The sequence below is a fragment of the Reyranella sp. genome, from assembly GCF_965229815.1.
Classification (GTDB): domain Bacteria; phylum Pseudomonadota; class Alphaproteobacteria; order Reyranellales; family Reyranellaceae; genus Reyranella.
In genome coordinates this window covers 1-112,238 of sequence record NZ_CBDDJN010000008.1, presented here as the reverse complement: position 1 = coordinate 112,238, position 112,238 = coordinate 1, and the positions used below count along the sequence as shown (strand labels likewise).

Annotated in this window: 108 protein-coding genes, 2 tRNA genes and 2 pseudogenes (1 of these 112 running past the window's edge); 42 read left to right on the top strand and 70 right to left on the bottom strand. The window is 69.1% G+C overall.

Annotated features, from left to right (window positions below):
• From ACO073_RS28135 to ACO073_RS28125, 3 genes are all read right to left on the bottom strand, one after another.
• Positions 1-69, bottom strand: partial view of a cysteine hydrolase family protein gene (locus ACO073_RS28135; RefSeq protein WP_422002445.1) — the 5' end (the start) only. It extends 615 nt beyond the left edge of the window; 69 of the gene's 684 nt are visible here — the first part of the coding sequence; its start codon is at positions 67-69; the stop codon falls past the left edge of the window.
• 121 nt (positions 70-190) lie between these two features.
• The gene (locus ACO073_RS28130; protein WP_422002443.1) at positions 191-1,555 is read right to left on the bottom strand and encodes a carbohydrate porin; all 1,365 of its coding nucleotides are present in this window, start codon (positions 1,553-1,555) and stop codon (positions 191-193) included.
• A gap of 38 nt (positions 1,556-1,593) precedes the next feature.
• Entirely contained in the window at positions 1,594-1,917 is a 324-nt protein-coding gene (locus tag ACO073_RS28125; protein ID WP_422002441.1) for a multicopper oxidase domain-containing protein, read from the bottom strand.
• 560 nt (positions 1,918-2,477) lie between these two features.
• On the opposite strand from ACO073_RS28125, the gene ACO073_RS28120 reads away from it, so the two are divergent.
• From ACO073_RS28120 to ACO073_RS28110, 3 genes are read left to right on the top strand one after another with little or no spacing between them, the layout of a single operon-like run.
• Positions 2,478-5,135 (top strand): calcium-binding protein, encoded by a 2,658-nt coding sequence (locus tag ACO073_RS28120; protein ID WP_422002439.1) that lies wholly within the window; start codon positions 2,478-2,480, stop codon positions 5,133-5,135.
• A gap of 13 nt (positions 5,136-5,148) precedes the next feature.
• Positions 5,149-6,906, top strand: coding sequence for a type I secretion system permease/ATPase (locus ACO073_RS28115; protein ID WP_422002438.1), 1,758 nt, complete (start codon positions 5,149-5,151; stop codon positions 6,904-6,906).
• The gene (locus tag ACO073_RS28110; protein WP_422002436.1) at positions 6,906-8,210 is read left to right on the top strand and encodes an HlyD family type I secretion periplasmic adaptor subunit; all 1,305 of its coding nucleotides are present in this window, start codon (positions 6,906-6,908) and stop codon (positions 8,208-8,210) included. The genes ACO073_RS28115 and ACO073_RS28110 overlap by 1 nt, the downstream gene beginning before the upstream one ends.
• 377 nt (positions 8,211-8,587) lie before the next feature.
• Here ACO073_RS28110 and ACO073_RS28105 read toward each other — a convergent pair whose 3' ends face one another.
• Complete coding sequence (locus tag ACO073_RS28105) at positions 8,588-8,857, bottom strand: hypothetical protein (protein WP_422002434.1); 270 nt, start codon at positions 8,855-8,857, stop codon at positions 8,588-8,590.
• Between the two features lie 389 nt (positions 8,858-9,246).
• On the opposite strand from ACO073_RS28105, the pseudogene ACO073_RS28100 reads away from it, so the two are divergent.
• A pseudogene (locus ACO073_RS28100) lies at positions 9,247-9,556 on the top strand (DUF5131 family protein); the annotation flags it as partial.
• 206 nt (positions 9,557-9,762) lie between these two features.
• Here ACO073_RS28100 and ACO073_RS28095 read toward each other — a convergent pair.
• From ACO073_RS28095 to infA, 5 genes are all read right to left on the bottom strand, one after another.
• A tRNA-Phe gene (locus ACO073_RS28095) sits at positions 9,763-9,838 on the bottom strand.
• A 35-nt stretch (positions 9,839-9,873) separates the two neighbouring features.
• Positions 9,874-10,098 carry a DNA gyrase inhibitor YacG gene (locus tag ACO073_RS28090; RefSeq protein ID WP_422002433.1) on the bottom strand — a complete coding sequence of 75 codons (225 nt, stop codon included), beginning with the start codon at positions 10,096-10,098 and terminating at the stop codon, positions 9,874-9,876.
• Positions 10,091-11,275, bottom strand: coding sequence for a ribonuclease E/G (locus tag ACO073_RS28085; protein WP_422002431.1), 1,185 nt, complete (start codon positions 11,273-11,275; stop codon positions 10,091-10,093). Before ACO073_RS28085 ends, ACO073_RS28090 begins: the two co-directional genes overlap by 8 nt.
• Positions 11,272-11,862, bottom strand: a complete 591-nt coding sequence (locus ACO073_RS28080) for a Maf family protein (RefSeq protein WP_422002429.1) — start codon at positions 11,860-11,862, stop codon at positions 11,272-11,274. The genes ACO073_RS28085 and ACO073_RS28080 overlap by 4 nt, the downstream gene beginning before the upstream one ends.
• A 3-nt stretch (positions 11,863-11,865) precedes the next feature.
• A complete protein-coding gene (gene infA / locus ACO073_RS28075) occupies positions 11,866-12,084 on the bottom strand; it encodes a translation initiation factor IF-1 (protein WP_199600557.1) in 219 nt (72 codons plus the stop codon).
• Positions 12,085-12,278: 194 nt separating this feature from the next.
• On the opposite strand from infA, the gene ACO073_RS28070 reads away from it, so the two are divergent.
• The 3 genes from ACO073_RS28070 (at position 12,279) to ACO073_RS28060 (ending at position 14,329) form a co-directional block, all read left to right on the top strand.
• A complete protein-coding gene (locus ACO073_RS28070) occupies positions 12,279-13,052 on the top strand; it encodes a hypothetical protein (protein WP_422002427.1) in 774 nt (257 codons plus the stop codon).
• A gap of 8 nt (positions 13,053-13,060) precedes the next feature.
• A complete protein-coding gene (locus ACO073_RS28065; RefSeq protein ID WP_422002426.1) occupies positions 13,061-13,630 on the top strand; it encodes a hypothetical protein in 570 nt (189 codons plus the stop codon).
• Positions 13,631-13,966: 336 nt separating this feature from the next.
• Positions 13,967-14,329 (top strand): alpha/beta fold hydrolase, encoded by a 363-nt coding sequence (locus ACO073_RS28060; RefSeq protein ID WP_422002424.1) that lies wholly within the window; start codon positions 13,967-13,969, stop codon positions 14,327-14,329.
• A 202-nt stretch (positions 14,330-14,531) separates the two neighbouring features.
• Here ACO073_RS28060 and ACO073_RS28055 read toward each other — a convergent pair whose 3' ends face one another.
• From ACO073_RS28055 to ACO073_RS28020, 8 genes are read right to left on the bottom strand one after another with little or no spacing between them, the layout of a single operon-like run.
• Complete coding sequence (locus ACO073_RS28055; protein WP_422002423.1) at positions 14,532-14,975, bottom strand: low molecular weight phosphatase family protein; 444 nt, start codon at positions 14,973-14,975, stop codon at positions 14,532-14,534.
• A gap of 13 nt (positions 14,976-14,988) precedes the next feature.
• Positions 14,989-15,462: a UPF0262 family protein gene (locus ACO073_RS28050; protein WP_422002422.1), complete on the bottom strand. Its 474-nt coding sequence runs from the start codon at positions 15,460-15,462 to the stop codon at positions 14,989-14,991.
• Between the two features lie 8 nt (positions 15,463-15,470).
• Positions 15,471-16,778: a histidinol dehydrogenase gene (hisD, locus tag ACO073_RS28045; protein WP_422002420.1), complete on the bottom strand. Its 1,308-nt coding sequence runs from the start codon at positions 16,776-16,778 to the stop codon at positions 15,471-15,473.
• Positions 16,768-17,439: an ATP phosphoribosyltransferase gene (hisG, locus tag ACO073_RS28040; RefSeq protein WP_422002418.1), complete on the bottom strand. Its 672-nt coding sequence runs from the start codon at positions 17,437-17,439 to the stop codon at positions 16,768-16,770. Before hisG ends, hisD begins: the two co-directional genes overlap by 11 nt.
• 55 nt (positions 17,440-17,494) lie before the next feature.
• Positions 17,495-17,917 carry a DUF2948 family protein gene (locus ACO073_RS28035; protein WP_422002417.1) on the bottom strand — a complete coding sequence of 141 codons (423 nt, stop codon included), beginning with the start codon at positions 17,915-17,917 and terminating at the stop codon, positions 17,495-17,497.
• A complete protein-coding gene (murA, locus tag ACO073_RS28030; protein WP_422002415.1) occupies positions 17,914-19,197 on the bottom strand; it encodes a UDP-N-acetylglucosamine 1-carboxyvinyltransferase in 1,284 nt (427 codons plus the stop codon). Before murA ends, ACO073_RS28035 begins: the two co-directional genes overlap by 4 nt.
• 13 nt (positions 19,198-19,210) lie before the next feature.
• Entirely contained in the window at positions 19,211-19,765 is a 555-nt protein-coding gene (gene dcd, locus ACO073_RS28025) for a dCTP deaminase (protein ID WP_422002414.1), read from the bottom strand.
• Positions 19,766-19,813: 48 nt separating this feature from the next.
• On the bottom strand, positions 19,814-19,966 hold the full coding sequence (locus ACO073_RS28020; RefSeq protein WP_422002412.1) for a hypothetical protein: 153 nt from the start codon (positions 19,964-19,966) through the stop codon (positions 19,814-19,816).
• Between the two features lie 18 nt (positions 19,967-19,984).
• On the opposite strand from ACO073_RS28020, the gene ACO073_RS28015 reads away from it, so the two are divergent.
• Positions 19,985-20,866: a haloalkane dehalogenase gene (locus tag ACO073_RS28015; protein WP_422002410.1), complete on the top strand. Its 882-nt coding sequence runs from the start codon at positions 19,985-19,987 to the stop codon at positions 20,864-20,866.
• Positions 20,867-21,015: 149 nt separating this feature from the next.
• Complete coding sequence (locus tag ACO073_RS28010; protein WP_422002408.1) at positions 21,016-22,995, top strand: hypothetical protein; 1,980 nt, start codon at positions 21,016-21,018, stop codon at positions 22,993-22,995.
• 9 nt (positions 22,996-23,004) lie between these two features.
• Here the strand turns inward: ACO073_RS28010 and ACO073_RS28005 are convergent, their stop codons facing one another.
• Positions 23,005-24,822 carry an acyclic terpene utilization AtuA family protein gene (locus tag ACO073_RS28005; RefSeq protein WP_422002407.1) on the bottom strand — a complete coding sequence of 606 codons (1,818 nt, stop codon included), beginning with the start codon at positions 24,820-24,822 and terminating at the stop codon, positions 23,005-23,007.
• 2 nt (positions 24,823-24,824) lie between these two features.
• Entirely contained in the window at positions 24,825-25,607 is a 783-nt protein-coding gene (locus tag ACO073_RS28000; RefSeq protein ID WP_422002405.1) for an enoyl-CoA hydratase, read from the bottom strand.
• Between the two features lie 96 nt (positions 25,608-25,703).
• Here ACO073_RS28000 and ACO073_RS27995 point away from each other — a divergent pair, with 96 nt between their 5' ends.
• The 4 genes from ACO073_RS27995 (at position 25,704) to ACO073_RS27980 (ending at position 29,042) form a co-directional block, all read left to right on the top strand.
• Positions 25,704-26,597, top strand: a complete 894-nt coding sequence (locus ACO073_RS27995) for a PaaI family thioesterase (RefSeq protein ID WP_422002403.1) — start codon at positions 25,704-25,706, stop codon at positions 26,595-26,597.
• 310 nt (positions 26,598-26,907) lie between these two features.
• Complete coding sequence (locus ACO073_RS27990; protein WP_422003174.1) at positions 26,908-27,816, top strand: IS1595 family transposase; 909 nt, start codon at positions 26,908-26,910, stop codon at positions 27,814-27,816.
• Positions 27,817-28,038: 222 nt separating this feature from the next.
• Entirely contained in the window at positions 28,039-28,653 is a 615-nt protein-coding gene (locus ACO073_RS27985; RefSeq protein ID WP_422002402.1) for a hypothetical protein, read from the top strand.
• A 218-nt stretch (positions 28,654-28,871) separates the two neighbouring features.
• Complete coding sequence (locus ACO073_RS27980) at positions 28,872-29,042, top strand: hypothetical protein (RefSeq protein ID WP_422002400.1); 171 nt, start codon at positions 28,872-28,874, stop codon at positions 29,040-29,042.
• Between the two features lie 448 nt (positions 29,043-29,490).
• Here ACO073_RS27980 and ACO073_RS27975 read toward each other — a convergent pair whose 3' ends face one another.
• From ACO073_RS27975 to ACO073_RS27965, 3 genes are read right to left on the bottom strand one after another with little or no spacing between them, the layout of a single operon-like run.
• Positions 29,491-30,123 carry a glutathione S-transferase family protein gene (locus ACO073_RS27975; RefSeq protein WP_422002398.1) on the bottom strand — a complete coding sequence of 211 codons (633 nt, stop codon included), beginning with the start codon at positions 30,121-30,123 and terminating at the stop codon, positions 29,491-29,493.
• Positions 30,124-30,162: 39 nt separating this feature from the next.
• A complete protein-coding gene (locus tag ACO073_RS27970; RefSeq protein WP_422002397.1) occupies positions 30,163-30,522 on the bottom strand; it encodes an Hpt domain-containing protein in 360 nt (119 codons plus the stop codon).
• Complete coding sequence (locus ACO073_RS27965; protein ID WP_422002396.1) at positions 30,519-32,636, bottom strand: ATP-binding protein; 2,118 nt, start codon at positions 32,634-32,636, stop codon at positions 30,519-30,521. The genes ACO073_RS27970 and ACO073_RS27965 overlap by 4 nt, the downstream gene beginning before the upstream one ends.
• 168 nt (positions 32,637-32,804) lie before the next feature.
• On the opposite strand from ACO073_RS27965, the gene ACO073_RS27960 reads away from it, so the two are divergent.
• Positions 32,805-33,512 (top strand): response regulator, encoded by a 708-nt coding sequence (locus ACO073_RS27960; RefSeq protein ID WP_422002395.1) that lies wholly within the window; start codon positions 32,805-32,807, stop codon positions 33,510-33,512.
• A 6-nt stretch (positions 33,513-33,518) separates the two neighbouring features.
• On the opposite strand, the gene ACO073_RS27955 is transcribed toward ACO073_RS27960, so the two are convergent.
• The 6 genes from ACO073_RS27955 to ACO073_RS27930 are packed head-to-tail and all read right to left on the bottom strand — an operon-like array spanning position 33,519 to position 38,326.
• Positions 33,519-34,223, bottom strand: coding sequence for an amino acid ABC transporter permease (locus tag ACO073_RS27955; RefSeq protein ID WP_422002393.1), 705 nt, complete (start codon positions 34,221-34,223; stop codon positions 33,519-33,521).
• The gene (locus ACO073_RS27950) at positions 34,220-34,921 is read right to left on the bottom strand and encodes an amino acid ABC transporter permease (protein ID WP_422002391.1); all 702 of its coding nucleotides are present in this window, start codon (positions 34,919-34,921) and stop codon (positions 34,220-34,222) included. The genes ACO073_RS27955 and ACO073_RS27950 overlap by 4 nt, the downstream gene beginning before the upstream one ends.
• Before the next feature lie 6 nt (positions 34,922-34,927).
• Positions 34,928-35,755 (bottom strand): ABC transporter substrate-binding protein, encoded by an 828-nt coding sequence (locus ACO073_RS27945; RefSeq protein WP_422002390.1) that lies wholly within the window; start codon positions 35,753-35,755, stop codon positions 34,928-34,930.
• Complete coding sequence (locus ACO073_RS27940) at positions 35,752-36,516, bottom strand: amino acid ABC transporter ATP-binding protein (protein ID WP_422002388.1); 765 nt, start codon at positions 36,514-36,516, stop codon at positions 35,752-35,754. Before ACO073_RS27940 ends, ACO073_RS27945 begins: the two co-directional genes overlap by 4 nt.
• On the bottom strand, positions 36,513-37,655 hold the full coding sequence (locus ACO073_RS27935) for a pyridoxal phosphate-dependent aminotransferase (RefSeq protein WP_422002386.1): 1,143 nt from the start codon (positions 37,653-37,655) through the stop codon (positions 36,513-36,515). The genes ACO073_RS27940 and ACO073_RS27935 overlap by 4 nt, the downstream gene beginning before the upstream one ends.
• 2 nt (positions 37,656-37,657) lie before the next feature.
• A complete protein-coding gene (locus tag ACO073_RS27930) occupies positions 37,658-38,326 on the bottom strand; it encodes a GntR family transcriptional regulator (RefSeq protein ID WP_422002385.1) in 669 nt (222 codons plus the stop codon).
• Positions 38,327-38,475: 149 nt separating this feature from the next.
• On the opposite strand from ACO073_RS27930, the gene ACO073_RS27925 reads away from it, so the two are divergent.
• Entirely contained in the window at positions 38,476-39,810 is a 1,335-nt protein-coding gene (locus tag ACO073_RS27925; RefSeq protein ID WP_422002383.1) for an aspartate aminotransferase family protein, read from the top strand.
• 180 nt (positions 39,811-39,990) lie between these two features.
• Positions 39,991-40,066 (top strand) — tRNA-Met (locus ACO073_RS27920).
• Positions 40,067-40,085: 19 nt separating this feature from the next.
• Here the strand turns inward: ACO073_RS27920 and ACO073_RS27915 are convergent.
• The 7 genes from ACO073_RS27915 to ACO073_RS27885 form a co-directional block, all read right to left on the bottom strand.
• A complete protein-coding gene (locus ACO073_RS27915; protein ID WP_422002381.1) occupies positions 40,086-40,853 on the bottom strand; it encodes an enoyl-CoA hydratase-related protein in 768 nt (255 codons plus the stop codon).
• The gene (locus tag ACO073_RS27910) at positions 40,850-42,121 is read right to left on the bottom strand and encodes an acetyl-CoA hydrolase/transferase family protein (protein WP_422002379.1); all 1,272 of its coding nucleotides are present in this window, start codon (positions 42,119-42,121) and stop codon (positions 40,850-40,852) included. The genes ACO073_RS27915 and ACO073_RS27910 overlap by 4 nt, the downstream gene beginning before the upstream one ends.
• On the bottom strand, positions 42,118-42,975 hold the full coding sequence (locus ACO073_RS27905; protein WP_422002377.1) for an HpcH/HpaI aldolase/citrate lyase family protein: 858 nt from the start codon (positions 42,973-42,975) through the stop codon (positions 42,118-42,120). The genes ACO073_RS27910 and ACO073_RS27905 overlap by 4 nt, the downstream gene beginning before the upstream one ends.
• A 28-nt stretch (positions 42,976-43,003) precedes the next feature.
• The gene (locus ACO073_RS27900; protein WP_422002376.1) at positions 43,004-44,170 is read right to left on the bottom strand and encodes an acyl-CoA dehydrogenase family protein; all 1,167 of its coding nucleotides are present in this window, start codon (positions 44,168-44,170) and stop codon (positions 43,004-43,006) included.
• A gap of 75 nt (positions 44,171-44,245) precedes the next feature.
• Complete coding sequence (locus ACO073_RS27895; RefSeq protein WP_422002375.1) at positions 44,246-45,439, bottom strand: CaiB/BaiF CoA transferase family protein; 1,194 nt, start codon at positions 45,437-45,439, stop codon at positions 44,246-44,248.
• Positions 45,440-45,452: 13 nt separating this feature from the next.
• A complete protein-coding gene (locus ACO073_RS27890; protein ID WP_422002374.1) occupies positions 45,453-46,421 on the bottom strand; it encodes a tripartite tricarboxylate transporter substrate binding protein in 969 nt (322 codons plus the stop codon).
• A 46-nt stretch (positions 46,422-46,467) separates the two neighbouring features.
• Positions 46,468-47,373 carry a TauD/TfdA dioxygenase family protein gene (locus ACO073_RS27885; protein WP_422002372.1) on the bottom strand — a complete coding sequence of 302 codons (906 nt, stop codon included), beginning with the start codon at positions 47,371-47,373 and terminating at the stop codon, positions 46,468-46,470.
• Positions 47,374-47,513: 140 nt separating this feature from the next.
• Here ACO073_RS27885 and ACO073_RS27880 point away from each other — a divergent pair, with 140 nt between their 5' ends.
• Positions 47,514-48,272 carry a TetR/AcrR family transcriptional regulator gene (locus ACO073_RS27880; RefSeq protein ID WP_422002371.1) on the top strand — a complete coding sequence of 253 codons (759 nt, stop codon included), beginning with the start codon at positions 47,514-47,516 and terminating at the stop codon, positions 48,270-48,272.
• Positions 48,273-48,409: 137 nt separating this feature from the next.
• On the opposite strand, the gene ACO073_RS27875 is transcribed toward ACO073_RS27880, so the two are convergent.
• The 13 genes from ACO073_RS27875 to atpD all read right to left on the bottom strand — a co-directional run bounded on the left by ACO073_RS27875 (position 48,410) and on the right by atpD (position 60,483).
• The gene (locus ACO073_RS27875; RefSeq protein WP_422002370.1) at positions 48,410-49,510 is read right to left on the bottom strand and encodes a hypothetical protein; all 1,101 of its coding nucleotides are present in this window, start codon (positions 49,508-49,510) and stop codon (positions 48,410-48,412) included.
• Positions 49,511-49,784: 274 nt separating this feature from the next.
• Positions 49,785-52,193, bottom strand: a complete 2,409-nt coding sequence (locus ACO073_RS27870; protein WP_422002368.1) for a TonB-dependent siderophore receptor — start codon at positions 52,191-52,193, stop codon at positions 49,785-49,787.
• 119 nt (positions 52,194-52,312) lie between these two features.
• On the bottom strand, positions 52,313-53,257 hold the full coding sequence (locus ACO073_RS27865; protein WP_422002366.1) for a FecR family protein: 945 nt from the start codon (positions 53,255-53,257) through the stop codon (positions 52,313-52,315).
• 118 nt (positions 53,258-53,375) lie between these two features.
• On the bottom strand, positions 53,376-53,882 hold the full coding sequence (locus ACO073_RS27860; RefSeq protein WP_422002364.1) for a sigma-70 family RNA polymerase sigma factor: 507 nt from the start codon (positions 53,880-53,882) through the stop codon (positions 53,376-53,378).
• 89 nt (positions 53,883-53,971) lie between these two features.
• Positions 53,972-54,829, bottom strand: a complete 858-nt coding sequence (locus tag ACO073_RS27855) for a F0F1 ATP synthase subunit gamma (protein WP_422002362.1) — start codon at positions 54,827-54,829, stop codon at positions 53,972-53,974.
• Positions 54,829-56,364 carry a F0F1 ATP synthase subunit alpha gene (locus ACO073_RS27850; protein ID WP_422002360.1) on the bottom strand — a complete coding sequence of 512 codons (1,536 nt, stop codon included), beginning with the start codon at positions 56,362-56,364 and terminating at the stop codon, positions 54,829-54,831. The genes ACO073_RS27855 and ACO073_RS27850 overlap by 1 nt, the downstream gene beginning before the upstream one ends.
• A complete protein-coding gene (locus ACO073_RS27845) occupies positions 56,339-57,097 on the bottom strand; it encodes a F0F1 ATP synthase subunit delta (protein ID WP_422002358.1) in 759 nt (252 codons plus the stop codon). Before ACO073_RS27845 ends, ACO073_RS27850 begins: the two co-directional genes overlap by 26 nt.
• Positions 57,098-57,101: 4 nt before the next feature.
• The gene (locus ACO073_RS27840) at positions 57,102-57,347 is read right to left on the bottom strand and encodes a F0F1 ATP synthase subunit C (protein ID WP_422002356.1); all 246 of its coding nucleotides are present in this window, start codon (positions 57,345-57,347) and stop codon (positions 57,102-57,104) included.
• On the bottom strand, positions 57,344-58,036 hold the full coding sequence (locus tag ACO073_RS27835; protein ID WP_422002354.1) for a F0F1 ATP synthase subunit A: 693 nt from the start codon (positions 58,034-58,036) through the stop codon (positions 57,344-57,346). The genes ACO073_RS27840 and ACO073_RS27835 overlap by 4 nt, the downstream gene beginning before the upstream one ends.
• A complete protein-coding gene (locus ACO073_RS27830) occupies positions 58,036-58,311 on the bottom strand; it encodes an ATP synthase subunit I (protein ID WP_422002352.1) in 276 nt (91 codons plus the stop codon). Before ACO073_RS27830 ends, ACO073_RS27835 begins: the two co-directional genes overlap by 1 nt.
• On the bottom strand, positions 58,308-58,628 hold the full coding sequence (locus tag ACO073_RS27825) for an AtpZ/AtpI family protein (RefSeq protein WP_422002350.1): 321 nt from the start codon (positions 58,626-58,628) through the stop codon (positions 58,308-58,310). Before ACO073_RS27825 ends, ACO073_RS27830 begins: the two co-directional genes overlap by 4 nt.
• Entirely contained in the window at positions 58,625-59,047 is a 423-nt protein-coding gene (locus tag ACO073_RS27820; RefSeq protein WP_422002348.1) for a F0F1 ATP synthase subunit epsilon, read from the bottom strand. The genes ACO073_RS27825 and ACO073_RS27820 overlap by 4 nt, the downstream gene beginning before the upstream one ends.
• Entirely contained in the window at positions 59,044-60,483 is a 1,440-nt protein-coding gene (gene atpD / locus ACO073_RS27815) for a F0F1 ATP synthase subunit beta (RefSeq protein WP_422002346.1), read from the bottom strand. The genes ACO073_RS27820 and atpD overlap by 4 nt, the downstream gene beginning before the upstream one ends.
• Positions 60,484-60,640: 157 nt before the next feature.
• Between atpD and ACO073_RS27810 the strand changes: the two genes are divergently transcribed.
• A complete protein-coding gene (locus ACO073_RS27810; RefSeq protein WP_422002344.1) occupies positions 60,641-61,531 on the top strand; it encodes an NAD(P)-dependent oxidoreductase in 891 nt (296 codons plus the stop codon).
• On the opposite strand, the gene ACO073_RS27805 is transcribed toward ACO073_RS27810, so the two are convergent.
• The gene (locus ACO073_RS27805; RefSeq protein ID WP_422002342.1) at positions 61,477-62,442 is read right to left on the bottom strand and encodes a hypothetical protein; all 966 of its coding nucleotides are present in this window, start codon (positions 62,440-62,442) and stop codon (positions 61,477-61,479) included. The two genes, ACO073_RS27810 and ACO073_RS27805, sit on opposite strands and share 55 nt — an antisense overlap.
• Positions 62,443-62,528: 86 nt before the next feature.
• Between ACO073_RS27805 and ACO073_RS27800 the strand changes: the two genes are divergently transcribed.
• Positions 62,529-63,278 carry a TetR family transcriptional regulator gene (locus tag ACO073_RS27800; RefSeq protein WP_422002340.1) on the top strand — a complete coding sequence of 250 codons (750 nt, stop codon included), beginning with the start codon at positions 62,529-62,531 and terminating at the stop codon, positions 63,276-63,278.
• Here the strand turns inward: ACO073_RS27800 and ACO073_RS27795 are convergent.
• From ACO073_RS27795 to ACO073_RS27760, 8 genes are all read right to left on the bottom strand, one after another.
• Positions 63,161-64,474, bottom strand: coding sequence for an MFS transporter (locus ACO073_RS27795; RefSeq protein WP_422002338.1), 1,314 nt, complete (start codon positions 64,472-64,474; stop codon positions 63,161-63,163). The genes ACO073_RS27800 and ACO073_RS27795 overlap by 118 nt on opposite strands.
• 19 nt (positions 64,475-64,493) lie before the next feature.
• Positions 64,494-65,474 (bottom strand): 2-hydroxyacid dehydrogenase, encoded by a 981-nt coding sequence (locus ACO073_RS27790; RefSeq protein ID WP_422002336.1) that lies wholly within the window; start codon positions 65,472-65,474, stop codon positions 64,494-64,496.
• A gap of 70 nt (positions 65,475-65,544) precedes the next feature.
• Positions 65,545-66,078 (bottom strand): inorganic diphosphatase, encoded by a 534-nt coding sequence (ppa, locus tag ACO073_RS27785; protein WP_422002334.1) that lies wholly within the window; start codon positions 66,076-66,078, stop codon positions 65,545-65,547.
• An 8-nt stretch (positions 66,079-66,086) separates the two neighbouring features.
• Positions 66,087-66,461, bottom strand: coding sequence for a hypothetical protein (locus ACO073_RS27780; protein WP_422002332.1), 375 nt, complete (start codon positions 66,459-66,461; stop codon positions 66,087-66,089).
• A 229-nt stretch (positions 66,462-66,690) separates the two neighbouring features.
• A complete protein-coding gene (locus ACO073_RS27775) occupies positions 66,691-66,999 on the bottom strand; it encodes a hypothetical protein (protein WP_422002330.1) in 309 nt (102 codons plus the stop codon).
• A 2-nt stretch (positions 67,000-67,001) separates the two neighbouring features.
• Positions 67,002-67,319, bottom strand: a complete 318-nt coding sequence (locus ACO073_RS27770; RefSeq protein ID WP_422002328.1) for a hypothetical protein — start codon at positions 67,317-67,319, stop codon at positions 67,002-67,004.
• A 95-nt stretch (positions 67,320-67,414) separates the two neighbouring features.
• Positions 67,415-69,223 (bottom strand): sodium:solute symporter family protein, encoded by a 1,809-nt coding sequence (locus tag ACO073_RS27765; protein WP_422002326.1) that lies wholly within the window; start codon positions 69,221-69,223, stop codon positions 67,415-67,417.
• Between the two features lie 16 nt (positions 69,224-69,239).
• On the bottom strand, positions 69,240-69,506 hold the full coding sequence (locus tag ACO073_RS27760) for a DUF4212 domain-containing protein (protein WP_422002324.1): 267 nt from the start codon (positions 69,504-69,506) through the stop codon (positions 69,240-69,242).
• Between the two features lie 226 nt (positions 69,507-69,732).
• Between ACO073_RS27760 and ACO073_RS27755 the strand changes: the two genes are divergently transcribed.
• Genes ACO073_RS27755 through ACO073_RS27740 form a run of 4 tightly spaced genes read left to right on the top strand, consistent with a single transcriptional unit; the run spans position 69,733 to position 73,121 of the window.
• Complete coding sequence (locus ACO073_RS27755; RefSeq protein ID WP_422002322.1) at positions 69,733-70,338, top strand: hypothetical protein; 606 nt, start codon at positions 69,733-69,735, stop codon at positions 70,336-70,338.
• A complete protein-coding gene (locus ACO073_RS27750) occupies positions 70,335-70,997 on the top strand; it encodes an exonuclease domain-containing protein (RefSeq protein WP_422002320.1) in 663 nt (220 codons plus the stop codon). Before ACO073_RS27755 ends, ACO073_RS27750 begins: the two co-directional genes overlap by 4 nt.
• Positions 70,957-72,462, top strand: a complete 1,506-nt coding sequence (locus tag ACO073_RS27745) for a DUF294 nucleotidyltransferase-like domain-containing protein (protein ID WP_422002318.1) — start codon at positions 70,957-70,959, stop codon at positions 72,460-72,462. Before ACO073_RS27750 ends, ACO073_RS27745 begins: the two co-directional genes overlap by 41 nt.
• A 32-nt stretch (positions 72,463-72,494) precedes the next feature.
• Positions 72,495-73,121, top strand: coding sequence for a response regulator transcription factor (locus ACO073_RS27740; RefSeq protein ID WP_422002316.1), 627 nt, complete (start codon positions 72,495-72,497; stop codon positions 73,119-73,121).
• Here the strand turns inward: ACO073_RS27740 and ACO073_RS27735 are convergent.
• Positions 73,084-76,548, bottom strand: coding sequence for a NahK/ErcS family hybrid sensor histidine kinase/response regulator (locus ACO073_RS27735; RefSeq protein WP_422002314.1), 3,465 nt, complete (start codon positions 76,546-76,548; stop codon positions 73,084-73,086). The genes ACO073_RS27740 and ACO073_RS27735 overlap by 38 nt on opposite strands.
• Positions 76,549-76,641: 93 nt before the next feature.
• Here ACO073_RS27735 and ettA point away from each other — a divergent pair, with 93 nt between their 5' ends.
• The 3 genes from ettA to ACO073_RS27720 all read left to right on the top strand — a co-directional run bounded on the left by ettA (position 76,642) and on the right by ACO073_RS27720 (position 79,651).
• A complete protein-coding gene (gene ettA, locus ACO073_RS27730; RefSeq protein ID WP_422002313.1) occupies positions 76,642-78,315 on the top strand; it encodes an energy-dependent translational throttle protein EttA in 1,674 nt (557 codons plus the stop codon).
• An 18-nt stretch (positions 78,316-78,333) separates the two neighbouring features.
• Positions 78,334-78,867 carry an FUSC family protein gene (locus ACO073_RS27725; RefSeq protein WP_422002311.1) on the top strand — a complete coding sequence of 178 codons (534 nt, stop codon included), beginning with the start codon at positions 78,334-78,336 and terminating at the stop codon, positions 78,865-78,867.
• A 148-nt stretch (positions 78,868-79,015) separates the two neighbouring features.
• Entirely contained in the window at positions 79,016-79,651 is a 636-nt protein-coding gene (locus ACO073_RS27720; protein WP_422002309.1) for a hypothetical protein, read from the top strand.
• Between the two features lie 27 nt (positions 79,652-79,678).
• Here the strand turns inward: ACO073_RS27720 and cysE are convergent, their stop codons facing one another.
• The 3 genes from cysE to ACO073_RS27705 form a co-directional block, all read right to left on the bottom strand.
• The gene (gene cysE / locus ACO073_RS27715) at positions 79,679-80,488 is read right to left on the bottom strand and encodes a serine O-acetyltransferase (protein ID WP_422002307.1); all 810 of its coding nucleotides are present in this window, start codon (positions 80,486-80,488) and stop codon (positions 79,679-79,681) included.
• 96 nt (positions 80,489-80,584) lie between these two features.
• Positions 80,585-81,187, bottom strand: a complete 603-nt coding sequence (locus tag ACO073_RS27710) for an MlaC/ttg2D family ABC transporter substrate-binding protein (protein WP_422002305.1) — start codon at positions 81,185-81,187, stop codon at positions 80,585-80,587.
• A gap of 62 nt (positions 81,188-81,249) precedes the next feature.
• Positions 81,250-82,050, bottom strand: a complete 801-nt coding sequence (locus ACO073_RS27705; RefSeq protein WP_422002303.1) for an MlaA family lipoprotein — start codon at positions 82,048-82,050, stop codon at positions 81,250-81,252.
• A gap of 229 nt (positions 82,051-82,279) precedes the next feature.
• Here ACO073_RS27705 and ACO073_RS27700 point away from each other — a divergent pair, with 229 nt between their 5' ends.
• The 10 genes and pseudogenes from ACO073_RS27700 to ACO073_RS27655 all read left to right on the top strand — a co-directional run bounded on the left by ACO073_RS27700 (position 82,280) and on the right by ACO073_RS27655 (position 94,864).
• Positions 82,280-83,257, top strand: coding sequence for an ArsR/SmtB family transcription factor (locus ACO073_RS27700; RefSeq protein WP_422002301.1), 978 nt, complete (start codon positions 82,280-82,282; stop codon positions 83,255-83,257).
• Positions 83,254-84,174, top strand: coding sequence for a methylenetetrahydrofolate reductase [NAD(P)H] (gene metF / locus ACO073_RS27695; RefSeq protein WP_422002300.1), 921 nt, complete (start codon positions 83,254-83,256; stop codon positions 84,172-84,174). The genes ACO073_RS27700 and metF overlap by 4 nt, the downstream gene beginning before the upstream one ends.
• Positions 84,171-87,901: pseudogene (metH, locus tag ACO073_RS27690) on the top strand (methionine synthase). The gene metF and the pseudogene metH overlap by 4 nt, the downstream one beginning before the upstream one ends.
• 58 nt (positions 87,902-87,959) lie before the next feature.
• Positions 87,960-88,682, top strand: coding sequence for a sulfite exporter TauE/SafE family protein (locus ACO073_RS27685; protein ID WP_422002298.1), 723 nt, complete (start codon positions 87,960-87,962; stop codon positions 88,680-88,682).
• Between the two features lie 216 nt (positions 88,683-88,898).
• The gene (locus ACO073_RS27680) at positions 88,899-90,485 is read left to right on the top strand and encodes an ABC transporter substrate-binding protein (RefSeq protein ID WP_422002296.1); all 1,587 of its coding nucleotides are present in this window, start codon (positions 88,899-88,901) and stop codon (positions 90,483-90,485) included.
• A complete protein-coding gene (locus ACO073_RS27675) occupies positions 90,485-91,432 on the top strand; it encodes an ABC transporter permease (protein ID WP_422002294.1) in 948 nt (315 codons plus the stop codon). Before ACO073_RS27680 ends, ACO073_RS27675 begins: the two co-directional genes overlap by 1 nt.
• Position 91,433: 1 nt before the next feature.
• On the top strand, positions 91,434-92,333 hold the full coding sequence (locus tag ACO073_RS27670; RefSeq protein ID WP_422002292.1) for an ABC transporter permease: 900 nt from the start codon (positions 91,434-91,436) through the stop codon (positions 92,331-92,333).
• 13 nt (positions 92,334-92,346) lie between these two features.
• Positions 92,347-93,300, top strand: a complete 954-nt coding sequence (locus tag ACO073_RS27665) for an ABC transporter ATP-binding protein (protein ID WP_422002291.1) — start codon at positions 92,347-92,349, stop codon at positions 93,298-93,300.
• Complete coding sequence (locus ACO073_RS27660; RefSeq protein ID WP_422002289.1) at positions 93,297-94,280, top strand: ABC transporter ATP-binding protein; 984 nt, start codon at positions 93,297-93,299, stop codon at positions 94,278-94,280. Before ACO073_RS27665 ends, ACO073_RS27660 begins: the two co-directional genes overlap by 4 nt.
• Positions 94,281-94,354: 74 nt before the next feature.
• Positions 94,355-94,864: a DUF992 domain-containing protein gene (locus ACO073_RS27655; RefSeq protein WP_422002287.1), complete on the top strand. Its 510-nt coding sequence runs from the start codon at positions 94,355-94,357 to the stop codon at positions 94,862-94,864.
• On the opposite strand, the gene ACO073_RS27650 is transcribed toward ACO073_RS27655, so the two are convergent.
• From ACO073_RS27650 to ACO073_RS27610, 9 genes are all read right to left on the bottom strand, one after another.
• The gene (locus ACO073_RS27650; RefSeq protein ID WP_422002285.1) at positions 94,854-95,726 is read right to left on the bottom strand and encodes a TauD/TfdA dioxygenase family protein; all 873 of its coding nucleotides are present in this window, start codon (positions 95,724-95,726) and stop codon (positions 94,854-94,856) included. The two genes, ACO073_RS27655 and ACO073_RS27650, sit on opposite strands and share 11 nt — an antisense overlap.
• Before the next feature lie 23 nt (positions 95,727-95,749).
• Entirely contained in the window at positions 95,750-96,703 is a 954-nt protein-coding gene (locus ACO073_RS27645; RefSeq protein ID WP_422002284.1) for an AEC family transporter, read from the bottom strand.
• 79 nt (positions 96,704-96,782) lie between these two features.
• On the bottom strand, positions 96,783-97,925 hold the full coding sequence (locus ACO073_RS27640; protein WP_422002282.1) for an acyl-CoA dehydrogenase family protein: 1,143 nt from the start codon (positions 97,923-97,925) through the stop codon (positions 96,783-96,785).
• A gap of 26 nt (positions 97,926-97,951) precedes the next feature.
• Positions 97,952-99,151, bottom strand: coding sequence for an acyl-CoA dehydrogenase family protein (locus tag ACO073_RS27635; protein ID WP_422002280.1), 1,200 nt, complete (start codon positions 99,149-99,151; stop codon positions 97,952-97,954).
• A 117-nt stretch (positions 99,152-99,268) separates the two neighbouring features.
• Positions 99,269-100,465 (bottom strand): acyl-CoA dehydrogenase family protein, encoded by a 1,197-nt coding sequence (locus tag ACO073_RS27630; protein WP_422002278.1) that lies wholly within the window; start codon positions 100,463-100,465, stop codon positions 99,269-99,271.
• Between the two features lie 144 nt (positions 100,466-100,609).
• Positions 100,610-101,644 carry a CorA family divalent cation transporter gene (locus ACO073_RS27625; RefSeq protein WP_422002276.1) on the bottom strand — a complete coding sequence of 345 codons (1,035 nt, stop codon included), beginning with the start codon at positions 101,642-101,644 and terminating at the stop codon, positions 100,610-100,612.
• A 62-nt stretch (positions 101,645-101,706) separates the two neighbouring features.
• The gene (locus tag ACO073_RS27620; RefSeq protein WP_422002274.1) at positions 101,707-103,044 is read right to left on the bottom strand and encodes a phospholipase D-like domain-containing protein; all 1,338 of its coding nucleotides are present in this window, start codon (positions 103,042-103,044) and stop codon (positions 101,707-101,709) included.
• Positions 103,041-104,258, bottom strand: a complete 1,218-nt coding sequence (locus ACO073_RS27615; RefSeq protein WP_422002272.1) for a CaiB/BaiF CoA transferase family protein — start codon at positions 104,256-104,258, stop codon at positions 103,041-103,043. The genes ACO073_RS27620 and ACO073_RS27615 overlap by 4 nt, the downstream gene beginning before the upstream one ends.
• Before the next feature lie 53 nt (positions 104,259-104,311).
• Positions 104,312-105,316 carry an isopenicillin N synthase family dioxygenase gene (locus ACO073_RS27610; RefSeq protein ID WP_422002270.1) on the bottom strand — a complete coding sequence of 335 codons (1,005 nt, stop codon included), beginning with the start codon at positions 105,314-105,316 and terminating at the stop codon, positions 104,312-104,314.
• 322 nt (positions 105,317-105,638) lie between these two features.
• On the opposite strand from ACO073_RS27610, the gene ACO073_RS27605 reads away from it, so the two are divergent.
• The 6 genes from ACO073_RS27605 to ACO073_RS27580 form a co-directional block, all read left to right on the top strand.
• The gene (locus tag ACO073_RS27605; protein WP_422002268.1) at positions 105,639-107,225 is read left to right on the top strand and encodes an ABC transporter substrate-binding protein; all 1,587 of its coding nucleotides are present in this window, start codon (positions 105,639-105,641) and stop codon (positions 107,223-107,225) included.
• Between the two features lie 59 nt (positions 107,226-107,284).
• Positions 107,285-108,295 carry an ABC transporter permease gene (locus ACO073_RS27600; protein WP_422002267.1) on the top strand — a complete coding sequence of 337 codons (1,011 nt, stop codon included), beginning with the start codon at positions 107,285-107,287 and terminating at the stop codon, positions 108,293-108,295.
• Positions 108,296-108,300: 5 nt separating this feature from the next.
• On the top strand, positions 108,301-109,134 hold the full coding sequence (locus ACO073_RS27595; protein ID WP_422002266.1) for an ABC transporter permease: 834 nt from the start codon (positions 108,301-108,303) through the stop codon (positions 109,132-109,134).
• The gene (locus ACO073_RS27590; protein ID WP_422002264.1) at positions 109,131-110,117 is read left to right on the top strand and encodes an ABC transporter ATP-binding protein; all 987 of its coding nucleotides are present in this window, start codon (positions 109,131-109,133) and stop codon (positions 110,115-110,117) included. The genes ACO073_RS27595 and ACO073_RS27590 overlap by 4 nt, the downstream gene beginning before the upstream one ends.
• Complete coding sequence (locus tag ACO073_RS27585) at positions 110,114-111,136, top strand: oligopeptide/dipeptide ABC transporter ATP-binding protein (RefSeq protein ID WP_422002262.1); 1,023 nt, start codon at positions 110,114-110,116, stop codon at positions 111,134-111,136. Before ACO073_RS27590 ends, ACO073_RS27585 begins: the two co-directional genes overlap by 4 nt.
• Positions 111,133-112,238, top strand: a 1,106-nt coding sequence (locus ACO073_RS27580) for a hydantoinase B/oxoprolinase family protein (RefSeq protein ID WP_422002260.1), incomplete at its 3' end; no start/stop codon positions are given. The genes ACO073_RS27585 and ACO073_RS27580, both read left to right, overlap by 4 nt.

Below are 112,238 nucleotides of genomic sequence, written 5' to 3'. Positions count from 1 at the left end.
GATACAGATGAGCGCGACATGGTCGAAATCGAACTGAAACTTGTACGGCTTCGCGTCGATGAATGGCATGCCGCGATCTCCACAACCAGGAATGTGTGCAGTAGACCTTCACAACGTGTGCAACGTCAAGCCTCTTGGCCGATACCGACCGATAGACGGTTGTCCTGTCGGCAAACGGCTCGCAGTCCTGTCAGAACGTCACGCCGACGGCGAAGCCGATGACCAGTGCATCGGCGATGGTGAACTTGCCATCGGGATTGACGATGTACTGGATGTCGGGCTGGACGAAGACCGACGGAAGGATTTGCGCGCGATAGTTCAGCTCGATCACGACTTCGCTTCCCTGACTGGACAGATATTCGCTGAAGCGGCCAACCGCCCCGACAACCGAAAGCGTGTCGTTCGGCCGGCTGGGAAGGAGACCCACATAGCTCAATCCGCCGGCTGCCATGAACGTCACCTCGTTGACGTCGGGTGGCGCGTAGCTGAGCGACAGCCAGGTCCACAGTCCCTTGGAGTGGCTGTCGTTCGCGCTGTAGATCATCTGCTCACCGATGGCGTACATGCCCCAGGTGCTGCGTTGATTGGCGCCGGTCGAGAGGTTCGTCAGCGTCTCGGTGTCGTAGTAGAAGCCGGCCTTGTAGGTTCCCGGCAGGCCGGTCACGCCGGCTCGCGTGCCGACGTTGAAGCCCGCTTCGCCGATCGCCAGGACGCCCGATCCGTCGGGTGCGCCGAACTCCACGCCGTGGAGAGCGGGGTCGCCGAGAGTCGGATAGACGAGATAGGCGCCGGCATGGGCGTACCAGCGCTCGCCCGGCTTGACCTTGAATCGCCCGCCCCAGACCGCATTGGGATAGGTCGGGAAGCTGATGTCCCTGGCTCCGGCGATCGGGTTGGCGCAGATGGCTTGGTTGAGCGAGGTGCAGGCCCGCGAGATGAACGCGAAGTCCTCGCCGGTGATCATTCGACCGAACGCCAGCTCGGACGTGTTGTCGAACAGCTGTGTGCCGAACGCCGCGTGGACGAGACGCGGCTGGGATTGCGGATAGGTCGAGTTCGAGAGCTGGACGGGGAAGAAGTTGCCGACGTAACTCGGCGTGAGGCTCGGGCTTCCCGTCGTCACATCGAACGACGCCGTGAAATAGGTCCGATAGGCGCTGCCCAGCACGCGCCGGAAATCGACAAACATCCCGAAGGACCAGTCGTTGAGCCAACTCGCCTTGCCCGGGATTTGCCCGCCGGCCGGATTGGCGGCGAACTGCCCGACAAGGGCGCTCGAAAATGCCACGCCTTGCAGTTCCAGCCGATCGCGCAGCCCACCCCAGCTGCCGGTGACGTTGGGCGACTGCAGGTTGCCCGAGAACCACCCCCATTTCTGGCCAAACTTGAGGGCTCCCGGGTGCAACCAATGGGTGTCGGTTTGTGGGCCGGCGCTGTCCCACTTGGAGGGGTTGTAGAGTTCCGATTGGATCCAGGGATTGATCTCGGCGCTCGCCGGGGCCGCGGCAGCCAGGATGGCGGCAAGACCAAATGCGAACAATCCCTTCCGGTTCATATCGATCCCCTCTCCCAGCAATCGATCGCGGCGGCCGCTCAGCCTACCCGCTCGCCCCCCTTTGGCTTGATGAGAAAATTCTGGATCATCGCCGTCTCCCCGTGGGCGAGGACATGGCAGTGCAGAACCGTCTTGCCGATGCGCTTCGCGTACATTCGGCTCCAGACGCGCAGATGGCCATTCGGCGGGATGATCATCGTGTCGCGCGATTGGTCGGGATGATCGATGGTCCTCAACGCGTCGATGCGCGATTGCACGATCGGCGCGTCGGCGCCGACCAGCCTCGGATCGAGCACCTGGGCGGAAGAGGACTCCTTCACCTGGAACGCGTTGGCGTGCACGTGGACAATCTCATGACACATCCGTTCGTCGTTCTCGGAGCAGAGACTACGGCCAACGGCGCATCACACGTGCCATCGCTTGAGACGTTGGGTCTCGTGGCGAAGACAAACTTCCGCCGAGCATCGAGCGCCCGATCCATCGGGAACCGCTCCAGACCTCTTCACCATACGGCCGGCACGCACATTTGCAACCCGGCTCTTCGACTCGATCGCTGGCGCGCGTGATGGAGGCCCCCATGGGAGCTTGCGTCCCATCCGGATCGAGCAAGGTGCGGCGCGACCTGCAAGCCGTGCGAGGGCAAGGTGATGAAGGCGCAAGGTGCAGCTTCTGGAAATGATGGCCCGTCGACGAAGAGGTCGTCGAGCGGCATCTGGTTTGTCCTGCTTCCGCAAACGGTCTGGCCGATGGGAGATTCGAAAGGTCGCCACAGCTCGACGATCAAGACGAGAAGGCCGATGGTGTTGCTGTATCCCCGGCCGAGCCCCCGTGCCCTGAAAAATCTTTCCAACGCCCGGTTTTCGTCACAGTTCGACTCGTAAGGCGCGTTGGGGAGTGCTTCTTTATTTGGGATGGCTTTGCCATGAGTGTGACGTTCGCCGATTTCCTCGCCGACCTGCTTGCCTTCGAATCCGGATGGGACAGGGAACGCTATAACGAAGGAATCATCCAGGACTGGCAGCTCGATCAATGGGCCGGGGGGTCGGTCGAAACCTACTTTCCCCAGTATTCGAGCTGGTCGCAGCTCACGGACGCCGAGTGGACCGCCATGGCCTACCGGTCGACCAATTCCTACGGTTTCGTCGGCTATCAGTTCGGCGAAGCGTTGCTGATCGATCTCGGCTACTACGACGACGATCTCTACTACGGCAACGGGGCGGCGACGAATACCTGGGACGGGACCTGGACCGGCAAGAACGGCGTGGAGTCGCTCGAGGAGTTCATGACCCAGGACGCGCAGGACGTGGCGATCCGCGAAGAGTTCGGCCACAACCTCGGCATCATCGAGCAGGGACTGGCCGCGTCCGGCAAGAGCCTCGACGACTATCTCGGCACCACCCACACCTATGTCCTGAGCGGGCAGAGCGTCACGGCGACGCTGAGCCTGACCGGCCTGCTCGCCGCCGCCCATCTGCGCGGTGCGCCGGCCGTCGTCGACTTCCTGCTCCATGGCACGCTCAGCTCCGACGAGTACGGCACGTCGATCCTGCAGTACGTCGTGCAGTTCGGCGGCTATGATTCGCCCACTCCCTCCGAGCTGATCGCCTACTTTCAGGATCGCCTGACCGGCGACGAAGGCCTCGGAACACCGGGCGACGGCGGCTCCGGTTCCGGCGGCAGTTCCGGCAACGGCACGGCCGGCGTCACCGCCGCCACGGCAGACGTCGTCCTGACCTGGGCCTGGGGCCAGGACACGGTCATCAGCGACTTCGACCCGGGCAGCGACACGATCTTCGTCGACTGGTTCCGTGCCGGCGATGTCACGGTCAGCGATACCGCCGACGGCGTGGTGTTCGCCATCCCCGGCAACGACCAGACCGTCACGCTCGAAGGCGTGACCCTGGCCGAGCTGTCGGCCGCCAACTTCACCATCCAGGATTCGAGCCTCGCGAGCCAGATCCTCGGGCTGGTCGGGTCGGGTGCCTCCTCCGGCGACGGCTCGGGCGACGGGTCAGGGGACGGAAGCGGCGATACGGGTGGCGACACCGGCGGCGACACGGGTGGAGACACGGGTGGAGACACTGGCGGCGATTCCGGTGGCGATACCGGCAATGGCGGTGGCAGCACCTCCGGAAACGGCACGGCCGGCGTGACGGCGGCCACTGCCGACGTCGTCCTGACCTGGGCCTGGGGCCAGAACCCGGTCATCAGCGATTTCGACCCGGGCAGCGACACGATCTTCGTCGACTGGTTCCGTGCCGGCGACGTCACGGTCAGCGATACCGCCGGCGGCGTGGTGTTCGCGATCGTGGGCAACAACCAGACCGTCACGCTCGAAGGCGTGACCCTGGCCGAGCTGTCGGCCGCCAACTTCACGATCCAGGACCAGGCCCTGGCGAGCCAGATCCTCGGTCTGGTCGGATCGGGCGCCTCCTCCGGCGACGGCTCGGGCGACGGGTCTGGTGACGGCTCCGGGGACGGCTCGGGTGACGGAAGCGGCGATGCGGGCGGCGACACTGGTGGCGACACCGGCAGTGGCGGCGGCACCGCCGGCAACGGTACGGCCGGCGTGACGGCGGCCACCGCCGACGTCGTCATCACCTGGGACTGGGGTCACGACACGGTCGTCAGCGACTTCCATCCCGACAGCGACACGATCTTCATCGACTGGTTCCACGCCGGCGACGTGACCGTGTCCGAAAACGACGGCGGCGTGGTGTTCTCGATCCCGAGCAACGACCAGACCGTCACGCTCGCGGGCATCAGCCTCACCGATCTGTCGCCGGCCAACTTCACGGTCATGGACGGCATGCTGGGGGCGCAGATCCTGGACGCTGTCGGCTCCGGCGAGTCGTCCGGCGGTGACGGTGGCGCAGAAGATGGGGGCGCCGAAGATGGGGGCGCCGGAGACGGGAACACCGGAGACGGGAGCGACGGCGGCGTCGGCGAGCCGACGAACCCCAACGGCACGGCCGACGTCACCAAGGCGGACGCGACGGTCGTCGTCACCTGGAACTGGGGCCAGCACACCGTCGTCGACGGCTTCGACCCGGGCAGCGACACGATCTTCGTCGACTGGTTCCGCGCCGGCGAGGTCACCGTCGCGGAGACCGACGACGGCGTGGTGTTTGGCGTGCCGGGCAACGACCAGAGCGTCACGCTCGCGGGCGTCACCCTCGGCGATCTGTCGCCGGCCAATTTCACCATCAAGGACAGCGCCCTCGGGGCCGAGATCCTGGACCTGGTCGGCAATGATGTCAGCGGTCAGACGCTGTCCGGCGGCGCCGGCGACGACACGCTGGTGAGCGGTGCCGGCAACGACACGCTCGCGGGCGGCGCCGGTGCCGATACGTTCGTCTTCCAGGCCGTTTTCGGCCAGGACACGGTCGTCGATTTCACGCCGGGCGACGGCGACGTGATCGAGTTCCGGGACGGCGTGTTTGCCGATGCCGCCGACGTGCTGGCGCACGCGGCGGCCTCCGGCAACGGCACGGTGATCACGGTGGACGCCGACAACAGCATCACCCTGCAGGACGTCGCCCTGGCGAACCTGACGCAGGACGATTTCCGCTCCGTGTAGCCGGGGAACCGATGTGACCGTGATCGACACGGCCCAGCGCGGGCCGGCGGCGTCCTCGCCGCTGGCCCGCGCCCTGCGGGCCTCCCGGACGTCCCTCGCGGCGGTCGGCCTCTTCACCGGCGTCATCAACGTCCTGATGCTGACCGGATCGCTGTTCATGCTGCAGGTCTACGACCGGGTCCTGCCGAGCCGCAGCGTGCCGACGCTGATCGCGCTGATCGCCGTGGTGGCCGGCCTCTACGCCGTCCAGGGCGGCCTCGACATGATCCGCGGCCGCATGCTGGTGCGGCTGGGCCGCTCGCTCGACGAGCAGCTCAATCTGATCGCCTACGAAGGCGTCGTCCGCCAGCCCCTCAAGGGCCCACGGCGGGGCGACGGCCTGCAGGCGATCCGCGACCTCGACCAGATCCGCAGCTTCCTGTCGGGCACCGGCCCGGCGGCACTGTTCGACCTGCCCTGGATGCCGCTCTATCTCGGCATCTGCTTCGCCTTCCACGTCTACATCGGGCTGGCGGCGCTGGCCGGCGCCCTCCTCCTGGTCGCCCTCACCTTGGTGACCGAGCTGCTGACGCGCAACCCGGCGCGCGCGTCGTCCGGCTTCGGCGCCAGTCGCCTGTCGCTCGCCGAAGCCAGCCGCCGCAACGCCGAAGTCCTGAAGGCCATGGGCATGACCCGGCGCCTGGGCGCGCGCTGGCAGGCCAGCAACGACCGCTACATGGATGCCCAGCAACGGACGGCGGATATCGCGGGCGGACTCGGCGCCGCCACGCGCGTGCTGCGCATGCTGCTGCAGTCCTGCGTCCTCGGAGTCGGCGCCTACCTGGTCATCAACCAGGAGGCGACGGCCGGCATCATCATCGCGAGCTCGATCCTGACCTCGCGCGCGCTGGCGCCGGTCGAGCTCGCCATCGCCAACTGGAAGAGCTTCCAGTCGGCGCGGCAGAGCTGGCGCCGCCTGTCGGAGGTCACGGCCGGCGGCTCGGACGAGGCGCCGATGGCGCTGCCGGTGCCGGTCGACGGGCTCGCCGTCGAGGCCCTCACCGTGTGCCCGCCCGGCTCGCCGCGACCGGCCGTGCTGGATGTCAGCTTCCAGCTGAAGGCCGGGCAGGGACTCGGCATCATCGGCTCCAGCGCCGCCGGCAAGACGTCGCTGGCGCGCGCCCTGGTCGGTGTCTGGTCGCCGGTGCGCGGCAAGGTCCGGATCGACGGCGCGGCGATCGAGCAGTGGGCGCCGGACGCGCTGGGCGCGCACATCGGCTACCTGCCGCAGGACGTCGAACTGTTCGATGGAACCGTCGCCGAGAACATCGCCCGGTTCGAGCCCGGCTACGAGCCCGGCCGCGTCGTGGCCGCGGCCCGCAGCGCCGGCGTGCACGACCTCATCCTGCGCCTGCCGGAAGGCTACGAAACGAGGATCGGCGAACAGGGCGGCGCGCTGTCGGCCGGCCAGCGCCAGCGCATCGCGCTGGCGCGCGCGCTCTACGGCGAGCCCTTCCTCGTGGTGCTGGACGAGCCGAACTCGAATCTCGACCGCGAGGGCGAGCAGGCGCTGGCGCAGGCGATCCTAGAGGTGCGCAATCGCAAGGGCATCGTCGTCGTCATCGCCCACCGGCCGGCGGCGCTGCACAACCTCGACCTGGTCCTGGCGATGGCCGGCGGCCGCCTGCAGGCGTTCGGGCCGCGGGACGAGGTGCTGGGCGACGTGCTGCAGCCCCATCGCCTCGTGCCGCGCCGGATGAGGCAAGTGGCCGGCGCGAAGGGAGCGGCATGATGACCGGACAGACTGTTTCGAATCGTTCCCTGCGTCGCCATGCGGCGACCGGCCTCGCGGTCATCGTCCTGCTGGTGGGCGGCTTCGGCGGCTGGGCGGCATCCACCGAGATCGCCGGCGCGGTCGTGGCGCCGGGAACCCTGGTCGTCGATTCCAACGTCAAGAAGGTGCAGCATCCGACGGGCGGCGTGATCCGCACGCTCCTCGTGCGCGATGGCGTCCCCGTCAAGGCGGGCGATCTTCTGGTCCAGCTCGACGACACGGTGGCGCGGGCAAATCTCGCGATCATCCGCAAGAGCCTCGACGAGCTGTCGGCCCGCCGCGCGCGGCTCGAGACCGAACGCGACGACCTCGACAGCCTGGTCTTTCCCGACGGGCTTCTGGCGCGGGTCGACGATCCCGAAGTGTCCCGGACGCTCTCCAGCGAACGCAAGCTGTTCGCCTTCCGCACCGAGGCGCGGCGCGGCCAGAAGGCGCAGTTGCGCGAGCAGATCGGCCAGCTGGACGAGGAGGTCCGCGGCTTCGTCGGCCAGGAACAGGCCAAGCAGAAGGAGCTCGGGATCATCGACCGGGAGCTCGAGGGAGTTCGTCTCCTGTGGGAGAAGAAGCTGGTGCCGATCTCGCGCCTGACCGCCCTGGAACGCGACGCCACCCGCGTCGACGGCGAGCGCAACCAGCTGGTCGCCAACATGGCCCGGGCGCGCGGCAAGCGGGCCGAGATCGAGCTGCAGATCATCCAGATCGACCAGGACATGCGCAGCGAGGTCGCCAAGGAGCTGCGCGACATCGAGGCCAAGACGGCCGAGCAGGTGGAGCGCAAGGTGGCGGCCGAGGACCAGCTTCAGCGCATCGATATCCGCGCGCCCCAGGACGGCACCATCCTGCAGATGGCGGTGCACACGATCGGCGGCGTGGTCAATGCCGGCGAGACACTGATGCTGGTGGTGCCGGCCGCCGACCGGCTGACCGTCGAAGTGAAGATCGCGCCGCAGAGCATCGATCAGCTGCAGATCGGCCAGACGGCGGTGCTGCGCTTCTCCGCCTTCGACATGCGCACGACTCCGGAGATCCTCGGCCAAGTGACGGTGGTCTCCGCCGATATCGGACACGACGACAAGACCGGCGCGCCGTTCTACGTCGTGCGCATCGAGGTGCCGGCCGAGCAGATCGCCCGCCTGAAGGGCCTGAAGCTGGTGCCGGGCATGCCGGTCGAGGCCTTCATCCAGAGCAGCGAACGCACCGTGGTCTCCTACTTCGTGAAGCCGCTCAGGGACCAGATCGCGAGAGCCTTCCGCGAGCGGTAGGGCGCGCGTAGCGGCTGGCTTTGCATGGTCTGCGTGACACTCGGTGCCGAGACCCGGACTCGTGCAAGCCGCGTGGAAAAAGCGCCGCATGAGGAGACTGTCGCTTCGCTGCGCCGAAGGGGTGGGTCGTCAACTTCTGGTTCTAGATTGGCGACGCCACATGCGAGCGCTATCCGGCATCATGGTTGCGGTTGGCTTGGTCGCCTGCTCTAGTAGGCGGCGAACCGTTATGTGGTGGCGGCTTAGCGTTCCGATTCTCTTTGTCGCTTCTCCTGTTCGTCAGTCCCATCACTGAGCAGTGAGCTCCGGGGCGACGTCACCCTCGCGAGGTGGCGCAAGATCGACGCCGCGGGACGCTGGCTAAGGCAACAGAAAAGCTAGTCGCGCTCTTCATCGGTTAACCGCCCCTCCAACTCTTCGATCCGATCGCTAAGCTCCCACATCTCCTGAGCCAGCATCGAAAAGGCCGTCTGCCATATCTTATCGGCGACTAAAGCCGCCTCGGCTTGGACAGCAATTAGTTCTACAATTTTGGTTGCGTGCTCCGGTGATCCAGGGAGTAGCTGCTTTAGCTGTGCCGTGAGCTCGGAAATTTGGCTGGCCCCGAGAGTAAGCTTGCCCAGCAGATCCTCAGCGTTTCTTCCCATTCCCCAGCTCTCCCCGCTTCCCCACCGTATTCTGAGCCCGATGTTTGAGTTCGGGAAGGATATGTCGGTTGCAGAGCTGATACTTAATATCGACATGGTTGCCTGAGCCAATAGGCGTGGTAGCCTTTTTCACCATAAAGAGGGGCGGCACCCGAATTCTCACACGCCTCAAACACCTACAGGGCCGCCGACTCCCACGCGGCGGCTCGAAGGCTTCGACTCCAAACCTACCGTTCTCAACGTCAAGGTGGGCAAGAGTATCGAGCAGCATTTTCTCAACACTTCGGTGATACCGTCGTTCACCTTCATTGATCCCTTCAGGTCCACCCAAGAGCTCATCAAAGAGTTCGGCTACGATTGTCTGTTTTTCTTCAACTACAAACGCATCAATAGTGCGCTCGCCACGCCGATCTTCCGTCAACGCAGGGGTGAACTCTTGCTGTTCCGTGCTCTCGCCGGGCTGTACGAACTGCTATGCGATGCGTCTTGCGGCGCGGCTCGAAGCCATGGGTCAGCCGAAGGTATACGGCCCTGACCAGGAAGTCGGGCGGCCGCTACAAGTGGAATGGCCGCGTGAATCTCGACCGCGCATCCCTCGACATACCAAAGACGTGGTCGACCGGCCGGATCATCTTCGTCAATTCGATGTCAGACCTGTTTCACGCGAAGGTACCCCTCGACTTCACCCAGGCGGTATTCGCCGAGGGGCGGCGTGAACAAGAAGCGGACCGGCCGCACGCTCGACGGGCAGACGTGGGATCAGCTGCCACAGATTCTCGATGAAAAGCAGCTGCAATAGCTTTCGCGGAGTGATGCGCACCTACGAAAATCGGTGAAGTCGCGAAATCGGCGCAAAGCGCCAACTCGCCGCGCCCGATCCGACGATCCGAAATTGTGGAAAGAAATGGTGCCCAGGGGCGGAATCGAACCACCGACACTGCGATTTTCAGTCGCATGCTCTACCAACTGAGCTACCTGGGCGCACCACGTGTTGGCGGCGGCGCTTATAGGATGCGTCAGCCGCCCTGTCCAGACGGCCCCGCCGCTTCGGGATCGTCCTCGGACGGCCCCTCCTCCGTCTCGATGCGGTAGCCTTCCTTCAGCCAGCGGCCGAGATCGATATCGGCACAGCGCTTGGAGCAGAATGGCCGGTAGCCGGCGACGACGTCCTTGCTGCAGACGGGACACCGGGCCGCCGTGCGAACGGCGCGGAGCGGAGGGGGAAGGGATCGGTCAGTCATCGGCCTTCTGCAGCGCCTCGAGCTGCGCTGCCAGGGTCGCGCCGCGGCGGGCCCGGGTCAATTCGAAGTGGCCGAGCCGCGTGAATCCGTAGATCTGGGTCGGCACGGGGTCCTCGGCCAGCGCCTCGGCGAGCGCCGCCTGGACCTTGTCGCGATCGTAGCTGCTGCGCATGGTGACGAAGTCGACGACCACGGCGCCGGCGAGGTTGCGCAGCCGGAGCTGCTGGGCGATCGCCGGCGCAGCCTCGAGGTTGACCTCGACCGCCCGGCGCGGGGCGCGGCCCTGGCGACCGCCGGCGCTGCCGCTGTCGACGTCGACGGCGATCAGCGTCTCGCCGGGCTCGAACAGCACCTCGACGCCGCTCTCCAGCACGATGCGCGGGGCCAGCGCCGTGTCGATCTGGCCCGACACGTCGTCGATGTCGAAGGCGGGCATCGGGCCGTTGTGCCAGCGCACGCGGAGCTTCTCGCCCAGCCGATCCATCTTGTCCTGCAGCGAACGGGCCATCGTGCGGTCGTCGAGGATGATCTCCTCCAGCGAGGCGCCATGGTCGCGCAGCGCCCGGTTGATCGGGTCGCGGTCGCCGGGAATGCGCGCCGACAGGTCGGCCGGCGGCTGGGTGCTGAAGGCCAGCCGCCGGATCTGCTCCCAGCGCTCCAGCACCGGCGCGGCATCGGCCTTCAGGAGCTCGGCCGAGGCGCCGGCGGCGGCGGTGCGCATCACCACGCCGCCCTCGAACAGGTCCTCGACATGGCGCCGCAGCCGGTCGCGCTCGGCCTCGCCCTCGAGCCGGCGCGAGAAGCCGACGCCCGCACCCAGCGGATGGTAGACGACGTAGCGGCCGGTGACGGCGATATCCATCGACAGGCGCGGACCCTTGTCGCCCTCGCCGTCGTGGCGGACCTGCACCAGCAGCGGCGCGCCCGGCGGCGGCCAGTCGTCGATGCCGGCCCGGTCCTCGGCGCGCAGGAAGCCCGAGCGCCCGATGCCGATGTCGACGAAGGCGGCGTCGAGGTCGGGCATCACCCGCTCCAGCCGGCCGAGGAAGACGCTCTCGACGCGCGAGGGCCTGTCCCGGCGCACGAGCTGCAGCTCGAGCAGCCGCCCGCCCGAGACCAGCGCCATCAGGAAGGCGTGTGGCAGGACCTGGCAGATCAGGCGGTCGACGCGGTTCATCGCGGCGCCCCGCCGGCGGCGCGCAGCAGGGCCGCCGTCTCGAAAAGCGGCAGGCCGACGACGTTGCTGTACGATCCCGAGAGGAAGGCGACGAACAGGGCCGCCCGGCCCTGGATCGCATACCCGCCCGCCTTGCCCCGCCATTCGCCGCAGCGGAGATAGTCCGCGACGTCGCCCGGTTCCAGGCGCCGGAAGCGCACCACCGTCTCGACCAGCCGGGTGCGCACCTTTTCGTCCGGCGACGCGACGGCAACGCCGCCCAGCACGCGGTGGCGGCGCCCCGACAGCAGCGCCAGGCAGGCTCGCGCCTCTTCCTCCGTCTCCGCCTTGGGCAGGATGCGCCGGCCGCAGGCGACGACGCTGTCGGCGGCCAGCACGATGCTGCCCGCGTGGCGCGGCGCCACGGCGGCGAGCTTGGCCCGCGCCATGCGCAGCGCATAGGCGCGCGGCAGCTCGCGCGACGCGGGCGTCTCGTCGATGTCGGCGGGATCGATTGCGGCGGGTTCCAGTCCCACCTGCCGCAGCAGGTCGAGCCGGCGCGGCGACGCGGAGGCGAGGACGAGCGGCGGGTGCGTCGGCGCGCTCAACGCCTACTTGAAGCGGAAGGTGATGCGGCCCTTGGTCAGGTCGTAGGGCGTCATCTCGACGGTGACGCGGTCGCCTGCCAGCACGCGGATGCGGTTCTTGCGCATCTTGCCCGACGTATGGGCGAGGATCGTGTGGTCGTTGTCGAGCTTCACCCGGAACATCGCGTTGGGCAGCAGCTCGGACACCACCCCGGTGAATTCGATCAGGTCTTCTTTGGCCATCCGGCCTCCAGCATGCAAATTGATGACAAGGCGCCGGAAAATGGGGCGTGAGCCGGGTTTAGTCAACACGCCGTCAACTCTCCGGGGCGAAACGCAGCGACCCGCGCGAGGCGGCGTCGGCCCTTCTCACTCGCGCGCCGCTCCCCTATACAGGCACGGCTGCGATCGCCCGGGGGAAGGAAGGACCAGTTGCCATGAATGCACAGCATGCGTGCGGCCTCGCGGCCGCGCTGATCCTGGCCGCCGGGCAGGCCTTCGCCCAGGCGCCGGCCGCCCCGACGCCGGCGGCGCCCCAGGCGGCCGCGGCCTCGAGCGGACCCAAGACCATCGGCGTGCCCTCGTCGCGCCACTACTCGTCGGCGCTGATCGTGCTCAACGCGCGCGGCGCGAAGCTCGACGGCGACAAGCTGGTGCTCGACGGCGTGCAGCCGACCGCCACCCTGTTCACCAGCCGGCCGGTGCGGACGGTGGGCCACATGCCGACGCCGCAGATGGTCGAGATCTGGCGCACCGGCAGCTTCGCCAAGGACCCGCCCAACGCCACCGCCTCGGTGTTCAGCAAGGACGGATCGAGCGTGGCCGATATCGTGGTCGTGCTGACGTCGCCGAAGCTGGAGGGCGACAAGCTCACCTTCACCGTGCACCTGCTCGAGGGCAGCCTCGGCAAGGCCGACGGACCGGCCTCGGTCTTCATCGACACGATCTGGTTCGGCACCAGCCCCAACGGCTTCACCTACTACGGCCAGAGCCAGACCACCGGCGGCGAGACGCCGGCGATCGGCGATCCCCACGGCACCAGCACCTTCAGCGGCTGGTCGAACCCCTCGCCGACCCATCCCTATGTGCCGCCGCCGCGCGACTACGGTCCGTCGGTCGGCGCGCCGCCGCCGCCCGACATCGATCCGCGCTACCAGCAGCAGTTCAACCGACCGACCTGCGGCAAGCCCCCGCTGCTCCCCTGCTACTGAGGCCCGCCATGAACCGCATCCGCTTCCCGGCCGCGCTGGCCTCGATCCTCGCCGCGACGGCGCTGCTCGCGACGTCGCCCCTCCCCGCCGCCGCCCAGTCCCCCGCGGGTCCCGGCACCGTCCCGAAGACGGTCGGCCGGCCGCAGCCGCCGCGCGTCGTGCCGTCGATGATCGTGCTCAACGCCAGGGGCGCGAAGCTCGACGGCGGCAAGCTGGTGCTGGAGGGCGTGTCGCCCAACGCCATCATCTTCGCCGACCGCCCGGTCCGCTCGGCGGGCCACGCGCTCACCGCGCATCTGCTCGACGAGTGGACGGTCAAGTCGCCGGACAGCTTCTACAAGACCCCGCCCAACGCCACCGTGTCGGTCCTGATGAAGGGCAAGAATTCGGTGGTCGACGCCGTCATGGTGCTGAAGGCGCCCAAGCTCGAGGGTGAGCGGCTGACCTTCGACGTCGACGTGCTGGAGGGCGACCTGGCCGGCGGCGACGGCGCGGCCTCGGTGTTCATGGACATCATCAACCTGCCGACGGCCCGTCATACCGGCCACCGCGCCGCCTGGTACCACGGCGCGAACTGACGCGCGCGAGAAGCGCCGGCCCGCTGGACGGGCGAGGCCGGCGATGCGGCTTCGACGCCGCCGCGTCGGCGAGGCATGATTCGAGCAGCAATATGATGTCGGTGCCGACATCTTGTGGCCTTTATTCATGCCTAGGGTGGAAACCCTAAGAAGAGAGACAGAGGGCCTGCCCGTCGCATCGGGCGCTGCAGGCCGACCGGCGATGCGAACCCGCCGCGTTTTCGTTTCGAAGATCTCTCCACGATCCCAACAGTCGTCCGAGTCGCAGGCCTGTACCGCAGGACTGGGAAGGCGACGCTTCCCCTTTTTCAGGGGTCAAACAGGAAGGACTTCACCATGAAGATTCCATCACAGACAAAACCCGTCATCTGGGGCGCCGTCGGCGGCGCCATCCTCTGTGCCGTCGTCGGCTTCAGCTGGGGCGGCTGGGTGACCGGCGCCACGGCGCGCAAGGAAGCGGCCGTCGCCGCGACCGACTCGCGCGTGGCCGCGCTGGCGCCGATCTGCGCCCAGCGCTTCAGAGCCCAGGACGATGCCTCGGCGAAGATCGCGGCGCTGGCCAAGGCCGACTGGTGGGACCGCTCCAAGGCGGTCGAGAAGAGCGGCTTCGCGGTGATGCCCGGAAGCAAGGAAGCCGATTCCGACGTAGCGCGTGCCTGCGCCGAGATTCTGGCGAAATCGGCTCCGGGCAAGAGCTGAGACCAGGCCGAGCCGAAGCAGGAAGCCTCAGGACCTGCGCCGGCAGGATTGGGAGACGGGCAGCCGTCGAGCGGGTCGTTCGAATCCGCCGACGGTGTTCCAGATGGGAGGGAACGCGCCTCCGGGCCGGCGCACCATCCCCGCGGCGGGGGCTCTCCCCGTCGCGGGGATGTGCTTCTTCCGGCGCGCCGCGGCGGGCGTCCTATACCGACGGGCCGCGCGCGCCGCCGAAGCGCGCCTCGAGGCGCATCAGGATTTGCTCGCGCAGGCCGCGATAGGCGCCGAGGCGCGCCTCGCGCGTGCCCTCGACGGCGCTGGGATCGGGCACCGGCCAGTACTCGACCTCGGTCGCGGTGCCGCGCGTCACCTCGAGCGCCCGGTGATGGGCCTCGGGCGACAGGGTGACGATCAGGTCGAAGGAGCTCGGGTCGATGTCGCCGAAGGTCTTGGCGTGGTGGCGATGGATGTCGATCCCGACCTCGTCCAGGGCGGCGGCCACGAACGCGTCGACCTCGGTCGCCCGCACGCCCACCGAATCGATGTAGGCGGCGTGGCCGTAGAGGCGCTTGGCGAGCCCTTCGGCCATCGGGGAGCGAACGGAATTCTCGCTGCAGGCGAACAGCAGGCTGGCGGGAAGTCCGGTCATCGCCTGCGGTTTCTCAGACCTTGATGTGCAGGGCGCAGATGAGGGTGAACAGCCGCCGGGCCGTGTCGAGGTCGATCTCGATCTTGCCCTCGAGCCGTTCGCGCAGCAGCTCCGAGCCCTCGTTGTGCAGGCCGCGGCGGCCCATGTCGAGCGCCTCGATCTGCGAGGGGCCGAGCTTCTTGATGGCGGCGTAGTAGCTCTCGCAGACCAGGAAATAGTCCTTCACCACCTTCCGGAACGGCGTCAGCGACAGCACGATGTCGCGCAGCTTCTTCTCGTCCGCGTCGCGCACGTCGAACACCAGGCGCTGCTCGAACACGCCGATGCGCAGCTTGTACGGGCCGGGCAGGCCCACCAGCGCGAAGTCGTTCTCCTCCAGCAGGTCGAACAGGGCCACGGCGCGCTCGTGCTCGACCTCGGGCGAGCGACGCGCGACAGAGTCCTCGTCGAGCACGATGTCGATGATGCGACGGGTCGTATCGGGCATCGCCGGCCCTAGCCGCGGCGGTTCAACCGGATCGACACCGAGCGGCCGTGCGCGCCCAGCCCCTCGGCCTCGGCCAGGGCGAGCGCCGCGGGACCGAGCACCGCCAGCGACTCGGGCGTGCAGGCCACGATCGACGTGCGCTTCAGGAAGTCCGCGACGCCGAGCCCGCCCGAGAAGCGCGCCGCGCGCGAGGTCGGCAGCACGTGATTGGTGCCGGCCACGTAGTCGCCCACCGCCTCCGGCGTGTGCCGGCCGATGAAGATCGCGCCGGCATGGCGGATGCGCTCGCTGAGCGCCTCGGCCGGGCCGCTTTCCATCGCCAGCTCGACATGCTCGGCGGCGATGCGGTCGACGATCGGCGCGGCGGCGGCGAGGTCGGGCACCAGGATGATGCAGCCATTGTCGCGCCAGCTCGCGCCGGCGATCTCGGCCCGCGCGAGCGTGGCGAGCTCGGCCTCGACGGCGGCGGCGACGGCCTCGGCGAAGCGGGCATCGTCGGTGATCAGGATCGACTGCGAGGAGGCGTCGTGCTCGGCCTGCGACAGGAGGTCGGCCGCGATCCAGGCCGGATCGTTCTGCCCGTCGGCCACGACCAGGATCTCCGAGGGGCCGGCGATCAGGTCGATGCCGACCTGGCCGAACACCCGGCGCTTGGCCGCCGCGACATAGGCGTTGCCCGGACCGGTGATCTTGTCCACGGGCGCGATCGATTCCGTGCCGTAGGCCAGCGCCGCCACGGCCTGCGAGCCGCCGATGCGCCACACCTCGTCGGCCCCGGCGATCTCGGCCGCCAGCATGACCAGCGGGTTGAGGACGCCGCCCGGCGTCGGCACGGCCATGACGATGCGGCCGACACCCGCCACCTTGGCCGGCACGATGTTCATCAGCACCGACGAGGGATAGGCCGCCGTGCCGCCCGGAACGTAGACGCCGGCCGCGTCGACCGGCCGGTAGCGGGCGCCCAGCCGCGTGCCGGTGGCGTCGGTGAACCCGACATCCCTGGGCAGCAGGGTGCGATGGAAGGCCTCGATGCGGCTGGCCGCGAAGACCAGCGCCTCGCGCTGGGCGGACGGCACGCCCGCCGCGACGGCGCGGCGCTCGGCGTCGCTCACCCGCAGGCTCGCCGCGTCGGGGGCCGCCCAGTCGAACCGGCGCGTGTGATCGAGCAGCGCGGCGTCGCCGCGGGCGCGCACGTCGGCCACGATGTCGGCGGCGATGCGGTCGACATTCTCGTCGGTGTCGCGGTTGCGCCCCAGGAAATCCGCGAACGCCGCCTCGAAACCGGGTGCCGACGCGTCGAGACGCCTAGGCTGCACGGGAGACCTCGCGGAAGCGGTCGACCCAGCGGCCGATGCGCTCCGGCTGGGTCTTGAGCGCGGCGCGGTTGACGACGAAGCGCGAGGTGATGTCGGCGATGTGCTCGATCTCGACCAGCCCGTTCTCCCGCAGCGTGCGCCCGGAATCGACCAGGTCGACGATGCGGTGGCTGAGGCCCAGCGACGGCGCGAGCTCCATGGCACCCGACAGCTTCACGCACTCGGCCTGGACGCCGCGGGCGGCGAAGTGCCGGCGCGTCACCTCGGGATACTTGGTGGCGATGCGGACGTGGCTCCAGCGCCGCGGATCGTCGCTGCCGGCCATCTCGACGGGCTCTGCCACGGCGAGGCGGCAGTGGCCGATGCCGAGGTCGATCGGCGCATAGATCTCGGGAAAGTCGAACTCCATCAGCACGTCGGCGCCGGCGATGCCGAGATGGGCGGCGCCGAAGGCGACGAAGGTCGCGACGTCGAACGAGCGCACGCGGATGATGTCGAGGTCGGGATGGTTGGTGGCGAAGCGGAGCTGACGCGCGTCGGGATCGGCGAAGGCGCGCTCGGGCTCGATGCCGGCATGCGCGAACAGCGGCATCGCCTCCTTGAGGATGCGCCCCTTGGGGACCGCCAGGATCAGCTTCTCGTTGGCTTCGCTCGCCTGCACGACCGTTCGCTCCAGTAACGAATGCCCGCCCCCTCGGGGCGAACGACCGCGGGGGTTATTCGACCGGATGGGCGGGCTTCCAGGGGGTGGCCCAAGGCTCCCCGACATCCCCCAAATGGCACGCGAGCCGGCCGATTTCCAGCCGGATGGCGCGTCCTGCGGCGAACCGAAGCGTGACCGAGCGGTCGTCCTCCTGGACCACGGCCAGCAGCTCGAGCATGCGGTCGGGCTGGTCGAGCGGGATGGAGCGGTGACGGACCGCCGTCACCTCGTTGAAAACAAGGGCGGAATGGGTGCGGCTCAGCCCGTCGGCGGCGGGATCGGCCTCCCAGCGGAACCGGTTCAAAAGCAGAACGAAGCGCTTCTCGTCGGCGAGATAGGCACAGTCGCGCACCGCCACCAGCGAATCCTGGATCGCCGCCGACACGACCGCGAGGTCCTCGGCGTCGAGCGCCGACAGCCGCAGCGGCTCCATCATCCCTTGATCCGCTCGATGTCGGCGCCGCAGGCACCGAGCTTCTCCTCGATCCGCTCGTAGCCGCGGTCGAGGTGGTAGACGCGGTTGATCGTGGTGTCGCCCTCGGCCGCCAGGGCAGCGATGGCGAGCGACACCGAGGCGCGCAGGTCGGTCGCCATGACCTCGGCGCCGCGCAGCTTCGGCACGCCGCGCACCAGTGCGGATTCGTGGTGGATGGTGACGTTGGCGCCCATGCGCGCCAGCTCGGGCACGTGCATGAAGCGGCTCTCGAACACCGTCTCGGTGATCATCGAGGCGCCCTCGGCCCGGGTCATCAGCGCCATCATCTGGGCCTGCAGGTCGGTCGGGAAGCCCGGGAACGGCTCGGTCATGACGTCGACCCCCGTCAGCATGCCGTTGGCCCGCCGCACCCGCAGGCCGCGCTCGGTCTTCTCGAGGCTGACGCCGGCCTGGCGCAGCGTCTGGGCCGGCGCCTCGATCAGGTCGAGCCGGCCGCCGACCAGCTCGACGTCGCCCGCCGTCATCGCCACCGCCATGGCATAGGTGCCCATCTCGATGCGGTCGGGGATGACGCGGTGCGACGCCTCCTTGAGCGAGGGCACGCCGTCGATCGACAGGGTCTCGGTGCCGATGCCGCGCACCGGCACGCCCATCGCGACCAGGCACTCGGCGAGGTCGGTGATCTCGGGCTCGCGCGCGGCATTGTCGAGCACGGTCGTGCCGCGGGCGAGCGCCGCCGCCATCATGAGATTCTCGGTGGCGCCGACCGACACTTTGGGGAAGGTGAAGCGGCCGCCGCGCAGGCCCTTGGGCGCGCGCGCCACGAGGTAGCCGCCGTCGATCTCGATGTCGGCGCCCATCGCCTTCAGGCCGGCGATGTGCAGGTCGACCGGGCGGGCGCCGATGGCGCAGCCGCCGGGCAGCGACACCCGCGCCTCGCCCTCGCGGGCCAGCAGCGGCCCCAGCACCAGCACCGAGGCGCGCATCTTGCGCACGATGTCGTAGGGCGCCGTGGTCGAGGCGATCTTCGCCGCCTGCAGCGTCAGCGTCGTGCCGTGGGCGTGGCCGTTCTCGCCCGGCGCCGCATTCACCTCGACGCCGTGCTGCTGCAGCAGCTGGATCATCGTGGTGATGTCGGCCAGCCGCGGCACGTTGTGCAGCGTCAGCGGCCGGTCGGTCAGCAGCGAGGCGACCAGCAGCGGCAACGAGGCGTTCTTGGAGCCGGAGATGCGGATCTCGCCGTTGAGCGGGCGGCCGCCGCTGATTCGAAGTCGGTCCATCGGTCGCCGCCCCTCAGATCCGCGGAAGGGTGACGCCGCGCTGGCCCTGGTACTTGCCGGCCTTGTCGCGGTAGGAGACCTCGCAGGCCTCGTTGCCCTGCAGGAAGAGGAACTGGCAGGCGCCCTCGTTGGCGTAGATGCGGGCCGGCAGCGGCGTGGTGTTGGAGAATTCCAGCGTCACGTGGCCTTCCCACTCCGGCTCGAGCGGGGTGACGTTCACGATGATGCCGCAGCGGGCGTAGGTCGACTTGCCGACGCAGATCACCAGCACGTCGCGCGGGATGCGGAAATACTCGACCGTGCTCGCGAGCGCGAAGGAGTTGGGCGGGATGATGCAGACGTCGGCCGTGCGGTCGACGAAGCTGTTGGCGGCGAAGTTCTTCGGGTCCACCACCGCCGAATCGACATTGGTGAAGATCTTGAACGAATTGCCCACCCGCGCGTCGTAGCCGTAGGACGACAGGCCGTAGGAGATCACGCCCTCGCGCTTCTGGGCGTCGACGAAGGGCTCGATCATGCCCTTCTCCTGCGCCATGCGGCGAATCCAGCGGTCGGAGAGAATGCTCATTGGGGCGCTTCTAGAGGAGGAGAGGTCCGGGCTCAACAACCGCCGGGCTCAACCGTCGGCCTTGGCAGGGCCGGCGGGCTTGTCGGCCGCCTGCTGGGCACGCGCCTGCGCCTTGCGGCGCTTGAGGTTTTCGCGCAAAGCGGCAGCCAGCCGTTCGGCGCGCTCATCCTTCTGCGGGATGGCTTTCGAGGGGGCGGTCATGGCGGGAGGATACACCTGATGGACAGGCTGCGCACACCAGAGGACCGCTTCGCCGGCCTGCCCGGCTGGCCCTACGCACCGCGCTTCCACGAGCGGCCCGACGGGCTGCGCCTCCACTACATCGACGAGGGCCCGCGCGACGCCGCCCGGACCTGGCTCTGCCTGCACGGCCAGCCGACCTGGAGCTACCTCTACCGCCGCATGATCCCGGTCTTCCTTGCCGCCGGGGACCGCGTCGTGGCGCCGGACTTCGCGGGCTTCGGCCGCTCGGACAAGCCCACCGACGACGCCGTCTACACCTTCGACTTCCACCGCCAGACGATCCTCGACCTGGTCGAGGCGCTCGACCTCCGCGACATCGTCCTGGTGGTCCAGGACTGGGGTGGCCTGATCGGCCTCACCCTGCCGATGGCGGCAACCGACCGCTACCGGTCGCTGCTGGTCATGAACACGACCCTGGCCACCGGCGACGCGCCGCTTTCGAAGGGCTTCCTCGACTGGCGCGCCTTCTCCAACAGCCGCCCCGACATGGACGTCGCGGCCCTCATGCGCCGCGCCTGCCCGCACCTCACCCCGGAAGAAGCCGCGGCCTACGGCGCCCCCTTCCCCGACGCCACCTACAAGGCGGGCGTGCGCCGCTTCCCCAACCTGGTGCCCGACCGCCCCGACGCGCCCGGCGCGGCGCTGTCGCGCGAGGCCCGCAGCTTCTGGCGCGAACGCTGGACCGGCCGCAGCCTGATGGCGATCGGCATGCAGGACCCGGTGCTGGGCCCGCCGGTCATGCGCGCCCTTCATGCCGACATCAACGGCTGCCCGCCGCCGCTGGAGATCGCCGCCGGCGGCCACTTCCTGCAGGAATGGGGCGAGCCGATCGCGCGGGAGGCGGTGAAGGGACTGTGAGGGGCGCCGACGGAAGCGGCGCACCGTGAGCGCGGCAGGACGTTGACGGAAGAGACGTAGGTGCCGGCAGGGTCAACCGATAAGATCGGATGCGGTACAGCAGGAGGTCTCCTATCAGGGCAATATCGATTGTTCTCGGAGCCATTGCTTTGGCAACGAGCGCCGGCCCATCTCCGCAAGCTGCGGCCCAGGCCGCGGCACAGCGCACGACGCTTGCGCGGGCGAACGAGTTGGTCGCCGAGCATTTGGTTCGAGCGCGGCGCGAGCAGGACCTTGCCTTGCGGCAACGCATGTATTCAGAGGCATACGTCGCGCAGATGTCCCTGCCGACACAAGACGATCTCAGCCACGTGGCGCGACGTTTCAACGACATCGGGCGGGGCCTGAACGCCATCGATATCACGCGATCTCTCCGAGACGGCATCGAGTGGGAAATCGTCGCGCTCAATGAGAAGCGCTACGGCCGCAATCGCGTCAGGCATTTGCTCCAGGCGCTTCTGGGGAGCGATGCCGGCAGCGAGCTTCGCCGCTATGACTTCCGGCGCCTGGTCAATGCCAACAGGCGAGACGATGTGACGGCACGTATTGCCGCGCAACCCTGGTCAGACGGTGAGCTCGAAGATCTCTGCGAGAAGGGCAAGTACGACTTGGCCGGCTACGCAGCCACAAAGCTCACCTCGCCAATCTGGGCCGATAGAACCGTGAATGTCATGGCGGAACTCGGCATGGCCGCCGAGGCTGAAAGCCGCGCCCTGCAATACATGCCGCCAGCGAAAGAGTTGTCGCAAAACGGACTTGCGATGCTCACCAGGCTGGCGGTGACGGAAAGTCGCCGAGGGCACAGCGACAACGTGCTGCGCTTGGTCCGCATGGTGCTCGAAGCGCCGGGCGTCAATTCGCTCACTTCGGTCGCCGGCTCCTCCGGGTGGGGAAAATGCGAAGCGAAACTCTGGAACGAATGGCCCCGCTGGAGAGCGCGAAGCATTCAATGGCTGTCCATTCCTCAGCCTCCGTTCGACGGGTTTCCCAGCTTCAGCGGATCGCTCGCCGCCGACTTGGCAGCGGCCTTGGCCGGGACAGGGAGCAACACCACATCTCTCAAGCTCATTGACGGGCTCGTTGGGCTGATCGTTCGCGAGATTGCGAACAATCCGACTGGTGTTCTGCCCAAGGGGGCGGACGAAAAAACCGTCCTCGCGTGGGCCGATCGCCAACGTCGCCATAAGGAGATGACGCAGACGCTACAGTCGTTGATGGTGGCGCGCGTCGTGGCCGGCGGCGAAGTCGATGACGCGGCAGCCAAAGCTCTCGACATGAAAGCCGTCAAGCGGTTCATGTTTGAGTTCCCCCATTCCCAGATTTCCCTGCGCATCCTCTCGCACTCGGCGGCCGAGCGGCGGCGCCTTGACCAGGCCAGTCCTGGCCGCGGCGAATTCCTTCGATACGCCGCCCTGATCGAACAAGGGCAGGGCCGCGAGGCCCGTGCCTTGGCGTCGACTCACCCGCAGGTTCGCGAACAGGTGTACGCGTCCATGCTTACGGATATCGCCATGAGCCTGCAGAACGCCGACCTCGAAAAGAAGGCAGAGGCGATGATCGACGCGTATATCGACTTGGAATACAGAGCCGATACCGCCGTCGTGTTCTTGCTCCTGCGCCAGGGGCGAACGGAGAAGGCTAAGGAGATTCTGCGGCATTTTGTTTCGAGCGTTTACGGTGAAGACGTTTTTATCGGCGTGATGCTGCTGCGCGAACTCGGAGAACCTTTCGACGCTTCGATGTTGACGGAGGCCTTGCGCGGCGACACCCCTGGAAAAGTCGCGAACTGGCTGGAGGCGATTGACGCCCTTGCTTGGTCGGCGGCCAGCGACGAAATCGACATGCTCTTGCGCACACCGCCCAGTGAGCTCTCGGCGTTGAGTGCAGACGACGCGGCGCGGATGCGCTGCACCGCCTATGGTTTGCAAGCCATCGCCCTCGCGCGCGGTGGCCAGCTCGAAGCCGGACTGCGCCTGGTCACCGACCGAAACCTCATTCAGCGCGACTATTGGTGCAAAGGCGACAGGGATTCGTATTTCGATCTCAGCTACCTGGTTCACGAGTGGATCGAGCGAGGGCACGCGCAGTGAGCCGCAATGCTAAGCCGCCAGCTTCTGAGCCACCGCCGCCGGCACCCTGACCGGCATATCCAGCAGCATCTGCGCGAACGCCTTGGCCAGCGGGTCGGCTTTGAGCGAGGCCATGCCGCCGCCGCCCAGCGCCTGGCGCAGGAGGAAGTTGAAGCCGTTGATGCCGGGCAGGCGCCAGCGGCTCACCTTGCCCTCGATGCGGTGGGCGAAGTATTTGGCCACCGCCTCCTCCGTCACCTCGGCGTCCAGGATCGGCTGGTACTCCGGCCGGCGGGCGAAGATGCCGATGTTGGCGTTGTCGCCCTTGTCGCCGGAGCGGCCGTAGGCCAGCGCCACCAGGGGCACGGTTTCCGTCGCCGCGTTCGGGCCGGTGGTGGGCAGCGGCGGCGCGGGCGGCGCTTCCTGCGGCAGCTGGTCGGCGGTGAAGCCGCCGCTCCTGGCACCCTCCTCCAGGACGATCGTGCGGCCGTCGAGCTCGACGGTGACCGGCACCAGCGTCTTCGGGACCAGACAGGAGAACATGCGGATCACCGGCGAGGGCGAGACGCGGCCGGCGCCGAAGCTGCCGGTCATGCCGACCACGCCGCCGGTCGCCATCGGCGCGATCTCGCGCCCGAGCAGGGAGAGCGCCTCCTTCTGGTCGTGCTTGGCCGCGATCTTGACCACAACCTCGCGGCTTTCCTGCGCCCGTGCGTGCGGGCCGTAGGTCGCCTCGCCGCCGATCACCTCGATGCTGACGTCGCGGAAGTCGCCGAGGTTCTTCTCGCGGAACAGGCGGCGCGTCTTGCTCACGATCATCTCGGCGCTGTGGCGGCCCTTGGCCACCGCCTCGCGGCCCCCCATCATGAAGATGGCGCTGAGCTTGTAGCCGTCGGGCCAGGTGGTCGAGACCTTGTAGGTGTCGGTCGCGGGCCGCCCCCTTGCGCCCGAGACGCGCACGCGATCCTTGCCGACCGGCTCGTAGGTCGCCTGGGTGAAGTCGCAGACGACGTCGGGTACGATGTAGGCGCGCGGATCGCCGATCTCGTAGAGCATCTGCTCGGCCACGGTGGCCGGCGTGATCAGCCCGCCGGTGCCCTCTGGTTTTGAGAGCACGAAGCTGCCGTCGGCCTCGACCTCGGCCACGGGGAAGCCCATGTCGTCGTAGCCCGGCACCAGGCGCCAGTCGGTGAAATTGCCGCCGTTGCACTGGGCGCCGCATTCGATGATGTGGCCGCACAGCGTGCCCGCCGCCAGCCGGTCGTGGTCGTCCATGGTCCAGCCGAAGGCGTGGATCAGGGCGCCCAGCGTCACCGCCGAATCGACGCAGCGGCCGGTGATCACCACGTCGGCGCCCTCGTCGAGCGCGCGGGCAATCGGGAAGCCGCCGAGATAGGCGTTCATGCTGGTGATGCGGGCCGGCAGCGCCTCGCCGGTGTCCATCTCGCGCAGGCCCAGCGCACGCAGCTCCTCGGCGCGCGGCTGCAGGTCGTCGCCCAGCACCACGGCGACCTTGAGCGACACACCGGCCGCCGCGCAGGCCTCGAGCACGGCGTCGCGGCAGGCCTGCGGGTTCACGCCGCCGGCATTGGTGATCACCTTGATCTTCCGCTCGGCGATCTCGCGGGCGAGCGGCGCCATGACGACGCTCACGAAGTCGACGGCGTAGCCCGCCTTGGGGTCGCGCAACTTCTGCGCCGCCAGGATCGACATGGTGACCTCGGCCAGATAGTCGCTCACCAGGTAGTCGACGTCGCCGTGGCGCACGAGCTGGGCGGCGGCGCTCTCGGTATCGCCCCAGAAGCCGGAATGACAGCCGACGCGGACGGTCCTGGCCCCGTGTGCCATGGCTACTTCCTCTTGCGGTTGACGAACGCGGTCATGCGCTCGACGTGCTCGCCGGTCGTCACCGATTCCGCCATGGCATCGATGCCGGCCTGCACCGCCTCGTCGATCGACAGCCGCTCCCAGCGCCGCATCAGCCGCTTCTGGGCGCGCACGGCGCGCGGCGCCGCCTCGACGATGGCGTGCACCGCGCGCTCGATCGCGGCGTCGAGCTCGCCCACCGGCACGACCTCCTCGACCAGGCCCCACCTCTCGGCCTTGGCCGCGTCGATGGTCTCGGCCGTCATCAGGAGGCGCGAGGTGCGGCCCCAGCCGATCAGGCGGGGCAGCAGCGCGGCCTCGACCACCGAGGGCAGGCCGACATTGACCTCGGGCATGCCGAAGAAGGCGTTGTCGGCGGCGATGCGCATGTCGCAGGCCGCGGCGACCTCGAGGCCGGCGCCCAGCGTGTAGCCCTCGCAGCGGGCGATCACCGGAACGGGACAGTCGCGGATGGCTTGGCAGAATCTGTGGATCTGGGTCAGGAACTTCCGACCATCCTCCGACGCCTTCATCGTCACCATGTGGTTGATGTCGGCGCCGCCGATCAGGGCCCGGCCGCCCGCGCCCGCGAGCACCACCACGCTGAGCTCGTCCTCGCGGGCCAGCGACTGGAAGGCCTCGGTGAGGTCGAGCAGCGCCGGCGGATTGACGGCGTTCAGCTTGCGCGCATTGTCGTAGACGACGGTCGCCACGGTGCCGGACGGCCGGCGGTCCCAGGAGATGTCGACCTTGTGGACGGCTGCCATGACGTTTCGCTCCGTGGCTCTTTGTCGTTGGGGGAATTCCGTCTAATAGAGCGCCGTCGCGACGCTTCACAAGAGCCCCACCGCCAGAGTTCCCGCATGCCCGATTCCGCCATCGATCTCGGCCAGTACTCGGTCTTCGTGCCGCCCGATCCGTTCGAGGACCATGTCGGCCCGTTCTACTACCGGATCACCGGCGACCCGCGGCAGGCGGACAGCGTGCACTGCGTGCTGCCGACCCACGACCGCCACGGCAACTATGCCGGCGGCGTGCATGGCGGCCTGACGCTCGCCTTCGCCGACTATGCGCTCTGCCTGGTCGCCGGCCGCGCCGCCGACGGCGGCACCAACAGCGCCTTCGCCGTGACGGTGAGCATCGCCGTCGAGTTCCTCGACGCCGGACGGCTGGGGCCGCCGCTGGAGGCGAGTGGCGAGCCGCTGCAGGTCACCGGCCGCCTCGCCTTCGCCCGCGGCCGCATCACCCAGGAGGGCCGCGTCATCGCCCTGTGGTCGGGCGTCTGCCGCCACGTCGCCCGCGACAAGGCGATGGCCCGCAAGCAGGAAGCCGCGAGCACCCCGCCACCGGCCGTGCAGGCGGTGCCGCCGGGCTTCGACCTGCTGGCCGGCGCCAGCATCTACTCGCGCCACATCGGCCCGTCCTACGCGCGGACCGAAAGCGACGGCGCCACCCTGGTGCAGCCGACCCTGCCGCACATGTGCAACTCGGGCGGCGCGCTGCACGGCGGCTACATGATGAGCTTCGCCGATTCGGCGGTGACGCGGGCCGCCGCCCTGGTGACCGGCAAGGCCACCAGCACGGTGGCCTTCGCCGCCGAGTTCCTGTCCGCCGGCACGCCGACCGCGCCGGTCACCACCCGGGTCGAGGTGCCGCGCCACGGCAAGGCGCTGGCCTTCGTGCGCGGCCTGCTGGAACAGGAAGGGCGCAAGCTGTTGTCCTATTCGTCGACCATCCGGCTGCGCGAGCGCCGGTAGTCCGGTTCTTGTGGGTCGGGAGGGCATGACACGCTCTCCCTGGTAATTCGGATAATTGCGCAAGTTTCGCTGATGGTTTTCGCCGGTGTGACGCCGAGGCGTCCGGGGCGATCCGTCGGCGCACCGACGACACAGGCCCTCGCACACGCACACGCACACGCACGCCGGGCGAGGGACCAACGATGGATAGAACGGCAGGCCCTCGCATCTTGCCACTAACTGTGGTGCTTTTCAATAACCATAGTGGTCATTATATACTTCACGGAACAAGCCGCGAGGGGTAGTTTCCCCTCATGCTCGATCTGACCGACTGACCGACCCCATCTATTCCGACGAGACCGCCGCCCGGAAGCATCTGGAAAAGATCCGCTGGCAGGATGGTGCCTATTGCCCGCATTGCGGCGACCTGACCAACGTCAAGGCGCTGGGCGGCAAGGCGGCTGAGAAGGGCCTGTGGCACTGCGGCTCATGCCGCAAGAAGTTCACCGTCACGGTAGGGACTGTCTTTGAGCGGTCGCATATCCCCCTCACCAAGTGGCTCGCCGCCTTCCATCTGATGTGCAGCAGCAAGAAGGGCATCAGCGCCCATCAAGTCCACCGGACGCTGAACATCACCTACAAGTCGGCATGGTTCATGTGCCATCGCATCCGCGAGGCGATGAAGGCTGGCGGCGTCGTGCCGCCGCCGCTGGGCGGCAAGGGCAAGCACGTGGAGGCCGATGAGACCTTTATCGGCCGCAAGGCCGGTGCGGTCATGGGCCGTGGCGGCGTGGCCCACAAGCGCACCGTGCTCTCTCTGGTGGAGCGTGGCGGCGAGGTCCGGTCCTTCCATATCGATCGCGCCACGGTGTCGGAGATCGTCCCTCACATGGCGAAGCATCTGGACATCGAGAGCACGCTGAACACGGATGAGGCCAAGCGCTTCGTCGGGATCGGCCGGACCTTCAAGGGCGGCCACCAGGCGGTCGACCATTCGGTCAAGGAATACGCCCGCGACACCGCCCACACGAACACGCTGGAAGGCTACTTCTCGATCTTCAAGAAGGGCATGCGCGGCGTCTATCAGCACTGCGACGAGCGCCACCTTCACCGCTATCTGGCCGAGTTTGATTTCCGCTACAGCAACCGCGCCAAGCTCGGCGTGGACGACAACGCGCGGACCCGTAAGGTGCTAAGGGGCATCTCCTGTAAATGCCTTACCTACGTTCAGGCTCACTAAGGGCGACGAGGTCGAGCGGCTACGGAAGTTGCTCGCGAAGCTACTTCGATGACTTCGGGCGGCGCTTTGGTGCCGCCTTTTTCTTTGCCTTCCGGCTCGACACCGCGTGTGGAATCGCTGGCATACTCAACGCTGCGCGCAATGCCGCATCGCGCCTACGCATGGCTTCTGTCGGGGGATAGTCGTCACGCTGTTGTTTGGGCGTCACAGGGGAAGGATAGCATGACCAAGGGCAAAATGCCTCCAGTCGGGCGTGACAATGCGCTCAGGAGCCTCAAGGCCCTAATGAAAGGGTCATCATCTACTGCAACGATTGAATTCATGCGCGCCGCATTTTATAGGGAAAGGACGGTGACACGTGACTATCGTGGCGAGTGTCTTACGGCTGTCGCAATGCTGGATGCGAGCCTTCAAGACGCACTTGAGACTCGCTTTGAAGCCTTGAACAGCGACCGCCGAAAGGAACTTTTCAGCGACAGTTCCAATGGTCCTCTGTCCACGTTTTCCAACAAGATCCGAATGGCTCAGGCGCTCGGCTTTTTTGGTCCAGAACTGCGGAAAGACCTCGACCTGCTCCGGAGCATCCGGAACACGTTTGCGCACGCACACCAACACGTTGATTTTAGCACCAACGAGGTTACGCAGGCTTGCCGCCTACTGAACTACTCTCACGTGCTCGTGGGCTCTGGGTATGCTCCAGACGACTACGTGCACGATCCTGCACGCTGCTTTTTTGCTGTTTGTTACGTCGCTGCGATCATGTTTGTACAGATCATCCCCAAGCATCGGCATGAGATGCTTATTATTGAGGGGCCGACTACTTGGCGCCTTAAGTAAATTGCTGCGCCTGCTTCATCTTTCGGAAGATTTCTAGCACCAACAACCCCGAGGGTTCTTCGACTCGACTACCCCATTAACAAAATGCCTCTACTCCCGCCTCGATCATCTCGGGGGTGATCTCGATCTCTAGCTTCGATTCATCGCACGAGGCCATGGGCCACCTGATGCTTATGTTCTCCGATTGTGGTGCCGTGATACCACAAAGGAGGGCGCGAATGGATGCCGACAATCTCAAGCTCGAATGCCTGAAGTTGGCCGCCGCGATGGAACGGCTTTGCAGTGCCGATAAGATCGTGAAGGAGGCCGAGGCTTACTGGCTCTGGCTCATCGCTCCTCGGGATTCCGGCCCAGCACTGCCACTCGACGACACTCCCAGTACGTCTTGAGTATGTAGGCTCGATCCGCCGAGTTCGCCCTGCCATGGTTGTAGATGTCTCTGTTCTCGACGGTCACGATGTGGTTGAACAGCTTGTAGGCAATCTGTTCAGGTGAATTCTCGCCAATGTGGACCGTGGTATTGTCTGCCATCGCTTCCTCCCCAGTTGAGTCGGGAAATCTGCCCACAACTGCGAGAGGAGTCGAGTCGCCAGCCTGTCACGCGGTATCTCGACACCCCATGCGGCTCGTTCCTTCAAGTATACAATAACCACTATAGTGCATGCGGGTGGATTTCGGCCGCGGCACCTGCACGAAGGGGGTGACCCCAGGTGTCATCCCGAGCGCAGCGAGGGACCTTTCCCGTCCCTTCAAAGGCCCCTCGCTACGCTCGGGATGACAGAGCGTCGTCCCTGCACTCGGCACTCCCCGCTCCGGTCGGGACGACGAATGAGGTGGCTAGCGCCCCAGCTCGTAGGGGCCGCCGCGCTCGATCGCCTTCCGGTAGGCCGGCCGCGCCTTCAGGCGCTCATGCAGCGCGGAAAGGCGCGGATAGTCGGCGAGCGGCCCGCGCGTCGCGCCGGCGTCGAGGATGAACGACAGGTGGATGTCGGCCACCGAGAAGCGGTTGGCGACGAAGTAGTCGTTGCCGCCCAGCGCATCCTCCATGTAGCCGAAATGGTTCGCGAGCTCGCTGTCGATGCGCGGCCACAGCGGCTTGCCGGCGTCGCCCAGCCGGCCGACATAGAGCTTCAGCATCAGCGGCAGCATCGCCGAGCCTTCGACGAAATGCATCCAGTGCAGGTAGGCACGGTAGTCGGCCGAGTCGGGGTCGACCGCCGGCGCCAGCCTGCCGTCGTCGTACTTGCGCACCAGGTACTCGAGGATCGCGCCGGTTTCCGCCACCACGCGGCCGTCGTCCTCGATGACCGGCGACTTGCCGAGCGGATGGATCTTCTTCAGGTCCGGCGGCGCCAGCCGCGTCGTCGCATCGCGCTGGTACGGCACGACCTCGTAGGGCTGGCCGAGTTCCTCGGCCAGCCACAGGACGCGCTGCGAGCGCGAGTTGTTGAGATGATGGATCCTGATCATGGCGTCTCCTCCCGGCTGCGGCCCGTCAAAGGCCCGTCGCTACGCTCGGGGTGACAGGGTCACCGGGTCAATCCCCGCCTGGCGCGCGATGCGCCGGACCTCGGGGTCGAGCCGGGCGGCGAGGCCGGCGAGACCGTCGCGGTCGGCGGTGCGCGCCGCCGCCTCGATCGCCGAGGCCAAGGCCTGCAATGCCGCCGCGCCGATCATGCCGGAGGCGCCCTTCAGGCGATGGGCGGCCCGGGCGATCACGCCCAGGTCGGCGGTGCCGGCGATCTCGCGCTCGGCCAGCCTCGCTGTCTCCACGAAGTCGCGTTCGACCTCGGCCAGCGTCACGGGGTCGTCGCCGAACAGCTCGACCAGCCGATGCCGGTCATAGGCCAGGGTCCCGTCGCGGTTCATGCGGCCGCCCGCGGCAGCCAGGGAGCGAGCACGGCCCGCAGCTGGTCGATGCCGATCGGCTTGGTGACGAAGCCGTCCATGCCGGCGGCGCGGCTGCGCTGCTCCTCGTCCTCGTGGGCGCTGGCGGTGACGGCGAGGATGGGCACGCGCGCCCGCCCCGTCGCGGCCTCGGCGGCACGGATGCGCCGCGCCAGCTCGAACCCGTCCATGCCCGGCATCTGCAGGTCGGCCAGCACGAGGTCGTAGGCGCCGGTCCGCCAGAGGGCCAGCGCCTCCTCGCCGCCCGCGGCCGTGTCGGCCGCCGCCCCGGCGAGCTCGAGCTGGCGCGCCAGGACCTTGCGGTTGACCGCATTGTCGTCGACCAGGAGGACGCGGGCCCCGAGCGATCCCGGCGGAACAGGCGCGGACCGGACGGCGGCGACCGGGCGTCCGGCGGCGCGGGCGACGGCGCGCACCAGCGCCTCGCGCCGCCACGGCCGGGCGAGCGGCAGCGGCGATTCGGCGCCGGCCAGCCGGATGCCGGGAAGGCCCTCGCCCCCCAGGACCTCGGATGGGGCGGCGCGCGCGTCCGCGCCGGCATCGGCCAGGTAGCGGGCGACGGCGGCGGCCTCCTCGGCATCGGGCAGGCGAACCTCGAGCGACAGGCCCTCGAGAATGCGGTCGCGCCGCGGCGCCGGGGGCGCCGCCTCCAGCCGGACGGTGACCCGGAACGTCGAGCCGCTTCCCGGCGCACTCTCGACCTCGACGGCGCCGTCCATGGCCTCGGCGAGGCGCCGCACGATCGACAGGCCGAGCCCGGTGCCGCCGAAGCGGCGGGTGGTCGAGCTGTCGGCCTGCACGAACGGCTGGAACAGCCGCAGCCGCTGCTCCTCCGTGAGGCCGATGCCGGTGTCGGCGACGCGGATGCAGAGCCGCCCCGGCCCGGCCGTCTCCAGCGACAGGCGGACCGAGCCCGCTTCCGTGAACTTGATGGCGTTGCCCAGCAGGTTGAACAGGATCTGCTGCAGGCGCAGCGGATCGCCCATGACGCGCTCGGGCACGTCGGCCGCGACGAAGGCCGTCAGAGCCAGGCCCCTGGCCGCGGCCTGCGGCGCCAGCGTCTCGGCGGCGGACTCGACCAGCGCCACGGTGCCGACCTCGATGCGCTCGAGGTCGAGCCGTCCGGCCTCGATCTTGGAGAAGTCGAGGATGTCGTCGAGGATGCGCAGCAGCGCGGAGGCCGAGTAGCGCACCGTGTTGAGCGCCTCGCGCTGATCGAGCGACAGGTCGGTCCGCTCCAGCACGTCGATCATGCCCAGCACGCCGTTCATCGGCGTGCGGATCTCGTGGCTCATGGTCGCGAGGAAGGTCGACTTCGCTTGGTTGGCCGTCTCGGCCTCGCGCTGGGCAGCGATCGCCTCGTCGCGCGCCCGTCGGGCCTCGTCGTAGGCGACCTGCAGGCGGCGGGCCAGCTCGTCCTTCTGGCAGGCCAGCGCGATATTGTCGTACTGCCAGCGATGGACGTCGCGCACATAGGCCATGAGATGGCCGAGATAGGCGCCGCCGGCGATGCCGACGAGCTGGTAGAAGGGATCGGGCTCGGTCACCAGGACGAACAGCAGCGGGATCGTCGTGGCGCCGGCGAAGGCATAGAAGGTCGGCGGATGCGACGAGCGGATCGGCACCGCGGTCGTGATGGTGGCCAGCAGCACCAGCCCCAGCAGCATGCGCTGCAGCTCGTAGTCGGTCGAGGCGAGGATGTAGCCGGCCACGCCCCAGCAGGCGCCGGCGAGGAACGACAGGCCGGTGAACCACCGGCCCCAGCGCAGCGTCTCGGCATCCGACGGCCGCGCGCGGTCGAACCGCCGCCGCAGCACGTCGAAGGCGATGGTGACGAGGATGTGGGCGACGAAGGGCGGCGCGAGCTCGAGCAGGTCGACCTGCCGCCAGTAGATGGCGGCGATGACCGGCCACAGGACGAGCGAGAAGTATCGCGCCTGGGCCGAGCCCTCGAACAGGCGGCGGACGAGCTCGGCGCGGACGAAGGCATCCTGGTTCGCCGGCGCGGCCGGCGGCGCGGACCCTGCCGCGTCGTCAGCCGCGAGGCTGGACATCGGCGCCGGACGGCGTGTCATCCCGGGTCCGCAGGACGGTCATGGCGAGGGTCTCGAAAGCGGGAACGACATGGACGCATGATATCGGCAAGCCGGGCCGGGGCGCATCAAGTTTCTCAAGTATTCTCTATATCTCATTGAAAAACAGTGTTATTTTCCAGGACGAATTCAGAGTTCCTGGACCCGCCGATGTTCCGCCCCTCCGTCCTGCTGGTCGAGGACGACGCCTTCCAGCGCGCCGCGGCCGAAGCCTTCCTGAACGGCAACGACCTCCGGGTGATCGCCGTCGAGAACGGCGCCCAGATGCGGCGCCAGATCGCGCGCGCCATGCCCGACCTGGTGCTGCTCGACGTCCACCTGACGGGACAGGAGGACGGGTTCGCGCTGGCGCGGTGGCTGCGCGAGACCAGCCCGAAGGTCGGCATCATCATGCTGACGGCGGCGGGCGACTCGGTCGACAAGGTGCTGGGCCTGGAGAGCGGCGCCGACGACTATGTCGCCAAGCCCTACGAGCCGCGCGAGCTGCTGGCGCGCTGCAAGAGCGTGCTGCGCCGCTCGGCCAGCAAGGTGACGCCCGCCCTGCTCGAGCGCATCCGCATGGGCGGCCACACGCTCGACCTGTCACGCCGCCAGCTCCTCGACGGCGAGGGCCGGGACGTCGCCCTGACGTCAGGCGAGTTCGACATCCTGAAGCTGTTCGCCGAGAACCCCAACCGCCCGCTGTCGCGCGACTGGCTGCTGGAGACGACCAGCCATCGCAGCCGCGACCCGTTCGACCGGGCGATCGATCTCCGGGTCACCCGCATCCGCCGCAAGCTCGAGCCGACGCCGCAGAAGCCGACGGTCATCCGCACGGTGCGCGGGGTCGGCTACATGTTCGTGCCGCCGGCGGAATGAGGCGGCTCAGCGCGCGAAGAAGCAGAGGATGCGGTTGAAGCGGCGGCGGTCCTCGAGCAGCCGCATGACCGCGCTCAGCGTGCGATTGAGGATGAAGTAGATCGCGAGCAGCGTGGCATAGACCTCGACCGGGGCGGTGAGCAGGCGGTTGTTGATCTGCCGCCCGATCTCCGTCACCTCGGCAAGTCCGATCAGGAAGGCGAGCGAGGTCCCTTTGAGCAGGGTGATGAACCGCCCGGTCATCGCCGGGATGGAGTTGAACACCGCGATCGGAAGCTGGACGTAGAGCGCCACCTGCAGCGACGACAAGCCCATCGCCCGCGCCGCCTCGACCTGCCCGACCGGCACCGACAGGAGGCCGCCGCGCACGATCTCGGCGAGATAGGCGGCGTTGAACAGCACGATCGCCACCAGCACGCTGACGAACTTGCTCGGCTCCCATCCGAAGTAGGGCGGCGCGAAGTAGGCCCAGAAGATCAGCACCAGCAGCGGGATGTTGCGCAGCAGCTCGACATAGAGGCCCGCCAGCCAACGGACCGGCCGCGACCCGGCAAAGCGCAGATAGCCCACCGCCAGACCGAGCAGCGTGGCCAGCACGATACCGATCAGCGACAGCTCGATCGTCAGCGCGACGCCGCCCAGCGAGCGCGGCCAGTCGCCGATCAGCAGGCGCCGCACGTTGTTCTCGGTGAAGACCAGCTCCCAGTTCATGCCGCGATCCGCCGATTCCGCGACAGCCGGCGCTGCAGCACATGACCCAGCCCGGCGATGGTGGCGCAGACCACCAAGTAGAACAGCGTCGTGGCGGTGAGCGCCTCGACGCCGCGGAAGCTCGAATAGTCGATGTAGCGCGCCTGGTAGGTGACGTCGGCGACCCCGACGGCGAGCGCCAGCGAGGTGTTCTTGATCAGGCTTACGGATTCGTTGACCAGCGACGGGGAGATGATGCGCACGAGCTGCGGCAGCAGCACGTAGCGGACCGACTGGGGAAAGCTGAAGCCGATCGCCGCCGCCGCCTCGTACTGGCCGCGCGGGATGGCGTTCAGCCCGCCACGGACGATCTCAGCGACGAAGCCGCTGTGATAGAGGCCGAGCGCGAAGATGACGGCGACGAACTGGAAACCCCAGTCGCGCAGCACCATGATCGCACCGGGCGGCAGGATCACGGTGGCCGAGAAGTACCAGAACAGGATCTGCACCAGGGGCGGCGTGTTGCGCAGCAGCTCGACATAGAGCCAGCAGAACGGCTTCAGCGGTCCGAACTCCGACCAGCGCAGCACCCCGAACAGGAATCCCAGGACCAGGGCCAGGACCAGCGAAAGGGCGGCCAGTTCGAGGGTCACGAGGGCGCCCTGGACCAGCAGGCGCCCCCCCTCTCCCCACAGGATGCTCCAGTCGAACTGGTACATCCGGCGTCAGTCCCAGACTTCCATCTTGAAGCCGATCTCGTCCTTCTTGAGGTTGAGCTTGGTGCCCGGACCGATCCACTTGCCGTAGATCTTGTCCCAGGTCCCGTCCTTCCAGATGTCCTGCAGGGCGAAGTTCAAAGCATCGCGCCATTTCGAATCGTTCTCGCGCACGCCGATCGCATAATCGCCGCCGCCCAGCGATTCGCCGACGATCAGATAGTCCTCGGGCTTGGGCGAGTTGGCGCGCAGTCCGGCCAGGATGATGATGTCGGCCACCACGGCGTCGATCAGGCCGCGCTGCAGGGCGAGGAAGGCCTCGGGATAGCCCTCGAAGGTCTGTCCCACCGCCTTGGGCTGGGCGGCCGCCAGGTTCTTGAGCGCCAGCGCGCCCGACGTGGTGCCGACGCGCTTGCCCGCGAGATCGGCCGCCGACTTGATGCCGCTGTCCTTCTTCACCATCAGCTTCTGGCCGGTCCAGAAGTATCCGACGGTGAAATCCACCACCTTGTCGCGCTCGCGGTAGTGGGTGAGCGTGGCGGCGATCATGTCGATGCGGCCCTGCTGCAGCAGCGGGATGCGCGTCGCCGCCGTCACCGGCACGAGCTCCACCTTGACGCCGAGCCGCTTGCCGATCTCGTTGGCGATGTCGACGTCGAAGCCCACGGTCTCGCCCTTCTCGTCGACGATGCCGAAGCCCGGAACATCCTGGCGCACGCCGACGCGAACGACGCCGCGCTTCTTGACCTCGTCCAGCGTGTTGGCCGGCGCCTGAGCGAACGCCGGGGCCGCAACCAGGAACAGACCGGTTGCGGCAATCAATGACCTTCTCTTCATCCCACCCCTCCTTCGACGGAAATCCGTTGTCCAACCACCGTGCGCACGAAGCGCCGGGCTTCCTCGCTCTTCGGCGCCCGGAAGAACTCGGCCGGCGGCGCCACCTCGACGATCATGCCGGCGTGCATGAACGCCACCCGGTCGGCGACCTCGCGCGCGAAATTCATCTCGTGGCTGACGATCACCATCGTCATTCCCTGCCCGGCGAGGCCGCGCATGACGTCGAGCACCTCGGCCACCATCTCGGGGTCGAGAGCGGAGGTCGGTTCGTCGAACAGCATCAGCGATGGCTGCATGGCGAGCGCGCGGGCAATCGCCACGCGCTGTTGCTGGCCTCCCGAGAGGAAATCCGGAAAGGCATCGGCCTTGTCGGCGAGTCCCACGCGTTCCAGCAGCCGCTGCGCCGCCTCGCGTGCCTCGCCGCTGCTCTTGCCGAGAATTCTTCGCGGGCCGAGCGAGATGTTCTGCAGGGCCGTGAGATGGGGAAACAGATTGAAGGACTGGAAGACCATGCCGATGTGGCGCCGCAGCGCCCGCAGCCCCGCGCGGCTGCGCGGCACCTCGGCTCCCTCGAATCGGATGCTGCCGCTGTCGATGTCCTCGAGCCCATTGATGCAGCGCAGCAGCGTGCTCTTGCCCGAGCCGCTGGCGCCGCACACGGAGACGACCTCGCCGGCCGCCACGTCGAGGCTGAGGTCGCGCAGCACCGGCAGCGTTCCGAAGCTCTTGTTGAGGCCGTCGATCTCGAGGAGCGCGCTCATGTCGGCAGGCCTCGAAGCAAGGCGCGTGCCCCCTCGACGATCGCCGGCAATGGTCCGACGAGATTGATCCTGACATGGCCCTCGCCGGCGGCGCCGAACACGGCGCCCGAGGTCACGGCGACGCCGGCCTGGTCGAGCAGATGCGCGGTGAAGGAGTCGCTCGAGAGGCCGAACCGCTGGATGCCGGGGAACAGGTAGAACGAGCCCTGCGGCACGGAGAGACCGAAGCGCGGTTCCTCCGCCAGGATCGCCAGGCAGGTGTCGCGCTTCTCCTGGTAGGCCCGTCGGAGCGCCGGCGCCCATTCGTCCTCGCGCGCCATCGCCTCGCAGGCGACCTTCTGCGACGCGAGACACACCGACGAGATGAGCTGCTGCGTGCAGACGGCGACCATTCGGCAGATCTCCTCCGGCCCCACCAGCATGCCGATCCGGTAGCTCGGCAGCGCGAAAGCCTTGGAGAAGCTGTAAAGAAGGATGGTGCGCTCGCGGATGGCCTCGAACCGGCCCGGGCTCAGGTGGCGATTGTCGTCGAAGACGAAGAGGTCGAAGCTCTCGTCGCAGATCAGCCACAGGTCACGCCGTTCCACCAGCCCGGCCAGTGCCGCGAGCTCGGCCTCGCCGAAGACGCGGCCGGTCGGATTGTGCGGCGTGGTGACGATGACGGCCCGGGTGCGCGGCGTCACGGCCGCCTCGATCGCCGCGACGTCGAGGCGGAAGTCCGGCCCGGCCAGCGCCACCGGAACGGCGCGGCCCCCTGCCAGGGCGATGGACGGCGCATAGGTCGACCAGCAGGGATCGAGCACGATCACCTCGTCGCCCCGCTCGAGCAGGGCCAATGCCGAGAAGAAGACGCCCTGCTTGGCCCCGATGGTCGCCACCATCTCGCGCTCGCTGCGACTGACGCCATGGCGGCGTGCCAGGCGGTCGGCAAAGGCCTTGCGCAGGAAGGACTCGCCCCAGGGATCGCCCAGCGCGTTCTCGGCCGGTGCGATCGTCGGGCCACGAAGGCCGACCAGCGGAGCCGGATCGGGCGCCCCGCCCGCCAGGTTGAAGATCGTCCTGCCGCCCGCGCGCAACGCCCGAACCCGATCGCCGACGGCGAGCGTTCCCGATGGCGGCAGGCCCGCGAGAACCGGCATGCTCAACGTTCCCGGTACTTGTCGAGGGCGGCGGCATAGACGTCGACGACACGTCCGAGGTTCCGGGTGATGTGCTCGACGGTCATCTTCCGCGCGATCTGGAAATTGCGGCTGCGGATCGCCTGGGTGATGTCGCGGTGATACCTGTACTCGGCCCGGCCCGAGAACTCGTCGAGCAGCAGGATGAAGCGCACCGGCAGCGACATGGCGTTGACCTGGTGCAGGATCGTGCGCAGCACCGAGCTCTCGGTGCTGTCGATCATGAGCTGGTGAAACTCGATATTGTGCGAGAAGTAGCCTTCCAGGTCGCGACGCGCCGCGAAGTCGCGCATGACGCCATTGATCCGGTCGAGCCTGTCGCACAGCGCGTCGACTTGCTTGGTCGCCAGTGCATCCACCACCTCTCCCTCCAGCTCCGCGCGCAGCCGGTAGAGGTGGCGCAGGTCGTCGGCGGTGTAGTGCTTGACCTTGAAGCCGCGGCGCGGGGCGTGGACCACCAGCCCCTGGAGCTCGAGGATGCGAAGCGCCTCGCGCACCGGACCGCGGCTGGCCCCGTATTCGGCGGCAAGATCGGTCTCGCGCATCGAGCTGCCCGGGGGATAGCGCCAGCGGATGATCCCCGCCTTGATTCGGTCGGCCAGGAAGTACGGGATCGTCTCGGGCAACGACACGACCTCTCCGGTTTCGCGACCGGTTGCCGCCGCCGCAAGGTTCCTCGCTGACAACATTTGCCCTTTCTCAATTGTCTACAATTTACTTTCGACGATACTGGGCGTAGTTTCCCGCCCTGTCCAGTAGGCATCGGGTGTTGGAGGAAGAGATGGACGCGAGGCAGGCCAAGGAGATCTCGGATCAGTGGATGATCCCGACGCCCGCGGGCGCCTACATGGCGGGGCTCGAGAACCGGCCGATCATCGAGCGGGCCGAGGGCATCGAGGTCATCGACACGACCGGCAAGCGCTACCTCGACTTCGGCTCCGGGCAGATGGCGGCGGCCCTCGGGCACAATCATCCGCTCTACGTCGCCTCGGTGAAGCGCAGCCTCGAGACGATCAGCCATTCGACCAAGACGTTCCTCAACGTCGACCGGCTGGAGCTGCACAAGCGGCTGGGGGAGATTCTCACCCCGCCGCTGCAGAAGACCCTGTTCCTGGTAAGCGGCAGCGACGCCATCGAGGCGGCGATCGACCTGGCGCGCAAGGCAACCGGCGGCGTCGATGTCCTGGCGCTCGACATGGCGCTGCACGGCTCGACGTCGTTCGTGACGCGGTCGCTGACCTTTGGCTGGGGCCGCGCCAAGCATCGCCTCGCCGCCCCCGGCACCTCGGCGATCCTGACCCCCTACGCCTATCGCTCGCCTCTGGCGGGCGGCAACGACTTCGTCGAGAAGTGCCTGCAGCTCAGCTTCGAGATCGCCGACGCGAACTTCACCGCCAAGCCGGCCGCCGTGATCCTGGAGCCGGTGCTGAGCGCCGGCGGCATCATCGTGCCACCGCCGGGCTACGTGAAGGCGCTCACGAAGATGGCGCACGACCGCGGCATGCTGGTGATCATGGACGAATCGCAGACCGGACTCGGCAAGACCGGCAAGCTGTGGGGCCACCAGCACGAGGACGTGGTGCCTGACATCATGACCGTGTCCAAGCATTTCGGCGCCGGCATGCCGATCAGCGCCGTCTGCACCACGGACGCGATCGCCCGGCGGGCCGTCGACAACGGATACTTCGCCACCCGCTCCCATGCCTGCGATCCGATCGCCTGTGCCGCCGGCGTGGCCAGCATCGACATCATCCAGACGGAGAACCTGGTCGAGCGCGCCGCCGCGATCGGACGGCGCATGCAGGCTGCGATCGAGACGATGGCCAGGGACATCGAGGCGATCGGCGACATCCGCGGCCGCGGCGTCCTCTACGGCGTCGAGTTGGTCGAGGATCGCGGCACCAAGGCGCCGGCCAGCGACCTCTGCCGCGCCGTCGTCGCCCAGTGCCAGCAGGACGGGCTGCTGGTCCAGTCGCGCGGCAGCCACGGCCGCATGAACGTCGTGCGCCTCGTGCCGCCGATGGTCTCGACCGACGCCGAGATCGACCGCGGCATGGACATCTTGGACAATGCGCTGCGCACCGCCTTGCGCGGGCAGCGGGCAAAGGCGGCCTGATTGGCCTTAGCCAAGACATCCCGGGTTCCGCCGCCTCCGCGGCGGCCCCGGAGGCGTGGTTCGGCGTGTCCCCCTGCCAGCGGGCGGGATCGCACTGGTGCTCGAGAGACCGACGACCGACGCAGATCCTTCCGGCTGTTCCAGCCGCGTGGAATGTGCGTTAGAACCCCGCCCGGGTGCGGGGCCGTAGTTCAGTGGTTAGAACGAGCCGCTCATAACGGTTATGTCGCAGGTTCGAATCCTGCCGGCCCTACCACCCGAACCACGGCATCCTCTCACCGCCCCTTCCAGTTCGGCGGCCGCTTCTCGGCGAAGGCGCGCGGTCCCTCCTGGGCGTCCTCGCTGAGATAGACGGGCTCGAACAGGGCGCGGCCGGCCCGCAGGGCGGCGGAGCGACCCATCTCGGTCGACATGTAGACGAGCTCGCGGGCGGCCCGCACGGTGAGCGGCGCGTTGCGCACGATGGTCTCCGCCAGCTCCAGCGCCGTCGCCCGCAGCCGGTCGGCGGGCACCACGGCATTGACGTAGCCCAGCTCGTAGGCGCGACGGGCATCGAGCGGCCGCGCCGTCAGCAGCAGCTCCATCACGATGCGCTGGGGCAGCATGTGGATCAGCGGCGTCGCCCAGGGCACGCCGCGGCCGACCTTGGGCTCGGTGATGGCGAAGACGGCATTCTCGCTGGCGACGCAGAGGTCGCACATCTGGGCGAACAGCCAGCCGCCGGCATAGGCGACGCCGTTCACGGCCGCGATCACCGGCTTGGACACGTGGACATTGTCGCCCAGCACCGGGATGAAGTCGCGCGGCGGCACGCGCAGGCCGGTCGCCGCCGCCTCCTTGAGGTCCATGCCGGCGCAGAAGGCCTTCTCGCCGCTGCCGGTCAGGATCGCGACCTTCAGCGCCTCGTCCTGCTCGAACCTGCGCCAGGCGTCGGCAAGCCCCTGACGAATGCCGCTGTTGATGGCGTTGAGCTGGGCCGGGCGGTTGAGGGTGACGATGGCGATCGGCCCCTCGGCCTCGAACAGGACATCGGACACGGTCATGCTCCTTTCCAGTGCCGGCGCGCCGCCGCCAGCAGGGTCTCGCGATGTTCCGGCGCGGCGATCGCCACCATGGCACGGATGCGCTCGCGAAGCGTCAGCCCGCCCAGCTTCGCCAGCCCGTGCTCCGTCGCCACGACGTCGACGTCGCTGCGGGCCGTGGTCACCGGTCCCGACAGCGCCGCCACGATGCGGGATTCGCCGCGCCTGCCGGTCGCCGGCAGGGCGATCACCGACAGTCCGTCCGGCGACCGGGCGGCGGCGCGGACGAAGTCGACCTGGCCGCCGACGGCGCCGAGATAGGAATCGCCGATCGCCTCGGCGTTCACCTGGCCCGTGAGGTCGACCTCGAGCGCGGAATTGATCGAGACCAGCCGCCGCAGCGACGCCAGGTGAGCGCCCGAATGGGTGTAGCTGCTCGGCCGCAGCAGCAGCGAGCGGTTCCGGTCGGCGAAGCGGTAGAGCATCGACGTGCCGATCAGGCTGCCGGTGACGGTGACGCCGGGATCGAGGCCCTTGGCGGCATTGGTCACGGCGCCGCGCTGCATCAGCATCGCCACGGAATCGCCGATCATGCCGGAATGGATGCCGAGATCGCGGTGATCGACCAGGCTCGCCACGACGGCCTCGGGAACCGCGCCGATCCCCATCTGCAGCGTGGCGCGTTCGGGGATCGCCGCCTGCAGATGGGCGGCGATGCGGCGCTCGGTGTCGCCGAAGGGCGCCGGCGGCACCTCGATCAGCGGCTCGTCGGTATGGACGCAGATGTCGATCTCGTCGCTGCGCAACGGCGTCTCGCAGGGCGTCCAGGGGACGCGCGCATTGACCTCGGCGACGACCAGCGAGGCCCGCGCCACCGCCGCCCGGACATAGTCGGCGATCAGCCCGAAACTGTGCTCGCCCTGCCGATTGGCACGGGAGACCTGCAGCAGCACCACGTCGCAGGCGATGTCGCCGCGGGCGATGAGCGGCGCGATCGAGGAGATATGGCACGGCAGGGGGTCGAGCACGCCCGCGGTGGCGAGCCGGCGCAGGCTGCCGATGCCACCGATGCCCCGGAAGCGCAGATGATCGCCATGCTCCGGCTGGAAGGTCGTCGAGAAGCCCGACCCGAGGAAGACGGTGCTGCCGCTCAGCGCGGCGCGCTGCCCGACCAGCGCCCGGGTCAGCGTGGACGGCTCCCCCGCCGCCTGGCCGACGACGAAGCCGACGCCCGGCCGGACATGGCGCGAGAAGTCGAGCCGGTCGATCGAATGGACGTGGACCGTCATGACAGGGGAGTCGCCACGATGGCGCGGGCGCGTTTGAGCAGCGGCCCGTCGACCATCTTGCCCTCGAACTCGATCACGCCGACGTTGCGGGCCAGCGCCGCCTCGTAGGCAGCGATGAGGCGCCGGGCGAAGTCGCGCTCGTCCGGGCTCGGCGAGAACACCTGATGGGCGAGCTTCACCTGGCCCGGCGTGACGCAGGTCTTGCCGTCGTAGCCCAGGTCGAGCCCCTCGCCGGCATCGGCCACGAACAGCTCGGAATCGCGGATGTCCACGACCACCTGGTCGATCGCGGCGATGTCGGCGGCGCGGGCCGCCATGACGACCAGGGACCGCGCGGCATGCACCTCCGCCCCCTTGCGCGTCCGTCGGCCGGCCATCGAGGCGGCGAAGTCCTCGGCGCCGAAATAGGCGGCCCGCACGCCGAGGTCCGGCCGGCACACGGCGGCGGCGTTCTGGACGCCGCGCACGCTCTCGATGCCGCCGATCACGAACCGGGCCGATCTCTCCGGGAACTGCGTCCGCAGGCGCGCGATGTGGTGGTGCGCCGGCCAGAGGGGCCCCGGCTCCTCGAGCTTGGGGATGACCACGCCGTCGATGTCGCAGGCGAAGGCGGCGGCGAGGTCCTCGAGGTAGCCGGGCGCAGACGGCTCGTTGACGCGCACCGTCAGCAGGCCGCGATAGCCGCCGTCGCGAACGGCGGCGACCGCCGCCGGCAGGGAAGCGCGCGCCGCCTCCTTGTCGGCCGGCGGCGTGCCGTCCTCGAGATCGATGACGCTGCAGTCGGCCGCAGCGCGGGCGAACTTGGCAAGCAGGTCGAGGCGGTTGGCGGGCGCCAGCAGGAAGGATCGGAACATGGTGACTCGGAGCGGATCGGTGGGTCGGTCAGTAGGATTTGGGCAGGCGCAGCACGCGCTCGGCGATGTGCGACAGGATCAGCTCGCGGCTGACCGGCGCGATGCGCGGGATCATCGCCTCGCGCAGGTAGCGCTCGACATGGAACTCGCGGGCGTAGCCGAAGCCGCCATGCGTCAGGACCGCCTGCTCGGCGGCACGGAAACCCGCCTCGGCGCACAGGTACTTGGCGGCATTGGCCTCGGCGGCGCAGTCGCGCCGATGATCGTAGAGCCACGCCGCCTTCTGCATCATGAGGTCCGCCGCCTCGATCTCCATCCAGTTGCGGGCGAGCGGATGCTGGATGCCCTGGTTGCGGCCGATCGGGCGATCGAAGACGATTCGCTCGCCGGCATAGGCGGCGGCCTTGCGCAGCGCCACCCTGCCGATGCCGGCCGCCTCGGCCGCGATCAGCACGCGTTCGGGGTTCATGCCGTGCAGGATGTAGCGGAAGCCCTCGCCCTCCTCGCCGATCCGGTCCTCGACGGGAATCTCCAGCCGCTCGATGAACAGCTCGTTGGAATCGACGGCCTTGCGGCCCATCTTCGGGATGCGCCGGATGCTGACCCGCTGCCGATCGAGGTCGGTGTAGAACAGGCTGAGCCCGCCCGTTCGGGACCGGCACTCCTCGAGCGGCGTGGTGCGGGCCAGCAGCAGGATCTTGTGCGCCACCTGGGCCGTGGAGATCCACACTTTCTGGCCGTTCACCACATAGCGATTGCCGTGACGCTCGGCGCGGGTCCTGAGCTGGGTCGTGTTGAGCCCGGTATTGGGCTCGGTCACGCCGAAGCACGACTTCACCCGGCCCGACACGGACCCGGGAAGCCAGCGCCGCTTCTGCTCGTCGGAGCCGAAGACGACGATCGGCATCAGGCCGAAGATGTTGATGTGAATCGACGAGCAGCCGGTCATGCAGGCGCCGGTCTCGGCGATGGTCTGCATGAGCACGGAAGCCTCCGCGACGCCCAGCCCCGAGCCGCCGTACTCCTCGGGGATGGCGATGCCCAGCCAGCCGTCGCGCGCCATCGCGGCGTAGAAGGCCTCGGGGAAGACACCGTCCTCGTCGCGCTCCAGCCAGTAGGATTCGGGAAAGGCCGCGCAGGTGCCGGCGACCGCCTCCCGGATGGCGGCCTGATCCTCGTCGTCGCCGAAATCCACGGCTGCTGCTCCTCGATGTCCTGGGATGGTCTTGCCCGCCGGCGATGCCCGGGCGGCGCGGGAACGGCGACGGCGCTAGATCGCGCCCTCCGCGCGAAGCTGCGCGAGGTCGTCCGCCGTGTAGCCGAGCGCGCCGTAGATCCGCTCGTTGTCCCGACCCAGCGCCCCGGCAGAGTGGCGGATGGCGGTCGGCGACTGCGGGAAGCGCGGCACAACGCAGGGCATGCCGACGGTGCCGAAGTCCTCGTCGGGTACCGGCACGATCGCCTGCCGTGCGGCGAAGTGCGGGTCGCGGGCGATGTCCGCCGACGAATAGGCCGGCGCGATGGCGCCACCGGCCGCTGCGAAGGCGGCGAGCACTTCCGCCGCCGTGTGCCCGGCGATCCAGTCCTTGAAGATCGCGTCGATCGCCGGCCCGTTGCGGACGCGCTGCGAGTTGGACGAGAAGCGCGGGTCGGCGGCGAGATCCTCGCGCCCGATCGCCCGCAGGTTGGCCAGGAAGATCGCCTGGGTGCTGCCGGCCAGCGACACGTACCTGCCGTCCCGGGTCGCATAGACGTTGGCCGGCGCGGAATAGAGGTTGCCGTTGCCGCAGCGTTCGCGAACGTCACCGAGCTGCTCGTACTCGACCGGCAGGACATCGAGCAGCCGGAACGTCGCCTCGGTCATCGCGAGGTCGACCTCCTCGCCCTTCGCCGCGGGATCGCGGGCGATGCGCCAGAGCGCCGCCAGCAGGCCGGCCACGCCGAACACGCCGCCGATCGGATCGGCCAGAGGATAGGCCATGTGCAGCGGTTCGCGATCGGCATGGCCGGTGATGTAGGTGAGGCCGCTCATCGCCTCGAACACGCGGGCGAAACCCGGCCGGTCGGCGTAGGGCCCGTCCTGGCCGAAGCCGGTGATGCGCAGGATGACCAGCCGCGGCTGGATCTCCCACAGCACGTCTCGGGTCAGCCCCCAGCCGTCGAGCGTGCCCGGCCGGAAGTTCTCGATCAGCACGTCGCAGCCCGCGAGCATGCGCTTGAACACGTCGCGGCCGGCTTCCTTGCGCAGGTCGAGGGACACGAGGTCCTTGCCGCGGTTGGCGACTTTCCACCACAGCGACTTGCCGTCCCGGAAGGGCGGGAAGTCGCGGATCGGGTCGCCCTTGCCGGGAAGCTCGACCTTCGTGACGTCGGCGCCGTAGTCGGCCAGCAGAGCCGCCGCGAACGGCCCGGCGATCACGGTCGCGATGTCGAGCACCTTCAGCCCGGCGAGGGGACCGGCCATGTCGCGCGCCGGCTCAGGTCAGCGAGATGCCGAGGGCGCCGATCAGCTCGGCATAGCGCTCGTTCTGCGCTTTCATGATCCCGGCCAGGTCGGCAGCCGAGACCTCGAACGGCGACACGCCACCCTTGCGCAGCTGGGCCACGAATTCGGGATCGCGGATCGCCTGCCGGCTCGCCTCCTGCAGCCCCTCGACGTAGGCGGCAGGCGCGCGGGCCGGCGCGACGAGGCCGCAGAAGATCGTCAGCGGATTGGGCTCGCCGAAACCCTGCTCGTCGGCGGTGGCGATGTCGGGGAAGGCGTCTTCCCGCTTCGGGCCGAAGACCGCGAGCGGGCGCAGCTGTCCGCCCTTCACACGGGGCGCGGCGGCGAACGGCGTATCGACGGCGAGATCGACCTGGCCGCCCATCACCGCCATGCTGCCTTCCGGCAGGCTGCGGAACGGCACATGGGTCAGGTCGATGCCGTAGCGCTTCTTGAAGCGCTCCATCTGCAGATGCGCATAGGTCCCGACACCGTTGGTCGCATAGGTCAGCTTGCCGGGGTTGGCCTTGGCGTCGGCCACGAGGCCCTTCAGGTCCTTGAGCGGATGATCCTTGCGCACCACCCAAACGGCCGATGTCGTGAACAGCGGCGTGACCGGCGTGAAGTCGCGAATCGGATCGTAGCCGGCTTCCTTGTAGACGTGCGCGGCGATCAGGAACGTGTTGCTGGCCACCAGCAGGGACGATTCGGGGGTGGCGCGCAGCACGGTCTGGGCGGCGATCAGCCCGCCGGCGCCCGGCTTGTTGCCGACGATGACGGTGCGCTTCAGGAGCGGTGCCGCCTTGTTCACGTACATGCGGGCGACGATGTCGTTCAGGCCGCCCGGCCCGAACGGCCCGACGATCGTCAGCAGCGCATCCTGCTGCGCCTGGACGGCGCGCGACGCGGCCAGGCCGATGCCGGCCGCGGCCGCTCCGGCAATGACGCTTCTTCTGTTCATGGTTTCCTCCCTTGATTCTTTCTATTCCCGATGCCGGTCTGGTCCGTCACTCCGCCGCCTGGGCGCGGGGCGGCGACTCGCTGGCCGCCTCGTCGCCGTCGTTCACGCCCCGAATCCGCGTGCCGACGATGGTCACGCGCATCATCCGGCGCGTCGCCGGAAAATAGTCCTGGACGGCGTAGTGCTGGGTCGAGCGATTGTCCCAGAAGGCGATCGTGTTGGGCTTCCAGCGCAGCCGCACCTGGAATTCGGGATGCGCCGCCTGGCTGAACAGGTAGTTCATCAGCCTGTTCGCCTCGATCGCGAAATCCTCTCCGATGTTGCGCTCGCGCTTCTGCGTGTAGTTGGTGAAGTGCGTGGTGAAGCCCTGGTTGACGTAGAGCAGCTTCTCGCCGGTCTCGGGGTGGACGGCGACGACGGGATGCTCCTGCGCCGGGAACTCGCGGCCGAGCTCGCGCCGCCGGGCCGGCGTGAAGTCCCCGCCGAAGGAATGGGCGATGTCGTGCATCGCATAGAGCCCTTCGCAGATCGTCTTCACGCGCTCGGGCAGCCGCTCGTAGGCGAGGGCCATGTTGGACCAGATCGTGTCGCCGCCGACCGGCGGGCACTCGACGCAGCGCAGGACGGAGCCCATCGACGGCGCTTCGCGCCACGTCGTGTCCGAATGGAAGATGTTCTCGTTGGCCGGCCGCCGGTTGCCGCGATCGAGCAGCGCGAGTTCGTCATGATCCGGATGCCGCCGGAAGACCGGATGGACCTCGAGCTCGCCGAAGGCGCGCGCGAAGGCGACGTGCGCGGCCGGCGAGATGTCCTGGTCACGGAAGAAAAGGACCTTGTGCCGCAAGAGCGCAGCCCGGATCGACGCGATCAGCGCCGGATCGCCCGCCGCCGTCTCGAGGTCGACGCCGTGGATCTCCGCACCGAGGGCGGGCGAGACGGGCTCGACGGTCATTCCATCGGGTAGGTCCACGTTTGCGTTCTCCTGCCTGCGAGGCAGCCAGATAAATCACCCGACTTAACCGCTGTCAAGCACGTGACTTAAAATGTAAGTCAGTTGCCCCAATCTGCACCGGACGGTAGATAGTGCGGTCCATGGCCCGTCCCGCGAGCACCAAGCGCCCTCCTCCCCGACCGGCGGGCGAACCCGCGCGTCCGCGCGCCGCCGCCGCCAGCAGCAGCTCCGACCTGTTGCTCGCCACCGCCGAGCGCCTCTATGCCGAGCGTGGCCTCGACGGCGTGTCGATGCGCGAGATCGCCCGCGAGGCCGAGCAGAAGAACAACTCGGCGCTGCACTATCACTTCGGGTCCAAGGAAGCGCTGCTCGACGCCATCATCCGGCTGCGCATGCGGGAGGTCGATGCCCTGCGCAATGCGTTCCTCGACGCCTGCGAGGAGAAAGGCCTCGACGACCTGCGCACCGCCGTCGAGGCCCTGGTGCGGCCGCTGGCCCATGGGCTGCTCGCCGGGCGGCCGGACAACTACTACAACCGCTTCCTCGCCGCCGCGCAGATCCATCCCGACATCGACCTCGCCGCGCATGCGAGCGAGGAATCGCAGCGCGGCTTCCGCCGCGTCTATGCCCGGCTCGAGCGCGCCCTGCCCCGCCTGCCGTCCGCCGTCCTCAGCCAGCGATACCTGACCGGCATCGCCCTGGTGACCTTCAGCCTGGCCGACTTCGAGAGGATCAGGGCCCGCAAGGCACGGGAACGCGGGGGCTTCGACATGCAGCGGGCCGTCGAGAACCTGATCGACATGATCGCGGGGGCGCTCGCCGCGCCGGTGTCCGAGCCGGTGCGGTCACGCCTCGACGGGAGCCACACGCCCACCCGGCTCGACCGCCGCGCCTCCTGACGACGCCGCCCGGACAGAAAGCGAAGCGCGTCGCCCCGCCACCTCCAGGGAGCGTTGCTTCCCCCTCACGGGTCACCCTGTACCCCGCGATCGGCAGCGACGGAGCCGCCACGCTCGTCGCAGAAAGCAGCGGCATCCTATCGTCGGCGCAGGACACACGTCATCGTCAGGGTTTCCGATGCGTGGCGCCCCGGTTCGGACTGGTAGAACCGGGTCAGGCGCTCGAAGAAGTCCTCGGTGAGCCTGTCGACCTCCGCCGGGTTCTTCGCCGAGGGACCGAACAAGTGGAGCCGCAGGCTGGATTCGCCAAATCCGCGAACGTAGCCGGCGTAGAGCCGCGCGTACGTTGCCGGGTCGTCCAGCGACTCCTCGTACGCATCGTCGGGATGAACGGCGGCCGGGGTCACCGTCGCTTCCAGGATCTCGAATTTGTCGCTCAGGTCCGGCTCCGCGCCTATCGGTGCGCACACGTCCTCCACCGTTGGGAACCACAGCGGAAACACGAAATGATCGAGGGCCGAACGGTCGAGCAAGCCATCGGCAACCATCCCCTGCGCCACCCGAAAAATCGCGCGATAGAGCCTTCTGGCCGACGAACGGATGCCGTTGATCTCGCCGTCATCCGGGACGCTGCCGAGCGTGGAGGCGATGAATATCCCACCCGGTCGCAGTTCTTCGGCGCGGCAACGCAGGAATCGAGTCCAATCGGCTCTCGCCAGCGCGGCAAATTCCGCTCGCGCCTCGCCCTTCAGGTCGGCGAACCATGCGGTTCCGGGTGAATACGGTGCAGGAGCCCGGCTCAGCCAATGGCTCGCCGCGAAGCAGGTGCCCAGTGCGACCGAGCGCGGCGATGAAAGTCGCGTGTAGAAGGAACCGGCAACGGCTTCGGTCCGAACCCTGGAAGCATGACGCTGATAGCCATCGGGACCGAACACGAGGGCCATCAGCGCGCTCCAGTCGTTGCCCGCCTGGTCGGAATGCCGGACGACAATGGTGCCCTCCGAATCGATCTGCCGGTAGGCTTCGATCGCCGGAAGGACCGCGTGGAGCGCGCTATGTCCGGGACCGCACCCATAGTCCATCACCGTGAACTCCGGCGTGACGGGACCGATGCGCTCGACCGCGGCACGCAACCACTGCGCCCGGGCGCGGACCATCTGAACCTGCATGGAGGAGTTGCGATCGTAGTCGACCATGCGTTCGGTCGACGCGACCGTTCGCCCGACGTTGCGTTCCATGACTCGCGCTCCGGCACATCGTTGTCCAACCATCTCTTGGCGGCCAGCGGCCGGCTCGTGCGGCATCCGATCTTCCGGACCGTCAGGACATCCCGCCGCGCATTTTCCAAGCCTTCAGGACACTAGATTGGGCGTCACGCCGTTCGCAAGCGATGGCTCCGGTCAATGCGGCGATCGGGGAGCCTCCCCACGGTCCTGCCGACGCCCGAGGTGCCGGCAGGCTGCGCTTCCCGGATCCGGCGCTTGCGCGGCGCGAGAGTGCGACACCGGCGCGTCAGAAATCGGCGGTCAGGGCGAGCCTGAAGGTCCGCGGCGTGCCGACGTTCAGTCGCGTCGTGTAGGTGACGGCGGCCCAGTAGTTCGTGTCGAGCAGGTTCTCGACGTTGAAGCGGATCGCCACCGGCTTGCCCGTGGGGCTCCTGACGCCGTCGAGCACGTAGCGGGCGCCGACGTCGAAGCGGACCCAGTCGGGGATCGACAGCCGGGGCGTCGTGAGGCCGACATACTGCTGGCCGGTATAGATGACGCGGCCATCGAGCGTCAGGCCCGGCAGGAACGGCGTGTCCCATTCGCCGGCGAGATTGACCTGCAGGTTCGGCGAGCCCGTCGCCTGCCAGCCGTCGTTCACGCCGCCGGCCGTGCCGAGCAGGATCGCCTCGAGGAGCATGGCGCCGCCCAGCAGCCGCACGCCCTCGGTCGGCGTGCCGAAGACGTTGAACTCGATGCCGCGGTTGCGCTGCAGCCCGTTCTGCGTGAGCGTGTTGGTCGCGACGTCGGTGACGCTGCTGGGCTGGCTGATCTGGAAGGCGCTCAGCGTCGTGGTGAACTTGCCCCAGTCGATCTTGGTGCCGACCTCGAACTGCGTCGACTTGTAGGGCTGGAACACCTGGCCGGCATTGGCGAAGGTCGGACCGACCACGGTGCCCGGCTGCAGTCCCTGGATGAAGTTTCCGTAGAACGACACGGACTTCCACGGCCGCACGACCAGCGCCGCCGACGGGGTGAGCGCCTCCGCGCTGTAGCGCGCCGTCTGCAGGCCGGTGTTGAGGTCGTAGTTCTGCGAGCTCACCTGCTGAAGGCGGGCCCCCAGGGTGAGCTGCACCCGCTTGTCGGCCGCCGACAGGGTGTCGGCGATGGCGAGGCCGGTGAGCTGCTGGCTGCTCGACTTCGTCGGTGTCCGCGCCAGGAGGGTCGGCGGCGCGATCACGTTGGGCGTGTAGATGTTCGAGGCGTAGGCCGTGCCGATGCTGCGGCCGAACCCCGACTGCTGCAGGAACCGCATGGCGCTGACCGCGAAGCCGTGGTCGACCGGGCCGGTCCTGGCCTCGCCGCGCAACCCGATCTCGCTCGTCCAGTCGATCTCGTAGGCATTGTTGCGATAGGGCGTCTGGGTGCTGTTGCCGTTGACGTTGTTCACGATCGGATCGCCCGACCACAGCGACGACCAGCGATTGTCGTGGCCGCCCACGGCGGCGTAGAGCGTGAGGCCCTCGGTCACGTCGACCTCGCCGCGCGCCACGCCGAACACGTCCTGGCTGGCGGAAAAGGTCCAGGGCAGGATGAAGTTGTTCGACAGTGTGGGCACGCCGGGCACGCCGACGCCCGCCGGCAGGTTGGCGTAGCCGATGCCGCCGCTGATGTACTGCGACTGGAAGCCGAGATCGAATGAGGCGCGCACCCCGTCGCCGCGATAGTCCGCGCCGACCGCTGCAAGCCCGAGCTCATCGGCGTTCCACCGCGTCGCGGTCTGGCCGGCGCGGAACGAGCCGTTGACCCGCACGCCCAACTCCTCGTCGGCGCCGAAGCGGCGGCCGATATCGACGGCGCCGCCGAACTGCGCGTCCGACGTGTAGCCGGCGGTCAGCCGGGTCAGCGGCTCGCTGCCGGCGCGCTTGGGAACGATGTTGACCGTGCCGCCGATCGAGCCGGCCGGCGGCATGCCGTTCAGCATGGCGCTGGGTCCCTTCAACACCTCGATGCGCTCGGCCAGCTCGACGCCGATCGCGTAGGTCGGGAGCATGCCGTAGAGGCCGCCGAAGGCGATATCCATCGATTCGACGGTGAAGCCGCGGATCGACATGTTCTGCGCGCCGTTGTTGCCCGTCGGCCGGCCGACGCGCACCGACGGATCGTCGATCAGCACGTCGCGCACGGTCTGCGCCTGCTGGTCCTGCGCCTTCTTCGCCGTGTAGCTGGTCTGGTTGAACGGCGTGTCCATCACGTCGCGGTTGCCGAGCAGGCCGAGCTGTCCGCCGACGGCGACCTGCCCGCCGGCATAGGCCGGCGGGATGTTGTCGATCATCGCCTGCGGCGGCACGCTCGCCTGCACCTGCACGGGATCGAGCACCATGCCCGGCGGTGCGCCGTCGCTCTGGCCGGGACGCTGCAGGGCGACCGTCGTGCCGCTGACCACGCGATAGCCGAGCCCCGTGCCGGCCAGCAGCTGCCGCAATGCGTCATCGAAGGACAGCGCGCCCTGCACGCCGGACGTCGCGAGCCCCTGCAGCAGCGCGGCGTCGGCCGTCACCTGGCGGCCGGACTGGCGCGCGAACAGCGGCACCGCGCTCTCGAGCGGCTGCGGCGGGATGCTGTACGTGCGCGTCGCCGCCTGCACGATCTGCGGCCCCGCAGACGCCGGCACCTGCTGAGCCTGTCCTTCCACGGCCTGGAGGACGACCATCATCGACGCGGCTACGCCGGCCGCGCATCGCATACGCTTCCCGTTCACACTCTGCTCCCCGCTGCGAGGCTCGCGGCCTCTCACTCACGCGACGACGGCGGAGGGAGCGTTTCCAGAGAAAGTCAGGACGCCGAGACGATCAGCAGCCAGGGCGTGATGCGCCGCACCCTGCCACCGTGCGCCTGCGCGATCGCGCGCAGCGCGTCCTCCGGGTCGGCGAGGTTGTAGGCGCCGGTGATCCGGCGATCGCCCAGCGCCGAATCGGTGAGCAGGATGCTGCCGCCATAGTAGCGGCGCAGCTGGTCGACGGCGGTGCGCAGCGGCACGTTGCGGGCCACAAGCTGGCCGTCGCGCCAGGCCGCGACCATGTCGGGCGACGTCTCGGCACGCGAGACCCGCCCGCCCGGCGCCACGTGCACGGCCTGTCCGGGCTGCAATTCCTCGGATCCGACCCGGACGGCGCCGCGCTCGACCGAGACGCGCACGCCGTCGTCGGACATCTCCACGTCGAAGCGCGTCCCCACCACGACCGTCTCGACCTCGCGCGCGAGGACGCGGAAGGGACGGCTGCGATCGGGCCGGACGTCGAAGAAGGCCTCGCCGACCAGCAGCCGCACCCGTCTGGCATCGCCATCGAACGCCACGGCGAGAGCGCTGTCGGGCGCCAGGGTGGCCTCGCTGCCGTCCGGCAGCACGACGCTGCGGAGCTCCGCCGTCGATGTCGCGTAGTCGGCCCCGAGGCGCTGCACGATCGGCGGCACGACGAAGACGGCAATGCAGGCCGCCAGGGCCGTGACGGCCAAGCCGACCCGTCCCGGGCGCAGGAACGCGGCGAAGCGGCCCGGCACGGTCGAGGTTGGCCGTCCGCGCGGGCGGCCGGCGACCACGGGCTCCCAGACGGGTTCGTAGGCCGGCGTCATGCCGGTCGCGAGGGCCGACACCTGCTCGGTCTCCGCCCAGGCCGCCGCGTTGAGCGGGCTCGCGCGGCGCCACGCGTCGAAGCGCCGCCGGATCTCGCGATCGCCGGGCGATTCGTGCAACTCGACGAGCCAGCGCGTGGCTTCCAACGAGGCTCTGTCTTCCGCTCGTTCCATCCCATTCCCCTGCCCGTCTCCGTTCGTCGGAGGCGGCAACGGTCTTCCTCATTCTTAACGCCCGGGCGGCCGCTTCTTCCAGAGATTCCGCTCAGGCCCGCCGCAGCTTCTGCTTGCAGTGCTGGATGCTCTCGATCACCAGCACCTGCGCCTGCGACACGGACACGCCGAGGGTCGCGGCGATCTCGCGCAGCGTGCAGCCCGCGAGGCGGTGCATCTCGAAAGCGATGCGGTTTCGCTCCGGCAGATCGGCCAGCGCCGTCATCAGCGCGTCGAGCTGGTCCCGGTGCAGGGCGATGGCTTCCGGCGTCGACGGCGCGTCGAGCGAGGAAGCGGCGGCGATCTCGGGATCGTCCGCGGTGAAGACCCGGCTCTCGCGCGCCGCGCGGCGGCGGCTGTCCAGCGCCAGGTTGCGGACGATGCGATAGAGATAGCTCAGCGGCTCGCTGACGAAGCGCTTCCGCGCGGCGTCGTCGAAGCGCAGCCAGGCCTCCTGCACGAGATCCTCGGCCTGCGGGCGCGAGCCGACGATGCCGGTCGCATAGTCGACGAGGGCTCCCCGGTTGCGCATGTAGATGGTGGTCGTATCGGCGGTCACTGCGGCGGATCGGTGGAAGGCGTTCCAAGAGAACGGCACATCACCATAGATGCGAATAGGTCGCAATCGCAAAAACACCCATGTCAGTACTACCGACGCGGCGCCGCCGACGCCTCCGCCCCGGTCGCCAGCTCGATGATCTCCGCCGTGATCTCCTGCTGCCGCAGCTGCCGCTCGCGCTGCGTGAGATCCTGCAGCTTGTCCTCGATGTTGCTGCGGGCGGCGCTCATGGCGAGCATGCGCGCCTCGTTCTCCGCCTCGAAGGCGTGCATCGCCGCGCGCACGAGCTGGGCGTAGAGGTACTCGGCGGCCAGCCGCTCGACCAGGCGGCCGGGCGGCAGGTTGACCAGCGGCCGGCGCTCGCCGGACGGACGCGGAAAGCGGCTGAAGTCGACCGGCAGCAGGGAATGGCGGTCGGCGACGATCCCGCCCGCGCCGGTCACGCGGCAGAACAGGACGTCGACACGGGCGAGGCCGGTGCGCGCCACGCGGTCGTAGAGTGCCTCGGTCAGGCGGTTGGCGAGATCGGGGATCGCCTCGGCCCGCGTCGCCATCGAGGCCTGCCAGACCGGCTTCAGCCCCCGCTCGGCCGCCAGCGACGCCGCGCGCGCGCCGACCACGAACAGCGACGTCTCGGGGGGCTCCTGCCGGGCCACGGCCAGCACGCGATCGCTGAAGGCGCCGGCGAAGCCCTGCTCGGCCCCGAACAGGATCAGCCCCCGCCGCGCCGCACTGCCGTCGGTTGCCGCAGCGCCGTCCGACGGCACCAGGCTGAGTGCCTGGCCGATCGCCCGCGACACGACGGCGGCATAGGCCTCGATGCCGGGCAGCAGGGAATGGCCCTTCTGCGCCCGCGAGACGGCGATGCCGCGCATCGCGGTGACGACGGAGTCGAGCTGGTGCACGCTCTCGATCTGCGCCGCGAGATCGGCCTGGCGCTCCGCCATCAGGTTGGCTCCTTCGCCGGCGGCGCGACCGCGGCCGCCAGCGCCACCAGGCTCGCGTCGAGTGCCTTCCAGCCCGCCTCGTCGAGCCGGCCGCTCGCGCCGATCGCGGCCACCGTCGGGGACGCCGTGCGGTCGAGCCAGGCGGGCAGCCGAGCGCGCAGGTCGCGCAGGCGATCGAGCGGCACGGCGTCGAACAGCCCGGCCTGCACGCCGCGCACCAGCGCCACCTCGTCGGCCAGCCGCAGCGGCGCATAGGTCGGCTGGGACAGGATCGCGCGCACGCGGCGGCCGCGCTCCAGCCGTCCCTTGACCTGGTCGTCCGTCACGCCGCCGAAGCGGGTGAAGATCTCCAGCTCGAGGAACTGCGCATAGTCGAGGCGAAGGGTCTGTGCCGCCTCGCGCAGCGCCGGCGCCTGCGTCTTGCCGCCGACGCGGCTGACACTGCGGCCGATGTCGACCGCCGGCTTCTGGCCCTCCTGGAACAGCCGCGAATCGAGGACGAGCTGGCCGTCGGTGATCGAGATCAGGTTGGTCGGGATGTAGGCGCTGAGGTTGCCGGCATCGAGCTCGGCGATCGGCAGCGCCGTCAGCGAGCCGCCGCCGGCCGCCTTCGACATCTTGGCCGCACGTTCGAGCAACCGCGCGTGAACATAGAAGACGTCGCCGGGATAGGCCTCGCGGCCGGGCGGCTGGCGGGTCAGCAGGGCGATCTCGCGATGGGTCGCGGCGTGCTTGGTGAGGTCGTCGACCACGACCAGCGCATGCTGGCCACGATCGCGGAAATACTCGGCCATGGTGAAGCCGGTGAACGGGGCGAGCCATTGCAGCCCCGGCGCGCTCGACGCACCCGCCGCCACGACGATGCAGCGGTCGAAGGCGCCGTACCGGCGCATCGCGTCGATGACGCGGCTCACCGTCGAGGATTTCTGGCCGACCGCCACGTAGACGCAGATCATGTCGCTGGCGCGCTGGCTGATCATGCAGTCCACGGCGATCGCGGTCTTGCCGACCGCGCGGTCGCCGACGATCAGCTCGCGTTGCCCTCGTCCGAGGGCAAACATGGCGTCGAGCACCAGCACGCCGGTCTGCACCGGTTCCGTCACGAAGTCCCGGCTCACGATCGGCGGCGCCGGACGGTCGACCGGCTCGCGGTCCTCGGTGGCGATGGGCTCGCCGCCGTCGAGCGGCCGGCCCAGCGGATCGACCACGCGTCCCAGCAGCTCAGGTCCCACCGGGACGCGCACGACCTCGCCGGTGCCGCGCACGGTCTGCCCGGCCTCGATGCCGTCGGATTCGTCGAGCAGCACGCAGCCCACGGCGTCCCGCTCGAGGGTCAGCGCGAAGCCCATCTGCCTGTTCTCGAAGCGCAGCAGCTCGTCCAGCCGCACGTCGTCGAGGCCCGACACCATGGCGATGCCGTCGGCGACCGATTCGACGCGGCCGAAGACCTCGCTGCGGGCGCCCAGCGCCGCCGAGCGCACGCGCGTCCGCGCCTCGTCGAGCCAGGCGTCAAGCGGATCGGGGGCCGGGCTCACGTTCGATCTCCTGTCGGATGGCTTCGAGGTCGGCCTGCCAGCTGTTGCGCAGCACGGTCGTGCGGCCATGCACCTCGAGCCCGGCCAGCAGCGCAGGGTCGCGGCGGAAGGCCAGCGGCAGCTCGGCGCCCAGGGCGTCGCGCAGCACGGCCTGCACGCGCTGGCGCTGCTCGGGGGCGAGCTCGGTCGCGGCGACGACGGCCAAAGGCTCGCCCGCCGCAGCCGGCGCCAGCCCGGCCCGTGCCTCGGGCGACAGGCCGCGGGCCCGGCGACCCAGCTCCTCGACGAAGGCGTCGAAACCGGCGGCGGGCGGCAGGCGCCCGAGCAGGCGGCGCGCGATGTCGAGGGCGAGCGCGGCGGCGTGCGAGATCATCTCGCGGTCGGCGGCAGCTCGATCGCGGGCCGCCGCGGCGGCGGCCTCGTCGCGCAGGCGGGCGACGTCGCGCGCCCCCTCCGCCAGGACGGACTCGCGTTCGGCCTTGGCCTGGCGCGTCGCCTCGTCGAGCAGCGCCTGGCGCTTCTCGCCGATCCCGGCGAGGTCCGCCTCGGCCCGGCTTCGCGCACCCTCGGCCTCCCGGCGGGCGGCCTCGGCGTCGGCCAGCACCTTGGCCGCCTCCTCCTGGCGGCGGGCGACGATGGCCGCCACCGGCCGGAAGAAGAAGCGGCCGAGAAGCCAGACCAGGACGAGGACGTTGAGGGTCTGGAGTGCCAGCGTCCACCAGTCGAGCTGCATGCTGCTAGTGCACGAAGGGATTGGCGAACAGGACGAGGAGCGCGATGACCAGACAGTAGATCGCCGTGGTCTCGATCATGGCGAGGCCGACGAACAGCGTGCGCGAGATCGTGCCCGCCGCCTCGGGCTGGCGCGCGATGGCGTCCATGGCCGCCGCGACCGCCCGCCCCTCGCCGAGGGCCGGGCCCATGGCGCCGAACGACACGGCGAAGGCGGCGGAGACTATGCTGACGATTTCCAGCCAGTTCATGACGATTTCCCTTCCTTGTCCGGGCCGGCCTGGCCCTCGGCAATGGCGCCGCCGATGAAGACCATGGCCAGCACGGTGAAGATGTAGGCCTGCACGGCGCCGGTCAGCAGATCGAGCGCCATCAGCGGGATCGGCACCAGGAGGCCCGCCAGCGACAGCACGATGCCGATCACGAAGACTCCGCTCATGACGTTGCCGAACAGGCGGACGATCAGCGAGAAGGTGCGCGTGAATGTCTCGACGACGTTCAGCGGCACCATCAGCACGTTGGGCTCGGCGAAGGTCCGCAGATAGGCGCCGAGGCCGCGGCTGCGGACGCCGTAGTAGATGACGGCACAGAACACGATCAGCGCCAGCGCCGCGTCGGTCTCGAGATGCGCGGTCGGCGGATCGACGCCGGGAATCAGCGAGGACCAGTTGGCCGCCAGGATGAACAGGAGGATCGTGCCGAGCAGGGCGATGTAGGGCGCCGGCGAGGTGCGCAGCGTCTCGCGGATCAGCCCCTCGATGGCGCCGACCACGACCTCGATGGCCGCCTGCCGGCGCGACGGCACGACCTTCAGGCGGGCGGTCAGCGCGGCGGCGCCGCCGGCCAGCAGCGCCATCAGTCCCCAGGTCACCACCACGGGCTCGGTGATCGGGACCGGGCCGACGGTGAACAGCACGCGCGCGAGGAGCGGCGAGTCCATCACGCCCTCGCCAGGCGACGCACGAGCAGGGCGCGCGACCCGACGAGGCCGGCCGCGGCCGTCAGGAGCGGCACGGTCCCGCCGGCGATCGCCACCGCGGCCAGGACCGCGCCGACCAGCGCCAGCCGCAGGAGCTGGGCGCCGAAGGCCGCGGCGAGCGAGCCGCCCGCCACGAACAGGTGCGCGTTCCAGCGCAGCGACAGGACGTGCAGCACGCCGACGAGAATGCCGAGGCCGAGCGATGCCGCGGCGAGGAGGAGCGAAGGCAGGGTCATTGGCGATGTATCCACTTCCAGGCCGAATAGGCTCCGATTCCGATTCCGACGAAGAGCAGCGGTGCGCTCCAGAAGATGCCGGTGCCGAAGCGATGATCGAGCCATCGTCCGGCGAACAGGCCGAGCAGGGTCGGGGTGACGACGATCCAGCCCAGCACGCCGATCTGCCCGACATACCGGGCGACCGACGGTGCGCCCTCGCTCAGCCACCGCCGCCGGCGCTCGCCTTCGCGCCGAGCTGCCCCGACCATCGGGTCCTCGGGCGGGTCCTCGAGCGGATCCTCGGGCGGCGGCGCACCCGGCGACGGGTCGCTCATGCGCCGCCCTCCGCGGTGCCGCCGCTGTCGGGACGCAGGTAGCGCACGATCTGGCGGATGACCCGCATCTGGAGCTGCAGCCCTTCGGTCCGCGCCGCCCGCTCGTCGTCGCTGCGCCGGCTGAACGCGGCCAGCACGCCGGTCTCGAGCCGGTCGAGATCGTCGTCGGCGATGGCCTCACGCGTCGCCACGGCGACTTCCTTTCCGTCGACTACCGACAGCACGCCGCGGCGCACGGCACAGAAGCCGCGCCTTCCGTCGCGCCGCTCCCAGCTCACGATCGATATGGTCAGCGCCGTCAGGAAGTCGTCGTGGCGGTCGAGGATGCCGAAGCCGCCGCTCTCGTCCTCGGCGCGCACCGACCGCACGTCGGGCTCGTCGACGACCACTTCGGTCGGGGTGGCGATCAGGAGCCTCATGCCGCCTTCCCGGTCGCGGCGGCCGCTTCATGGCGCCGCCGCACGTCGTCGAGATCCCCCGCCATGTAGAACGCGCTCTCGGCCCAGCCATCGCCGACGCCGTCCAGGATGGCGCGACATCCCTTGAGGGTCTTGGCGAGCGGCACCGAGCGGCCGGGCTTGCCGGTGAAGGCCTCGGTCACGGTGAAGGGCTGGGTCAGGAAGCGCTGCAGGCGGCGGGCCCGGCTGACCGCCAGCCGGTCGCGCGCGCTCAGCTCCTCGACGCCCAGCAGCGAGATGATGTCCTGCAGCTCGACGTAGCGGGCGAGCGTCTCGCGCACCTGTTCGGCGATGCGGTAGTGCTCGTCGCCGACCACCGCCGGATCGAGCAGGATCGACGAGGAGCGCAGCGGATCGATGGCGGGATACATGCCCTCGGCCGCCATCGACCGCGACAGCACGATCATGCTGTCGAGATGGCTCGAGATCGCCGTCACCGCCGGGTCGGTGAAATCGTCGGCCGGCACGTAGACCGCTTCGATCGCCGTCACCGACTGGCCGCCCACCGAGGCGATGCGCTCGTGCAGGCTCGCCACCTCGCTGGCGAGCGTCGGCTGGTAGCCGACGCGCGAGGGCAGCCGGCCGAGCAGGCCCGACACCTCGCTGCCCGCCTGAACGAAGCGGAAGACGTTGTCCATCAGCAGCAGGACGTTCTGGTGCCGGACGTCGCGGAAATGCTCGGCGATGGTGAGCGCCGTGAGCGCGACGCGCCAGCGCGCGCCCGGCGGCTCGTTCATCTGGCCGTAGACCAGCACGCTGCGGTCGAGCACGCCCGAGCGGCGCATCTCGGCCAGCAGCTCGTGGCCCTCGCGCGACCGCTCACCGACGCCCGCGAACACCGAGATGCCCTGGTAGCTCTGCACCATGGCGTGGATCAGCTCCATGACCACGACGGTCTTGCCCACGCCCGCCCCGCCGAACATCGCGGCCTTGCCGCCCTGCGGCAGCGGCGCCAGCAGATCGATGACCTTGATGCCGGTCTCGAAGATCGCGGTGGCGGCACTACGCGCACCGAGCGGCGGCGCCGGCCGGTGGATGGGCGCCCGCGGCAGGCCGGCCGGCAGCGCCGGCCCGTCGTCGCGCACCGTGCCGGTGACGTCGAGCAGGCGGCCGAGCACGTCGTCGCTCACTGGCACCGTGACCGGCCCTCCGGTCGCGCGCACCGGCGTGCCGCGGCGCAGGCCGGCGGTCGCCTGAAGGGCCACGCCGCGCACCGTGCCGGCGTCGAGATGGGCCTGGACCTCGACGATCAGCGGCCCGTCGCCGTCCCAGTCGACGACCAGCGCCTCGTCGATGCGCGGCAAGGCGGAGTCGAAGGCGATATCGACCACGGCGCCGCGCACGGTGAGCACCCGGCCCGTCGTCTCCGTCGCTGACGCCGCGATCCGATCATCCATGCGTCCACCGTCCTCTGCCAATGCGGGAAGAAGAGGAACAGACAGAGCATTGTAGGCACGATCGCTCCTTGTTCCAGATCAACGGCCTGCGGCACGACCGCCTTGAAGCATCCCCGGCGGGCGTGGGAGCCTGCGCGAAAGCTGCGAGGAACGCGCCATGACGACGACACTTCGGGTCGGCCTTCTCGGGCTCGGCAACATCGGCCGCGCCGTCGCGGCCAACCTCGCCGAAGCCGGCTACGCCGCGACCGCCGTGCGCCGCCCCTCGGCCGCGGACTTCCCGCGCCTCGCCGAGAGCGCAACGGCGCTGGCGCGCACGAGCGACGTCGTCATCGCCGCCCTCGCGAGCGAAGAGGCGATGCGCGCGGCCTATCTCGGCGAGGACGGTCTGGTCGCGGGCGCCCATGCCGGCCTCACGGTCGTCGACATGGGCACCTTCCCGGTGGCGTTGAAGCAGGAACTCGCCGACGCCCTGGCGGCGCGCGGCGCCGCCATGCTCGACTGCCCGGTCAGCGGCACGCCACCGGTGATCCGCGCCCGCCAGGGCGTGCTGTTCGCGAGCGGCGATCCCGCCGCGATCGACCGCTGCCAGCCCGTCCTCGACGCCATCGTCCCGACCAGCCATCGGGTCGGCCCGTTCGGCGCCGGCATGGCGGTCAAGCTGGCGGCGAACCTGCTGGTCATGGTCGGGACCTTCGCGACGGCGCAGGCGATGCTGCTCGGCACCCGCTCCGGCATCGACCCGCGCCGGCTGGTCGAGGCCATCGGCTCGTCCTTCGCGTCCAGCCCGGTGTTCGCGGCGCGCGCGCCGCTGATGGCCGAGGGACGCTATCGCCCGGCCCCCGGACCGGCGCATGTCATGCTGAAGGACCTCGGCTATATCGATGCCGAATGCCGGAGGCTCGGCATAGAGGCGCCGCTGCTCGCGCCGACGCTGCAGTGGTTCGCCCGGCTGGTCGAGGCCGGCCACGCCAACAGCGAAGGCGCGGCGATCTACGAGCTGCTGAAGGAAGCCTCGCCCGTCGCCGCGCCGGGAGCGGCCGGATGACGGGCGGCGTCCCGGGGCTCGGCGCCGCGCCGCGGCCGGAAGCAGGCGTCGAACGCCGCATCGATGATCGCCAGCTTGACCGCCTGGGCGTCCGTGTATTCGCGACGGAAACCCGCCGACACCCACATCACCGAGTGGCCGCGGCGGCCCTGCCAGCCGATGCTGCCGAGCGCCTCCGCCTCACGCAGCTTGCGCGCGAGATGGGTGGGCGAAAGCTTCAGCCGCTGCGCCATCACGCCGACCGACACGACGCCGGTCGGAACGCGCTCGGCGTCCGCCGAAGCCTCGTCGATGCCCGCGATCAGCCAGTCCATGACCTGCCCGCCATTGTTCAGCCAGGTGAACAGCGAGAAGGTGCCGGTGGGCTGGCGCACCGGCGTGGATGCCAGCAGCGCGTCGGCGATCAGCGGTTGCAGCACGGCGAGCGACTCGGGATGGGCGAGGAACGCCTCGAGCCGACGGCCGCCGTCCAGCATGTCGAGCGTCCCGAGGTGGATGCCGAGCCAGCCGCGCAGCGCGTCGAGGCTGGCCGCCGTCGGCTCGATCGGGCGGGCGCGCCGGTCCTTCGACTCCGGCGCCGGCTGCGCGAAGCCGTACTTCAGCATCTCCTTGAGAAAGGCGTCCGCGGTGTTGCGGCTCGCCACGCCGTGCTGCTCCACGAGGTCGAGAAGCTTCGCCGTCCTGATGCCGGGTCCGCCATTGTTCGGACCGCTGCGGAAGTAAAGGGCGAGTGCCGCCTGGCCCATCAGCCAGCGATGCTGCGTGCCGAAGACCGAGGACAGGCGCGGGCTGCCGTCGAATGCCTGCAGCAGGAGCTGCGACTGCCGGCGGATGGCGGCGTGCAGGGCCGGATGACCGGCGATGTCTGCCGTCGTCAGGGGGATCGGGTCCGGCTCGATCGACACATCCATCGCTTTGCACCGAGGCTGGAAACGTGGAGCGGAAACGACGGTCCGACTTCTCATACTTCTCAGATTTGTGCAATATGAGAAGACGCATGACAGCTGCCCCCTCCCCTATCGGCGCCCTGGCCGGCACCCTGGCCGAGCGCCTGCGGCAGGCCTTCCTGGATCACGGCTACGAGCAGATGACCATGAGCGGCCTGGCCCAGCTCTGCGGCTTCAGCCGGCGCGCCCTCTATCACCATTTCTCCAGCAAGGAGGAGGCCTTCCGCCACTGGCTGGACGTCTACGGCCGCGAATCGATCGATCGCGGCCTCGCTGCCGGCCGGCGGGTGCTGGACGGCGGCGGCGATGCGGTCGACGTGATCGTCGAGGTCATGGACGTACGCTACGGCGACGCGCGCCGACGGCTCGGCCGCTCGCCGCACGCGCTCGAGATCAACGACCAGGCCTTCCGTCGCGGCCGCGATCTCATGGTGGCGGCGGCCGTCGACTTCCAGGCCCGGGTCGCCGGCCTGCTGGTCGAGCTCGAGGCCCGTCGCCTGCTGCGGCTGAAGCCCGGCGTCACGCCGGCGGCGCTGGCCCAGAGCCTGTGCGACGGCGCGCGGGGCACCAACCAGGCGCTGCCGCCGATCGACGGCGAGCGACTGCCCCGGCGCTACCGGACCATCATCGAGGCCATCCTCTACGGCGCAGCCGTGCCGGCGCAGGGTCGCAAGCGGCCCGCTCAGGCGGCGGAAGAGGCGCGCCCGGGGACGCGGCGGACGCGGCCCGGGCCGGCCAGCCAGATCGCGGCCGCCGAGACGACGCAGCAGCCGATCGCGAGGAAGAAGGCCAGGCGATAGCTGCCCGTGGCGTCGTGGATGAGCCCGGTCACCCACGGCCCCGCGGCCCCGCCGCAGATCAGCGCGATGGTGAGCGTGCCGAAGATCGACCCGTAGTGCGGTCCCTCGAAGATCTCGAGCACGATCGGCCCCATCACCGAGGTCATGGCGTAGCCCAGCGTGCCCTGCGAGATCACCATCAGCCAGAGCAGCACCGGCGAGGGATCGGCCTCCATCGCGACCAGCGCGCCGTAGCAGATCGCGAAGCCCAGGCAGCCCACGGTCCAGACCGCCTCGCGGCCGATGCGGTCCGACAGGCCGCCCAGCACGATCTGGCCGGGAATGCCGACCACGCTCACCACGCCCAGCGCCCACGCCGCGACCACGGGCGAGTAGCCGACCTCGATCAGGTACTTGGTCTGGTGCACCTGCACGGCGTACCAGGCGAACAGCGCGCCGGTGAAGCCGATCGCCAGCCACCAGAAGCGGGCGGTGCGCACCGCGCGCGCCAGAGTCCATTCGACCGACGCCCAGGCGGGGTCGACGATGTTGGACGCGGCGCGGGCCGCGCCCGCGCTGCCGCCGCCGGCCGCGCCATCCGGCTCCAGCCCCAGCTCCTGCGGCCGGCCGCGCACCAGGAGGTTGAGCGGTCCCAGGGCAACGAGGACCAGCAGGCCCATCGCCCAGCAGGAGGCGCGCCAGCCGTCGGCCAGGATGATCCCCTGCAGCCAGGGCAGCAGCACGATCGCGCCGGCGCCGACGCCGGAAAAGGCGATGCTGATGGCGAGGCCGCGCCGCTGCACGAACCAGTTGGGCAGGAACAGCGAATGGGCCGTGAAGCTCATCAGGTTGCCGCCCGCGCCCACCAGGACGCCGAGCGTCGCGTAGAGATGCCAGGGGCTTTGCGTCAGCGGCGCCAGCAGCAGGCCGGCCGCCGTCAGGACGACGCCGGCCTCGATCACCAGCCGCGGGCCGCGCCGGTCGATGACCCGCCCGACGAACGGGCTCAGCACGGCCGACACCAGGAAGCCGAAGGAGAAGGCGCCGGCCGCGACGCCGCGGTCCCAGCCGAACTCGTCGAGCAGAGGCGGCAGCAGCAGCGAGAAGGCGGTGCGCGCCGTCACCGCGATCGCCATGGTCACGAAGGCGACGGCGATGATCACCCAGCCATAGAAGAACGGCAGGCGTGCGGCCCAGCGGGCGAGGGATCCGGTCATGGGTATCGGGCGCTCGCGCTCAGGGCGCCGGTGCGATCTCGTTGAGCGGTGCCTCGCCGTGCGCCGTGCGGGCGATGTTCGCGGCGATCAATCCGGCGCGCGCCCGCATCATGCCGTCCGTCCAGCCGGAAACGTGCGGCGTCATGAGGACGTTGGGCAGCTCATGGAAGGGCCGGTTCGCCGGCGGCGTCGGTTCAGCGGACACCGGATAGCGATACCACACATCGATCGCCGCGCCAGCCAGCCGGCCGCTCGTCAACGCGCGATAGAGGGCGACCTCGTCCACCACCTCGCCCCGCGCGACGTTCACCAGGTATGCGCCGGGTTTCATCAGCGCCAGGCGTCGCGCATCGAGGAGGTTGCGCGTGGCCGGCGACAGAGGCAGCGTGACGGCGACATGGTCTGACCGGGCCAGCAGCTCGTCCAGCCGGTCGGGGCCGCCCAGGAACTGCAACCCCTCCGGCACGGCGGCCGCAGCCCGCGAGCGGACGGCGCACACCTCCATGTCGAAGGCGAGCGCACGCCGGGCCAGCGCGGTGCCGATATGGCCGAAGCCCAGGATGCCGAGAGTCCGGCCGGCGAGTTCCGGCCACAGCGCCGGAACCGCTGCGCCGACGGCCCATTGGCTGCGCCACTCTCCGCGTCGCAGCGCGCCATCGACAGCGGCAAACGACCGGGACAGCGCCAGCATCGCACCCATGATGTACTCGGCGATGGCGGTCTCGTGACCATGGACATTGGCGAGCCGGGTCCGGGGACCGAGAACGTCCCGCGCGATCCGGTCGAGCCCTGCGCCCGGCACCTGGACCAGTCTCAGCCGCGGTGCGGCAGCCGCCATCGCCGCCGTGAATCCCATGGAAACCAGCACGTCCACGTCGGCGAGCCGCGGCAGGATCGCCGTCTCGTCCTCCTCCACGAGAAGGGAGCAAGGGACGGACAGGAGCGGACGCACCGCGTCGAGGAGCCGGACCGCGAAAGATCCCGCGAAAGCCACCTTCATCGATCTCACCTCGTCGTCAGGTGAGCCGGAGCAACCGGGCAGGGCAACTACCTGGCAGGTAGTCGCCGCGTCACGTGCGGGCGCGGGCGCGCTCGATGGCCTCGGCGATGAGGCGGCGGGCCTCGTCGACGTCGCCCCAGCCCAGCAGCTTCACCCACTTGCCGGGCTCGAGGTCCTTGTAGTGGACGAAGAAGTGCTCGATCTGGTGGCGGGTGATCTCGGGCAGGTCGGTGTGCGTCTTGACGCCGACATAGCGCTGGGTGATGCGCGAGGACGGCACCGCGATGATCTTCTCGTCGCCGCCGCCATCGTCCTCCATGCGCAGGACGCCGATCGGCCGGACGTTCATCACCGCGCCCGGGATGATCGGCCGCGTGTTGGCGACCAGCACGTCGATCGGATCGCCGTCGTCGGAGAGCGTGTGCGGAACGAAGCCGTAGTTCCCGGGGTAGCGCATCGGCGTGTAGAGGAAGCGGTCGACCACCAGAGTGCCGGCCGCCTTGTCCATCTCGTACTTGACGGGCTCGCCGCCGATCGGGACCTCGATCACGGTGTTGACGTCGTCGGGCGGATGGTGACCGATCGAGATGGCGTCGAGATTCATGGGAGCCCCTACCGAGAACCGCCGCCGATGGCCAGGGCGATGGCGCACATCGACAGCGCCATGAAGGCGCCGAGGCGGGCGTGGCTGTAGTAGGCGTCGGCCAGCGCGCCCCCGATCATGGACTGCAGGCGGTCGCGCGGCAGCGCCGGCTCGTCCTCGATCATCAGCCACACCTCGGTGCGGCGGTAGTTGCGCTCGCGGGCCGTCCAGCCCCGCCAGAACAGGATCACCGAAGCGATCGTCACGAACAGCGCGCCGCTGCGGACGGCGATCCACGGCTCGCTCGAGAAGCCGACCATCGCCGTCACGATGGCCATCATCACGAAGCCGCAGCCGCGCCGCACCGACACTTCTGCGTGCCGCCTGATGTCCTCGTAGGTCATGCGCGGGAGCTTAGCGTCCCGGCCGAATTCGACCAACGCCGCGTTGCCGCAGCACGCCCGTCGCCCGACCGCGGGGCTCCAAACTACAGTGGTTGCGGGGACATTCCCGCGGGGAAGACAGGGGCCGGCGAAGCCCGCCTCGCGGGCGATTTCGCGCTCGAAGCGTGCGGGAAGTCGTCCCGCCAGGAAACGCTCGCCCGTACCACCGCCCCAGGCTCCGACGGCGCCGTCACCCGAAGCCACGCAGCGCCGGCAGCGTGAGCACCGCGGCGCCGGCCAGCCAGATGGCCAGCGGCACGCCGCCGCCCCGGCCTCGGTCGATCAGCCGCTCGTAGAGGGCCGCGGGAACGCCCGAGACGAGCAGCGTCGCCGTGGCGACCAGCAGCGAGCTGAAGAACAGCACCCAGCCGACCGAGCGCGGGAACACCTCTGGCATCAGGACCGCCGCGACCGGCAGGGCGACGGCGAGGAACGGCGAGAAGAGCCCGTTGAGGATGCTGATGCCCACGATCGCGAACAGGACGAAGTTGCGGTCCATGGTCACCCCGCCGCCTGCGGACGGGGAGTCAGCCCGAACTGGTAGAGCACCATGAAGAGAAGGACGCGCAGCATCGCGACCCAGAACGCGGCGACGGGCGCGAGCAGCACCGGGGGAACCGCCGACGGCGTCACGAAGGCCGCCGGGCGGTAGATCCACTCGGTGAGCCAGCGGAAGGAACGGTAGATGTAGTTGGGGCTGTCGGGCGGCAGGAAGAAGGACAGGAAGAAGCGGCCGAACAGGCAGTAGAAGACCAGCGACAGGAAATAGTTGGGCAGGTGGAAGTACCAGTAGCTCCACCAGATGTCCTGGGTCCCCACGCCGTGCCCTCCCGCTCCTGCAACCTAACCCGGCCGCCACAAAAAAGCAGGACCCCTCGCGGGGTCCTGCTGCGTTTTCGCGACCGCCTGGACGGTCAGGTGGCGCCCGCCACCACGCCCCGGGGGACGCGGATGGAGTCGACGAAGTCCTGCATCTCCTTCGACGGCTCGGGCGTCATCAGGCTGACCAGCCAGGTGACGATGAAGGCGACCGGCAGCCCGAACAGGGCCGAGGAGATGTTGCGGATGCCGAACCACAGGTCGGTGCCGAACATCGACCGGAACGTCTCCGGCGCGTAGCGGGTCATGACGAGGTAGAACAGGCAGACCGCGAAGCCCGCCATCATGCCGCTGATCGCGCCGACCTTGGTCGTGCGCTTCCACCAGATGCCGAGCACCAGCGGCGCGAACAGCCCCGCTGCGGCCAGGGAGAAGGCCCACGCCACCATCTGGATGATGCCCGACGGCCGGGTGCCCGCCACCGCCGCGGCGATAAGCGCCACGACGATCAGCAGGGAGCGCGCCACGATGAGGCGGCGGGCGGTCGAGGCCTTGGGATCGATCATCTTGTAGTAGACGTCGTGGCTCAGCGCGTTGGCGATGGCCAGCAGGAGGCCGTCGGCGGTGGAGAGCGCCGCGGCGAGGCCGCCCGCGGCCACGAGGCCCGAGACGACATAGGGAAGGCCGGCGATCTCCGGCATCGACAGGACGATGATGTCCTGGTTGATGACGAATTCCGACAGCTGGAGGATGCCGTCGCTGTTGCCGTCCTTGATAGTCAGCAGGCCGCCGACCTGGGACCAGTTCTGGACCCACGCCGGGAGCTGCGCGATCGGCTGCCCGATCACGTTCTGGTAGATCTCGAGCTTCGCGAAGGCGGCATAGGCCGGCGCCGTGAAGTAGAGCAGGAAGATGAAGAAGATCGACCAGGCGACCGAGTTGCGAGCTTCACGCACGCTGGGCGTCGTGAAGTAGCGCATCAGAATGTGCGGCAGCGAAGCGGTGCCGATCATCAGGCAGAGGACGAGCGCCCAGAAGTTGTTGAACTCCTGCCAGGTGAACTCGCCCTTGGCGTTGGTGAAGGCGTCGGTGAAGTGCTTGGCGATGCCGAGCTTGTTCTCGAGCTGGGTGATCTGCTCGAGCGCCTGACCGTAGGTCAGCTCGGGAATCGGAATGCCGTACTTCTTGGTCGACAGCCAGATCACCGGCACCAGATAGGAGATGATGAGGATGATGTACTGGGCCACCTGGGTCCAGGTCACCGCCCGCATGCCGCCCAGCATCGAGCAGACCAGAATGCCGAGCAGGCCGACGAAGATCGCCAGCTCGAACTGGATGCCGAGGAAGCGCGACGTGATGATGCCGATGCCGAAGCACTGGGCGACGATGTAAGTGAACGACGCGGCGAAGAGCACGATCACGCCGCACAGGCGGGCGCCGTTGCCTTCGTAGCGGGTGCCGAGGAAGTCGGGCACCGTGAACTGGCCGAACTTGCGCAGGTACGGCGCGAGCAGGATGCCGACCAGCACGTAGCCGCCGGTCCAGCCGAGCACGTAGCCCAGCGCATTGTAGCCGCCGAGATAGATTCCACCCGCCATCGAGATGAACGAGGCGGCGCTCATCCAGTCGGCGCCGGTGGCCATGCCGTTGTACAGCGCCGGGACCTTGCGGCCGGCGACGTAGTATTCCGACAGATCCATCGTGCGCGACAGGATGCCGATGTAGGCGTAGACGCCGATCGTCAGGATCACGAAGCAGTAGCCGATGATCTTGTTCGGCACGCCCATCTGCTCGAGAACGGCCAGGATGAGCGTGAAGACGATGAAGCCGCCGGTGTAGCCGCCGTAGATCTTGCCGAGATTGCCGATGAAGCCGCTACTGGAGGCAGAACTGGTGTTGGCCATTTGGATCTCCCCCCGCTCAGTCTTCGTGGACGCCGAACTCTTCGTCGATCCTGTTCTGCGCCACCGCGTTCCAGGCGCACAGCACGACGAAGGCGATCAGCGAACCCTGGGCGGCCATGTAGAAGCCCATCGGGAAACCGAAGATCACGATCTCGTTGAGCTGCACCGCGAAGAGCTGGACGAAGAACCCGAAGAAGATCCACAACCCGAAGATGGTCCACATCAGCCGGGAGGTTCTGCGCCAGTAGCGTTGCATCTGGGCAGCGTCGAGTTTCTCAGCCATGCCGGTTTCTCCTCCTATTTTTTTCAGCTTTTAGGTGCACCAGACGCGACGGGGCGCACGCCGGCGACGGGCGATGGCGGCGGACTAGATTCGGACTCGCAGCGCATACTGTGCTGTGTCCTCCCCATGGCGCCGTGATGCGGCGCTCCTAGCTTCTTGCTGCAAACAGAGTACTCTGCCGCACGGCCGCCACAATCAGACCAAAGTCGAAGGCCCGGGCTTCAAGATGCTGTCCTTCTTCAAGTCGTTCCTCCCCAAGCCCAAGGTACGGACACTTGCTGCGTTGCAGCAATTTCTCGACGGCGAGGCCGCCTATCTCGCACAACGCTCGATTGTGGACTTCACGCGCAACGAGCTCGGCATCCTGAGCTCGCAGGCGTTCGGCGATCAGCGCTTCCAGGACCGGCTGGCGGTGTCGCGCTGGGACGGGTTCGCCGGCGTCCTCGCCGACATGATCGTGCTGACCCAGGCCTGCCTGCAGACGGCAGGGGCGCCGCGCGACAAGCTGGATGCGCGCCTGGGCGACCTCTATGCCACGATCCTTGCCGGCCATCCCGTTCCCGATCACCGGCCCGAAGGCTGGACCGCCGAAATCGCCGCCTTGCGAGCCCGCCTCGCCAGCCGCGGCGACGAGCCGGCCAGCCCGCAGGCCTATGCCGAAGCGACCGGGGCGCGCGTGTTCGAGACCCTGCCCTTCGCGCCGCGCGATCCGGTGGAGAACCGCATGGTCCTGTGCAATGCGCTGGCCTTCGGCATGATCGCCTTCAACGATCGGCTGCGTCGGCTGCTGATGGCGCCGGCGCTGCGCGACGAGCTGGTCGCGGCCGGATGAGCATCGCGGCCCTGCTCGGCCGCTACCTGCGCCGCCCCGAGCCGCGCGGGCGCTGGAACGGCTTCGTGCACACGCCGCTCGATCGCCTGCCGATGGTCGCCATCGACTGCGAGACGACAGGTCTCGATCCGCGCCGCGACCGCATCGTCTCCTTCGCCGCCATCCGCATCGGCGAGGGCCTCGCGGTGGCCGAGCAGCCGACCGTCGACCTGCTGATCGATCCCGGGATCGACATCCCGGCGCGTGCCGTGGCCGTCCACGGTCTCGATCGCCGGAGACTGGCCGGCGCACCGACCTTCGACGCCGCCTTCCCCGCGATCGCCGACAGCCTGGCCGGCGCCGTCGTGGTCGGCCACGTGGTCGGCTTCGACCTCGCCATCATCGGCCGCGAGGCCGCCCGGGCGCGCCTGCCCTGGCGCGAGCCGCCCAGCTTCGACACGGCGGGCCTCGTCGCCGCGACCGCGCATGCCCACCAGCATCTCGACCTCGAGGACCTGCTCGGCCGGTTCGGCATCGAGCGTCGCGGCCAACGACACACGGCGGCCGGCGATGCGCGCATGGCCGCCGACCTGTTCGTCGCCCTGGCACGCCGCCTGATCGGCGACGGCCGCGGCACCTATGGCGGCGTGGCGGCGCTGCAGCGCCCGCCGCGGCCGTGACGCCATGGACACGGCGGCGCTCGAGCGGCTGGATTCGTTCCCCTACCGTCATCGCGCCAGCGAGCTGATGACCAGCCCCGTCGCCGCGGTCGACGCCGCCCGGCCGCTCGCCGAGGCGGCCGGGCTGATGGTCGAGCGCGGCACCAGTTCGGTCGTCGTCCTGGCCGCCGACGGCCGGCTCGCGGGCATCGTGACCGAGCGCGACATCCTGCGCGCGGTGACCGCCGGGAGCGGCGGCCTCGCCGTGCCGGTATCGTCGGCAATGTCCGCGCCGGTGCATGCGATCGAGGCCGACGCGCCGCTCTACCGGGCGCTCGCCCGCATGAGCCGGCTCGGCGTTCGGCATCTGCCGGTGGTCGACGACCATGACCGGCCGGTCGGCATGCTGACGACGGGCGCCCTCCTCAAGCAACGCGCGGCGACGGCGCTGTCGCTCGGCGACGAGATCGCCTGCGCCGGGGACGGCGCGGCCCTGGCGGTGCAGCACGGCAGGCTGCCGGATCTGGTGCGGGCCCTGCGGCGGGAAGAGGTGAGCGCAACCCAGGTCTCCGCGGTCGTGGCCGGCATCACGCGCGACCTCACCGCCCGGGCCGGCGAGCTGGCGCTGGCCGAGATGGAAGCGGCCGGGCGCGGCCCTCCGCCGGCGGCGTGGTGCCTGCTGGTCCTGGGGTCCGCCGGGCGGGGCGAATCGCTCTTGGCGCCGGACCAGGACAACGCGCTGATCCACGAGGGCGGCCCGGGCGACGACGCCTGGTTCGCCGATCTCGCCGGGCGCCTGAACCGGCTGCTCGACCAGGCCGGGATTCCGTACTGCCCCGGCGGGGTGATGGCAAAGAATCCGGCCTATCGGCATTCCCTCGCCGGCTGGCAGGCCGAGATCGACTCCTGGGTCGCCCGGCCCCGGCCGGAGGCACTGCTCGGCGTCGACATCTTCTACGACTTCGTGGGCATCCTCGGAGAGCGCCGGCTGGCCGGCGCCCTGCGGCGGCACGCGGTGCACGCCGCCGGGCGCGCGCCCACCTTCCTGCGCCTGCTGGCGGCGGCCGGAGAGAATGTCCCCAGCCCGACCGACCTGCTTGGCCGGCTGCGCACCCGCGAGGGCCGCATCGACCTCAAGAAGCACGGCCTGTTCCCCATCGTCGCCGGAGCCCGTGCCGCGGCCCTGGCCTGGGGATCGGCCGCGACGGGAACCGATGCGCGCCTCCTCGAGACGGCGGCCAAGGGCGCCTTCGCCGAGGAGGCCGCGCAGTCGCTGATCGAGGCCCGCGCGATCATCGTCGAGGCGATCCTCGAGCAGCAGCTCGAGGACATCGCGGGCGGCCTGGCCGCGGGCAACCGCGTCGATCCCCGGCGGCTCGGCCGCAAGGCGCTCTCGCGGCTGCGGGAAGCGCTCGCGATCGCAGCGCAGACGCCGGAGATCGTGCACGACGCGCTGAGCAACCGCCCGATCACGCTCGCGCCTTGACGCGGCGCGAGGGCGCGGCTCAAGCTCGCGCCATGGTGGAGACGCCCGCCTTTCTCGTAGCCGACGACCATCCGATGGTGCGAGAGGCGCTGGCGTCGGCCCTCGCCCAGGCCTTCCCCGGCGCCCGCATCGCCACGGCCGCGGCCCTGCCGCAGGTCGAGGCGGCGCTTGAGCGGGAACCCGAGACGGATGCACTGCTGCTCGACCTCGACATGCCCGGGATGGACGGGCTGACCGGCGTGGCCCTGCTGCGCTCGCAGCATCCCATCGTGCCGATCATCGTCGTTTCGGCGGCGCGCGAGGCGACGGTCGTGCGGCGCGCCTACGAGTTCGGCGCCTCCGCCTACATCGACAAGTCCGCCGCGCTCGAGGAGATCGTCCGGATCGTGAGCGCCGTCCTCGACGGCGAAGTCTTCGACCCGCCCGAGGAGGCGCTTGCCGATAGCTTTCCCCAGCGGGCCAGTCAGCTGACGCCGCAACAGTGGCGGGTGCTGGCGCTCATGGTCCAGGGCGACCAGAACAAGCAGATCGCCTTCAAGCTGGGCGTCGGCGAGGCGACGGTGAAGGCCCATGTCACGGTGATCCTGCGCAAGCTCGGCGTCCGCTCGCGCACCCAGGCCGTCATCGAAGCGCGGGGACTGGCTCTTCCTCCGACCTGACGCGGTCGCGCAGCCGCAGCAGGGCGCGGAGCGCGGCCGGCTTCACCGGCTTGTGCATCAGCTCGACCCGCTGGGCGCGCGCCCGCAGGCGAAGTGTGGGATCGCGGTCGGCCGTGATCAGGGCCGCCGGCACCGTGCGGTTCCAGGTCCTCCGCAGTGCGTCCACGACCTCCAGCCCGTCGGGACCATCGTCGAGATGCAGGTCGGCCAGGACGAGGTCGGGCAGCCGCCCGGCGGCCGCGATCTGCGCCAGCGCATCGGCCTGGGACGCCGCCGTCGCCACCCGGCAGCCCCAGCCGGCCAGCAGCGTGGCCATCGCCTCGCGTACCCGGACCTCGTTGTCGATGCAGAGCACGAAGCGGCCCGATTCGATCGAGGCGGCCGGCTGCGGCGCGGGCGCCGCCGGCGCGGCCGCGACGACGGCCGGTGCGCGCGCGACCGTGACCGAGAAGGTCGAGCCCCGGCCCGGCGCCGACGACAGGCCGACCGGCAGGTCGAGCATGCGCGCGATGCGCTCGACGATCGCCAGGCCGAGACCCAGGCCGCGCTCCTCGCGCGGCGCCTCGTCCTCCGGCTGCAGGCGCACGAACTCGTCGAAGATGATGGCCTGCTTGTCGGCGGCGATTCCCGGCCCGTTGTCCCGCACCTCGATGCGCAGCCCGTCGCGCAAGCGGCGGCAGCCCAGCAGGACCCGCGGCGGCCGCCCCTCGACGGCGCCGTAGCGCAGGGCATTGGACAGGAGGTTCTGGAGGATGCGGCGCAGGAAGGCGGGATCGGTCGACACGAAGGCCCGGGTCGGCACGACGACCAGCTCGACCCCGCGGCGGGCCGCCACGGGCGCGAAGGCTGTGGCCAGCGATTCCAGCAGCGGCTGCAGCGCGAACGGCCGGGGCTCGGGCTTGAAGGCGCCGGCATCGAGCTTGGAGATGTCGAGGAGCGCGTCGAGCAGCGATTCGACGGCCCCCAGGCTGGCGTCGACCTTGCCGACCAGGTCGTTGCGCGGGTCGCGGTCGGTCAGCGCCGCGGTGAACAGCCGGGCAGCGTGCAGAGGCTGCAGCAGGTCGTGGCTGGCGGCGGCGATGAAGCGTGTCTTGCCGAGGTTGGCGGCCTCGGCCTCGGCGCGGCTCGCCTCGAGCTCGGCCGTGCGCGCGACGACGCGCAGCTCCAGCGTCTCCGTCGACTGGCGCAACTGGCGGTCGCTCTCGCGCAGCGCCTCGGCCGTTCGCACGCGCGCCGTCACGTCGTTGCACGAGGCGACGAAGCCCCCGCCCGGCAGCGGGTCGAGCCTGAGCTCGATCACGCGGCCTTCGCGTGTGGCGATCTCGTGCGTCTGCGGCATGCCGGGCCGGCGCAGGAGGGCCGCGACGTCGGGTGTGGCGCCGCAGTCGGCCGGCGACGCCCCGACCGCGACCGCCTCGTCGTCGAGCGACAGGAGCGTGGTGAACCGGTCGTTGAAGATCTCCAGCCGGCCGTCGCGATCGAAGGCGGCGATGCCCATGCCGACATGGTCGAGCGTGTTGCGCAGGATCTCGTAGTTGTAGCGGATCGCCTCCGAGGCCTCGTCGATGATCGCCCGCGCGCTGGGCGGCAGGAGGCGGCCGCGCCGACCGTAGGCGGCGACGATGAGCCGGGCCGAGGCCGCGCCCAGCGTGCCCGACAAGAGGCGCTCGGTGCGGATGAGCGCGCTCTCGATCGAGAGCCCCTCGTCCGCCAGGGCGCGGCCGGCACGGTCGGCGCCGACGAAGCGCGACAGCAGCTCGCGCAGCTCGTCGATGCGGGCCGCGTCGGCCGGCGCCGGCCGGCGGGGCGGCTCGGCGCCCTCGCCCCGCGCGTCGGGGCCCAGCACGAAAGCGTCGGCCTGCTCGGCATCGGCGCCGCGGGCGCGCACCAGCAGCGACACGCCGACCAGCAGCAGCGCATTGACGATGATGCCGACCACGAACCCTTGCCCCACCGGGTCGAGCTCGGCCAGCGGCGCCGGCAGGTAGGACTGCAACGGCGCGATCTGGCCCTCGGCGGTGCCCTGGCGCAGGCTCGGCATCAGGAGCGCGTAGAGCCAGACCACGAAGCCGCCGGCGAGGCCGGCCACGACGCCGTAGCGATGGGCCCGCCGCCAGTAGAGGCCGAGCACCAGGCCGGGCGCGAAGTTGGCGACGGCGCAGAAGCTGATCAGGCCCATCGAGGCCAGCGGCAGGTAGCCCGAGATGATGCGTTCGTAGGCGTAGCCCGCCATCAGGATCAGGACGACCGCGGCGCGGCGGACGAACACGACCAGCGGGCCCATGTCGCGCGGCACGCCCGCCCCCCAGCGGCCCTGGCGACGCAGCAGGTAGGGCATGACCAGCTCGTTGCCGATCATCCCCGACAGCGCCATGCAGGCCACGATGACCATCGACGTCGCCGCCGACAGGCCGCCGATGAAGACGAAGGCGGACAGCCAGCTGACGCCGTTGGCCAGCGGCAGCTGCAGCACGTAGAGGTCGGGGCTTGTCTGGGGGCCGAGCAGCAGCAGGCCGGCCGCCGCGATCGGCACGACGAACAGGTTGATCAGGATCAGGTAGACGGGAAACAGCCAGCGGGCCGTGCCGAGGCTCGCGGGATGGCCGTGCTCGACCACGGCGACATGGAACTGCCGCGGCAGGCAGAGGAAGGCCATGCCCGACAGCAATGTCGTGACGATCCAGGTGAGCGGCGAGCCCTCGCGGAAGATGCGCTCCGCGACCGCAGGCGCGGCCTCGACGCGGGCCAGCAGGTCGGCCGGCCCGTCGAACAGCACGAACAGGACGAACGGCCCGACCGCGAGCAGCGCCAGCAGCTTGACCACCGATTCGAAGGCGATCGCCAGCATGACGCCGCGATGCTGCTCCGATGCCTGGACGTGGCGCACGCCGAACAGGATGGTGAACACCGCCATCAGGGCGGCGACGATCAGCGAGGTGTCGGTGTGCACGACGCCGGCGACGCTGCCGGGCGTCGGCGCCGGCGCGGCGATGGTCCGGAACGTCGACGACACGGCCTGGAGCTGCAGCGCGACGTAGGGCAGCACGCCCAGCGTGGCGAACAGGGTGGCCGTGACGCCGACCGCACGGCTCTTGCCGTAGCGCGAGGCCAGAAAGTCGGCGATCGAGGTGACGTTGTGCTGCTTGGCCAGGCGCACCATCTTGCGCAGCATCGGATAGCCCGCGACCACGACCAGCGCCGGCCCGGTGTAGATCAGGATGAAGTCGATGCCGGCCGTCGCGGTCCGCCCGACGGCCCCGTAGAAAGTCCAGGAGGTGCAGTAGATCGCCAGCGACAGGCCATAGACCGCCGGGGCCACCGGCCGGGCCGACCAGTCGCGCGCGTAGCGGTCGCCGAAATAGGCGACGGCGAACAGGAGCCCGAGATAGGCCAGCGACAGGGCGAGGACGGACGATTCCGTCAGCATGCGTGAGCGTTCTCCCGGGCGCATTGAACCCGAGCGTCAGGGCCGCTACAAGCGCGCCCGAACCCCGTTTCTCCCGTCCGACCGGAGCTGCCAATGGCCGCGTACCAGTACATCTATGTCATGAAGGGTCTGAACAAGACCTATCCGGGCGGCAAGCAGGTCCTGAAGGACATCTGGCTGTCGTTCCTGCCCGGCGCCAAGATCGGCGTGCTGGGCCTGAACGGCGCCGGCAAGTCGACCCTGCTGCGGGTCATGTCGGGCCAGGACGACAACTTCACCGGCGAGGCCTGGGCGGCCGAGGGCGCCAAGGTGGGCATGCTCGAGCAGGAGCCCAAGCTCGACCCCAAGAAGGACGTGCTGGGCAACGTCATGGACGGCGCCGGCGAGATGGCGCAGATGCTGGCCCGCTTCGAGGAAGTGTCGAACGCCTTCTCCGACCCCGACGCCGACATGGACAAGCTGATCGCCGAGCAGGCCGAGCTTCAGGAGAAGATCGACGCCGGCAACGGCTGGGACCTCGGCCGCACCGTCGAGATCGCCATGGACGCGCTGCGCTGCCCCCCGAGCGATGCCGACGTCGAGAAGCTGTCGGGCGGCGAGCGGCGCCGCGTGGCGCTCTGCCGCCTGCTGCTCAGCAAGCCCGACATGCTGCTGCTCGACGAGCCGACCAACCATCTCGACGCCGAGTCGGTGGCCTGGCTGGAGCGCCATCTCGGCGAGTTCCCCGGCACCGTGGTGGCGGTCACCCACGACCGCTACTTCCTCGACAACGTCGCCGGCTGGATCCTCGAGCTCGACCGCGGCGCCGGCATCCCGTGGGAAGGCAACTACACGTCCTGGCTGAAGCAGAAGGACAAGCGGCTGGCGCTGGAGGAGAAGGCTGCGGACACCCGCCGGCGCACCCTTCAGCGCGAACTGGAATGGATGGGCCAGAGCCCGCAGGCACGGCGCACCAAGAGCAAGGCGCGCATCGCCGCCTACAACCAGATGGTCGAGGAGGAGCAGAAGGCGACGCTCGACACGGCGCAGATCGTGATCCCGCCGGGCCCGCGCCTGGGCGATCACGTCATCACGGCCGAGGGCATCTCCAAGGGTTTCGGCGATCGGCTGCTGATCGACAACCTGTCCTTCAACCTGCCGCCGGGCGGCATCGTCGGCGTGATCGGGCCCAACGGTGCGGGCAAGACCACGCTGTTCAAGATGATCACGGGCCAGGACACGCCCGATTCCGGCACCTTCTCGGTCGGGCCGACGGTCAAGCTGGGCTATGTCGACCAGAGCCGCGAGACGCTCGATCCCAACAAGACGGTGTGGGAGGAGCTGTCGGGCGGCCTCGACATCATCAAGCTCGGCAACCGCGAGGTCTCGAGCCGCGCCTATTGCGGCTCGTTCAACTTCAAGGGCGCCGACCAGCAGAAGAAGGTCGGCCAGCTCTCGGGCGGCGAGCGCAACCGCGTCAACCTCGCCAAGATGCTGAAGAGCGGCGCCAACGTGCTGCTGCTCGACGAGCCGACCAACGACCTCGACGTCGACACGCTGCGCGCGCTCGAGGAGGCGCTGGCCGACTTCGCCGGCTGCGCCGTCATCATCAGCCACGATCGCTGGTTCCTCGACCGTATCGCCACCCACATGCTGGCCTTCGAAGGCGACAGCCACGTCGAATGGTTCGAGGGCAACTACCAGGACTACGAGGCCGACAAGCACCGCCGGCTGGGCACCGACGCCGACCAGCCGCACCGCATCAAGTACAAGCCGCTGGTCCGCTAGGAGCCGGTCGGGGCGCGCATGAAGCTGCCGTTCACCTGGCCGCCCAAGCCGCCCCGCGACATCCTCGGCATCCGCTTCGCGGTCAACGTCTTCATCGCGACCATCATCGTCTGGTACGCGCTGGCCCACATCGCCGACACCAACCCGATCTGGGCGATCGCCTCGATGGTCGCCGCCTCCGATCCCCAGGTGAACGAGGCGGCGCGCATGTTCCGCAGCCGGCTGATCAACGTGCTGGTCGGCTGCGCCGTCGGGCTCACTTTCCTGATCGTCGGCGGCCCGGCGGAATGGATGCTGCCGCTGGCGCTGGCCGTCACCGTGCTGCTGTCGTCCTACGTCATCCACATCCAGACGATGTGGCGCCAGGCGCCGATCACCGCCGCCATCGTCATCGCCGCCGGCCTCAGCACCCATTCGCGGCTGACCGGCATCGAGCACGGGCTGCACAAGGTGGCCGAGGTGCTGTTCGGCTGCCTGGTCGGACTGCTGGTCTCCTGGCTGATGTCGAAAGTCTGGCCGATCCGCCAGCCGGCGGACTTCAAGGGCCCCTGACCGCCGCCGGCGGCACGAGGGGCGCGGCAACCGCCTCTTGCAGGCAGCCGTTCGTTTGGGCAATAGCACAGGCTCTGTGCGGCTTTGGGGGAAGCTGCGGCGCGCGCGGGCGACCAGCCTGGCGACGTCCCGCGGCCGTTGAGGGGACATGCTGACCGACGAGCAGCGTAGGCATATCGAGGCGGAAGAGCAGCTCCGCTACGAGATCCGCAAGCGCCTGGATGCAGACAACCCGCCGCCCCCCGCCCCGCCACCGCCACCGCCGGACCCGCCCTCGCCTGGCTTCGGCAAAAGGCTCTTCGACTTCTTCAACAGCACGCTCGGCATGTGGCTGCTGTCCTCGGTGGTCCTGACGGGCGGTGCGGCGCTGCTGCAGAACATCCAGCACCAGCACGAAGTCGAGATGAAGAACCGCGAGATGCTGGCCACCCACAAGTTCGAGATCACCAACCGCCTCGACGAGATGGAGTACGGGCTGCGCAATGCCAAGACGGTCGGCCAGGCGAAGGCGGCCATGGACAGCATGTTCAAGAGCAAGTTCCCGCTGACGCCGGAACTGCAGAACCGCAGCCTGGGGTCGCTCTACCTCACGATCTACCAGCTCGTGTCGGGGGGCGACAAACTGAAGTCGGCGGAGGCGATCAACTTCATCCGCCGGCTGGAAGAGGCCGAGCTGTCGCTCCAGGACGAGACGGACAACAACAAGCCGCTCGACGCCGACCACAAGGAAAACCTGCGCAAGCTCCTGAAGTCGATCAAGGCGCTGCACCTCGCCGCCCAGTGAGGCCGGGCGGCGGGTGACGCCGCCGCGTCAGATCCGCTGGTCCATCTCGAGCGCCGGTTCGGGCACGTCGACGCAGCCGATGATGCGCGCCGGCACGCCGGCGGCGGTGCAGCCGGCGGGCACGGGTTCCAGGACCACGCTGCCGGCGGCGATCTTGGCGCAGGCGCCGATCTCGATGTTGCCCAGCACCTTGGCGCCGGCGCCCAGCAGCACGCCGCGCCGCACCTTGGGATGGCGGTCGCCGCGCTCCTTGCCCGTGCCGCCCAGGGTGACGCCGTGCAGCATCGACACGCCGTCGTCGACGACGGCGGTCTCGCCGATCACCACGCCCGTGCCGTGATCGATGAAGATGCCCTTGCCCAGGCGGGCCCCGGGATGGATGTCGACGGCGAACAGCGAGCTGGCGCGGCTCTGCAGGAAGTGGGCGAGCGCCTGGCGGCCCTGCAGCCACAGCCAATGGGCGACGCGCGAGGTCTGCAGCGCGTGGAAGCCCTTGAACCAGAGAAGCGGATCGAGGTGCGATGTGCAGGCCGGATCGCGCTCGACCACGGCCACGACGTCGGCCCGCGCCGCCAGCCCGATCGACGGGTCGGCGTTCAGAGCCTCGTCGAAGATCTGGCGGATCAGGGCGGCCGGCACCTCGGTCGTGCTCGCCAGCCGGGCGAGGTGATAGCTCAGCGCGCCTTCGAAACGCGACTGGCTGAGGACCGTGGCATGGAGCGTTCCGGCCAGGACGGGCTCGGCGGCAGACGCAACCTGCGCAGCCTCACGGATCTTGGCCCATACCGGGTCGACGGAGCGCGGCTCCGCCTGGTTCTTCAAAACGGCGCTGTCCATATGGCGCTCTCCTCCACCCGGACCATTCGATGACATGGCGGGCCGATGATACGCCTCCCGCCGGAAAGTCTACGCCCGGCGGCACACCGGCGCAATTCAGCGGGCGCGCGACTCCAGCTCGTCGATCAGGGGCTGCACGCTGCCGCCGTTCCTCTGGATGTAGGAATTGAAATCGGAACGTCGAGTCATGACCATGCTCACGCCCTCGATCTTCACGTCGGTGATGCGCAGGCCGCTGGCGGTCTGGCGGACCTCCCAGTCGAGCTTGATCGGCCGGCCGTTGCTCTGGTCGATTTGACTCTCGACGATCGCGACGCCGTTGGGACGGTTCACCGTCTTGCCCACGGTCAGCGTCTCGCCGCCGTACTTGCCGAAGCGGTCGCTGTAGGCGCGGGCCTCGGCGGTCTCGGTCGCCCTGATGAAACGCGCCCGCTGGTCGGGCGTGGTCCGGGCCCAGTGCGTGCCGAGCGCGACCTGCGCCATGTAGGGCAGGTCGAAGCGCGTCTGCAGGACGCGCTGGATGGCGGCCTGGCGCGCCGGACCGGGCGTCGTCGACTTGATGATCTGGATCACTTCGTCGGCGGTCGCCTGGATGAGCTGGCCCGGCGACTGCTGGGCGATCGCCGGCAGGGTCGTGCCGAACGCGGCGGCAGCTGCGGCAAGACGAAGAACGACGCGGCGGGATGCGTGCAGCGGCACGATTCGCTCCTTGACTGGCTTCGAGGGCTGGAAGTCCAACGACGGAATTTTCCGCCGGTTTCTTACCGCATCAGGGCAAGGTTGTCGCGGCGCTCCAACTCGGCCTTGGTGTCGGTTTTGTCACGCTTGGCGCGAATAAGCTCGGCGCGGTTCTGCGTGTAGGCGGAGCGCAGCGCGGCATAGTAGTCGACACTGTTCTTCTCGAGATCGTCGAGCGCGAAGATCGTGCGCGACCGGTAGTCGATCACGTTCAGCGCATAGCGCGGGCCCGTGTAGTAGAACCAGTCCCAGTTGAAGGCGATGGGCAGGATCTGGAACGGGTCGATCGCATAGTCGATCATGAGGCCGGTGGCGTCGCGGGCGTTCGACGGGCCGATCAGCGGCAGGACGAGGTAGAAGCCGCCATTCTCCGGTTCGACGCCCTTGCCCGCCCACAGGCCGATCGTCTGGCCGGCATCTTCCTTGGTGCGCTCCAGGCCGAACGAGGCCGCGACATCGAACAGGCCGGCGACGCCGATCGTGCTGTTGACCAGGAAGCGCGCCATCGTCGTCGCGGCACGGCTGGGATCGCCCTGGAAGACCTCGTTGATGGCCGTCACGGGCTCGCCGAGATTGTCGAGCAGGTTGCGGACGCTCTTCTGCGCCTTCTCCGGCACCCAGTCGCGGTACAGCACCGCGATCGGCCGGATGGCCATGATGTCGACGGCGCGGTTGATCGAGAAGATGAAGCGGTTCGGAGTCTCGATGGGGTCCCAGACCTCCGCGGCGCCGGTGTCGCCGGACGCGCATCCTCCGAGCAACCCAGCGGCCAGGGCCGCCGCGGCGACCGCGCGCCGGGCGCCAGCCGTCATCGACTTGGACACGCTTCCCAACATCTATGTCTACCCCGGGTCCATCCCCCGAGCCCGGGCAATTCCGGGCCGGAACATCCGAAACGGCGCGCCGGCCGTCCCCCTACAGAGAGTGTTGCATACGGCGACGGTGGTTTGAAGTGCATACGCCGGGGAGGTTTGTATCGGATTTTTCGCACGTGTCCTGAACACCGAAGATTCATATTGCCATACATAAAGATATACTTATATTATTCATCTTGTGGACCACTTGCTCACCCTGTTGCGCGCCGCCGCCGAGGACACGCGGCTGCGCATCCTGGCGCTGGCGGCGCGCGAGGACCTGACGGTCAGCGACTACGTGCACGTGCTGGGGCAGAGCCAGCCGCGCGTGTCGCGGCATCTGAAGCTCCTCGTCGAGGCCGGCCTGCTCGAGCGCTTCCGCGAGGCCCAGTTCACCCGTTTCCGCCTGGTCACCGGCGGCGACGATGCCGCGCTGGTGCACGAATTCGTGCGCCGGCTCGATCCCAAGCATGTGCGGATCGCCGCCGACCGGGCCCGCCTCGACGCCCTGCAGCAGCGCCGCCAGACGGCCGCCGTCCGCTTCTTCCGCGACAATGCCCAGCGCTGGGACGAGCTGCGCGCGCTGCACGTCGCCGACCGCGAGATCGAGCGCGCGCTGGTCCATCATCTTCCCGCCGGCGCCCGGCGCCTGCTCGACATCGGCACCGGCACCGGCCGGCTGCTCGAGGTGCTGGCGCCCCGGGTCGAGCAGGCCGTCGGCGTCGACCAGTCGCGCGAGATGCTGGCGCTGGCCCGCGCCAACCTCGCGCGCGCGGCCATCGACAATGTCGAGATCCGGCAGGGCGACATGTACGCCCTGCCCTTCGAGGCCGACGCCTTCGACGTCGTCACCATCCACCACGTGCTGCACTATGCCGACGATCCGGCGGCGGCGCTGAGCGAGGCGGCGCGCGTGGTGCGGCCGGGCGGCGTCGTGCTGGTGGTCGACTTCTCGCCGCACGATCTCGTCGAGCTGAAGCGCGAGCATGCCCATGTCCATCTCGGCTTCGCCGACAACCAGGTCCAGGGCTGGCTGAGGAGCGCGGGGCTGAGCCCGCTCGAGCCGATCCACTTTCCCGGCCGCCGCCTGATGACCGGCATCTGGCGCGGCGAGCGCGAGGCGCCGGCGCGCGCCGTGCGCCACGTCCCCTCTCCCGTCCAAGGAGTTCCCCGATGAGTCCCGACACCGGCCCGCTGGGCGGCCCCTACAGCAGCACGGCTGCCGAGTTCCCGGCGCGCGCGCCGCAGCGGCTGCAGGTCTCCTTCGAGTTCTCGCCGCCCAAGACCGAGGCGGCCGAGCGGACGCTCTGGGAGACGGTGACGCGCCTCGCGCCGCTCAGGCCCGCCTTCTTCTCGGTGACCTACGGCGCTGGCGGCTCGACCCGCCAGCGCACGCACGAGACCGTGGTCCGCCTGAAGAAGGAGACGGGCATCGACCCCGCCGCCCATCTCACCTGCGTCGGCGCCACGCAGGCCGAGATCGACGAGATTGCGCGCGCCTACTGGGATGCCGGCATCCGCCACATCGTGGCGCTGCGCGGCGATCCGCCGACCGGCATGGGCGGCAAGTACAGTCCGCACCCCGGCGGCTACGCCAACGCCGCCGCCCTGATCGCCGGCCTGAAGAAGATCGGCGACTTCCAGATCAGCGCCGCCGGCTACCCGGAGAAGCACCCGGATTCGACCGATGTCCGCGCCGACATCGAGAACCTCAAGCGCAAGGTGGATGCCGGCGCCGACCGCTGCATCACCCAGTTCTTCTTCGAGGCCGACGACTTCCTGCGCTTCCGCGACCTCGCCACGGCGGCCGGCATCCACGTTCCGATCGTCCCGGGGATCATGCCGGTGACCAACTTCCAGGGCATCACCAAGATGGCCGGCCTGTGCGGATCCAAGGTGCCGGCCTGGCTGGCCAGCCTGTTCGAGGGGCTGAACGACGACGCCGAGACGCGGCGCCTGATCGCCGCGACCGTCGCCGGCGACCTGTGCCGCCGTCTGCGCGACGAGGGGATCGACCAGTTCCACTTCTATACGCTGAACCGCGCCGACCTGACCTTCGCGATCTGCCATCTGCTGGGAGTGCGCCCCCAATGACCCTTCGACAGAGCTCAGGGCGGACAAGGGCGGAGAAGGCCCGGCAGCTGCGCGAGATCGCCGGCGAGCGCATCCTGGTGAAGGATGGCCCGTATGGCTCCATGATCCAGACCTACCGGCTGGACGAGGCGGGCTATCGCGGCGGGCGCGACTTCGCGAGCGACCAGAAGGGCAACAACGATCTCCTGAACCTGACGCGACCCGACGTCGTGGGCGAGATCTGCAAGGCCTATATCGACGCCGGTGCCGACATCCTGGCGACCAACACCTTCAACGCCAACGCGATCAGCCTCGGCGACTACGGCATTCCCGGCATGGCGCGCGAGATCAACCTGGCGGCCGCCCGCCTGACGCGGGCCTGCGCCGACGAGGCCACCGCCCGCGATCCCGCCAAGCCGCGCTTCGTCGTGGGCGCGCTCGGGCCCACCAACAAGACCCTCTCGGTGTCGCCCAACGTCAACGATCCCGGCTTCCGCGCCGTTACCTTCGACGAGATGAAGGGCATCTACCGCGAGCAGATCGACGGGCTGCTGGACGGCGGCGTCGACTTCGTCCTGATCGAGACGGTGTTCGACACGCTGAACGCCAAGGCCGCGCTGGTCGCCGCCGACGAGGCGGCCGAGGCACGGGGCGAGGAGCTGCCGGTCATGGTCTCCATGACCCTGACCGATCTCGCCGGCCGCAACCTCTCGGGGCAGACCGTCGAGGCCTTCTGGCACTCGGTGCGGCATGCGAAGCCGCTGACCATGGGACTGAACTGCAGCTTCGGCGCGACCGAGCTGCACCCCTACGTCAACGCGCTCAACCCCCAGGTCGACGGCATGGTCTGCGTCTATCCCAACGCCGGCCTGCCCAACGAGCTCGGGGCCTACGACGAGCCGCCGGAGATGACGGCCCGGCTGGTCCGGGGCTGGGCCGACAACGGCTGGCTCAACATGGTCGGCGGCTGCTGCGGCACGACGCCGGCCCACATCAAGGCGATCGCCGAGGCGGTCAAGGGCGTGAAGCCGCGGCAGTGGCATGCCCTGCCCCCGGCGCTCCGACTGTCCGGCATGGAGGCGGCGAGTTTCTTCTGATGAGTGACGAACCCACCAGCGAGGGCGCCACGGCCCAGCGTGCCACCTTCATCAACATCGGCGAGCGCACCAACGTCACCGGATCGGCGAGGTTCAAGAAGCTGATCCTGGAAGGCGACTATGGCGCCGCCATCGAGGTCGCCCGCCAGCAGGTCGAGAGCGGTGCGCAGATCATCGACGTCAACATGGACGAAGGCCTGCTCGATGCCGAACTGGCGATGGACACGTTCCTGAAGCTGATCGCCGCCGAGCCCGACATCGCCCGCGTGCCGATCATGATCGACAGCTCCAAGTGGAGCGTCATCGAGGCCGGATTGAAGTGCGTCGCCGGCAAGCCGATCGTGAACTCGATCTCCATGAAGGAGGGCGTCGAGCCCTTCATCGCCCAGGCCCGCAAGGTGCGGCGCTACGGCGCCGCCGTCGTGGTGATGGCCTTCGACGAGAAGGGCCAGGCCGATACCAGGCAGCGCAAGGTCGAGATCTGCTGCCGCGCCTACGACATCCTGGTGAACCAGGTCGGCTTCCCGGCCGAGGACATCATCTTCGATCCCAACATCTTCGCCGTCGCCACCGGCATCGAGGAGCACAACAACTACGGCGTCGACTTCATCGAGGCGACGCGCGAGATCAAGGCGCGCTGCCTCGACGTCAAGATCTCGGGCGGCGTCAGCAACCTCAGCTTCGCCTTCCGCGGCAACGAGCCGGTGCGCAAGGCCATGCACTCGGTGTTCCTGTACCACGCGATCCAGGCCGGCATGGACATGGGCATCGTCAATGCCGGCCAGCTCGAGGTCTACGACCAGATCCCGCAGGAACTGCGCGACGCCTGCGAGGACGTCATCCTCAACCGCAACCCCGACGCCACGGAACGGCTGCTCGAACTCGCCCCCAAGTACAAGGGCACCGGCGAGGTCACCGAGACGCAGGACGCCGAATGGCGCAGCTGGCCGGTCGAGAAGCGGCTGGAGCACGCGCTGGTCAAGGGCATGGACCAGTTCGTGGTCGCCGACACCGAGGAGGCGCGCCAGCAGATCGCGCGGCCGATCGAGGTCATCGAGGGCCCGCTGATGGCCGGCATGAACGTGGTCGGCGATCTCTTCGGCGCCGGCAAGATGTTCCTGCCGCAGGTCGTCAAGAGCGCCCGCGTCATGAAGAAGGCGGTCGCCCACCTGCTGCCCTACATCGAGGCGGAGAAGACCGCGACGTCGCGGCCCAAGGGCAAGATCGTCATGGCGACGGTCAAGGGCGACGTCCACGACATCGGCAAGAACATCGTCGGCGTGGTCCTGCAGTGCAACAACTTCGAGGTCATCGATCTTGGCGTCATGGTGCCGTTCCAGGAGATCCTCAAGTCGGCCAACGACAACAAGGCCGACATCATCGGCCTGTCGGGGTTGATCACGCCGTCGCTCGACGAGATGGTGACGGTGGCCGAGGAGATGACGCGCCAGGGCTTCCACCTGCCGCTGCTGATCGGCGGCGCCACGACGTCCAAGGTCCACACCGCGCTTCGGATTGCGCCGCGCTACAAGGGCACGACCGTGCATGTGCTCGACGCCTCGCGCGCGGTCGGCGTGTGCACCGCCCTGGTCTCGGAGTCGGGCGCCCAGGCGGCCGATTTCGCCGCCAAGGTCGCCAGCGAGTACGAAGCGATCCGGATCGAGCGCGCCGGCGGCCCCAAGGAAAAGCTGATCACGCTGCAGGCCGCTCGCGCCAACGCCTTCAAGATCGACTGGGCGGCCTACACGCCGCCCAGGCCGGCCATCGCCGGCACCCGGGTGTTCGCCGAGTATCCGCTGCACGAGCTGGTCGAGCGCATCGACTGGACGCCGTTCTTTCGTGCCTGGGAGCTGGCCGGCAACTATCCGGCGATCCTCGAGGACAAGATCGTCGGCGAAAGCGCACGCAAGCTCTACGCCGACGCGCGCAAGATGCTCGAGCTCATCGTGCGCGAGAAGTGGCTGACCGCCAAGGGCGTTGTCGCCTTCTGGCCGTGCCGGCGCGACGGCGACGACGTGGTGCTGTTCGAGGACGACACCCATGCCAAGGAAGTGTCGCGGCTGTACTTCCTGCGCCAGCAGATCGAGAAGCGTGCCCCGCGCGCCAACATGTGCCTGGCCGACTTCATCTCGCCGAAGGCCGACTGGATCGGCGGCTTCGCCGTGACGGCAGGCCACGGCATCGAGGCCCATCTCGCCCGCTTCAAGGCCGATCACGACGACTATTCCGACATCCTGCTGAAGGCGCTGGCCGACCGTCTGGCCGAGGCCTTCGCCGAGCGCCTGCACGAGCGCGTGCGCAAGACGCTGTGGGGCTACGCGCCCGACGAGGCCCTGGGCAACGACGAGCTGGTGCGCGAGAAGTATCGCGGCATCCGGCCGGCGCCGGGATATCCCGCCTGCCCCGACCACAGCCAGAAGCCCGAACTGTTCCGGCTGCTCAACGCGGGCCAGAACGCCGGCATCAGCCTCACCGAGAGCTTCGCCATGCTGCCGACGGCGGCGGTGTCGGGATACTACTTCGCCCATCCCGAGGCGCAGTATTTCGGCGTCGCCCGCATCGACCGCGATCAGGTCGAGGACTATGCGCGGCGGCGCGGCGTGCCGATCGAGCAGGCGGAGAAGTGGCTGCGGCCGAACCTCGGCTACTAGCGGAGCGCGGACCTCCAGGTCCGCAGGAGCATGAGCGGACCGGGAGGTCCGCGCTCCGATGACCTATGCGCTCGTCCTGGTCGTCGGCTTCGTCGCCGGCACCGTGAGCGGCATCGTCGGCACCGGCGCGACCATCATCCTGCTGCCCGTCCTCGTCTTCGCCTTCGGACCGCGCGAGGCGGTGCCCATCATGGCGGTCGTCGCCCTGATGTCGAACTTCGCCAAGATCACCTCGTGGTGGAAGGAGATCGACTGGCGCGCCTGCGGCGCCTACGCGCTGGGGGGCATTCCCGCGGCCGCGCTCGGCGCGCGCACGCTGCTGGTCCTGCCCGAGCGCGCCGTCGACGTCGCGCTCGGTCTCTTCTTCCTGGTCATGGTGCCCGGTCGGCGCTGGCTGGCGCGGCGCCGGCTCTCGCTCGGCTTCGCCGGCCTGATGCTGGCCGGTGCCGCCATCGGCTTCCTGACCGGCATCGTCGTCTCGACCGGACCGCTCAGCGTCCCGGCCTTCACCGCCTACGGCCTCGTCAAGGGCGCCTTCATCGCCACCGAGGCCGCGGGTTCGCTGGCACTCTATGTCAGCAAGGCCATCACCTTCCGGCAGTTCGGCGCCCTGCCGCTCGACATCGTGGTGAAGGGCCTGATCACGGGATCCTCGGTGATGGCCGGCACCTACACGGCGCGCCTGATCGTCGAGCGCCTGAGCGTGAAGACGTTCCAGAACCTGCTCGACGGCGTGATGGTGATCGCCGGCATCGCCCTCCTATGGGCAGCGCTGCGATAGATCGCGGCCGACAAGGCGAGTTGCAGCTGTAAAATTCTCTCGCGCCGTTGATCAATCGGCAGGCAATCGCCGCATCGATGCACGCTTCGTAAACGCCACGCCCGGAAATGCCGTCCGCGAGCCCGTCGGCGAAGCCTGACTCCAGCGCACCGGCGCAGCATGGCACGGGACATGCAGAGCCTCTGTAGAGCTCATCGGGGAACATGGAGTGTCCAGATGCAGATCGATCACAAGCAGACTCTCGCCAATCGTTTGGCCGCGCGCTTCTCCCGCCGTCGTCTCATGCAGGGACTGGGCGCCGGTGCAGCCGCTGCCGTCCTGCCTACAGCCGCCTCCGCCAACGGCGGACACATCAAGCTCGCCTGGATCGACTTCGTCGACACGCTCGACCCGCATTTCACGGGCTATCTCGGCGCCATCAAGATCCACAACAACATCTACAACGGCCTGCTCAAGATCACCTACGACGGCGAGAAGGTCGCGTTCGTGCCCGACCTCGCCGAATCGTGGAAGCTGCTCGACGACAAGACGCACGTCTTCAAGCTGCACAGCGGCGTGAAGTTCCACGACGGCGAGCCGTGCGACGCCGAAGCCGTGAAATGGAGCGTCGAGCGCGTGTGGAAAGGCACGCCGAAATCGCCGCATGCCTGGAAGTACGAATATCTCGAGAGCGTCGAGGTCGTCGACCCGCTGACGGTCAAGCTCACCTTCAACAAGCCCTACGCCTTCCTGCCGGTGGCGCTGACCGGCAGCACCGGGCGCGCCGGAACGATCGTGCCGCGCAAGGCCGTCGAGAAGTACGGCAAGGACTTCGGACGCAATCCGGTCGGCACCGGGCCGTTCAAGTTCGTGAGCTGGCGCGAGAACGATTCGATCGTGCTGGAGCGCAATCCCGACTATTTCGAGAAGGGCCTGCCCAAGCTCGAGCGCGCGACCTTCCTCATCATGAAGGAGGCGTCGAGCGCGGTCGCGGCGATGCTGGCCGGCCGCGTCGACGGCATGAGCAACAGCCCGCTGCAGTTCATCAACCAGCTCAAGGCCAACCCCAACCTCAAGGTCTATGGCGAGATCGAGGGCAACTACTCCCTGATCGCCATGAACTGCCGCCGTCCGCCGTTCGACGACGTCAACCTGCGCCGTGCCGTGGGCTTCGCGATCGACCGCGAGACGCTCATCAAGCAGGCGTTCTTCGGCGCGGGCATTCCCGCCTACACGCCGATCTCGCCGCCCATGACGGGTTTCTTCGACAAGAACATCGCCAAGAGCGGGCGCGGCCAGTTCCTCGACCTCGACAAGGCCAAGGCGTTCCGCGCCAAGGCGAAGGAGCAGGGACCGGTCGAGGTCGCCTTCCTGACCTCCGAGCAGGGCCAGTACGGCACCCGGGTCGCCCAGACGATCGTGCCGATGCTCGACAAGATCGGCATCAAGGCCAAGCTCGAGCTGGTCGAGCGCGCCACCTGGGTGAGCCGCCGAAATGCCGGCGAGTTCGACATGCTGGACATGACCTGGTCGGCCGATCTCGATCCCGACGAGACGATCTTCCCCGAATGGCATTCCGGGAAGGCGTGGAACTTCTCGGGCTGGGCGAACCCGGAATTCGACAAGCTCGTCGAGCAGGCGCAGGTGATCCTCGACGTCAAGGCGCGGCGCGACCTCTACGTCAAGGCCGAGGACATCCTCATGGACGAGGCGCCGATGGCGATCCTGACCCACATGCCGGAGTTCAAGATCCTCAGCACGAAGGTCAAGGGCTTCAAGTACATTCCGGCCGACAGCCTGGATCTGCACACCGTGAGCCTCTGATGCTGCGCCGGGGGCTGCTGAAACTTCTGCAGACCGCCGTCGTCCTCCTGATCGTCTCCGCCGTCAGCTTCAGCGTGCTGAAGCTGGCGCCGGGCGATCCGGTCGAGCTCATGCTCGGCGAGGAATACTCCAAGGAGGCCCACCAGGAGCTGATGGTGAAGCTCGGCCTCGACCGGCCGATGCCCGAGCAGTACATCGACTGGCTGGAGCGCTTCGTCCATGGCGACTGGGGCACCTCCTTCGTCAGCCGCACCCCGATCTTCCAGTACGCCTTCGTCGAGGCGCTGCCGGTGACGCTCGTCCTGTCGGCGGCGGCCCTCGGTCTCGCCATCCTGATCGGCGTGCCTCTCGGCATCGTCTCGGCGGTCCGGAAGGACACGGGCTGGGACGCGGCGGCGGCGGCCTTCTCGCTGACGGGCTCGGCCTTCCCCAGCTTCTACCTCGGCATCCTGCTGATCTGGATCTTCGGCGTCGCCTTCGGCCTCTTTCCGACCATGGGCTTCGTGGCGCCCTGGGAGAATTTCCGCGACGGGCTGTACCATCTCGTCCTGCCGGCCATCACGCTCAGCACGCCCTTCATGGCGCTGATCGTACGGATCACCCGCGCCAACCTCGTCGAGACGCTGGAGCAGCCCTACATCGCCGCCGCGCGGGCGCGCGGCGAGCCGGAATGGCGGGTCATCTGGATCCACGGCATGCGCAACGCCCTGATGCCGCTGGTCACCATCATCGGCCTCCAGCTCGGCTCGCTGCTGCACGGCGCGGTCCTGACCGAGACGGTGTTCTCCCTGCCCGGCCTCGGCCGCATGATCACCGATGCGGTGCTGAACCGCGAGTACATGGTCGTCCAGGCCGGAGTCATGGTGACAGGCTGCCTGGTGATCCTGACCAACCTCGTGGTCGACCTGTCCTATCCGATCCTCGACCCGCGCCTCAGGCCGCGCTGAGATGGTCGCCCACGACATCCCGCTGCGCATGGTCGACGAGGCGCCGTCGCGGCCGAAGGCCTTCGTGCGGGCGCTTCCGGGGATGCTGCGGCGCCGGCCCTTCCTCGTCATCGCCGCGCTCGTCTCGGCCGCCTTCCTGTTCGCCGCGATCTTCGCGCCGTGGGTCGCGCCCTACGATCCGGCCTACCAGGATTCCGACCATCTGATGTCGCCGCCCAGCCTGCTCCACTGGTGCGGCACCGATTCGTTCGGCCAGGACCTGCTGTCGCGCGTCATCTACGGCACGCGCTACGTCTTCCTGATCGGCTTCCTGTCGGTCGCCCTCGGCGCCGCCGGCGGCCTCGCGATCGGGCTGGCGGCCGGCCTGCTCAAGGGGCCGGTCGAATGGGGGCTGATGCGCTTCGTCGACGCCATCCTGGCCCTACCCTCGCTGATCATGGCGATCACGTTCATCTCCATCCTGGGGCCGGGCGTCGACAACGTGATCTACGCCGTGGGCTTCGCCCTGGTCGGGCCGTTCGCCCGCACCGTGCGCGCCGACGTCCTGCAGGTCCGCACCCAGGCCTTCGTCGAGGCCGCCGGGCTGATGGGGGTGAGGCGCCTGCGGATCGTCTGGCGCCACATCCTGCCGAACGTGATCTTTCCGCTCGCCGTCCAGGCCACCGTGCGGATCAGCGAGGCGATCCTGGTGTCCTCCGGACTGTCCTTCCTCGGCCTCGGCGTCGTGCCGCCGGCGCCCGACTGGGGCCTGATGATCGCGGAGGGCCGGGCCTTCATCAGCATCGTGCCGTGGATCTCCGGCGTGCCGGGCGCGGCGCTCGCCCTCCTGCTGATCGCCCTCAGCATCGTGGGCGACGGCGTCCGCGAGCGCTTCGATCCCAAGCTGCGCACCAACCGCTAGGCAGGGGATCGCGATGCCGCTCGACCAAGCGCTGCTCTCCTTCAGCCGTCTGTCGCTGGCGCGCAACGGCCATTCGGTGCTCGATCGCGTCAGCTTCGAGCTCGGCCGCGGCGAGACGCTGGGAATGGTGGGCGAATCGGGAGCCGGCAAGTCGACCATCGCCCTCGTCGCAATCGGGCTGCTGCGACCGCCCGCGGTCTCGCTGGAGGGCAGCATGGCCTTCGCCGGCCGGGACGACCTTCTGGCCGAGCCCGAGGCGACGTGGGCCGGCCTGCGCGGCCGGCACATCGGCATGATCTTCCAGGATCCGGCCTCCGCCCTCGACCCCTGCTACACGGTCGGCCGCCAGCTCACCGACCCGCTGCGGCGCCTGCTCGGCCTGACGCGCGCGGCAGCGCGCAAGCGCGCCATCGAGCTGCTGGAGAGCGCCGGGCTGAACGACGCGGAGGCGCGGCTCGCCGCCTTCCCCCACGAACTGTCCGGCGGCATGCAGCAGCGCGTGATGATCGCCATCGCGCTCGCCTGCAACCCCGACCTGCTGCTGGCCGACGAGCCGACCAGCGCGCTCGACGTCACCATCCAGGCGCAGATCATGCAGCTCATCCTGCGCCAGGTGCGCGCCCGCGACGCGAGCTGCATCTTCGTGCTGCACGACCTGGCGCTCGCCTCGCAGGTCTGCGACCGGATCGTCGTGCTCTATGCCGGGCAGGTCGTAGAGGCCGGCGACACCGGGACGGTCCTGCGGCGATCGCTGCATCCCTATACCCAGGCCCTCAAATCCTGCGTGATCGAGCTCGACACCGAGACGCTGACGCCGCCCGAGGGCGGCCTGCCGGCGCTGGGCGCCATGCCGGCGGGCTGCCGCTTCGCGCCGCGCTGCCCGCGCGCCACGGCCAAATGCACGACGAGCACGCCGCCCCTGCGCCGCCTCGACGAGCGCGATGTCGCCTGCTGGCACCCGGGATGATGGAGACGCAGCCGATCTTCCGCCTTCTCGATGTCGAGAAGGTCTACCGGATCGACCGCAGCGGCTGGGCGCGGCTCGGCGGTGCGCCGCCGCGGCGGCTGGCGGCGCTCGACGGCGTGCGCCTGACGGTGGAGCCCGGCGACAGCGTCGCCCTCGTGGGCGAGAGCGGCTCGGGCAAGTCGACCCTGCTGCGGGTGCTGCTCGGCCTGACCGAGGCCAGCAACGGCCGCGCGCTCTATCGCGAGGACGACATCGAGACCCTGGCCGACGACAAGCGCCGCGCCTTCCAGCGCGACGTGGCGATGGTCTACCAGGATGCGCGCGGCTCGCTCAATCCGCGCCTCAGCGTGCTCGACCTGGTGGGCGAGCCGCTCCGCCAGCATGCGCTCTGCCCCGCGTCGGCGCTGCACCGGCGCGTCGTCTCGCTGCTGGAGCGCGTCGGCCTGCCCGCCGAGACGGTGCATCGCTACCCGAGCCAGCTCTCGGGCGGCCAGGTCCGCCGCGTCGCGATCGCGCGCGCGCTGGCCTCCGAGCCGCGGGTCATCGTGGCCGACGAGGCAGTGTCGGGTCTCGACGTGTCGACCCAGGCCCAGCTCCTCAACCTGCTGCGCGGCCTGCAGCAGGAGATGGGGCTGACGCTCCTGTTCATCACCCACGACCTTGCCGTGGCGAGCTATCTCTGCCGGCGGATCGCGGTCATGTATCTCGGCCGGATCGTCGAGACGGGTCCGACACGGGAGGTGCTGCGCCAGCCGCTGCACCCCTATACCCGCGCGCTGCTCGAGGCCTCGCCGCGCTTCTTCCAGCCGATCGCCGAGACGCTGGCCGGCGAGATCCCGAGCCCGATCGACCTGCCGCCGGGCTGCCGGTTCGCCGGCCGCTGCCCACGCGCGGCGGCAGATTGCCGCGCCCACGAGCCGCCGCTCGGGCCGGCCGGTCACGACCGGGACGTCGCCTGCCTGCACCCGCTCGTCGACTGAGGCTGCCGGCCGATTGCCGTCGGCCATCGCGGCCCAAGTGTGCGATAGTGCGCGCCGCCAAGGAGATACACTGAATGAACGCACGTCTTTCGGCCGCCGTCGCGGCCACCATCGCCCTCACGGCCGGCGCCTGCATGCAGCAGTCGACCCCGCAGCAGCTCAACACGACCAACGCCAATTCCCGCATCTATATCGGCTCGCTGACCTGCAACGTCGGTGGCAGCACGGGCTACATCCTCGCCTCGAAGAAGAGCCTCGACTGCGTCTTCCTGAACAAGGAGGGCACGCAGAGCGCCCAGTACACGGGCTCGATCGACAAGGTCGGCATCGACATCGGCTACACGAAGGCCGTGCACACGATCTGGCGCGTCTATTCGCTGGGCTCGGTGCGCGGTTCCTACGACCTCGGCGGCACCTATGTGGGCGAGCAGAGCTCGGCCGCGGTCGGCAGCCAGGCCGGCGGCAACTGGCTCTATGGCGGCCCGAATGCCGAGATCGGCATGCTCGCCTCGGGAATCGTGAAGGACGCCGGCTACAACCTCGCGGCTGGAGTCGCCGCCATGACGCTCAAGCTCAAGCCGTAGGCACCGCGGCCATCGCCGGCTGCAGGGCGCAGCCGGTGATGGTGATGCGGTGCATCAGGCGCCGCTCGCCCTGATAGTCGTTGGCGGCGTAGTGCCAGGTCGCCCGATTGTCCCACAGCGCGATCGAGCCCTCGGCCCAGCGGAAGCGGCAGGTGAATTCGGGCCGCGATGCATGCCGGTAGAGATGCTCGAGCAGCGGCCGGCTGTCCTCGACCGACCAACCCTCGAAGCGCAGCGTGAAGGCCGGATTGACGTACAGCGCCTTGCGGCCGCTCAGCGGATGGCGGATCACCACCGGGTGCACGACGTCGTCGCCGACGAGGTGCTGGTTCTCGTAGCGGCTGGCGCCTTCGGGGTTGGCGGCGTTGACGCCCCTGGCGCCGAAGATGTGCGCCGAGCCATGGACCGCGTTCATGCCCTCGAGCGTCTTCTGCAGGCCGGGCGAGAGCGTCTCGAAGGCGCGGTACATGTTGGCGAACAGCGTGTCGCCCCCTTCCTCCGGCAGCTCGCGCGCCAGCAGGAGCGAGCCCATGGCCGGCTCCGGATCGTAGCTGTGGTCGGTGTGCCAGCCGCCGCCGATGTTGGTCTTCTGCTCCGGCTCCTTGCGCACCTCGGCGATCTCGGGATGGCCGGCGACCGACTTGAAGAAACGGTTGACGTCGATCGGTGCCCAGCGCCGGGCGAAGGCGATATGCTCCTCGGGTGTCAGCTTCTGGTCGCGGAAGAAGACGACACCGTGCTCGACGAAGGCCTGCTGAACCTCGTCCCACTGGCGGTTGCTCAGAGCCTTCACGTCGACCCCGAGCACCTCGGCGCCGCAGCCGCCCGTGAGCTTGCGAACCTGGACCGTTTCGTACGCCATGACGTCTTCCTCGTGGCTGGAGGTCAGCGAGTCTGCACCCCGAGCAGCATCAGCACCACCGACAAAGTGAGCACGCTTGCGCCCGTCGAAATCACCACGGCGTTGGTCGCCAGCCCCACCCCGGTCCGGTAGAGCTGCGCCACGAGATAGACGTTGGCGCCGGCCGGCAGGGCGGCGTTCAGGGTCGCCACGGTGAGCCACAGCGGGTCGAGCGAAAAGAGGTAGCGCCCGGCCACCCAGACCAGCAGCGGCATGGCCGCGAGCTTGACCGCGCTCGCCAGCGCGGCCGGCTGCCAGTGCTCCTTGATGCCGACATGGGCCAGCGAAGCGCCGGCCATGATCAGGCCGCAGGGCGGCGCCGCCAGTCCCAGCGCCTGCAGCACCTTGTCGAGCACCACCGGGGTGGCGAGGCCGGGGAAGAAGGCGGTCAGCTCCGCCCAGGCGAGGCCGGCGAAGATCGGCGGGATCACCGGGTGCTTCAGCATGGTGAGGGCCGCGCCGCCCAGCTTGCCGAGCAGCCGGCCGCCACCGCCGCCCGAACCGATCTCCATCAGGAACGACGACAGGGTGAGCAGGATCAGCGAGTTCACGCTGATGATCATCAGGAGCGGCACCAGGCCGGCATCGCCGAAGGCATAGCTGATGAAGGGGATGCCGATGCCGACCCCGTTGGAGAAGGTGCTGGACAGCGCGAACACCGCCTGGTCGCCGAACTTCATGCCGAGCAGGCGGCCGAGCGGCAGCATCAGGAAATAGAGGAGCATCGCGCCGCCGAAGAACACGACGATGATGTCGAGTTCCAGCGCCTCGAGACGCACCTTCGCCATCGAGCGGAACAGCAGCGCGGGAAAGAAGGCATAGAAGGCGACCTGGGTCAGGCCGCGCAGCCCCTCCGGCGTCAGCAGCGTGCGGCCGAGCACCCAGCCGACCGCGACGATGCCGAACACCGGAACGATGACGTCGACGATGGCGCTCATTGCGGAGCGCGGACCTCCAGGTCCGCATCATCGACATGAGCGGACCCGGAGGTCCGCGCTCCGGACAAAGAAGCCGCGATCACGCCGCCATGGCGAGGTTGCTGTAGCGCGTCAGGTGGTGCTGCTGGTTGCCGAACATCAGGTCGATCATGGTCAGCCGCTTGAAGTAGTGGCTGACCGACAGCTCGTCGGTGACGCCCATGCCGCCATGCATCTGCACGGCGCTCTGGCCGCAGAACTTGCCGGACTTGCCGATCTGCACCTTGGCGCCCGAGGCCGCCTTGCGGCGCACGACCGGATCCTTGTCGTCGATCTTGAGCGAGGCCATCAGCGTCATCGAACGCGCTTCCTGCGCATTCGTGAAGCAGTCGACCATGCGGTGCTGCAGGACCTGGAACTTGCCGATCGGCACGCCGAACTGCTTGCGCGTCTTGATGTATTCCAGCGTCGCGGCGTTGATCGCGTCCATGCAGCCGGTCGCCTCGGCGCACAGGGCGACGATCGCCCTGTCGACGGCGTCCTCGACCACCGGAAAGGCGTCATCGACCGTGCCGAGCACGGCGTCGGCGCCGACCGAGACCTTGTCGAAGGTGAGCTCGGAGGCGCGCAGCGAGTCCTGGGTGGGATAGTCGCGGCGGCTGATGCCCTTGGCCTTGGCGTCGACCACGAACAGGGTGAGGCCCTTGTCCTCGCGCGGCCCGCCCGAGGTGCGCGCCAGCACGATGATCTCGTCGGCCGACGGGGCGTTGTAGACGACGCCCTTGTGGCCCGACAGCGACCAGCCCGCGCCTTCCTTGGTGGCCTTGAGCGACACGTCGGCGAGGTTGTAGCGCGACTGGCGCTCCAGCCAGGCGAAGGCGAACTGCTTCTTGCCCTCGATCATCGGCGCCAGCAGCGCGTCCTTCTGGGCCTTCGAGCCGGCCTTGGCGATCATGCCGCCGCCCAGCACCACCGTCGGCAGGAAGGGCTCGAGCACCAGTCCTTTGCCGAACTGCTCCATGACGATTATGGTCTCGATCGGCCCGCCGCCGAAGCCGCCATCCTCCTCGGAGAAGGCCATGCCGAGCCAGCCGAGCTCGGCGAACTGCGCCCAGTTCTCCGGCAGCCAGCCCTTCTCGGTCGCCGCGATCTTGCGGCGCGTCTCGAAGGCGTACTTGTCGCGCACGAAGCGCTCGGCGCCGTCCTGCAGCTGCTTCTGCTCGTCGGAAAGGGACAGGTCCATTCGTCTTCCTCCAAATTCCGGTGCGTTTATAGCCCCAACACCATCTTGGACACGATGTTCTTCTGAATCTCGTTGCTGCCGCCGTAGATGCTGGTCTTGCGCATGTTGAAATAGCGCGGAGCGGCCGGCGGCGCATGGTCGGGACCGACCGGCGTCTCGTTGGTGTCCTGGAACAGCATGCCGGGCTGGTAGGGCTGGGCGTACTCGCCGACCGCCTCCATGGCGAGTTCGGCGATGCGCTGCTGGATCTCGGAACCGCGGATCTTCAGCGTCGAGACTTCCGGCCCCGGCGCGCCGCCCAGCGCCATGGTCGAGAGCGCGCGCAACTCGCTCATCTCCAGCGCCTGGACCTGCAGGTCGAGGTCGGCGATCTGGGCGACGAAGGCCGGATCGTCGGCCAGGCTGCCGCCGTCGGCGGGCTCGGCGCGGGCGATGTCCTTCAGCGAGCGCACGCCGCGCTTGGAGGCCGGCACCTCGGCGATGCCCAGCCGCTCGTTGGCGAGCAGGAACTTGGCGCAGGTCCAGCCCTCGCCTTCCTTGCCGATGCGGTTGGCGACCGGCACCTCGACATTGTCGAAGAACACGTCGTTCACGTGGTGGGCGCCGTCCAGCATGATGATCGGCCGCACCGTGACGCCCGGCGTCTTCATGTCGATCAGCAGGAAGGAGATGCCCTCCTGCGGCTTGCCGGCGTCGGGATTGGTGCGCACCAGGCAGAAGATCCAGTCGCCCCAGTGGGCGAACGACGTCCAGGTCTTCTGGCCGTTGACGATGTAGCGGTCGCCCTGCCGCTCGGCCCGGGTGCGGAGGTTGGCGAGGTCGGAGCCGGCGCCGGGCTCGGAATAGCCCTGGCACCACGCGACCTCGGAGCTGCGGATGCCCGGCAGGAAGCGCTCCTTCTGCTCGTCGCTGCCGAACGTGTAGATCACCGGCCCGACCATCTTCACGCCGAACGGGATGATGCGCGGCGCGCCCTCCTCCGCCAGCACGTTCTCGAACAGGAAGCGCTGGGTGACGTCCCAGCCCGGCCCGCCGTACTTCTTCGGCCAGGTGTAGGCGAGCCAGCCCTGGCGACCGAGCGCCTTCTGCCACTCGACATGGTCGTCCTTGTCGTAGTGCTTGCCGGAAAAGGTCTTCTCCCGCGTCGCGGGCGACAGGTTGGCCCGTGCGAAGGCGCGGACCTCGTCGGCGAAGGCCTGGTGTTCGGGTTTTAGTGCCAAATCCATTTGTCGACCGTCGTTGAAGATAGAGGAGGCTGTCATCCCGAGCGTAGCGAGGGACCTTTGAGGCCCCGGGAAAGGTCCCTCGCTACGCTCGGGATGACAGCAATTCGGTAGCGACCATCAAAGCCCCAGCACCATCTTGCTGATGATGCCCTTCTGGATCTCGTTGCTGCCGCCGTAGATCGTCGTCTTGCGGTTGTTGAAGTAGCGCGGCGCGGCGAGATGGGCGTAGGAAGGCCCGACCGGTTCCTCGTTGGAGCCCTGCCACAGCAGGCCCGGCAGGTAGGGCGCGGCGTACTCGCCGACCGCTTCCATGGTGAGCTCGGTGATGCGCTGCTGGATCTCCGAGCCGCGGATCTTCAGTCCCGACACTTCCGGTCCCGGCTGGCCGCCATGCGCCATGCTCGAAAGCACGCGCAGCTCGGTGAACTCGAGCGCCGTCACCTGGATCTCGAGATCGGCGATCTTCTCGGCGAACGACTGGTTCTCGATCAGCGGCCTTCCGTCCTCCTGCTCGGCGCGGGCGATGTCCTTCAGCGCCTCGACGCCGCGCTTGGACTGCGGCACCGCGGCGATGCCCAGCCGCTCGTTGGCCAGCAGGAACTTGGCGCAGGTCCAGCCTTCGTTCTCCTTGCCGACGAGGTTCGCGACCGGAACCTTGACGTTGTCGAAGAAGACCTCGTTCACCTCGTGGCCGCCGTCGGCCATGATGATCGGCTTCACGGTGATGCCCGGCGTCTTCATGTCGATCAGCAGGAAGGAGATCCCCTCCTGCGGCTTGGCCTTGGGGTCGGTGCGCACGAGGCAGAAGATCCAGTCGGCCCAGTGGCCCATCGTGTTCCAGGTCTTCGAGCCGTTCACGATGTAGTGGTCGCCCTGCTTCTCGGCCTTGGTGCGCAGGCTGGCCAGGTCGGAGCCCGAGCCGGGCTCGGAGTAGCCCTGGCACCACCACACGGTGCTTTCGCGGATCGCCGGCAGGTACTTCGCCTTCTGCTCGTCGCTGCCGAACGTGTAGATCACCGGCCCGACCATCTTGGTGCCGAAGGGGATGATCCCCGGCGCGTACTCCTCGGCACAGACATTCTCGAAGATGTAGCGCTGGGCCGGCGTGAAGCCCGGGCCGCCATACTTCTTGGGCCAGGTGTAGACCAGCCAGCCCTTCTTCCCGAGCGCCTGCTGCCAGCGCATGTAGTCGTCGCGGATCAGGTGCTTGCCGTTCTTCACCTTGTCGCGCACGTCGGGCGGCAGGTTGGCACGCACGAAGGCGCGCACGTCGTCGGCGAACGCCTGCTCTTCGGCGGTGAAAGCGAGGTCCATCGAACCCTCCCGGAGCGGGGTTTTGATTGCGCCGGAGTTTAGCCCCGAGACCCGTCCGGACAAGCACCAAGGGACCGGATCGCGGCTCCTTCCGCCGCGACGCGGAACGGCTTTACGTGGCGATGGACCTGCGGAAGCCTGCCGTCAATCGCGCGGCCTCAGGATGCCGACCAGTCGCAGCAGCAGGTATGCCCCGACCGACGATCCGATCACCAGGAACATCGCCCACAGGAAGCCGCTGCTTTCCTCGGTGAACGGCAAGCCCTTGGTGTTCATGCCGAAAACGCCCGCCACCAGGGTCGGCGGCAGCAGCAGGGAGGTCAGGATCGAGAGGAGATGCAGGTGGCGGTTGGTTTCCTCGTTGAGGGTCGCGGAGACCTCGTCCTGCAGCCTGTAGCCGCGTTCGCGGATCTCCAGCACTGCATGATCGAGCACGTCCAGCCGCTGGACCAGATGGCCGACCCGGAGCTGCAGCCGCGGATCGACCGCCCGGGGGCCCTGCCGTTCCAGGCGATGGAGGACCGCCCGCAGCCCCGAAAGGTGGCGATGCATGCGGACGCTGGCGCGCCGGACGCCGGCCAGGCTGCGCCGCGCGACGCCGATCGAGCGAACCGCCAGATGATCCTCGATGTCGTCGAGCTTGGCCTCCAGCTCTTCCGCGACCTCGTCGACGCCGTCGGCCACGTGCTCGACGATCAGCTCGAGCAGCGAGGCGCAGTGAGGGACCCGGGCGACGCCCGCGGCGAGGGTCGATCGCGCCGCCTCGAGCGCGGTGAGCGCATGGCGCCGGCCGGTGAGCAGCAGCCGGTCGGTCATGATGAAGTGAAGGTGGCCGACATCGTCGGTCGCACCATGGATCTCGCGCACGAGGTCGACCAGGACGCCGTACACGACCCTCTCCGTGGCGTGGATCTGCTGGTGCGGGTCGTGCGACAGCATCGTGGCGACGGCGGAGTCCGGCAGGTCGGCGGCGCGCAGCCACTGGACGGCACGCACGTCCGCCAGGTCGAGGTGGAGCCAGAGCCAGCCCTCGCCGGAAAGACCCACCGGTTCGCCGACGGGCAAAGGACTGGCCGTGCCGTCGTCGAGGATGCGGAATCCCCAGACGAGGCCCGGGATCGCCGCCGGTGGCGGCTCCGGATCCATCGGCGCCGCGCTGTCGGGATACGTCATGCTCATGGATGCTCGTCGAGCCCGACCCTAGGCCCGCCAGATGACGGAATGACGAACGACGGTTTGGGCTACGAAAGGTCCGGCTTTACGTTCGCGGCCGTGCCGTAGGCGGTCGGCGACAGGCAGAAGACCCGCCCCCGCCAGCCGGGATCGCGCCGCTCGATCCGCGCGGCATTGCCCCGGGCCCAGTCACGGAACAGGCGCAGGGCCGCGCGGCCGTCGAGCGCCCGCGTGTCGGTGCCGAGATGCCGGTCGAACAGCCGGTCGCGCAGGTCGCGGGCGAGCGCTTCATCCCAGACCGAGGCGTTCATCTCCGTATGACCGGCGAGCGAGAACGGGTGCAGGTTGCAGGACCCGACCGTCGCCCAGACATCGTCGACCACCATCATCTTGGCATGCACGTAGGCGGCGTGGTGCGCGCCGTCGCGCGGCTCCGCCAGGCCGGCCAGCGTGAAGTTGTCGTGATGGGCCAGCGCCTCGATGCCCCAGAACCGCGCGGCTTCCCGCGGATCGTTGCGCGCCGCGAAGACGTAGGGTTCCGGAATGGCGGGCACCAGCAGGACGACCTCGACCCCGCGCTCGACCGCCGCCAGCAGGGGCCGCGCGACCTCGGGCATCGGGATGGCCTGGTTCTGCAGGTAGATCGTCTCCCGGGCCGCCGCGATCGCCTGTTGGTACTGCTCCAGGATCGACCGCTCCGCCCGCTCCGGCGGATAGCGACGCGGATCGAGCATGCGCTGGATCTGCACGGTGCTCGGCCCGCACGCCGCCGCCGGCCTCTCGGCGTAGGGCAGCGCGTCGGTCGCGTCGCACATCCAGTTGCCGTCCGGCGCGTGACGTTCGCTCGCCTCATTCCAGCGCTCGACGAAGTTGTGGCGGACGTCGGTCGCCGATGGCCCGCGGACCTCGACGTAGACGTCGTGGAAGCGCATGGCGACGCTGGTGAGGTTGAGCCCGCCCACGAACGACGTCTCGGTCGGCTGGCCGGCGTCGATCACCCAGCTCTTCTGGTGCTGGCAGTACACGCCGGCCGCCCGGTCCCAGCGGATCTTGAAGCGCGACCCGCGGCTGGCCAGCAGCGCGCGCTGCTCGGGTCCGCCGGGAAAGATTCGGGCGGCGGGTGCCGCTTCGGGATTGGGGCGCCAGACCAGCAGCCGCACGTCCACCCCGCGCGCCACGGCGCGATCGAGCACGTCGAACAGCGGCTCCTGCCGGTCCGGTACCAGGAAGTCCTCGGAGAAGAAGGCCATGGTGAGCCAGATGCTGTGGCGCGCGGCGTCCATGGCTTCGCCGATGCGGCGCATGATCTGCGGTCCGTCGATGAAGGCGCGTACCGCGTTGCCGGGTCGCGCCGGATAGGCGCCGGAGACGGCGCCCGGAACGTAGGCGCCGGCCGATGCCGTCACGATGCCATCGGCGCCGGCACGATCAGGGCCCTGTCCGCCCTCAGCCTGTCGATCTCGGCGTCGCTGACGCCCGCCTCGCGCAGCACGTCGACGCCGTCCTCGCCGATGCGCGGCGCATGGCGGCGGAATTCGACCTTGGTCTTCTCGAAGTCGAGCGGGCTCGCGAAGGTCGTGATCGGCCCCTCGCTCGGATGCTCGCGTGCGGTGAAGAATCCGGTCGCCTTGAGGTGCGGATCCTCGAGCAGGTCCTCGAGCGTGCGGACGGGCATCGCCGGGATGTCGGCCTTGTCGAACATCTCCAGCCATTCGTCGGTCGGCCGGTGCTCGAGCAGGGAGGCCAGCACCTGGTAGAGCTCGCTGAAGTTCTTGGCGCGCTCGTTGCGATCGATGAAGCGCTTCTCCTTGGCGAGGTCCGGCCGTCCGGCCAGCTCGAAGAAGGTCAGCCAGTGCGCGTCGGTGTAGGGCAGCGCGCAGATGTAGCCGTCCCGGGTTTTGAACGGGTTGCGGAACTTGTTGATGATGCGGTCGTAGCCCATAGCCCCGCGCTCCGGCGTCCAGGTGGCGCCGAACAGATGCTCGGTGAGCCAGAACGAGGCCAGCGTCTCCAGCATCGGCACCTCGATCAACTGGCCCTCGCCGGTCTTCTGCCGATGGTAGAGCGCGCCCAGCACGGCGATGCAGAGATGCAAGCCGGTCGTCTTGTCGGCGATCAGGCTCGGCATGAAGCGCGGCGGCAGGCCGTCGACGCGGCTCTGCAGCGAGGCCGCGCCGCTCACGCCCTGCACCAGGTCGTCGAAGGCGGGCTTGTGGCCGTACGGTCCCTTGCGGGCGTAGCCCAACGAGTAGGCGTAGATGATCGACGGATTGACCTTCTTCAGGTCCTCGTAGCCCAGCCCCAGCCGCTCGATCGCCTGCGGCCGGCTGTTGTGGATGAAGAGATCGGCCCTGGCGATCAGCGTCTTCAGCGTGGCGCACGCCGCCGGCTTCTTGAGATCGAGGCAGAGCGAGCGCTTGTTGCGGTTGGCGGCCATGTAGATCGGCCCCATCGCCTTGTCGCGCCCCATCGAGCCGCCCGACGCGCGCAGCAGGTCGCCTTCCGGCGGCTCGACCTTGATGACATCGGCGCCCATGTCGGCCAGATGCTGGGTGGCGTACGGCCCCAGCAACACGGCCGTCAGGTCGACGACCTTCACGCCTGCAAGCGGTCCCGGCATTTTCTTCCCGTTTTCATTATTGTCGTTGTGGTTCTGGTGACGCCGTGACGGCGTCAGTTCGCCTGCAGCCGGACGCCCTCGGCGTTGCGCACATGGTCGTAGTTCTGTGTCTGGTACCAGGTCATGAACTGCGAGTAGGTCGTCGGCTCGTACTTCGGCGGATGCGCGGCATCCGTGCACGACGGAAGGCAGACCATCTCGTGGTCGATCGTGCAGTCGAAGAAGAACGGGATCGCATATCGCTCGCTGCCCGAGCGGTTGACGACGCGGTGCGGCGTGGCGCGGAAGCGGCCGTTGCTCCAGCGGTTCAGCATCTGGCCGCTGTTGACCAGGAAGGCGCCCTCGATCGCCGGCGCGTCGATCCATCGGCCCGACGCGGTGCGCAGCGACAGGCCCGGCACCTTGTTCTGCGCCAGCAGCGTCATGAAGGACGTGTCGGCGTGCGGCGCCAGCCCGTACTCGCCCTCGCCCAGCACCGGCGTATGCGGATAGTGCGACATGCGCAGCGTGTACTGCGGCTCGCGGAAGGCCGGCGCGAAATGCTCCGCCGGCAGGCCGAGCGCCACGGCATAGATCGGCAGGACCGACAGCGCCACGCCCTCCATCGCGTCGCAATAGGCGACGACGGCTTCGCGGAAGCCCGGCAGCCCGGCCGGCCACTGGTTGGCGCCGCGGAACCGCTTGTTGGCGAGAACGTCGGGATGGTCCGCTGCCAGGTCGCGCTTGACGAAGAAGGCCTCGTTGAGGTTCGGCTTGTTGTTGGTGCTGACGTCGGAATGGCGCGTCGTCGCAGCCTTCATCGCCAGATAGCCGATATTGTGCTCGTTGATCTTGAGCGCGACCTTCTCCTCGAGCGGCTGGGCATGGAAGCGCGCCGCCTCGAGAAAGACCCGGTCGACCAGCGATTGCGGGACGCCGTGCCCCGTCATGAACCAGAATCCGACATCCTCGTAGGCATGCCGCAGCTCGCGGGCGCAGCGCTCGAGCGCTTGGGCATCGCCGGCAATGGCGCCCGAGACGTCGATGATGGGAATTTCCTCGCTGCTGACGCCGGACATGGGACTCGCTCCTGGCAGGTGGCACGCTTTTCGCAGCGCAGCCACGGGGATCATTCGGACGGCCGAGCCTAGGGCAGCGTCCGGGGGCCCGGCAAGGCGCCTTGAAGACGCGGCCTTGCCCGGCAACCGCGGCGGGCCCAAGGTCACGGTCGAGGGTAAGGGAGAACATCGGCCGCATCGATGGAGTTTCCGGGCGACGGGTGCAGGCATCCTGCCGCCGGCCGAGGTCGTGCCTCGGCCTGCCCGCCGACCGCGTTTTCGGGGAGTAGTCGTACGTCGCCCGGGTTGGGGCGGCGTCACACGAACAGGGAGAAGAAGACGCATGAATCATTTCACCAGACTGACCCTCGCCGGCGCACTTGCGCTCGGTCTCGCCGCGCCGCTCGCCGCCAATGCCCAGCAGGACAGCAAGGTCCTGGTCTGGGGCGACCAGCTGCCGGCCGGCCTCGATCCGCACGCCATCTTCGACGTGCCGATGCAGTTCATCCTGTTGAACGCCTACGACACGCTGTACCGCTATGTCGGCAACCCGCCGGAGCTGCAGCCCTGGCTGGCGACCGGGTACACGGTGAGCGATGACGGGCTGACCTGGACCTTCAAGCTGGTGCCGAACGCGAAGTTCCACGACGGCAGCCCGCTGACCTCGGCCGACGTCGTCTACAGCTTCCAGCGGCTGCTCGGCATGAAGCGCGGCCCGGCCGGCGCCTTCCTGCCGGTGCTGAAGCCCGACAAGGTCACGGCGCCCGATCCGCAGACGGTCAAGTTCGTCCTCGACAAGCCCTATGCGCCGTTCCTGGCGGCGATCCCGCTGGTCGCCATCGTGAGCGAGAAGCAGGTCAAGGAGCACGTCAAGGACAACGACTTCGGGACCGCCTGGCTCTCGGCCAACGACGCCGGCAGCGGGGCCTACAGCCTCGATGCCAGCACCTACCGCCCGCGCGAGGCGCTCGACCTCAAGCGCAACAAGGATCACTTCAAGGGCTGGTCGGACAATCCCAAGCCGATCGACCTCGTGAAGTCGCGTCCGGTGGCCGAGACCTCGACCCGCGTGCTGGCGCTGATGCGCGGCGAGATCGACGCCACCGATTCCTACCTGCCGACCGACCAGGTCGAGCGCGTGGAGAAGAACGCCCGCACCCGCGTGGCCCGCGACGAATCCATGCGCATCTTCATCATCCGCATGAACAACAAGAAGCCGCCGTTCGACAACATCAACGCCCGCAAGTGCTTCGCCTCGGCGTTCAACTACGACGGCTTCAACAAGGTCATCCTGAAGGGCTTCGTCGACCGCAATCCCGGCCCCAACCCGCGCAACCTGTGGGGCAATCCGCCCAACCTCGAGGGATACAAGTACGACATGGCGGTGGCCAAGTCGTTCTGCGACAAGGCCAAGGCCGAGGGTGCCAAGCTCGATCGCGAGGTCGAGATCCACATCCAGAGCGAGCTCGAGCAGACCTCGCAGGCGGCGCAGATGTTCCAGGCCGACCTGCAGAAGCTCGGCATCAAGATGAAGATCGTGCCCAGCACCTGGCCACAGATCACGACGGCCACGCGCACTGCCGAGACCTCGCCGGACCTCTGGATCCACTGGGTCAGCACCTACTTCGTCGATCCCGAGAACTGGGTCGGCCAGATGTACGACAGCCAGTTCTTCGGGACCTGGAAGGCGTCGGCCTACTATTCGAACCCGAAGGTCGATGATCTGCTGCGCAAGGCGCGCTCGACCAGCAAGCAGGACGACCGCAGCAAGCTCTACCAGGAGGCGATCACCCAGATCGTCGCCGATTCGCCCGACATCTGGGTCTACAACACGATCCAGCTGCGCGGGCTCAACAAGCGCGTCCAGGGCTACAAGTTCAGCCCGGTGGGTGGCGGCGGCGACCTGCGCTGGATGTCCCTCTCGGAATGACCGATGCCAGCATGGGCGGGAGCGGCCGGCGCCGCTCCCGCCGCTAGCGGGGACGGGCTGTGCTGCCGTTCCTGATCCGACGCCTGCTGCTCGCGATCCCGGCGCTGCTCGGCCTGATGGTGCTCACCTTCGTGCTGGTGCGCGTGGTGCCGGCCGACCCCGCGGCCACGCTCGCCGGCGAGAATTCGAGCCGCCAACAGATCGAGGAGATCCGCAAGAAGTACGGCTTTGACCGGCCGCTCTACGAGCAGTTCGGCATTTATGTCGGCCAGGTCCTGACGGGAGACCTCGGCAACTCGGTCTTCTCCAACCGGCCGGTCGCCGGCGACGTGGCGCGCACCCTGCCGGCGACCATCGAGCTCATTTTCGCCGCCCTGCTGCTGGCCGCGCTGATCGGCATCCCGCTCGGCACGCTGGCGGCCGTGCGCCACAACGGCCCGCTCGACCACGTCGTCCGCGTCGCCACCGTGGGCGGCCTGGCGGTGGCGTCGTTCTGGTTCGCCATCATGCTGCAGCTCCTGTTCTCCATGGAGCTCGAATGGCTGCCCCTGCGCGGCCGCATCGGCGTCAATGTCGGCGCCCCGCCCGACGTCACCGGCTTCTTCCTGATCGATTCGCTGCTGGCCGGCAGCTGGACCCAGTTCATCAGCAGCCTGCGCCACATCGCCCTGCCGGCGGTGACGCTCGCCGTGCCGGCCCTCGCCACCATCGCCCGCTTCGCCCGCGCCGGCGTCCTCGACACGATGCAGCGCGATTTCGTGCAGTACGAGACGGCGATCGGCTATCCCTTCCGCCGCATCGTCTGGGTCTACGTCCTCCGCAACTCGGTGATCGCGGCGGTGACCCAGATCGGCCTGCTGTTCGGCGCCCTGGTGTCGAGCGCCGTCGCGGTCGAGGCGATCTTCGACTGGCCGGGGCTTGGCAGCTACGCCGTGCAGGCGATCCTGACCAGCGACTACAAGGCGGTGCTGGCGGTGACCCTGGTGGTCGGCGTGATCTATGCCTTCATCAACATCCTGGTCGACCTGGCGCACGGCCTCCTCGACCCGCGCGTGGCCGAGCAGCTATGAGGCTGGTGGCGCTCAAGTTCCTGCGCGACGTGCCGGCCGTCCTGGGGCTGGCCATCGTCCTGTTCGGGCTGGTCGTGGCCGTGTTCGCGACGGAGCTCGCGCCGCACCCTGAGGCGGCCTTCCAGTCCAACCTGCTGCAGCGCTTCAAGCCGCCGTCGGCGGAGTTCTGGTTCGGCACCGACAATCTGGGCCGCGACATCTTCAGCCGCGTCGTGCTGGGCACGCGCAGCGCCTTCGTGATCGCGCTCACCGTGGTCGGCAGCGCCATGCTGATCGGCGTGCCGCTCGGCCTGCTGGCCGGCTACCTGCGCGACTGGCGATCCGAGGTCATCATGCGCGTGACCGACGTCATCCTGGCGGTACCGCAGCTCATCCTGGCGCTGGCGCTGGCCCAGCTCATGAAGCCCGGCCTCGACACGGCCATGCTGGCGCTCACGCTGACCTACTGGCCGTTCTTCACCCGCACCGTCTATGCCGAGACGCGCCGGCTGAAGAACGCGTTGTTCGTCGAGGCGCTGCAGGGCATCGGCGCCTCGACCGGACGCATCCTCTTCCTGCACATCCTGCCCAACGCCGCCTCGCCGATCATCGTGCGCGCCACGATCGGCATGGGCTTCACCATCCTGACGGCGGCCGTGCTGGGCTTCCTCGGCGTCGGCGCCACGCCGCCCGATCCCGACTGGGGACTGGCCATCGCCGAGAGCCGCAAGTTCCTGCCCGAGACCTGGTGGTTCGCCACCTTCCCGGGGCTCGCGATCTTCATCGCCGTGCTGGGCTTCAACCTTCTGGGCGACGGGCTGCGCGACCTGGTCGACCCGCGTCTCCGGCGGTCGCGATGAGCGAGCCGCTGCTCAAGGTCTCGAACCTCGCGGTCTCGATCCGCGGCGACGAAGGCACGGCGCGCATCCTCGACCGTGTCGACCTCGAGATCCCGCGCGGCCGCATCGTCGGCGTCGTGGGCGAATCGGGCTGCGGCAAGTCCACGCTGATCCGCGCCATCCTGGGCGTCCTGCCGCCGCGCTCGACGCTGGAGGCGGGCGAGATCGTGTTCGAGGGCCGTGACCTCGCCCGCCTGCCTGCGCCGGTGCTGGCCCGCGAAGTGCGCGGCTCGGCGATCGGCTTCATTCCCCAGGATCCGCTGCAGTCGCTCAATCCGGTCTTCAAGGTCGGCGCCCAGATGCTGGAGACGATGCGCTGGCATGCGCCGCCCGAGTGGAAGGGCCGCCATCGCGAGCGGCTGGTCGATCTCCTGCGCGCCGTGCAGGTGCCCGACCCCGAGCGCGCCCTGGAACGCTATCCGCACGAATTCTCGGGCGGGCAGCGCCAGCGCCTGCTGATCGCCGCTTCCCTGTCCTGCCAGCCGCGCCTGCTGATCGCCGACGAGCCGACTACCGCCCTCGACGTCACCACCCAGCAGCAGGTGCTGAAGCTGCTGCGCGACCTGGTCGCCGAGCTCGGTCTCTCGATGCTGTTCGTCACCCACGATTTCGGGGTCGTCGCCCAGCTCTGCGACGAGGTGAGCGTGATCTATGCCGGCCAGACGGTTGAGGCGGCGCCGACGCGGCGGCTGATCGACGAGGCCGCCCATCCCTATGCCCGCCTGCTGCTGGGCTGCCATCCCGACCGCGCCACCGACTTGGGCGGAATTCCGGGCAGCGTGCCGAGCCCCTTCACGCCGCCCGCCGGCTGCCGCTTCCATCCCCGCTGCCCGCTGGCCGTCGACGACTGCGTCCGGACGCGGCCCGTCTTCGCGGAAACGTCGCCGCGCCATGCCGTCGCCTGCCCGCGCACCGGGCTGCCGCTGCCGGAGGGGGCGGCATGATGGCAGCGGCGACGACGACGGAGAGCGCGGCCCTCCTGCAGGTGCGCAACCTCGTGACCGTGCTGGGACGGCACCGTCCGCTGGTCGGGCGGCGCTCGCCCGGGGTGCGCGCCGTCGACGGCGTCGATCTCGAGATCGCGCCGGGCGAGATCCTGGGCCTGGTAGGCGAGAGCGGCTGCGGCAAGTCGACCCTCGCGCGCACCCTGCTCGGCGTCCAGCGCGAGACCGAGGGCGGCATCGTGCTCGAGGGCCGCACCGTCGACGGGCTGGAGCCGCAGCAGGCCCGGCGCGTGCGCAGCGACATCCAGTACGTCCACCAGGATCCCGGTGCGGCGCTCGATCCCTGGTGGTCGATCGGCCGCTCGCTCGAGGAAGGGCTCACGATCCGCGGCAACCGTTCGGCGGCCGACCGCCAGGCCCGCGTCCGCCGCGCGCTGGGCGAGGTCGGTCTCGATCCGGCGATGGCCGGCCGCTACCCGCACGAACTGTCCGGCGGCCAGCTGCGCCGCGTCGGCATCGCGCGCATCCTGGTGCTGGAACCGCGGCTGGTGATCCTCGACGAGCCGACGGCGGGGCTCGATCTCTCGGTGCAGGCGACCGTGCTGCGCCTGCTGCGCGACCTCCGCAGCCGGCTCGGCCTCACCTATCTCTTCATCAGCCACGACCTCGCCGTGGTGCGACGCCTGTGCGACCGCGTGGCCATCATGTATCTCGGCCGCATCGTCGAGACGGCGCCGACCGATCAGGTGTTCGGCGCGCCGCGGCATCCCTACACCCGCGCCCTGCTGGCCGCCTCGCCGCGCCTCGACAGCGCCCCCGTCGACCAGGTGCCGGTGCTGGGCGAGCCGCCCAAGCCCGGTGCCATCCCGCCGGGCTGCGCCTTCCACCCGCGCTGCCGCCACGCCGAGCCGCAGTGCGCGCGCAGCCGCCCCGAGTCCGAGCCGGTCGACGGCCGGCATCTGGTAAGCTGCCTGCGCTGGCGTGACCTCACCCCCGATCCGACCCCGAGCGTGACATGAACGACCTCACTCCCTTGCCCGTGGCCACGGCCTGCGATCCGGTGACCCTCGAGATCGTGCGCGGCGCCCTGCGGGCGGCGCAGAGCGAGATGGAGGCGCTGATCGAGCGCACCGCCATGTCGCCCTTCATCCGCGAGAAGAAGGACTTCTTCGCCGCCCTGTTCGACGGCCAGGGCAAGCTGGTGGTCGGCACCAACCTGCCGGCCTTCGGCGACATCCTGGCGCCCATCCTCGACTACTACCCGCTGGCCGGGATGAAGCCCGGCGACCTCTACTGGTACAACGACTGCTACCTGTCGAAGGGGGCGGTGTCGCACACGCCCGACCAGGTCTTCGTGTCGCCGATCTTCGCCGAGGACGAGCTGGTCGCCTTCGCCCATTCCTGGGCGCATTTCAACGACGTCGGCGGCCTGCGGCCGGGCTCGCTGTCGCCCGACTGCGTCGACATCTTCCAGGAAGGGATCATGGTGCCGCCGGTGCGGCTGGCGCGCGATGGCCAGTTCAACGAGGAGGCGCTGCGCATCTTCTACCGCAACTCGCGCTTCCCGGCGATGATCCAGGGCGACACGCGCGCCGCCGTCGCCGCCGTGCGCCTGGGCGAGAAGCGGCTGGGCGAGCTGTTCGAGCGCTTCGGCAAGGCGCGCATGCTCGACGCCTTCCGCCAGCTCATCGAGCGCAGCGAGCGGGCGATGCGCGAGCGGCTGCGGGCGCTGGCGCCGCCGGGCGAGTACCGCTTCACCGACCGGATTGATTCCGACGGCCAGGGCCACGGGCCGATCCACCTGCGCTACCGGCTGACCGTGACGCCCGAGCGCATCGCGCTCGACTGCAGCGAGAGCGACGACCAGACGCCGGGCCCGGTCAACTTCCTGATGGCGCCGCAGGTGCCGAGCACCGTGTTCGGCCTCTACCTGCTGGGCGGCGATCCCGAGAACCTCCTGAACGACGGCGCGGTGCGGGTGATCGACGAGGTGACCCTGCGGCCGGGCTCGATCCTGCAGCCGAAGTTCCCCGCCCCGCTCGGCCTGCGCGGCATGACGCTGATGCGCAACGTCGCCGCCTGCCTCGGCCTGATCAACGTCGCCACCGGCGGCCAGGCGCC

Excerpts from the sequence above, each read along its gene's own strand:
- ACO073_RS28130 (WP_422002443.1), bottom strand. The coding sequence starts at position 1,555 with ATGAACCGGAAGGGATTGTTCGCATTTGGTCTTGCCGCCATCCTGGCT.
- ACO073_RS28125 (WP_422002441.1), bottom strand. The coding sequence starts at position 1,917 with ATGTGTCATGAGATTGTCCACGTGCACGCCAACGCGTTCCAGGTGAAG.
- ACO073_RS28120 (WP_422002439.1), top strand. The coding sequence starts at position 2,478 with ATGAGTGTGACGTTCGCCGATTTCCTCGCCGACCTGCTTGCCTTCGAA.
- ACO073_RS28110 (WP_422002436.1), top strand. The coding sequence starts at position 6,906 with ATGACCGGACAGACTGTTTCGAATCGTTCCCTGCGTCGCCATGCGGCG.
- ACO073_RS28105 (WP_422002434.1), bottom strand. The coding sequence starts at position 8,857 with ATGGGAAGAAACGCTGAGGATCTGCTGGGCAAGCTTACTCTCGGGGCC.
- ACO073_RS28090 (WP_422002433.1), bottom strand. The coding sequence starts at position 10,098 with ATGACTGACCGATCCCTTCCCCCTCCGCTCCGCGCCGTTCGCACGGCG.
- ACO073_RS28085 (WP_422002431.1), bottom strand. The coding sequence starts at position 11,275 with ATGAACCGCGTCGACCGCCTGATCTGCCAGGTCCTGCCACACGCCTTC.
- infA (WP_199600557.1), bottom strand. The coding sequence starts at position 12,084 with ATGGCCAAAGAAGACCTGATCGAATTCACCGGGGTGGTGTCCGAGCTG.
- ACO073_RS28070 (WP_422002427.1), top strand. The coding sequence starts at position 12,279 with ATGAATGCACAGCATGCGTGCGGCCTCGCGGCCGCGCTGATCCTGGCC.
- ACO073_RS28065 (WP_422002426.1), top strand. The coding sequence starts at position 13,061 with ATGAACCGCATCCGCTTCCCGGCCGCGCTGGCCTCGATCCTCGCCGCG.
- ACO073_RS28060 (WP_422002424.1), top strand. The coding sequence starts at position 13,967 with ATGAAGATTCCATCACAGACAAAACCCGTCATCTGGGGCGCCGTCGGC.
- ACO073_RS28055 (WP_422002423.1), bottom strand. The coding sequence starts at position 14,975 with ATGACCGGACTTCCCGCCAGCCTGCTGTTCGCCTGCAGCGAGAATTCC.
- ACO073_RS28050 (WP_422002422.1), bottom strand. The coding sequence starts at position 15,462 with ATGCCCGATACGACCCGTCGCATCATCGACATCGTGCTCGACGAGGAC.
- ACO073_RS28035 (WP_422002417.1), bottom strand. The coding sequence starts at position 17,917 with ATGATGGAGCCGCTGCGGCTGTCGGCGCTCGACGCCGAGGACCTCGCG.
- murA (WP_422002415.1), bottom strand. The coding sequence starts at position 19,197 with ATGGACCGACTTCGAATCAGCGGCGGCCGCCCGCTCAACGGCGAGATC.
- dcd (WP_422002414.1), bottom strand. The coding sequence starts at position 19,765 with ATGAGCATTCTCTCCGACCGCTGGATTCGCCGCATGGCGCAGGAGAAG.
- ACO073_RS28020 (WP_422002412.1), bottom strand. The coding sequence starts at position 19,966 with ATGACCGCCCCCTCGAAAGCCATCCCGCAGAAGGATGAGCGCGCCGAA.
- ACO073_RS28015 (WP_422002410.1), top strand. The coding sequence starts at position 19,985 with ATGGACAGGCTGCGCACACCAGAGGACCGCTTCGCCGGCCTGCCCGGC.
- ACO073_RS28005 (WP_422002407.1), bottom strand. The coding sequence starts at position 24,822 with ATGGCACACGGGGCCAGGACCGTCCGCGTCGGCTGTCATTCCGGCTTC.
- ACO073_RS28000 (WP_422002405.1), bottom strand. The coding sequence starts at position 25,607 with ATGGCAGCCGTCCACAAGGTCGACATCTCCTGGGACCGCCGGCCGTCC.
- ACO073_RS27995 (WP_422002403.1), top strand. The coding sequence starts at position 25,704 with ATGCCCGATTCCGCCATCGATCTCGGCCAGTACTCGGTCTTCGTGCCG.
- ACO073_RS27985 (WP_422002402.1), top strand. The coding sequence starts at position 28,039 with ATGACCAAGGGCAAAATGCCTCCAGTCGGGCGTGACAATGCGCTCAGG.
- ACO073_RS27980 (WP_422002400.1), top strand. The coding sequence starts at position 28,872 with ATGGATGCCGACAATCTCAAGCTCGAATGCCTGAAGTTGGCCGCCGCG.
- ACO073_RS27975 (WP_422002398.1), bottom strand. The coding sequence starts at position 30,123 with ATGATCAGGATCCATCATCTCAACAACTCGCGCTCGCAGCGCGTCCTG.
- ACO073_RS27970 (WP_422002397.1), bottom strand. The coding sequence starts at position 30,522 with ATGAACCGCGACGGGACCCTGGCCTATGACCGGCATCGGCTGGTCGAG.
- ACO073_RS27965 (WP_422002396.1), bottom strand. The coding sequence starts at position 32,636 with ATGACACGCCGTCCGGCGCCGATGTCCAGCCTCGCGGCTGACGACGCG.
- ACO073_RS27960 (WP_422002395.1), top strand. The coding sequence starts at position 32,805 with ATGTTCCGCCCCTCCGTCCTGCTGGTCGAGGACGACGCCTTCCAGCGC.
- ACO073_RS27955 (WP_422002393.1), bottom strand. The coding sequence starts at position 34,223 with ATGAACTGGGAGCTGGTCTTCACCGAGAACAACGTGCGGCGCCTGCTG.
- ACO073_RS27950 (WP_422002391.1), bottom strand. The coding sequence starts at position 34,921 with ATGTACCAGTTCGACTGGAGCATCCTGTGGGGAGAGGGGGGGCGCCTG.
- ACO073_RS27945 (WP_422002390.1), bottom strand. The coding sequence starts at position 35,755 with ATGAAGAGAAGGTCATTGATTGCCGCAACCGGTCTGTTCCTGGTTGCG.
- ACO073_RS27940 (WP_422002388.1), bottom strand. The coding sequence starts at position 36,516 with ATGAGCGCGCTCCTCGAGATCGACGGCCTCAACAAGAGCTTCGGAACG.
- ACO073_RS27935 (WP_422002386.1), bottom strand. The coding sequence starts at position 37,655 with ATGCCGGTTCTCGCGGGCCTGCCGCCATCGGGAACGCTCGCCGTCGGC.
- ACO073_RS27925 (WP_422002383.1), top strand. The coding sequence starts at position 38,476 with ATGGACGCGAGGCAGGCCAAGGAGATCTCGGATCAGTGGATGATCCCG.
- ACO073_RS27915 (WP_422002381.1), bottom strand. The coding sequence starts at position 40,853 with ATGACCGTGTCCGATGTCCTGTTCGAGGCCGAGGGGCCGATCGCCATC.
- ACO073_RS27910 (WP_422002379.1), bottom strand. The coding sequence starts at position 42,121 with ATGACGGTCCACGTCCATTCGATCGACCGGCTCGACTTCTCGCGCCAT.
- ACO073_RS27905 (WP_422002377.1), bottom strand. The coding sequence starts at position 42,975 with ATGTTCCGATCCTTCCTGCTGGCGCCCGCCAACCGCCTCGACCTGCTT.
- ACO073_RS27895 (WP_422002375.1), bottom strand. The coding sequence starts at position 45,439 with ATGGCCGGTCCCCTCGCCGGGCTGAAGGTGCTCGACATCGCGACCGTG.
- ACO073_RS27890 (WP_422002374.1), bottom strand. The coding sequence starts at position 46,421 with ATGAACAGAAGAAGCGTCATTGCCGGAGCGGCCGCGGCCGGCATCGGC.
- ACO073_RS27885 (WP_422002372.1), bottom strand. The coding sequence starts at position 47,373 with ATGACCGTCGAGCCCGTCTCGCCCGCCCTCGGTGCGGAGATCCACGGC.
- ACO073_RS27880 (WP_422002371.1), top strand. The coding sequence starts at position 47,514 with ATGGCCCGTCCCGCGAGCACCAAGCGCCCTCCTCCCCGACCGGCGGGC.
- ACO073_RS27875 (WP_422002370.1), bottom strand. The coding sequence starts at position 49,510 with ATGGAACGCAACGTCGGGCGAACGGTCGCGTCGACCGAACGCATGGTC.
- ACO073_RS27870 (WP_422002368.1), bottom strand. The coding sequence starts at position 52,193 with ATGATGGTCGTCCTCCAGGCCGTGGAAGGACAGGCTCAGCAGGTGCCG.
- ACO073_RS27855 (WP_422002362.1), bottom strand. The coding sequence starts at position 54,829 with ATGGCGGAGCGCCAGGCCGATCTCGCGGCGCAGATCGAGAGCGTGCAC.
- ACO073_RS27845 (WP_422002358.1), bottom strand. The coding sequence starts at position 57,097 with ATGCAGCTCGACTGGTGGACGCTGGCACTCCAGACCCTCAACGTCCTC.
- ACO073_RS27840 (WP_422002356.1), bottom strand. The coding sequence starts at position 57,347 with ATGAACTGGCTGGAAATCGTCAGCATAGTCTCCGCCGCCTTCGCCGTG.
- ACO073_RS27835 (WP_422002354.1), bottom strand. The coding sequence starts at position 58,036 with ATGGACTCGCCGCTCCTCGCGCGCGTGCTGTTCACCGTCGGCCCGGTC.
- ACO073_RS27830 (WP_422002352.1), bottom strand. The coding sequence starts at position 58,311 with ATGACCCTGCCTTCGCTCCTCCTCGCCGCGGCATCGCTCGGCCTCGGC.
- ACO073_RS27825 (WP_422002350.1), bottom strand. The coding sequence starts at position 58,628 with ATGAGCGACCCGTCGCCGGGTGCGCCGCCGCCCGAGGATCCGCTCGAG.
- ACO073_RS27820 (WP_422002348.1), bottom strand. The coding sequence starts at position 59,047 with ATGAGGCTCCTGATCGCCACCCCGACCGAAGTGGTCGTCGACGAGCCC.
- atpD (WP_422002346.1), bottom strand. The coding sequence starts at position 60,483 with ATGGATGATCGGATCGCGGCGTCAGCGACGGAGACGACGGGCCGGGTG.
- ACO073_RS27810 (WP_422002344.1), top strand. The coding sequence starts at position 60,641 with ATGACGACGACACTTCGGGTCGGCCTTCTCGGGCTCGGCAACATCGGC.
- ACO073_RS27805 (WP_422002342.1), bottom strand. The coding sequence starts at position 62,442 with ATGGATGTGTCGATCGAGCCGGACCCGATCCCCCTGACGACGGCAGAC.
- ACO073_RS27800 (WP_422002340.1), top strand. The coding sequence starts at position 62,529 with ATGACAGCTGCCCCCTCCCCTATCGGCGCCCTGGCCGGCACCCTGGCC.
- ACO073_RS27795 (WP_422002338.1), bottom strand. The coding sequence starts at position 64,474 with ATGACCGGATCCCTCGCCCGCTGGGCCGCACGCCTGCCGTTCTTCTAT.
- ACO073_RS27790 (WP_422002336.1), bottom strand. The coding sequence starts at position 65,474 with ATGAAGGTGGCTTTCGCGGGATCTTTCGCGGTCCGGCTCCTCGACGCG.
- ppa (WP_422002334.1), bottom strand. The coding sequence starts at position 66,078 with ATGAATCTCGACGCCATCTCGATCGGTCACCATCCGCCCGACGACGTC.
- ACO073_RS27780 (WP_422002332.1), bottom strand. The coding sequence starts at position 66,461 with ATGACCTACGAGGACATCAGGCGGCACGCAGAAGTGTCGGTGCGGCGC.
- ACO073_RS27775 (WP_422002330.1), bottom strand. The coding sequence starts at position 66,999 with ATGGACCGCAACTTCGTCCTGTTCGCGATCGTGGGCATCAGCATCCTC.
- ACO073_RS27765 (WP_422002326.1), bottom strand. The coding sequence starts at position 69,223 with ATGGCCAACACCAGTTCTGCCTCCAGTAGCGGCTTCATCGGCAATCTC.
- ACO073_RS27760 (WP_422002324.1), bottom strand. The coding sequence starts at position 69,506 with ATGGCTGAGAAACTCGACGCTGCCCAGATGCAACGCTACTGGCGCAGA.
- ACO073_RS27755 (WP_422002322.1), top strand. The coding sequence starts at position 69,733 with ATGCTGTCCTTCTTCAAGTCGTTCCTCCCCAAGCCCAAGGTACGGACA.
- ACO073_RS27750 (WP_422002320.1), top strand. The coding sequence starts at position 70,335 with ATGAGCATCGCGGCCCTGCTCGGCCGCTACCTGCGCCGCCCCGAGCCG.
- ACO073_RS27745 (WP_422002318.1), top strand. The coding sequence starts at position 70,957 with ATGGCGGCGTGGCGGCGCTGCAGCGCCCGCCGCGGCCGTGACGCCATG.
- ACO073_RS27740 (WP_422002316.1), top strand. The coding sequence starts at position 72,495 with ATGGTGGAGACGCCCGCCTTTCTCGTAGCCGACGACCATCCGATGGTG.
- ACO073_RS27735 (WP_422002314.1), bottom strand. The coding sequence starts at position 76,548 with ATGCTGACGGAATCGTCCGTCCTCGCCCTGTCGCTGGCCTATCTCGGG.
- ettA (WP_422002313.1), top strand. The coding sequence starts at position 76,642 with ATGGCCGCGTACCAGTACATCTATGTCATGAAGGGTCTGAACAAGACC.
- ACO073_RS27725 (WP_422002311.1), top strand. The coding sequence starts at position 78,334 with ATGAAGCTGCCGTTCACCTGGCCGCCCAAGCCGCCCCGCGACATCCTC.
- ACO073_RS27720 (WP_422002309.1), top strand. The coding sequence starts at position 79,016 with ATGCTGACCGACGAGCAGCGTAGGCATATCGAGGCGGAAGAGCAGCTC.
- cysE (WP_422002307.1), bottom strand. The coding sequence starts at position 80,488 with ATGGACAGCGCCGTTTTGAAGAACCAGGCGGAGCCGCGCTCCGTCGAC.
- metF (WP_422002300.1), top strand. The coding sequence starts at position 83,254 with ATGAGTCCCGACACCGGCCCGCTGGGCGGCCCCTACAGCAGCACGGCT.
- ACO073_RS27685 (WP_422002298.1), top strand. The coding sequence starts at position 87,960 with ATGACCTATGCGCTCGTCCTGGTCGTCGGCTTCGTCGCCGGCACCGTG.
- ACO073_RS27680 (WP_422002296.1), top strand. The coding sequence starts at position 88,899 with ATGCAGATCGATCACAAGCAGACTCTCGCCAATCGTTTGGCCGCGCGC.
- ACO073_RS27675 (WP_422002294.1), top strand. The coding sequence starts at position 90,485 with ATGCTGCGCCGGGGGCTGCTGAAACTTCTGCAGACCGCCGTCGTCCTC.
- ACO073_RS27670 (WP_422002292.1), top strand. The coding sequence starts at position 91,434 with ATGGTCGCCCACGACATCCCGCTGCGCATGGTCGACGAGGCGCCGTCG.
- ACO073_RS27665 (WP_422002291.1), top strand. The coding sequence starts at position 92,347 with ATGCCGCTCGACCAAGCGCTGCTCTCCTTCAGCCGTCTGTCGCTGGCG.
- ACO073_RS27660 (WP_422002289.1), top strand. The coding sequence starts at position 93,297 with ATGATGGAGACGCAGCCGATCTTCCGCCTTCTCGATGTCGAGAAGGTC.
- ACO073_RS27655 (WP_422002287.1), top strand. The coding sequence starts at position 94,355 with ATGAACGCACGTCTTTCGGCCGCCGTCGCGGCCACCATCGCCCTCACG.
- ACO073_RS27650 (WP_422002285.1), bottom strand. The coding sequence starts at position 95,726 with ATGGCGTACGAAACGGTCCAGGTTCGCAAGCTCACGGGCGGCTGCGGC.
- ACO073_RS27645 (WP_422002284.1), bottom strand. The coding sequence starts at position 96,703 with ATGAGCGCCATCGTCGACGTCATCGTTCCGGTGTTCGGCATCGTCGCG.
- ACO073_RS27640 (WP_422002282.1), bottom strand. The coding sequence starts at position 97,925 with ATGGACCTGTCCCTTTCCGACGAGCAGAAGCAGCTGCAGGACGGCGCC.
- ACO073_RS27635 (WP_422002280.1), bottom strand. The coding sequence starts at position 99,151 with ATGGATTTGGCACTAAAACCCGAACACCAGGCCTTCGCCGACGAGGTC.
- ACO073_RS27630 (WP_422002278.1), bottom strand. The coding sequence starts at position 100,465 with ATGGACCTCGCTTTCACCGCCGAAGAGCAGGCGTTCGCCGACGACGTG.
- ACO073_RS27625 (WP_422002276.1), bottom strand. The coding sequence starts at position 101,644 with ATGAGCATGACGTATCCCGACAGCGCGGCGCCGATGGATCCGGAGCCG.
- ACO073_RS27615 (WP_422002272.1), bottom strand. The coding sequence starts at position 104,258 with ATGCCGGGACCGCTTGCAGGCGTGAAGGTCGTCGACCTGACGGCCGTG.
- ACO073_RS27610 (WP_422002270.1), bottom strand. The coding sequence starts at position 105,316 with ATGTCCGGCGTCAGCAGCGAGGAAATTCCCATCATCGACGTCTCGGGC.
- ACO073_RS27605 (WP_422002268.1), top strand. The coding sequence starts at position 105,639 with ATGAATCATTTCACCAGACTGACCCTCGCCGGCGCACTTGCGCTCGGT.
- ACO073_RS27590 (WP_422002264.1), top strand. The coding sequence starts at position 109,131 with ATGAGCGAGCCGCTGCTCAAGGTCTCGAACCTCGCGGTCTCGATCCGC.
- ACO073_RS27585 (WP_422002262.1), top strand. The coding sequence starts at position 110,114 with ATGATGGCAGCGGCGACGACGACGGAGAGCGCGGCCCTCCTGCAGGTG.